This is a genomic window from Pseudomonas sp. GW821-FHT07F05, from assembly GCF_059418765.1.
The window spans coordinates 1-115,343 of record NZ_JBWKQL010000003.1; the positions used below are offsets into that span (position 1 = coordinate 1).

Consider the following 115,343-nt stretch of genomic DNA (forward strand, 5'->3'; position numbering starts at 1 on the left):
TTCCCCATGTGAGAGTAGGTCATCGTCAAGATTAAATTCCGAAACCCCATTTGCGAAAGCAGATGGGGTTTTGTTTTTTGCGCGCGGAAAAGCGGGCAGTCATCCTCATACCTAACAGCGGATGAGCGCAGTTGTCAGTCGCCCTGACAAGATCGACCGATAACGAATCCTCACCCTCTGTTAGTCTTCTCCCTCTTTTGAAAGACCAAGGGACGCAGCTATGCCGGTGACATCCAATCTCAACCCCGGATTTATGGTGGTCCATGGGAATCGCCTGGATGAACTGCGTGGCCTTGTGGTGTCCTGGATGCGGCGTTATCCCCTGACTCCGCTTGAGAACGAAGTAGCGCTGGTTCAAAGCAACGGCATTGCGCAGTGGCTGAAGCTTGCTTTGGCAGAAGATGCACAGGACGACGATCAAGGGGGTTGCGGCATTGCCGCTGCGATCGATGTGCAGCTCCCTGGCAGCTTTATGTGGCAGCTGTACCGTGCGGTGTTGGGCAAGGCAGAGATCCCGGAAACCTCATTGCTCGATAAGGCTCCCCTGACTTGGCGTTTGATGCGTCTATTGCCCGGCCTGATCAATCAGCCGCACTTCGAGCCGCTGCAGCGATTCCTGACGGCCGATACAGACCTGCGCAAGCGCTACCAGTTGTCCGAACGACTCGCTGACCTGTTCGATCAATATCAGGTGTATCGCGCCGACTGGCTGGAGGATTGGGCCGCGGGCAAGCACCAACTCAGGACCGGGCGGGGAGAGGCAAAGCCGCTCAAAGCAGAGAACTGCTGGCAGGCCGAACTGTGGCGTGCGCTGCTCCATGATGTCGGGGCAGAGGGGATGGCCCAGAGCCGGGCCGGCGTGCATCAACGTTACATCGAACGCATCAATAGCCTGGTCGAGGCACCGGCCGGTTTGCCGGCGCGGGTGATCGTTTTCGGTATTTCCTCTTTGCCCGCCCAGGCATTAGAGGCGCTTGCCGGGCTAGCCCGTTTCAGTCAGGTCCTGCTCTGCGTTCACAACCCTTGCCGCCATCACTGGGCAGACATCGTGGCTGACAAGGATCTCCTGCGCCACGAATACAAACGCCAATCGCGAAAACCCGGCATGCCAGTGGTGCTGAACCCTGATGCGCTGCACCAGCACGCTCACCCGTTACTGGCCGCTTGGGGCAAGCAGGGTCGTGACTACATCAATCTGCTCGACAGTCATGACGACCCGAACAGCTATCGCTCGATCTTTCGCGACGGGCGCATCGACCTGTTCAGCGAGAGCGAGCCCAAGACACTCCTGAATCAACTCCAGGACGATATCCTCGAGCTGCGCCCCTTGAGCGAGACCCGCGAAGTCTGGCCGCCCGTGGATATCAAGACCGACCGCTCCATTCGCTTTCATGTCGCCCACAGCGCCCAGCGCGAAGTGGAGGTGCTCCACGACCAACTGCTCGCGCGCTTCAGCAGGGATCCGGACCTTCGTCCGCGGGACGTCATCGTCATGGTCCCAGACATTGACAGCTACGCCCCTCACATTCGCGCAGTGTTTGGCCAACTGGATCGCGACGATCGCCGCTTTATTCCCTTCACCCTCGCCGATCAGGGCCAGCGTGGCCGTGATCCGTTGCTGATCGCCGTCGAGCATTTGCTGAAGATTCCGGACAGTCGATTCCCGGTCAGTGAAATCCTCGATCTGCTGGACGTCCCCGCATTACGAGCACGGTTCGGCATTGATGAGCGAGACCTGCCAACCCTCCATCGCTGGATTGAGGGCGCGGGTGTGCGATGGGGGCTCAATGCGAAGCAGCGTGAAGGGCTAGGGCTACCGGAACAGCTTGAGCAGAACAGCTGGCATTTCGGTCTGCGTCGCATGTTGCTGGGGTACGCCGTTGGGGCGGGTGCGGCTTACGACGGCATTCAGCCGTATGACGAAATCGGCGGGCTCGATGCGGCTCTTATTGGCCCGTTGGTGTCCCTGATCGACGCGCTTCAGGTCGCGCACAACGAACTCTCCCAACCCGCGACGCCCGCGATGTGGGGTGCGCGCCTTCAGGCGATCATGCAGCTGTTCTTCATGGCCGACAGTGAGCACGACGACTACCTGCTCAGTCAGCTGGAAACCCTGCGTGAAACCTGGCTGCAGATCTGCGAGACCGTTGGCCTGGAAGAAGAATTGCCGTTGACGGTCGTGCGTGAAGCCTGGCTGGCCGGGCTGGATCAAGGGCGGTTGTCCCAACGCTTTCTGGCCGGATCGGTCAACTTCTGCACGCTGATGCCGATGCGCGCCATTCCATTCAAAATCGTCTGCCTGCTGGGTATGAACGATGGCGATTACCCCCGCGCGCAGCCGCCGCTGGATTTCGATCTGATGGGCAGCGATTACCGTCCCGGCGACCGTTCCAGGCGTGAGGATGATCGTTATCTGCTGTTGGAAGCGCTGTTGTCCGCCCGTGATCAGCTGTACATCAGCTGGGTGGGGCGCAGTATTCGCGACAACTCCGAGCGGCCGGCTTCGGTGCTCATCGGGCAGCTGCGCGATCATCTGTCCAGCGGTTGGCGGCTGGCCGATGCCATCGAGCCCGAGGACGATAAAAAGCGTGATCCGGGCCAGCAGTTGCTGCACACACTCACCGTCGAGCATCCGCTGCAGCCTTTCAGCGCCAAGTACTTTCAGGAGAACCCGGAGTTCTTCAGCTTCGCCCGAGAATGGCAGGTGCTGCACGAAGCCGTCACCGAATCAGGGGAAACAAAAGCGCTGCAAAAGCACCAGCAGGAAGAGCCGTTGAGCCTGATGCAATTGCAGGATTTCCTGCGCAATCCGGTGAAGCACTTCTTCAGCCAGCGCTTGAAGATATTCTTTGAAGTCGCCGAAGCGCCATTGGCGGACGAGGAGCCGTTCGTACTCGACGCGCTCGAGCGCTATGGCCTCAGCGACAGTCTGTTGCAAGCGGCGCTCACAGATCCCGAGGACATTCAGGAATCGCTCCATGCTCAAGCAACGCGCTTGCAGGGCAGCGGCTTGCTGCCGATGGCCGGGTTTGGCACGTTGCTGCAGGATGAACTGATCGAACCGCTACCCGACCTCGTCGCCCGCTATCACGAATTGCTGATTCGCTGGCCGGTGCGGCTGCACAGCGCGTTGCCGGTCAGTTATCAGCATCAGGGCGTCGAGCTCGATGGCTGGGTCGATGGGCTTTATCAGAATCCTCAGAACGAGTTACTCGCGATCACCGCTATCCCCAATGCCATCGCCAGCAAGAAGACACGCAAGTGGCATCGCCTGACCAAGCCTTGGGTGAACCATCTGGTGGCCTGCGCGTGCGATCTGCCGTTGACCACCGCGCTGGTGGCCAGTGACGAGACGCTCTTGCTGCCGCCGCTAGACAAGGACACTGCCACGCGCACGCTGAATGACCTGCTGCTGGCCTGGCATCAGGGCATGCAGCGACCGCTTCCGATTGCGGTGAAGACGGCGTTTGCCTGGCTAGGCCAGAACGATGAAATCAAAGCCGAAGCCGCCGCGCGCAAGGCCTATGAAGGCGATGGCCAGAACAGCAAGGGCGAGCGTGCCGAGAGCACTGCCCTGGCGCGCCAGTTCCCGGACTTTGATGCGTTGCTGGGCAGCGAGGAATTCGTGGGTTGGTGCGAGGCGCTGTACAAACCGATTTTTGAAGCGCCTTGGCAGGCACTTTCTCGTGAGGAGGCCGGCGCATGAGTGACGCACAACAACCTCTGGCGCTGCGCTTCCCGCTGAGAGGCAGCCAGCTGATTGAAGCCAGCGCCGGCACCGGCAAGACGTTCACCATCTCGGCGCTGTACCTGCGTCTGGTATTGGGTCACGGCAGCGAGATTTCTGGCTTCGGCCGAGAGCTGTTACCGCCGCAGATTCTGGTGGTGACATTCACCGACGCAGCGACCAAGGAACTGCGCGACCGTATTCGCACGCGACTGGCCGAAGCCGCGCGGTTCTTTCGTGAAGAAATCGAAGCGCCTGATGCGTTGATCGCTGGGTTGCGGGACGAGTTCGCCATTGAGCAATGGCCCGGCTGCGCCAGCCGTCTCGACATCGCGGCGCAGTGGATGGACGAAGCGGCGGTCTCGACCATCCACAGCTGGTGTCAGCGCATGCTGCGCGAGCACGCCTTCGACAGCGGCAGCCTTTTCACCCAGAGCCTGGAAACCGATCACACCGATTTGCTGAGCGAAGTGCTGCGCGATTACTGGCGCAAATTCTGTTACCCCATGAGCGGTGACGCGCTGCTGTGGGTGCGCGAGAACTGGGGCGGACCCGCGGCGCTACTGCCAAGGGTGCGCGCATTGTTCGGCAGTGAGCGGGCGAGTGTGACGCAAACCCCGACGCAGATCATCGAGCACTCGATTCAGGAGCGCCGCGAAACCCTCCGCCAGCTCAAGGCGCCATGGGCCAACTGGGCGGCGGAGCTGCATGCGATCTGCATCGACGGCGTCGCCTGCAAAGTGGTCGATGGCCGCAAGATGCAGGAGCGTTATTTCAGACCCTGGTTCGACAAGCTGATTGCCTGGGCCAATGACGACGAGCAAGAGCAGTTGGACCTCGGCACCGGTTTCACCCGGCTGACGCCTGATGGCATTGCCGAAGCGTGGAAGAACAATCCCCCGTCGCACCCCGCGTTCGAGGCGATGGTCGAGCTCAAGGTGGCGCTGGACACGCTGCCAACGCCCGATGCAGCGGTGCTCGAACACGCCGCGCAATGGGTAGGCGCCCGCTTTGAAGAAGAGAAGCGACGCCGCGCGGAAATGGGTTTCGACGACATGCTGCTGCGGCTGGACGCTGCGTTGCGCGGCAGCGGTGGCGAGCGCCTGGCGACCCTGATCCGCGAGCAGTTTCCCGTCGCGCTGATCGATGAGTTTCAAGACACCGACCCGGTGCAGTACCGCATTTTCGACAGTATCTACCGGCTTGAGGCCAACGACGAGAGCACCGGCCTGTTTCTCATCGGCGATCCGAAGCAGGCGATCTACGCGTTCCGTGGTGCCGACATCTATACCTACCTGCGCGCCCGTCAGGCCACCACCGGACGCTTGCACACGCTGGGCACCAACTTCCGTTCCAGCCACGCGATGGTCGATGCGGTGAACCACGTGTTTACGCGCGCGGAGACGAGCGAGGCCGGTCGCGGAGCGTTCCTGTTCCGCACGCCTGAGGACAATCCCGTGCCGTTTCTGGCAGTCGGCTCCCAAGGCCGTAAAGAGACGTTGCAGGTCGACGGTCAGGTGCTTGCGGCGCTCAACGTCTGGCAGCTGGAAACCGATCAGCCAGTGTCGGGCACGGTGTATCGAGCGCAACTGGCGGCGAGTTGCGCCAGTGAGATCGTGCGTTTGCTCAACGCCGGGCAACAAGGGCAAGCGGGCTTTGCCAAAGCTGGAGAGCCATTGAGACAACTGCTGCCTGCCGACATCGCGATTCTGGTGCGGGATGGCAAGGAAGCCCAGGCGGTGCGTGGCGAGTTGTCGGCGCGGGGTGTGCGCAGTGTGTATCTCTCGGACAAGGACTCGGTGTTCGCGGCACAAGAAGCCCATGACTTGCTCGCCTGGCTCAAGGCCTGCGCCGAGCCTGACGCCGAGCGAACCCTGCGCGCGGCCTTGGCCTGCATCACCCTCGCGTTGCCGCTGGCCGAACTCGAGTTGTTGAATCAGGACGAGCTGGCGTGGGAAAACCGCGTCATGCAGTTCCGCGATTACCGACGCATCTGGCGCACCCAAGGCGTGCTGCCCATGCTGCGTCGGCTGCTGCACGACTTCAAATTGCCCCAAGCGCTGGTTCAGCGAACCGATGGCGAGCGTGTGCTGACCAACCTGCTGCACCTCAGCGAACTGATGCAGCAGGCCGCCGCCGAGCTGGATGGCGAGCAGGCCCTGATTCGCCATCTGAGCGAGCATCTGGCCCTGTCTGGCCAAGCGGGGGAAGAGCAGATCCTGCGCCTCGAAAGCGATGAGCAACTGGTCAAGGTCGTGACCATTCACAAATCCAAAGGCCTGGAATACCCGCTGGTGTTTCTGCCCTTCATCTGCTCGACGAAGCCGGTGGACGGCAGCCGTTTGCCGCTGCACTTCCATGACGCCGAAGGCCACGCGCAGATAAGTCTCAAACCCACGCCGGCGCTGATCGAGCAAGCGGATGACGAGCGTCTGGCGGAAGACCTGCGTCTGCTTTATGTGGCCCTGACCCGCGCTCAACACGCGTGCTGGCTGGGCGTTGCCGATCTCAAACGCGGCAGCAACAGCGCCTCGACACTCCATCGTTCGGCCCTGGGTTATTTGCTCGGCGGCGGGCAGAAGCTGGCTGAGTCAGTGGCATTGGGCCAATGGCTGCGCTCGCTGGCAGAGGACCACCCGGCCGTGAAAGTTGAACCCGTTCCACTGCCGACCACCGAATCCTTCAGCGCGCCGCGCAACGAGGTCGCATTGAGCAAGCCGCGCGTGCCCCGGCGCAGCGCTCGGGAGAACTGGTGGATTGCGTCCTACAGCGCGCTGCGCATTGGCGACACCATCACTGACAGCGGCGATCAGTCGCCGGACAGTCCGCAAGCGCAGAAGCTGTTCGACGATGAGCGTCTCGATCCGGATGCGCCGCGCGAGGTGATGGTCAGCGGCGGCGATATCCACCGATTCCCGCGTGGCCCCAACCCCGGCACCTTCCTGCACGGGCTGTTGGAATGGGCGGGCGAAAAGGGCTTTGCCGAGGCGGCTGCCGATCCGCTTGCGCTGGAGAAAGTCGTCGCCCAACGCTGCAATAGGCGCGACTGGAAAGGCTGGATCAACACGCTGACCGATTGGCTGCAGCATCTGCTGACCCTGCCGCTGCGTCTGGGCTCAGATGTGCAGCCCATGGCCTTGTGTGAGCTGGATCAGCCGAACCAGTACCGCGTCGAAATGGAGTTCTGGTTCGCCTGCTCGAAAGTCGATGTGGCGCAGATGGACGCGCTGGTTCGCCGATACACCCACAACGGTGCGCCGAGGGCGGCGGCAGAAACGGTTTCGCTGAACGGCATGTTCAAGGGCTTCATCGACCTGACGTTCGAGCACGAAGGCCGTTACTTCGTTGCCGATTACAAATCCAACTGGCTGGGCGTCGACGACGATGCCTACACCGAGCAGGCGATGGAAAACTCGATTCTGGACAACCGCTACGACCTGCAATACGTGCTTTACCTGCTGGCCTTGCACCGTCAGCTCAAGGCGCGGCTCGCCGATTACGATTACGACCGGCACATGGGCGGCGCGGTGTACCTGTTCGTGCGTGGCAGTCGTGGGGCGAGTCAGGGTGCGTGGTTCACCCGACCGCCCCGTGAGTTGATCGAAAGTCTCGATCTGCTGTTTCAGGGCCGAGCGCCGATCACGGCCGACGTGCTGTCAGGAGACCTCGTATGAACCGGACCTTCGCTCACTTGATGCCCTCAGCGCTGGACGCCGACAGCCTCGCCGAGCTGAAGCCCCTCAGCCGGGTGGATGACTTGCTGCTGTTGCTGCAGCGCTGGGTCGAACGCGGCTGGTTGCGCGCGCTGGACAAAGCCTTCGTGGCGTTTCTGGCTGAGCTCGATCCTGCCGCCGATTCGCTGGTGCTGTTGGCGGCCACGCTGACCAGCCACCAGTTGGGCCACGGGCACGTCTGTCTGGACCTCTATGAAACCCTGAAAGAGCCGGACTTCGCCCTGTCGCTGCCGCCGGAGGGCGATGTGTTGTCGACGCCGATGCTGCTGCCGTCCTCGCTGCTCAAATCCCTCGACGGCGCGACGTGGTGCAAGGCGCTGGAAGCCAGCGCCCTGGTGGCCCACGCAGGGGACCTCAGCGAAGCAGCGGCACAGAGGCCGTTGGTTTTGTCCGATCGGCGCCTGTACCTGCGCCGTTACTGGACGTATGAACGGCGGATCGATGCGGCGTTGCGTCGTCGACTGGCTCAGGTGGAAACGGGGTTCAGCGATTTGCCCCAGCGTCTGGATGCGCTGTTCGGCCCGGCCAACCAGGCGCCTGACGCCTTGATCGACTGGCAAAAGTTGGCGTGCGCCCTGGCAACCCGAGGCGCGTTCAGCATCATCACCGGCGGCCCCGGCACGGGCAAGACGACCACGGTCGTGCGTTTGCTGGCACTGCTGCAATCGCCAGCAGTGGAGCGCGGCAAGCCGTTGCGCATTCGCCTGGCGGCACCGACCGGCAAGGCCGCGGCACGCCTGACCGAGTCGATCAGTCATCAGGTGCAGTCGCTGCAAGTGCCGGAAGACGTGCGGCAGAAGATCCCCAGCGAAGTCACAACGGTTCACCGCTTGCTGGGCAGTCGTCCGGGCACGCGGCATTTCCGGCATCACGCGGGCAACCCGTTGCCGCTGGACGTGCTGGTTGTCGATGAAGCCTCGATGATCGACCTGGAAATGATGGCCAACCTGCTGGACGCGCTGCCGCCCCATGCGCGGATGGTGTTGTTGGGCGACAAGGATCAACTGGCGTCGGTCGAGGCTGGCGCCGTGCTGGGCGATTTGTGCCGCGACGCGGAGGTGGGGATGTACAGCCCGCAGACCCAGGCGTGGCTGGAATCGGTCAGCGGCGAAGATCTATCCAGGAGCGGCTTGCAGCAGGGCGACGATCAGCATCACGCGTTGGCCCAGCAAGTGGTGATGCTGCGCCATTCACGGCGTTTCGTGGCCGGCAGCGGCATTGGTCAGTTGGCGAAGCTGGTCAATCAGCAGCAGGACCAGGAAGCGCGCGCATTGCTCGCGGCTCGCCAGTACCCGGATCTGTTTTCCCTGGTGCTCAAGGGTGAGCAGGACCGCGCACTGTCGCGACTGCTGCTCGACGGTCACGGCGATGGCCCGCAAGGCTATCGCCATTATCTGGGCGTGATGCACGCGCAGCGGCCGCAAGACCTGACGCAGATCGAAGACCCGCGCAGTGTCGAGTGGGCGCGGCAGGTGCTGAATGCGTTCGATGAGTTCCAGCTGCTGTGTGCCGTGCGCAAAGGGCCGTGGGGCGTGGAAGGGTTGAATCGACGGATCACTGAAACGCTGTTCAGCGCCGGACTGATCGAGAGCGATCATCAGTGGTACGAGGGGCGCCCGGTGTTGATGACACGCAACGATTACGGGCTGGGTTTGATGAACGGCGACATCGGCATTGCCCTGCGTCTGCCCGAGGGGCCGGTCGAGGAAAACCGTCAGGCGCTGCGTGTTGCGTTCCCGCGTAACGACGGCAGCGGCGGCGTGCGCTTTGTGCTGCCAAGCCGGCTCAATGACGTGGAAACCGTGTACGCGATGACGGTGCACAAATCCCAGGGCTCGGAGTTCGCGCACACGGCGCTGATTCTGCCGGAGGCGCTGAACCCGGTGCTGACCAAGGAGCTGATCTACACCGGCATCACCCGGGCCAAGCACTGGTTCAGCCTGATCGAGCCGCGTCAGGGCGTGTTTGAAGAAGCGCTGCGGCGCAAGGTAAAGCGCCTGAGCGGGTTGATGTTGGGGCTGTGAGGCTCAAGCTTCTTTCAGCGCAGGCGTTTGTTGCGTCACGGCGTGATCCAGCCCCATGAACCTGCGCACACGCTCGCCGCACTGATCGGCAAGAATCGTCTGCGGCGCGGCGTCGACCTGCACGATGCCGTTTTCCATGAAAATCACCCGGTCGGAAATCGACAGGGCGAAGTCCATCTCATGGGTGACGATGAGCATCGTCATGCCTTCCTTCGCCAGGTCGGCGATGACCTTGAGCACGTCGCCCACCAACTCCGGGTCCAGCGCAGACGTCGGTTCGTCGAAGAGCATGATCTGCGGGTCCATCGCCAGTGCCCGGGCAATCGCCACGCGCTGTTGCTGACCGCCGGATAACTGATGGGGGTATTTGTGCGCATGGGCCAGCAGCCCGACCTTGTCGAGCAGGGCGTAGGCGCGTTGCTCGCTGAGGTCCCGGTCGCGGCCGTGATAGCGCGGCGCGAGGGTCACGTTGTCGAGGATGGTGCGGTGTGGGAACAGGTTGAAATTCTGGAACACCATGCCGATGCGCTGCACGCCCCGGCGGATCTGCGGCGCGTTGGGGTTGTCGCCCGCGTGAATGTAGCCCTCGCCAAACAGGATGATCTCGCCCTTGTCGATGGTCTCCAGGCTGTTGACCGTGCGAATCAGCGACGTCTTGCCCGAGCCCGACGGGCCGATGATGGAGATGACCTGCCCGGCCTCCACCTCCAGATTGATGCCCTTAAGCACTTCATGCTGCCCGTAGCTTTTGTGGATGTTGACCAGTTGCAGCGCCGGCGCAGCCCCCGGACCTGTGGCCTGCTCGCGCATCACTGCAGGCTGCGCGACGAGGCTGGCGCGCAGGTGAGTCAGGGCGCTGTCGTCGAGGGTTTGCGGCTTGCGGTTGCTCAGCTCAAGGTGCTGCTCCAGCCAGTGAAACAGCCAGCCGAACACCGTGACGATCATCACGTAATACACCGCGACGGCTGACAGCGTTTCCATGACCAGAAAGTTTTGCGCGTAGAGGCGTTGGCCCACGGTCAGCAGCTCGGTGAGGGAAATTACTGACACGAGTGAGGTCAGTTTCACCACGGTGATGTATTCATTCACCAGCGTCGGCAGGGAGATACGGAATGCCTGGGGGATGACGATCAGACGCTGCATGCCGATCAGACCAACACCCAGGGCGCGGCCCGCTTCCTTCTGGCCCTTGGCAACGGAGATCAGGCCGCCCCGGTGAATCTCCGCCATGTACGCCGCTTCCGTGACCACCAACGCGAGAAGGCCGGAATAGAAGGGGTTGGACAGCACGTCGCGGGTGACCGGAAACATCTGTGGCAGGTTGTAGGTAAACACCACCAACACCAGCAGCGGGACACTGCGGAAGAACCAGATATAAATCGACGCCGGCACGCTGATCCAGCGCGCGGTCGAGAGCTTGGCCGAGGCCAGCAGGAAACCCAGCAGCATGCCGATGAACCAGCCCAGGGCGCTGAGTTCGATCACGGTGATGCAGGATTCCCAGAAGTCAGCGACCGAGAACAGAGAAAAAAAGTAGGACCATTCGAATTGCATACACACACCTCAGCAGGGCGGGGCCCGGCGGGATTCTCTTGTCAAACGCGATCCCTGTAGGAGTGAGCTTGCTCGCGATGACTTCGGTACATCCGACACACCTTCATCGTCTGTCACGGCCAATCGCGAGCAAGCTCACTCCTACACGGGTGACGCATCAAGCCGTCAGTTCGCGGGCTCTTCCAGGTTGTATTTCTTCAAGAGCGCCGCGTATTCGCCGGATTTTTTGGTCTCGTCGAAGGCCTTGAGCAGCCCCTGATACAGCTCGTCATTGCCCTTCTTCACGTAGATGCCTAGCGTCTGCTGGTAGATGGAATGCTCGGTGCTGACCACCACGCGGCCCTTGGTGCGTTCGGCGATCATCCCGGCGGCGCCGTCGATCTCCACCTGCGCCTGCACGTTCCCTGACAGCAGCGCCTGGGTCACTTCCGGGGCCGACGGGAATTCGCTGACGGCGACCGGGCCTTTGCCCTTCGGCACGCAGTATTCGGCGGACAGCTTGTTGAACTGGGTGACCCACGTGGTCCCTTTTTCCAGGCCGATTTTCAGCCCGCACAAGTCTTCCGGCACCTTGGGTTTGAGCGGACTGTCCTTGAGCACCATGATCGCCGCGCCGGTTACAGCGTAGGGAATGGTCTGTGCCTGGGTCTGGCGCTCCGGCGTGATGTACATGCCCGAAATGATCGCGTCGTAGTGCCCGGCGTTGAGGCTGAGGATCAGGCTGGAGAACTTGGTGTCGACGAACTCCGCTTTGAGGTCCATGTGCTTGGCGAGCAGGCGCGAGAGGTCAGGGTCGGCACCGACGACGTTCTTCTTCTCGTCGTAGGATTCGAATGGGGGGTAGGTGATCTCCATGCCAACCTTGAACTGCCCGGGCGTCACGGTGGTGGCAGCTTGTGCGGCCGTGGCAGCCAATAACGACGCGCCGAGCATGGCGGAGGCAAGCACGGTCAAGCGGACAGCAGTGTTCAAAGTGTTGCGCATCGTCGGTGACTCCACGTCAGGAAGGTAGGGCTGGGTGTGCTGGGTATTCGGGTGATGCAGGGCGCCGTATCGCATCAAGATACGTCCTGTGTCTGATTCTTCAGGTGGCCGAAGCTCGACGGCTTACGCGCCTTTTCGTGCAGCTTGAGTTCGCCGTTCTCGACCTTGCGCCGCAGGTATTGGTAGGTCTGCAACGCCTGACCGAACATGTGCTCGCCGATGGTGATTTCTTCGTAGTCGGCCGTGCCCTTGTCGAACTGCGGAAGGGGCTTGATCTGGGTGTGAAAGTCACAGGCGAAGAACAGCGGAAACGAATAGCGCTCCTCGCTGACCGTGCGTACCCGATGAGCCGTAGCAACGAACGTACCAGCGGTCATGACCTCCAGCATGTCGCCGATGTTGACCACAAACGCGCCATCAACCGGGGGCGCGTCGATCCACTGCCCGAGGTCGTTCATCACTTCCAGCCCGGGCTTGTCGGCCAGCAGCATGGTGAAGCACTCGTAATCGGTGTGCGCACCAATTCCGGGCGCGTCCTGGGCGGCACCGTCAAACGGGTAATGAATCAAGCGCAGCTTGGAGGGCGGGCGGGTGACCATCGCCTCGAAGTAGCCTTCCTCCAGGCCCAGCGCCAGCGCAAAGCCATCGAACAGGCGGCGGCCCAGGGCAAATACCGCCGCGTAATACGCTTCGACCGCATGGCGAAAGCCGGGCAGGTCCGGCCACTCGTTAGCGCCGATCAGCGGGGTTTTGGCGATCACCAGCGGGTCGTCATCGCCCACTTCAAAACCGATATCGAACGCCTCTTTTTGATCCGGCTTGCCCTTGGCGTACACCTCTTCGCCTTCGGGCACGAAGCCTTTGTGGCTGCGTGAAGTGCCGATGTAGTGCTGCATTTTGTAATCGAGGGATTGGGCGAACAGGTCCTTGGCCGCCTGACGCAGACCCTCGATCAACGACGGTGCAATGCCGTGATTCCTGACGTACAGAAAGCCCACTTCCCGCGCCGCCTTGCCCAGTTCGTCGGCGACGGCCTGACGCAGTGCGATGTCGGGGCTGAACAACCCCGCGATATCGACCACCGGGATGCTGCTGAAATTGGCGACCTTCGGGGCTGCCGTGTGCGACGGATCTGGCATGACGAAACGCTCCTTATCGGCTTGTGGTGTGGGTGAAGCGCTGAAAATGTTCGCGTTCGGTCCGGCCCATCCACAGGTTCAGCGACCAGAGATCGGCCACCGGCACATTGGTGAAGGGCAGATGATGCAGATAGCCGTCGGCGCCGAATTCAGGCGTCATCGTGCTGACCTGATAACCGCGGGCCTGCTGGGATGTCCACACGGCTTCCCAGTGCTGCTGATGGAAAGCCAGCTCTCGGGCGTACTCGGGGGCAGCCGGATGAGGGACTTGCGGACCCTGGTCGTAGCCGACCCGAGCCTGAATGTGATGAACGCGCTCGACGAACGCGCTGAGGTCGTCTTCCGGGTCGTCGAGCAAACGCTCGCAGGTGACGATCCAGTGGCTGATGTCGCTGGTGAAGCGTAGATCGGGCAGTTGGCGGATCAGCTCAAGGGTGACCCACGGATTGAACAGCGAGCGGGCGCGATGGGTTTCGAAAGTGACGGTCTGCCCGTGCTTGCGCGCCACCTCCAGTGCCCGACCGAAGAAGTCCACCTGCTGCGGCAATTGCCAGCGGTCGTTGCCGGCCAGCACGTTGACGAAGCGCGGCGCCAGTTCGGTTGACCAGGCGAGCTTCTGTTCCAGATCGGTGAGGTGTTCCGCGGTGGTCGCTGATTGTTCCGGGAGGACGTCGTAGGCGGTGAAAACGGTGGCGATGTAAGGCACGTGATTGGCGCGCAGGAAGGCACCGAATTCCGCACGCTCGACAGGCGTCAGTGGCAGGCGTGCTTCCATGCCGTCGAATCCGGCTTCCAGCAGCTCATCCAGCGCCTGGGCCTTGCTGGCGCGGTAGCCCCAGAGCGTGCGGAAGATTTCCAGTTTCATCGAGCGTCCTCAAAGATTGCTGCAAGCGGCTGACGTGTGACCCGAGAAAGGGCTCCGACGCGGCGCGGGCCGAGACGGGTACAGCGGCAGTCACATCAGAAAAGGCAATCTTCGGGCCGTGTCTCTACTGGACGGGCTCCTTTATTGCGGCCGATCTTAGATTCGGCCGATGAACGGGAAGAATAGGAAAGCTCAAATGCATAGTTCAGAGATTTCTGAACTATGGTCGGGAGGTGCGAGGTAGACGCAGACTTCAGGCATGCGACGTTCATGTGGGAGTGGCCGGGATGGCGCTCCACCTTGCTCGCGAATAGATAGGAACATCCACCGCATCTTCAGCGCCTGAGATGCCGCCTTCGTGAGCAAGCTCACTCCCACAGGATCGCGTTTCATCCGCAGGCAAGTTGGGCGCTACCCCTACCTGCAGGCGACTTTTCGTTCAATCCACAAACGTCATCCGTTCCGTCTTGCCCAGCAGAAACCCCTGATTGCGCTCGGTAGCCTCACGGATGTAATCCCACAGCAACGTAATCCGCTTGAGCTTCCTCAAGTCCTCGCGGCAATACATCCAGAACTGCCGCGTGATATCCACCTCACTTTCCAGCACCGGCAACAGCCGAGCATCCTGTGCCGCCAGAAAGCACGGCAGGATCGCCAGCGCTCGTCCCTGCAACGCGGCGACGTATTGGGCGATGACGCTGGTGCTGCGCAGGGTGGCGTGGGCGCCGGGGAGGAGGTTGCTGAGGTAGAGCAATTCCGAGCTGAAGGCCAGGTCGTCGACATAGCTGATGAACGGATGGGCGGCGAGGTCTTCGGTCTTGTGGATCGGCGTGTGATTGTCGAGATACTCCTGAGTGGCGTAGAGCCTCAGGCTGTAGTCGCACAGCTTGCAGCACACGTAAGGTCCGTGCTCCGGACGCTCCAGCGCGATGACGATATCGGCCTCGCGCTTGGACAGGCTGATGAAGTGCGGCAGCGGCAGGATGTCCACCGAAATGGCAGGGTACGTGTCGGTGAAGTGACTGAGCTGCGGGGTGATGAAGAAGCTGCCGAAGCCTTCGGTGCAGCCCATGCGCACGTGCCCTGACAGTGCGACGCCGGAGCCGGAAACCTGCTCGCAGGCGATGTGCAGCGTGCTTTCGATGGACTCTGCCGCGCCGAGCAATCGCTGGCCTTCCGCCGTGAGGATGAAGCCGCTATTGCGGGATTTTTCGAACAGCAACGTGCCCAGTGAAGTCTCCAGCGAGCTGATCCGGCGCGACACCGTTGTGTAGTCCACCGCGAGGCGTTTGGCCGCGGAACTGGCCTTGCGCGTGCGCGCCACTTCGAGAAAAAACTTCAGGTCATCCCAGTTCAGCGCGCTCAGGGACGTGATGTTTTTTTGCATGTTCAACCTGCTTTTATGTGCGTTCTTATTAGAAGTTTGCACATCTATACTCCGAAGCGCGGCCGGATCCAACCTGTCCGTCAACGCCTGTTGCAGCAGCTGAAACCAACGAGGTAACGCCCCGACAAACCGCCCCATCCCACATGCCATAACACCCTGCACAACAATAAATAAGCGGAGGAGTTTATGAAGAACGCTATTACGGCGGACGCTGGCGCACTCGATGCCGGCCCCGTAAAAAACGCTCGATCCTACCGGCTTGCCGGCGCGGCGAGCATGGCTGGCACGACCATCGAGTGGTATGACTTTTTCCTCTACGGCACGGCTGCCGCACTGATCTTCAACAAGATCTTCTTCCCTGCACTGGACCCGATCATCGGTGTGCTGGCGGCGTTCGCCACCTACGCCGTGGGCTTTCTCGGCCGGCCACTGGGCGGCATCGTGTTCGGCCATTTCGGCGATAAGATCGGGCGCAAGTCCATGCTCCTGTTCACCCTGATGCTGATGGGCATTCCGACCATCATCATCGGCCTGATTCCCACCTACGAACAGATCGGCTACTGGGCTGCGGTCCTGCTGGTGGCGATGCGGTTTCTCCAGGGCATGGCGGTCGGCGGCGAATGGGGCGGGGCGGTGCTGATGGCCGTCGAACATGCGCCCGAGGGCCGCAAAGGTTTCTACGGCAGCCTGCCGCAAACCGGCGTTGGTGCCGGGCTGGTACTAGCCTCGCTGGCGATGGGCATGGTTGCCAAATTGCCGGAGGCCGACATGCTCAGTTGGGGCTGGCGGATTCCGTTTCTGGCCAGCGTTGTGCTGCTGGGCGTGGGCTGGCTGATTCGCTTGAAAGTCCCGGAGTCGCCCGATTTCGAGAAGCTGAAAAAAGACAACATCGCCGTCAAGGTGCCGCTGTTCAAAGTGTTCCGCGAGCACCCTAGAGAAACCCTGACCATCATCGGCGCGCGCACCGCTGAGAACGCCTGGTTTTACATGTCGGTGACCTTCGCCCTGGCGTACGCCGCCAACCAGTTACTCATCCCCCGTGCCGACGTGCTGAGCGCGATCACCGCTGGCGCTGCGCTTTCTCTTGTGACGATGCCGCTGTGTGGGCACCTGTCCGACAAGGTCGGTCAGAAACGTCTGTATTTCGCCGGGCTTTTGCTGCTCTGCGCCTTCGTCTATCCGTTCTTCGCCATGCTCGGCACCCGCGAACCGCAGATGGTGTGGTGGGCGATGGTGCTGGCGGTGGGCGTGGTGTTCCCGATCCTGTACGCGCCGGAATCCCTGTTATTTGCTCGCCAGTTCCCGGCGGAAATTCGCTATAGCGGCATCTCTGTCTCGGTGCAGTTGGCGGGCGTGTTGGGCGGCGGATTTGCGCCAATGATCGCCACGCAATTACTGGCCATGGGCGGCGGCAGTCCGCACTACGTGATCGTCTACCTGATCGGCATGGCGCTTGTGGCATTGGTCTGCACCGCGCTGATGAAGCGCGATCCGCCTCGCCATCGCGCAGCCTGAATCGACTTTTTTTCAGCGCGCCCACGCCGGCGCGCTGCCTTGAATGGAGCAATGGCAATGAACGTGTCACTGAACAAAAACAACACCACCGTGGCCCGCGTGAAGCTGCTGATCGGCGGCGAATGGGTTGAGTCGCAAACCACCGAGTGGCTCGACGTGGTCAACCCCGCCACCCAGGAAGTGCTGGCCCACGTGCCGTTCGCCACGGCCGCTGAGGTCGATGCCGCCGTCGCCGCTGCGCAGAAGGCATTCACCACCTGGCGGCACACGCCGATTGGCGCCCGTATGCGCATCATGCTCAAGCTGCAGGCGTTAATCCGGGAACACTCCAAACGCATCGCCGCGGTGCTCAGCGCCGAACAGGGCAAGACGATTGCGGACGCCGAGGGCGATATCTTCCGCGGCCTGGAAGTGGTTGAGCACGCGTGCTCCATCGGCACGCTGCAGATGGGCGAATTCGCTGAAAACGTCGCCGGCGGCGTGGACACCTACACCCTGCGTCAGCCCATCGGCGTCTGCGCAGGCATCACGCCGTTCAACTTCCCGGCGATGATTCCGCTGTGGATGTTCCCGATGGCCATCGCCTGCGGCAATACCTTCGTGCTGAAACCGTCCGAGCAGGACCCGATGTCGACGATGCTGTTGGTGGAGCTGGCGGTTGAGGCAGGCGTTCCGGCGGGCGTGCTCAATGTCGTGCACGGCGGCAAAGAGGTGGTCGACGGGATCTGCACCCACAAGGACATCAAGGCGGTTTCCTTCGTCGGCTCGACGGCAGTGGGCACTCACGTTTACAACCTGGCCGGCAAACACGGCAAGCGTGTGCAGTCGATGATGGGCGCGAAGAACCATGCCGTTGTGCTGCCCGATGCCAATCGCGAGCAGACCCTCAACGCACTGGTCGGCGCCGGTTTCGGTGCGGCGGGTCAGCGCTGCATGGCGACGTCGGCGGTTGTCATGGTCGGCGCGGCGAAGCAGTGGATTCCCGATCTGAAGGCGCTGGCGCAGAAGCTCAAGGTGAACGCGGGAAGCGAGGCGGGCACCGATGTCGGGCCGGTGATTTCCAGACGCGCGAAACAGCGGATTCTTGATCTGATCGAGAGCGGCGTTCAGGAAGGGGCCACCCTTGAGCTGGACGGGCGGGGCATCACGGTGGCGGGTTTTGAGGAGGGCAACTTCGTCGGGCCGACGCTGTTCACGGGCGTGACCACCGAGATGCAGATCTACACTCAGGAAATCTTCGGGCCGGTGCTCGTGGTGCTGGACGTCGACACGCTGGATCAGGCCATTGCGCTGGTCAACGCCAACCCGTTCGGCAACGGCGTCGGGCTGTTCACCCAGAGCGGTGCGGCGGCGCGCAAATTCCAGAGTGAAATCGATGTGGGTCAGGTCGGCATCAATATCCCGATTCCCGTGCCGGTGCCGTTCTTCAGCTTCACCGGTTCGCGCGGTTCGAAGCTGGGAGATCTGGGGCCGTACGGCAAGCAGGTGGTGCAGTTCTACACTCAGACCAAGACCGTCACCAGCCGCTGGTTCGATGACGACAGCGTGAATGACGGGGTGAATACGACGATCAATTTGCGTTGAGTGCGACGCGCTTTAAGCAGGCGCGCGTGTCGCCGGTGGCACTGGAACTGAACAAGGAGAACGACCATGAAAATCGCATTCATCGGCCTGGGCAATATGGGGGCGCCGATGGCGCGGAACCTGATCCGTGCCGGGCATCAGCTGCATTTGTTCGACCTGAATCAACAGGTGCTGGCCGAGCTGGCCGAATTGGGCAGCCGCATCAGTGAGTCGCCCAAACATGCTGCTCAGGGTGCTGACCTCGTCATTACCATGCTCCCGGCGGCAGCCCACGTTCGCGCGGTTTATCTGAATGAAGACGGCGTATTGGCTGGCATCAGCGCAGGGGTGCCGGCGGTTGACTGCAGCACCATCGACCCACAAACCATCCGCGATGTGGCGGCCGCAGCGGCGAAACAGGGTGTGGTGGTCGGCGATGCGCCGGTGTCGGGCGGCACGGGCGGCGCGCAGGCCGGGACGTTGACGTTCATGGTCGGCGCGAGTCTTGAGCACTTCACGGTGCTCAAGCCGATCCTCGCGCAGATGGGCCGCAACATCGTCCACTGCGGCGATGTCGGCACCGGGCAGATCGCCAAGATCTGCAACAACATGCTCTTGGGCATTTCCATGATCGGTGTGGCAGAAGCCATGGCGCTGGGTAATAGCCTGGGCATCGACACCGGCGTGCTGGCGACCATCATCAACAGCTCGACCGGACGCTGCTGGAGCTCGGAAATGTACAACCCGTGGCCCGGCGTCGTGGAAACCGCCCCGGCGTCGCGCGGCTACACCGGAGGGTTTGGCGCAGAGCTGATGCTCAAGGACCTGGGCCTGGCAACCGAAGCCGCCAAAGCCGCACGCCAACCCGTGATCATGGGCGCGCTGGCGCAGCAGCTGTATCAGGCGATGAGTCTGCGCGGTGATGGCGGCAAGGATTTCTCGGCGGTGGTTCAGGGTTACATCAAGAAGGAAAACTGATGGTGCACGCCCCGGCCTCTTCCCGGCTAAAGCCGGTCCCACAATGTGCACGCGGTCAGTCAGTGGGACCGGCTTCAGCCGGGAAGAGGCCAGCACCAACACAGCAATGCCGCGGTGTGACATCCGACGCCTTCCCGGCTAAAGCCGGTCCTACAATGTGCACGCGGTCCCACTAAATGCACGCAGTCCCACCCAGAACTAACCCCGCGGGCCGCTGTAATCCTTGGCCCACTGCTCTTGCGCCACCAGGTGCTGTTTAAACCGCGCGATCTGTTCGGCCACTCGCACCGGCGACGTTCCGCCCCAGCCGCTGCGCGCCGCCAGTGCAGCTTCAAGCGTCAGGCTCTCCAACACCTCCGGCGTCAGGCGCGGATCGGTGTCGGCGAGCATCTTTGGCGTCAGCTCCGGCAGCCCGATGTCCTGCGCCTCACACAGCTGCACCAGTTGCCCGGTGATCTCGTGGGCTTCCTTGAACGGCACACCGCGAACGGCCAGCCAGTCGGCGATTTCCGTCGCCAGGGTGAACCCCAAAGGTGCCTGCCGCAGCAATTCGTCCTTGCGCACCTTCATGGTTCGAACCATGCCGGCGAAGGCGGGCAGCACCAGATTCAGCGTGTCCAAAGCGTCGAAGATGGCGTGCTTGTCTTCGCTCAAATCCCGGTTGTACGACAGCGGCTGCGCCTTGAGCACCGACAGAATCGCCGTCAGCGAACCGATCAAACGGCCGGATTTGCCCCGGGCCAGTTCGGCGATGTCCGGGTTCTTCTTCTGCGGCATGATCGAGCTGCCCGTGGCGTAGGCATCATCCAGCTCGACCCAGCGAAACTGCCGCGATGTCCAGATGCAGAACTCCTCGGCCATACGCGAAATATTGATCCCCAGCATGCTCGCGCAGAACAGAAACTCGGCCACGTGATCGCGGCTGGCGACGGCGTCGATGGAGTTCTCACACGGCCCGGCGTAGCCCATTTCCGCCGCCGAACGTTGCGGGTCGCGGGCGATGGCGGAACCGGCCATGGCGGCGGCGCCGAGGGGCGACAGATTGAAGCGCTCATCCCAATCCTGCAGGCGCTGGATGTCACGATGAATTGCCTGGGCGTGGGCCATCAAGTGATGACCGAACACGATTGGCTGCGCTTGCTGCAAGTGGGTGAAACCCGGCGCGATGGTCTCGATATGCGCTTCGGCCTGGCCGACCAACGCCTGCTGCAAATCCAGAATCGACAGGGTCAGCACGCGAATCCGGTCACGCAAAAACAGCCGCATGTCATTGGCTGTCTGATCGTTGCGCGAGCGCCCGGCGCGAAGCTTGCCGCCCAGTGCGCCAAGGCGTTCGGTAAGCAGGCGCTCGATGAAGGTGTGCACGTCCTCGTCGGCGGGAATGGGCTGAATCGTGCCGGCGGCAAAATCCTCGTCGATCGATTGCAGCGCGTCGATGATGCGGCGAGTTTCGTCGGCGTCCAGCAAACCGGCGCGCTCAAGCTCGTGGGCGTGGGCCTTGGAGCCTGCCACGTCATAAGGCGTCATGCGGAAATAGACGGCGGGCGAGCGTGACAGGTTGGCCATCGCTTCGGCTGGCGCTGATTTAAAGCGCGCGCCCCACAGACGCTCAGTTGCATCGGACATATGCATTCCCCCTCAAACACGTGATTGCTGGCGAGCCAGGCGTCGGCGACGTCAGGGGATCCTAGAAAAAACCGGCTGCCGGTGAAACGTTACAAATGGCAAGTCGGGTTGGCAGAAATGGAAAGCTGCCTGGTTCGGCCTGAGCAGAAGCGTAGTGCCGACTATTTTTCTGTTACCGCAGGTGCCCGAATGTGTTGAAGTGGCGCCGATTGCAACGCCCGATGTTTCCCCTCGTCGACCTTTTCGCAGGATGCGCCCATGACTGGTTTCCTATCGCTTTATCAACACCTTGGCTGGACCTTGTCAGTGCTGGTGCTGCTGACGTTTCTGCTGGCGGGAACGGTCAAGGGCGTGATCGGCATGGGGCTGCCGACGGTTGCGATGGGCCTGCTCGGTGCGATGATGCTGCCGACCCAGGCGGCCGCGCTGCTGCTGATTCCCTCGACGCTGACCAACTTCTGGCAGTTGGCAACCGGCGGGCATTTGCGAGGACTCTGTACGCGGTTGTGGCCGCTGCTGTTGATGATCGTCATCGGCACGCTACTCGGCTCATACGCACTGGGCCTCGGCAACGGGCACGGCATGGCGAGGGCGCTGGGCGGCGCGCTGTTTGTCTACGCGTTGTGCGGCCTGTTTCTACCGACGCTCAACGTGCCGCCCGCTGCCGAGCGCTGGCTCGGGCCGTTGTGCGGATTTATTACCGGCCTGGTCACCTCGGCCACCGGCGTCTTCGTGATTCCGGCGGTGCCCTACATCCAGGGCCTGGGGCTGGATCGTAATGAACTGGTGCAGGCGCTGGGGCTGTCGTTCACTGTCTCGACCCTGGCACTGGGTGTTGGTCTGTTCTGGAACGGCGCAGTGGGCAGCGCTGAAATGGGCGCCTCGTTGCTGGCGCTGATTCCCGCGTTGCTCGGGATGATGTTCGGTCAGTGGCTGCGTCAACGGATCAGCGCGCTGGTGTTCAAGCGGATGTTCTTTATCGGCATGGCCCTGCTGGGCGCGCATCTGATGATCGCGGGCTGATTACGCGGCGTTCGGCTCGGATTCACGCTGCCGTTCTATCAACATAAATTCATCAATAGCCGCCTGACTCGTGATTCAGGCGCAAATGTATTTTGCCCGTCTGTGGCTTATTCCCGTCTCGTCCGCCAGATATTCTGCCGTCCATTCCAATTGAAGACCCTCAATCCAGTACCGCTGAGCCGCGGGCTGCATTGACGACGGACGAGGCTTGATATGAAAAAAGTACTGTTTCTCAACGGCGGCAAACAATTTGCGCACTCCGATGGCCGCTACAACACCACGCTGCATGAAGCCGGCCTGGCGCGGCTGGATCGTGCCGGTTTTGAAGTACGACAGACCTTCATCGACGGCGGCTACGACGTGGCCGAAGAAGTGCAGAAGTTTCTCTGGGCTGACGTGATCATCTGGCAAATGCCCGGCTGGTGGATGGGCGCGCCATGGACGGTGAAAAAGTACATCGACGAGGTGTTTACCGAAGGTCATGGCAGCCTGTACGCCAACGACGGTCGCACCCGTTCCGATGCCTCCCAGCGTTATGGCAGCGGCGGCTTGCTGCACGGCAAGCAATACATGATTTCGGCCACCTGGAATGCGCCACAGCAAGCGTTCGACGACCCGGCCGACTTCTTCGAAGCCAAGGGCGTGGATGCCGTGTACTTCCCCTTCCACAAGGCCAACCAATTCTTGGGCATGACCGGCCTGCCGACCTTCCTGGCGGTGGACGTGTTGAAGATGCCGAATGTGGAAGCAGACGTGAAGCGGTACGAGGCGCATCTGGCCTCGGTGTTCGGGATCTGAGGGGGAGGAGCGAGCGACAAGCGGCAAGCGGCAAGCTCACGGCGTACGGCTTTTAGCGCCTGGCTTGCAGCTCAGGGCTTTTAGCGCCTGGCTTGCAGCTCAGGGCTTGTAGCTTGCCGCTCTTGCCAGCAAGCGCGCTAATATCCGGTCTCTTGTGAGCGGGAGACAACAGTGAAAGCCAGGTCGGATGAGTTGCAGGTGTTTGTGACGGTGATCGAAAGCGGCTCGATTTCCGCTGCGGCCGAGCAGGTCGGGCAGACGCCTTCGGCAATCAGCCGCACGCTGTCGCGACTCGAAGGCAAGCTGGGCACGACGTTGATCAATCGCACCACGCGGCGCATGGACCTGACCGAGGAGGGCAAGTATTTCCTTGAGCGGGCCAGGCAGATTCTGGATCAGATGGAAGAGCTGGAAGAGCGCATGTCGGTGCGCCAGCAGACGCCGTCTGGCCGTTTGCGGATCAACGCGGCGTCGCCTTTCATGCTGCATTCCATCGTCCCGTACGTCGCCGAGTTTCGCGCGCTGTACCCGGACATCCAGCTGGAGCTGAACAGCAACGATCTGATCATTGATCTGCTGGAACAGAGCACCGATGTGGCGATCCGCATTGGCGTGCTGGCTGATTCCACCCTGCACGCCCGGCCCCTCGGCAGCAGCCCGCTGAACATCCTAGCCAGCCCTGAATACCTCGAAAAGCACGGCACGCCGAAAACCGTTGCAGCGCTGAGCGAGCATTCCCTGCTCGGCTTCACCCAGACTGAAACCCTCAACCACTGGCCGTTGCGCCACGCCGACGGGGATCGGCTGTTCATTCAGCCGACGGTCTCAGCCTCCAGCGGCGAGACGTTGCGCCAGTTGGCGTTGGCGGGTGAGGGCATCGTGTGCCTGTCGCACTTCATGACCCACGAAGACATCCGCCAAGGGCGCCTCAACGTCATCCTGCCCCAGGCCAACAGCGGCTATCGACAGCCGATCCACGCCGTTTACTACCGCAACTCGCAGCTGGCGTTGCGGATTCAGTGCTTTCTGGATTTCATTCAGGAGAAACTGTCGGTGTACGCCGCCTGACGCGTCACGCCTCGCCCACCCCGCTGAATTCCGCCCGTAACATCTGCACAAACGCCTCCCGCGCCGGGTGATGCTCGGCGCTCTCGTGCCAGTAAAACAGGTTGTCGATGGAGGTCAGTTCAGGGAATTCATAACCGACCCAGCCCGAGCCTTTGCGGTACTGCTCGTAAACCCCTTTGGGCACCAGCGCCACCCCGGCCCCGGCGCTGACGCAACCGACGATGGTGCCGTAATTGGCGATGCTGACGATGGGCGGACTCTGGCCGTCGCTCTGCAACCAGCGCTCCAGCGCCGCGCGATAAGGGCAGCCTTCGGGCCACATGAAAATCGATTTGCCCTGCAGATCCGCCGCGCTGCGAATCGGCCCCAACGACTCGGCGGCAATCAGCACCAGATCCTCCCGGTACATCGACGTGCGCTTGAGCCGTGGGCGTTTGACATCGATGGCGACAATGGCGCCGTCGAGCTTCTGGTTGAGCGTCGCTTCCAGCAGTTGCGTGCCGGTGCCAGTGGTCAGCTCCAGCGACACCTGCGGATAACGCGCATGAAAGCGCGCCAGCAGTCGCGGCAGCCGCGCCGTTGCCGAAGATTCGATGGCACCGATGCGCAACGGCCCGGATGGCGCGGCGTCCGGGTGCACCGCGCGTTTGGCTTCGTCGGCCAGGCTCAGCATCTTGCCGGCGTAGGTGAGGAAGATTTCCCCCGCCGGGCTGATGCGCAAACCGCGACCCTGACGGTAGAACAGCTCGGTGCCCAGCTCTGCTTCAAGCGCCTTGATCCGTGCGGTGATGTTCGATGGCACGCAATGCAACACCTCCGCAGCGCGGGCAATGCTGCCGGTGTCGACGACGGTCTTGAACATGCGGATCTGGGCCAGTTCCATTCATCACCAAAAGTGAGGGGTTGAGTCATTATTGTTCGGTTGTGGTGAGCATAGGTTGTTTCGATACTCGCAGCCATGGGCAAGCGCCGGGCTTGTCGGCAGGAGTATCGAGATGAGCGTGGTGGCTGAACCCGTTTGCAAGTCGGAGACGACGGTTAGTGCTGCAGTGCCTTGGCAAGGGGTGAAAGTCGCCCTTGCCACTTTTTTCGTGGTTGCTTGCTGGGGCTTCTCGCCGACCGGCATTCGCATCGGTTTGCAGGCCTATGAGCCGGGGCATCTGGCGCTGCTGCGCTTTCTGATCGCGTCGGTGTTCATGCTGTTAATCGCCTCATCGCAACGCATCGCGTTACCGCGCCTGAAAGATCTGCCGTTGCTCGCGGTGCTGGGTTTCTTCGCCGTCAGCCTGCATCACATCGCCCTCAACTTCGGCCAGGCCGGCGTGACTGCCGGGGCGTCGAGCGTGCTGGTTCAGTCGACGCCTCTGTTCACCGCGCTGCTGGCGCATTTCGTGTTCAAGGAGCGGGTCAGCGCCTGGCGTTGGGGCTGTGTGGCGCTCGGGCTGGTGGGCGCCGCAATTGTCGTCACCGGTGATCGCGGCATCGGCCACATGGACGCCCGCGGGCTGCTGATCTTGGTGGCGGCGTTTTCCTGGAGCGTTTATTTCTCTCTGCAGAAGCGTCACAGCCACCGGTACGACGGCCTGACCATGGTCTGTTACACGGTCTGGGCCGGCACGGTGTTCCTGCTGGTTTACCTGCCGGGGCTGATCGGCGAAATCGTCAACGCGCCGCTTAGGGTCAATGTGGCCGTGGGTGTGTTGGGGCTGTTCCCCAGCGCGCTGGCGTATCTGGCCTGGGCGTACGTCTTGAAGCACATGGAGGTCAGCCGCGCCTCGATGAGTTTGTACCTGACGCCACCGATGGCCATCGCCATCGCGTCGGTGATGCTGGGCGAGTTGCCCTCACAGCGGGTGATCGTCGGGTCGATTGTGGTGCTGGCGAGCGTGTTGGCGCTCAATCTGCGTCGGGAGAGGGCGGTGGTGTTTCCCGTTCGGGATGAACCTGAAAGTGCCCCGGTTTAGGCGCTTGGCCGTTTGCGTTTGCGCCAAGTTTCATCATTAATGTGCAGCCGGACCGTTAGTCTCTTCAGCCTCCAGACAGCCCATCAGTTCCAAGCTGTCGCATTTGCCATCAAGGAAGCCCCATGCGTGCAGTGACCCTGAAAACCCTTGCCCTGTCGGTGATCTTCGCCGCGAGTTCGCCGGTGTATGCCGTGGTACTGGAAGGCGGCGCCGTTGCGGCCCCGGACCAATACGGTGCTCAGGTCGCTGCGCAGATTCTGAAAAAGGGCGGCAACGCCGTCGATGCCGCTGTCGCCACGGCCTTCACCCTGGCGGTCACTTACCCCGAAGCGGGCAACATCGGCGGCGGTGGCTTCATGACCCTGTTCATGAACGGCCGACCGTACTTTCTCGACTACCGCGAAGCCGCGCCGAAAGCCGCCACGCGCAACATGTACCTGGACGACAAGGGCGAGGTCATCCCGGGCATGAGTCTGGTGGGCGCACGTGCCTCGGGCGTGCCCGGCACGGTAATGGGGCTGTGGGAAGCCCATCAGAAATTCGGCAAGCTGCCGTGGGCCGAGCTGCTGACGCCGGCCATTGGTTATGCCAAAAACGGGTTCAAGGTCGCCGACAAGCAGTACATGTATGGTGCCGAAGCCATCAAACAGCTCAACGGCAAAACCAATTTTGCAGACTACTTTGGCGACATGAAGACCGGGGAGATCTTCCGTCAGCCGGAGCTGGCCAAGACCCTGGAACGCATCGCCAGCAAAGGCGCCAACGAGTTTTATCAGGGCCAGACGGCCGATCTGCTGGTGGCGCAGATGCAGCAGGACAACGGCCTGATCACCAAAGAGGACCTGCAGGATTACAAGGCGGTCTGGCGCAAGCCGCTGCACGTGAACTTCAACGGCAACACGCTTTATACCGCGCCGCTGCCCAGTTCCGGCGGCATCGCGCTGGCGCAATTGATCGGCATGAAGCAGCTGCTTGCCGATGACTTCAAAGACGTGCCGCTCAACTCGGCGCGCTATATCCACCTGCTCGCTGAAATTGAAAAACGTGTGTTCGCCGATCGCGCCAACTACCTGGGCGATCCGGACTTTTCCGTGGCGCCGGTGAATCAGCTGACCGATAACGCCTATCTGGCCAAGCGTGCCCATGAGGTCAACCCGACGGCGATTTCGCCCACGGAAAACGTAAAGGCCGGGCTTGAATCCCACCAGACCACGCACTTCTCCATCGTCGATGCCAAGGGCAACGCGGTCAGCAACACCTACACCCTGAACTGGGATTACGGCAGCGGCGTGGTGGTGAAGGGCGCAGGCTTTTTGCTGAACGACGAGATGGATGATTTCAGCTCCAAGCCCGGCGTGGCCAATGCGTTCGGTGTGGTGGGCGGGGATGCCAATGCCATTCAGCCCGGCAAGCGCATGTTGTCGTCGATGAGCCCGAGCCTGGTCACCCGCGATGGTGCGGTCACGCTGGTGCTGGGCACGCCGGGCGGCTCACGGATTTTCACCACGGTGTTTCAGGTGCTGAACAATATCTATGACTTCCACATGCCGCTGAAAGACGCGGTTGCCGCGCAGCGGGTTCATCACCAGTTGCTGCCGAAAGACACGATCTACACCGAGAAATTTGCACCGCTGGCGACCCCGGTTGCCGACGAGCTGACGGCCATGGGTTACACGTTGAAGGACCAGGGCTGGTCGATGGGCAATGTGCAGGCGATCAAGATCGACGGCACGAAGGTCGAAACCGCGTCCGATCGCCGTGGGCGGGGTGTGGGGATGGTGGTGAAGTAACGAGAGGCCCATGTGGGAGTGAGCTTGCTCACGAATGCGTCAGTTCAGGCTACTCCAATCGCCCGTCCTGCCGCTTTCGCGAGCAATGTGGAGCGCCACCCCGGTCGCTCCCACAGGTTTTGCATCACCCCGAGATCTGATACAGCCCCGCCCAGTCGATGATTGTTCCCACGCAGAGCGTGGGAACAATCACTCGGAGGAGTGAGCCTTAGTGATGCTCCCGCGTTGCGCGGAATTTCACGTCAGGCCAGCGCTCTTCCATCAAGGCCAGGTTGACCCGCGTCGGCGCGAGGTAGGTCAGGTGACCGCCGCCGTCCACGGCCAGGTTTTCCACGGCCTTGTTCTCGAATTCCTCGAGCTTCTTCTTGTCGCTGCAATCGATCCAGCGGGCTGACCACACGGTGATCGGCTCGTAGGCGCACTCGACTTTGTATTCTTCCTTCAAGCGGCTGGCGACCACATCGAACTGCAGCACACCGACGGCGCCGAGGATGATGTCGTTGCTGCGCTGCGGGAAAAACACCTGAGTGGCGCCTTCCTCGGCCAGTTGCTGCAAACCCTGACGCAGCTGCTTGGATTTCAGCGGATCTTTCAGGCGCACGCGGCGGAACAGCTCCGGGGCGAAGTGCGGAATGCCGGTGAATCCCAGCGCCTCGCCTTCAGTGAACGTATCGCCGATCTGAATCGTGCCGTGGTTGTGCAGGCCGATGATGTCGCCGGCGTAGGCTTCTTCCAACTGCTCACGCTCGCTGGAGAAGAACGTCAGTGCGTCACCGATGCGCACGTCCTTGCCGGTGCGCACATGGCGCATCTTCATGCCCTTGTCGTACTTGCCCGAGCAGATGCGCATGAACGCGATGCGGTCGCGGTGTTTCGGGTCCATGTTTGCCTGAATCTTGAACACGAAGCCGGCGAACTTTTCCTCGACCGGCTCGACCGTGCGCTCGTTGGCAACCCGGGCCAGTGGCTTCGGTGCCCAATTCACGACGGCGTCCAGAACGTGGTCGACACCGAAGTTGCCCAGCGCCGTGCCGAAGAACACCGGGGTCAACTGGCCGTCGAGGAATTCCTGCTGGTTGAATTCATGACAGGCGCCTTGCACCAGTTCCAGCTGATCGACAAAGCGATCGTACTCATCACCCAAGTGGGCGCGCGCTTCGTCCGAGTCGAGCTTCTCGATGATTTTCACCTCGGTGCGCTCGTGACCGTGACCGGCGGTGTAGACGATGATGTAGTCGTCGGCGAGGTGATAAACGCCTTTGAAATCGCGGTAGCAACCGATCGGCCAGGTGATCGGCGCAGCCTTGATCTTCAGGACCGCTTCGATCTCGTCGAGCAGCTCGATCGGGTCACGAATGTCGCGGTCCAGCTTGTTGATGAAGCTCACGATCGGCGTGTCGCGCAGGCGGCAGACGTCCATCAGTGCGATGGTGCGGGGCTCAACCCCTTTACCGCCATCGAGCACCATCAGCGCCGAGTCGACGGCGGTCAACGTGCGATAGGTGTCTTCGGAGAAGTCTTCGTGGCCCGGGGTGTCGAGCAGGTTGATCATGTGATCGCGATACGGGAACTGCATGACCGAGGTGGTGATGGAAATGCCGCGCTGCTTCTCCATTTCCATCCAGTCGGAGGTGGCGTGACGGTCGGATTTACGCGACTTCACCGTACCGGCGACGGAAATGGCCTTGCCCATCAGCAAGAGCTTTTCAGTGATGGTGGTCTTACCCGCATCGGGGTGGGAAATGATGGCGAAAGTGCGGCGTTTCGCGACTTCGGCGGCCTGTCTGGTCATGGGAAATCGCCCGAGAGGTGATTCAAAAAAAGGGCGGCGATTATAGCCCAAACCAAAGCAATAACCGAACCGTTCAGTCAATAAGGGGTGGCCAGATACCATCGCACGTGGGAACCTTTGCGGTTACGGAGACGTCCATCCCCTGGTATCGCAAGACGCCAAGGGTTGCAAAATCAGCAAGTTAGCTTGACGAAGCTACGCTCATGGCTTGTGTTTTCGCCGAGGTATCAACCTTTCCGGCGACTCACCCGCTGCTCTTCGCGAACGTTCGCGTGCTGCCTGAAAAGGCCGGTTTCACGCCAGACGTTCGCCGACTGAAATAAGGAGTCCGCCCGTGGCAAATCGCTATGGCAAGGGGCTGTTGGGAGGTGTGATTGTCATTGCACTCCTGGCCCTGCTGGTCCAATGGATCGGCATCAGTACCATCAGGCAATATCAGGACGATCTGCTGTTTTATCTGCAAGCCCATGTCTGGCTTGTGCTGGCTTCGATGCTCGCGGCACTGGCGGTCGGCATCCCGACCGGCATTGTCCTTAGCCGACCGAACATGGTTGGCCGCGCCGAACGCTTCATGCAGATCTTCAACATCGGTAACACCGTTCCTCCTCTCGCCGTGCTGGCCATTGCTCTGGGTATTCTGGGCATCGGCAGCGGTCCGGCAATCTTCGCTTTGTTCCTCGCTTCGTTGTTGCCCATCGTGCGCAACACCTACGAAGGCCTGAAAAACGTTCAGGGATCCCTCAAAGAAGCCGCTCGCGGCATCGGCATGACACCGCGTCAGGTGTTGTGGCGTGTCGAGCTGCCCAACGCCGTACCGATCATCATCGGCGGTGTGCGTGTGGCGCTGGCGATCAACGTCGGGACCGCGCCACTGGCCTTCCTCATCGGCGCGAACAGCCTGGGCAGCCTGATTTTCCCCGGCATCGCCCTGAACAATCAGCCGCAACTGGTGCTGGGCGCCGCGTGTACCGCGTTGCTGGCGCTGCTGCTCGATGGCGCCGTGACCCTGGCAAGCCGTCTCTGGCTGGAACGCGGCCTGGCTCGATAACTCGAGCCCCGCTGAGAAAGGAATTGCTATGAAGAAGTTATGCACATTAATCATGGGCTTCGGGCTGTTGCTGTCCGGTTTCGCCCATGCCGCGGATGCAGCCGCTGAAACGCCGGTTCTGCGGATCGGCGCGCGGGTGTTCACCGAGCAGACCATGCTGGCCGAACTGACGGCTCAATACCTGCGCGACAAGGGCTATGACGTCCAGATCACCGGCGGCCTGGGCAGTAACCTGGCGCGCAGTGCTCAGGAAAGCGGCCAGCTGGATCTGCTGTGGGAATACACCGGTGTGTCGCTGGTGGCCTACAACCATGTCGACGAGAAGCTCGACAGCGATCAGACCTATCAGCGCGTCAAGGAACTGGACGCGAAAAAGGGGCTGGTCTGGCTGTCGCCGTCCAAGTTCAACAACACCTATGCCTTGGCTCTGCCGGACAAAATTGCCCAGCAGTATCCGCAGGTCAACACCATGTCTGACCTGACCACAGTGCTCAAGGCCGAAGCCGACAAGGGTCACATCGTTGCGCTGGACACCGAGTTCGCCAACCGTTCCGACGGTCTGGTGGGCATGGTCAAGCATTACGGCATGAACCTGGGGCGTGAAAACACTCGTCAGATGGACGCCGGCCTGGTCTACACCGCGCTGCGCAACGGGCAGGTTTTTGCGGGCCTCGTCTACACCACCGATGGCCGCCTGAACGCGTTCAAACTCAAGGTGCTGGCGGACGATAAGCACTACTTCCCGGACTACACCGCCGCACCAGTCATCCGCAAAGAGTACCTCGACAAGCACCCGGAACTGGCCGATTTGCTCAAGCCACTTGCCGCGCTGCTGGATAACCAGACCATGCGTACGCTGAACGCGCGCATCGACGTCGACCACGAAAGTCCTACCGTCGTGGCGGCAGAATTCCTGCGCGAGCATCCGATCAATCCTTCCGCCGACAACGTGCCGGTCCCGCCGGCGTCGGCGGCAAAACAGGAGGAGAAACCATGAGTTTCCTCAGCGCTTTCTCCCATCTGGACTGGAATCAGGTCATGCACCTGACCCTGCAGCACATCACCCTCGTCGGCATCGCGGTAACGCTGGCGATTGTCGTCGGCGTGCCGCTCGGCGTGTTAATGACGCGCTTCCCGACCCTCGCCGGGCCGTTGCAGGCCAGCGCCACCGTGCTGCTGACCATCCCGTCGATTGCCCTGTTCGGCTTGCTGCTGCCGTTCTATTCGAAGTTCGGTCAGGGCCTCGGCCCGATGCCGGCGATCACAGCGGTGTTTCTCTACTCGCTGCTGCCGATCATGCGCAACACCTACCTGGCGCTGACCGGCGTCGAGCCCGGCATTCGTGAAGCCGCCAAGGGCATCGGCATGACCTTCGGCCAGCGCCTGCGCATGGTCGAACTGCCGATCGCCGTGCCGGTGATCCTTGCCGGCGTCCGCACCGCCGTGGTCATGAACATCGGTGTCATGACCATCGCCGCCACCATTGGCGCGGGCGGTCTGGGCGTACTCATCCTCGCTTCCATCAGCCGCAGCGATATGTCGATGCTGATCGTCGGCGCCGTACTGGTCAGCATTCTGGCCATCTTCGCCGACCTGCTTCTGCAATGGCTGCAACGCTCGCTGACTCCAAAAGGACTCCTGAAATGATCGCCAAACAAATGATTGAGCTGCAGAACCTGACCAAGACTTTCCAGAGCAACGGCAAGGAAGTGAAGGCCGTCGATTCAGTGAGCCTGACCGTCAATGAAGGCGAGATCTGCGTGTTCCTGGGTCCGTCGGGTTGCGGCAAAAGTACAACACTGAAAATGATCAACCGGCTGATCATGCCGACCTCCGGCAAAGTGCTGATCAATGGCGAGGACACCACCGGTCTCGACGAAGTCACCCTGCGCCGCAACATCGGTTACGTGATTCAGCAGATCGGCCTGTTCCCCAACATGACCATCGAGGAAAACATCGTGGTCGTGCCCAAGCTTCTGGGTTGGGACAAGCAGAAGTGCCACGACCGTGCTCGCGAACTGATGAGCATGATCAAGCTGGAACCCAAGCAGTACCTGCATCGCTATCCGCGCGAGTTGTCGGGTGGTCAGCAACAGCGGATCGGTGTGATTCGTGCGCTGGCGGCCGACGCGCCGCTGCTGCTGATGGACGAGCCCTTCGGTGCGGTCGACCCGATCAACCGCGAGATGATCCAGAACGAGTTTTTCGAGATGCAACGCGCGCTGAACAAGACCGTGATCATGGTCAGCCACGACATCGACGAAGCCATCAAGCTGGGCGACAAGATCGCCATCTTCCGCGCCGGCAAGCTGCTGCAGATCGATCACCCGGACACCCTGCTGGCGCACCCGGCGGATGATTTCGTCAGCAACTTCGTCGGCCAGGACAGCACGCTCAAGCGCCTGCTGCTGGTCAAGGCCGAAGACGCGGCGGACAACGCGCCGTCCGTGAGCCCGGAAACGCCCGTCGCCGATGCCCTGGAAATCATGGACGAAAACGACCGCCGCTACGTGGTCGTCACCGATGCCGAAAACAAGGCAATGGGTTACGTCCGCCGCCGCGACCTGCACCGTCAGGCCGGCACGTGCGAGCAATACCTGCGCCCGTTCAACGCCACCGCCGCTTACGACGAACACCTGCGCATCCTGCTGTCGCGCATGTACGAGTTCAACCGCTCGTGGCTGCCGGTGCTGGATGCCGACAATGTGTTCCTGGGTGAGGTGACGCAGGAGTCGATCGCGGCTTACCTGAGTTCCGGCCAGTCGCGCGGGATGAAGACCAGCATTGTTTCGCCTGCGGAATTGGTGGAGCAGGCTGCGTTGAGTTGATGTGAAGGGTCCGGGTGCTTTGGTGCCCGGGCTACTGTTGACGGTGACGACGCTGAGTCGTTATCGCCGACAGTCAGGGTTGTAATTGGTCTGCGTGAATGACATGAGGATCAAGCCCACAGCGTTCCCAACAATCGTGATGACCATGAGCGAGTCAACGGACTGTTGAAAAACCGCTACCTGAACGATCAGCGTGTAAACGGCTGTTCCAGCAATACCCACCGTTACGACATGTCGGCCGATTGTTCTTATGGACAGCACCAGTGCTGATTGCATCAGGACCAGGAAGATCACGGTGAGGGCCGTCAACTGAGGCGCCTCAGACACGACGGTCACGAGGGCACCATCCAGCAATCCAATCGTTGCGCAGACCAGGAAAGCGAACAGTGATCTGCGCGCATATAGGTTGTGGAAGGGTTGGCCTAGATTGTTAAGTCGCTGGGTTAACAGTGTAATTAAATAAAGCGAAATGCCGCACGTTACTGAAAACGTCACACCTGTTTCCAGCTCGTAATCATCATGTATGCCACTGCCTTGCATGACTGAGCTGTAAGAAGTACACAGCACCCATCCTGTGCCCAGTGTAAGCAGAAAGCCAAATAGGCCCAATCTGCCTGACTTTCTTATATTCGTCAGAGCGATGATGATCGAGCTCACCGAGAAGGCGATGCCGGCAAACACGGCTGGGTTAAGGTTTAGCAAAGCTGTGTAGCCACTTGCCCAGCAGGTGAACGTAAACAGGGTGATCCAAAAATAGTTCTTGATCAGTTGTCTTGAAGAGAATGTGGTGGTTGGCGGAGTGGGGGTAAACAGGAATAGGGGTAACGCTATGATGATTGATGCCAACGATGCAACGGCGGCAAGGACGATGGGTTCCAAGTCCACGTTCTGCTTGTAAGTGATGTAATTCATTGTCATGGCATTGCCAGTTAGAAAAATAATTAGTGCGGTCAGGCCTAGCGAGTAAAGTTTTTTCATATTCAAGTCAATGTGTCGTGGCTGTAGTCTGTTTTTTGAATGAATCGATATATCCCTTGTGGCATCCATCTCTGTCTGATTCGTCCTCTATTTGCGTGATATATCCTAAATGGTATCGGCAGTAATCGATCAAGTCCTGGCGGTCGTCATCCCTCAGCTCATGCACCGGATCAAAATCGCTGTCGGTCGCGAACATATTCTCGAATTCGATTTGTAGGGCGGGTTCTTTTTTTATAAAAAATACGGTGATGTTGTCTTCCGCCCAGTGCGTGTCGTAGTAGCCGATGTTGAGGACGGTCCATGCTGTGATGATAAGAACCACCGTAAACAAGAGAATAATCTTTTTCATTCTTGTAGTGGCCTGTGTAGTCCGGTAGTGGCACGCACTACTTTCACAAAATTCATTCCAATATTTCCGGGGCAGATTTTATGCTGATCCTCCGTCTGATGAGGGAACTCTCTGTGGCCGCCGAGGTGTTTTATAGGAAACTCGCGGTTGAAAGCCCTGATCAGATTGATAGCAGCCTCCTGCTGAATATTTGGCACTTGCATCGTGGTGTTAATTCCAAGGTGACTGAAAATCGTACGTGCTACCGCAGTCAGCCCTCCGCCCTCTTCTGGACTACTTAGGTTGTCCAGAAGCACGATGCCTAACACGTTGGAGTTATAAAGCTTGAGGTGTTCGCCCTTGAAGCGTATGTCCCTACCTTCGTAGACGACGCCGGAACAGTCGATTCCAAAATGGTAACCGACGTCATCAGACTTTTCGGCCATTTGAGAATCTTGTACATACCGCATCTGTTCGGCCCCAATACCGCTTGCGTAGCTTCTCCCCGCGTGATGAAGTGCAACCATGCTGTAATCCCAGTCTCGGTCCAACGGCTTTTTAGGCGAAGTCGCATGCCACTCCGAACGTTCAACAAACCCGTGCCCCAGCTCCCGCACTTTCCGAATAATCGCCTCTCGCGTCGCGGCCCGATCATTCACGGTGATCACCATGGGCTTCGGCGCATCCCCATGGATCAACGTCTCCACGCGCGTTGTGGTCGTCACTTCGCGCGTGGTCATTCCCGCAAGCTCACTCAACTCTCGCACTGGCGAGCGGAACATGACGTGGAGAGACACGACGGACTCCGCTGAAGAACCCTCAACGCGGGCCAGTCCATAGCTGTCGGTGATACCGGTCTTCTGCTGACCGTCCACCCTCGCCACAAACGCCCGGTTCACCAGCGGCTGTCCCGTTTCGCTGTCGCGGATGACGAAGGTACGGACGAAGACTCTTCCCGACGCCCGAGTGGTGTGGGGATAAAGAGAAGGCGGGGTACTCGACGTGGGCGTCACGTGGCGTGGCGTCGCAGGAGTAGGCGCAACGCGAGCGGCTCCCGCGCGCCCTGACCGCGATGCAATCAATCGATTCGTGCCCGGCGGACACGCGCACAACACAAGCGCGTTATGCACGGCGGTCGGGATGCCTAGCCACACGAAGCGACTGTCCCCTTCGACGATTTCACCGATCTGCCCACACACGCCGCAAGGGCTGGTCTTGTCGCCTAGCCGCAATGCCATCCGGCCCTGTTCCAGGGATGACTGCACAAGACTGGCGTGGCAGATTGCGCCGGTGGTGGTCGCGTCTCCATCGAGGCCTTGTTCCCGATTGTGGATGCCGAAGAATCCCATGCATCAACACTCCGCAGCAGGAAGGAAATCGTCCGGCCACGCGACATCCTGGCGTTGCAGCAACAGAAGGTGTCCCTGGGGCGTATTGATGATCTCGTCGCCGTTGCTCAAGCGACTGCCAACTAGCGCAATTTGACTGTTCGCTTCTCCTGCACCGGTAAGGATCTGCGCCTCAGTGCCATCGGGGTAAACGGCGTAATCACCGACTCTTGCGCCCGCGACCTCACGGCCGTCAGCGAGCGTGAAATTCATACCCAGTGTGCCTTTCACGATGACACCGCCATCGCGGGTCTGGCTGCGTTCCGCTGCCACCCGGAAAATGCCAGTGGCGGGGTGGGCCTGCTTGAACGCTTCGTTCTCTTTTACCCGAGCCAAGGCTTCCGGACTGAACGTGGCAAGCGCCTCGTCTGAAAAGTGCGGTCGATTCTGATCACGCAGGTACTCGGCGGTGATGTCGTTGTTGTACAGCGGGGAAAGGGCGTTCTCTTGCATGACGCTGATCCTTGGCCGGGTTGATTCGCCTCCTCGTACCGTTCGTGCGAGGTGAATGAACGCCAACCCTAGTGATCAGGATCAATGGGATACGTGGGGGAGAGAGATCCGGTGCGTAGGGCATTTCGGGTGATCAGGTAGCCGATGTCTGACGGACAGGTGGCTTTCGTAACGGATCGCCCATTTGCCACCCACCGGGAACATCACCCTGTCACATCGGTCGGTTACTACGGGTTGATTGAACGCGCGTGGATTCCCGTCTGGCAAAAACGGGCAGAAACGCGACATTTTTAGTTGATCTCCGGCCCCTCAGGTCCTACAGTTCGCGCCGAACGTCCATGCTGGAAACGATCCATCCGGCTCAAGTACTGACGACGAGACAGCAAGGCCACGGGACATCGCGTTCCCATGGCCTTTTTGCTTTCGGCCGAGCAGCCTTGGGAAGTAGGCGAACCAAAGTGGGGATACGGAGGACGTTCACGAGCCGCGCGCTCACACCCATTGTTTTTTACCGTTTGCCAACAGGAGTCCCCGCATGTCGATCCAGGTCGAAGATTATTTCGAGAAAAGCACCTTCGATAAAATGAAGGCGTTTGCCGACAAGCAAGAAACCCCGTTCGTGGTCATCGACACCGCGATGATCAGCAAGGCCTACGACGACCTGCGTGCAGGCTTCGAATTCGCCAAAGTGTATTACGCCGTCAAAGCCAACCCGGCGGTCGAAATCATCGACCTGCTGAAGGAAAAAGGCTCCAGCTTCGACATCGCCTCGATCTACGAGCTGGACAAGGTGATGGACCGCGGCGTCAGCCCGGATCGCATCAGCTACGGCAACACCATCAAGAAATCCAAAGACATTCGCTACTTCTACGAGAAGGGCGTGCGTCTGTTCTCCACCGACTCCGAAGCCGACCTGCGCAACATCGCCAAGGCTGCGCCGGGCTCGAAAGTCTACGTTCGCATCCTCACCGAAGGCTCGACCACGGCTGACTGGCCGCTGTCACGCAAGTTCGGTTGCCAGACCGACATGGCCATGGACCTGCTGATTCTGGCCCGTGAACTGGGCCTAGTGCCTTACGGCATCTCGTTCCACGTCGGTTCGCAGCAGCGCGACATCAGCGTCTGGGACGCCGCGATCGCCAAAGTGAAAGTGATCTTCGAGCGTCTGAAAGAAGAAGACGGCATCGTGCTCAAGCTGATCAACATGGGCGGCGGCTTCCCGGCCAACTACATCACCCGCACCAACAGCCTGGAAACCTACGCTGAAGAAATCATCCGCTATCTGAAAGAAGACTTCGGTGATGACCTGCCGGAAATCATTCTGGAGCCGGGCCGTTCGTTGATCGCCAACGCCGGTATTCTGGTCAGCGAAGTGGTGCTGGTGTCGCGTAAATCCCGCACCGCCGTCGAGCGTTGGGTGTACACGGACGTGGGCAAGTTCTCCGGCCTGATCGAAACCATGGACGAAGCCATCAAGTTCCCGATCTGGACCGAGAAGAAAGGCGAAGTGGAAGAAGTCGTCATCGCCGGCCCGACCTGCGACAGCGCCGACATCATGTACGAGAACTACAAGTACGGCCTGCCGCTGAACCTGGCCATCGGTGATCGTCTGTACTGGCTCTCCACGGGTGCGTACACCACCAGCTACAGCGCTGTGGAATTTAACGGCTTCCCGCCGCTGAAGTCTTACTACGTGTAAATCTGCGCAGTAACGAGAAAACGGCACCCGGTGGGTGCCTTTTTTTGCGGTTCAAATACTGAATCGAAGAATACTGTCGAGGGTGTAATTGATCAGCCGCTGAGCCTCGCGTGCTGAGATGGCCGCGGATTGACACGACACGGTCATGCGCCGCGCGGGTTGATTGGCCTTGAGCGCCTGGACTTCACGGAGTGTGGCGTTCAATAGGCCGGACAATCGCGAGCAATAGGCCCCCATATTTCCTGCCGAGAGGATCGTCGTATTGTAGGCGCGACGATGCCATTGCATTGCGCTTCTTGCCGAATCCAGACTGCTCTCGTCCGTCACCGCGCTGCTCAGCGTTTCCGGTACGTTGCTGGACTTTCCTTTAACCAGCAGCCCTTTTTGTTTCGCATATTCATACGTCCTGACGTTCATGAAATCGATGAACCGGGGAATGGTCTGCCTTGCGCATTCGATGATGCGGTCGCATTCCGCCTGTTGCCGCTTGAACTCTGCATCGTGGCGCAGCAGATCCTGCGTGAGCTGCGCGATTCGGCTGTCGAACGGGTTGCTGTCCAGTAGTGCGACCAGCTCAGCCAGTGTCTTTTTGGTGTCGTGATGGAGCGAGCGAATCTGCTTCACGCTGCTGCTCCAGAGCGTACTGCCCTGCCGCGCGATGGCGACGGCTTGATCCATCGCGGGCTCCCTGTATTTACCGTATTCGGCTTGAGGCACCAAACCGAGTTTGATCTTGAAGGCTTCAATGTGTTGGGGAAGTTTTTCCAGATAGCCGATGTTGTATCCCAAGTACCCGACATCGTCGTATTCGATGAGATGTGTTGTCATGATGCCGCCCTCCATGGCGTTACAGCGCAAACTCGTTGTGTTGCCACTGCGCGGTGGCGTAGGTCTTGTCTATGTCGAAGCGTTCGAATTCTTCATGCCTGATGCCCATAATTCTTGCGGAACTCGCGGTCTGCCTCTTTGAACACTTTGAGCAACGTGTCCGCTTCCCGTTTTATCTGGGTCCAGGGTTCAGCCACCAGATTAAAAGCGTTCATGAGGCGGCGCATTGACAGCGCGTTATCAATTTTGCCCGCTTCTTGAGCCGAGTGGATCAGGAAAATATGCAGACCGTTCCACACCACAACCATGTTCTGGATGGCAATGTCTGCATCCAGAATGATCAGGCTTAGATCATGCAGATCATGACGAACGCGCTGCAGTGAGGCGTGGATTCGGTTTTTTTGCTCCAGTAGACGAATGCTGTTCTCTTGTTCCAGGCGCAATGCATTGATCTTTCTACGCACTTTGCCTGCTTCAACCCCGTAGTAAATACCCAAACCGATCAGGGCAAAACTGGCACCCACCGACTTTTTGATCAGCGTTTTGTATGCCCGCTGTTTTTCTTCAATGTCTGCGGCACGTCGGTTGATGGCGTCGTTCAGCGTTTTGATGTCGGCCGGCACATTATTGTTGTCGATGCTCTTTAACTTGAGCTGTACGTCGGGCATTACCCGTGTCGACAACTCCCGCGAAAAGGCATCGAGCCGACCCTTGAGTGCTTCGGTTGTGTTGCGTCGATGCAAGACGAGCGCGGCGACCTGCTCGATGTAATGCAGAAAATCCTGGTGATCGGTCGGCTCGAGCGTCTCTGCAGCCTTTGCCCTGATCTCGTTATAAAGCTCTCTTACACCGTTGCCGTAAACTTGCATCTGATCGGCGAACACCCACAACTCGCTGCCTACGTTCATCAGGTCGGTACGAAGCGGTTTCCATTGCGCGGCATGAAGATGAATGCGATTGAAACTCGCCTGAAAATCCCTGGCTTCAAGATTCAGGCCGGCGCCTGTTTCGTAGCCCAGATACCAGACAACATCTTTGAGTGCGATGGGAAGCGCGAGACCGTGGGTTGTATAACGCATAAGGTCAATCAGTTGTGATTTGGTCAGGAAGAGGCCTGGCGCGCGAATGGCTTCTTCTACCGTACCCGCTGCAGCGGAAATCAACGTGCAGGGCAGGCGCTCTGCCAAGTCAAGTTTCTCATCCCGAACGGGTGCGTCATCCATGGCTCCGGATGATTTCATATCGTTAATCCTTTAATGAGATGAATGGTGTGAAGGGGAGGCCTGACGTGAACCAGGCGCTCCGGCATGGGGCCGGGAAGAACATCCCTTGTACTTCCCGGCCTGCATTGTTGCGCGTTGGCGGATGAAATCAGGCCATGACTTTCAAGTGTTTTGCCAGCGACAGCGCGTCAACGCTGAACTGAGTGACCGCGTCCTGATCACCACCGTTTACGGTGTTGTAAGTCGCGAGGAAGGCCCGTTTGGCCGCGACACATTTCTCGAACTCGGTGATGTACTGCGCCCGATGTTCATCGAAGTTATGGCACGCCGTGATCAGCTCTTTTTTTAATGTGACCAGGCGTAACTCATTGGTCTTCGCGTAAGTGCTGCTGATCAGGTCATCAATCTGTTTGCGCAGGGTATTGCGGGCTTCAACCATCCCCAGGTAGTTGATCAGGCTTTCGGCCCGTTCCAGGACCTGTTGCGCCAAGCCGATGGCGGCCTCTACGGCAATCAACTGGGGGGGTGTCATGCCCATTTTGACCAGCTCCTGAGCGGTCAGCGCTGTATCTTTGGCCAGCTCGGTGAAGCCCTTGGCTTCGATCAGTGCCATGGCGTCAGTCAGCGCTTTGCGCTTTGCTTCCAGCGTGTCCTGGCGTTCTTTGATCTTCAGCACTTCTGCCGGCAGGCGCGCCTGGTCGGCTTCAAGCTGCTTGATGTACGTCCCAGTGGCAGCTCGATCAATCGGCGTTGCCATGGCCGTGATCAGATTGTGGAGCATCAGCTCTTTATTGCCCACGGTGTTCATGATGGTCTGAATTCGAATGACGATGTCTTCAATGATTTCTTCTTTGTCGGACTCCGGGGCGCCCTGGAACTCACTTTGAAGTTCTCTGAGGGCGCCCACTTGAATCCCTAAAACAGTACCCAGTGATTGAACGGTGTCCCGAAGTCTGAAGTCAGACTCACGTATGGCTTTGTCCAGTTCAGAGACTCGGTTGTGCAATGACGGCAGATACTGTGTCTGAATGAACAGAACTTTCATTTGAATGGTTGCATCGTTGGCATTGGCTTTCGCCTGTTTGAACGCTTGAACGTTCAGCTCCGGATAGTCGAGGCTGCCTGGAAATTGAGAAATGTTATTCATGTTTAAACTCCGTAATCTTCTCTGAATTCGCGGTCCGCTTCTGCAAACACGTGTTGTAATTTTTGGGCGTCCACTTCAATGGTTTCCCACGGTTTAACCACGAGATTGAATTGGTTGCGGAACCTGCGCATGGACAGGCCGTCGTGGATACCATCTACTTCAGCGGCGGAAGCAGCGATGAACGTGCTTAACGAGTTCCAGACACTGATCAGGTTTTGGGTGGCGATGTCGGCATCGATCACAATCAGATCGAGGTTCTGGAAGTCCATCCGTATACGACCCAGCGACGCCAGGATCCGGTTTTTCTTCGCCATCAGCGCGATATCTTTTTCTTGCTCTTCGGTGAGCTTGTTGCGTTCCTTGCGGATTTTTTCGGCCTGGACGCTGGAGTAAATCATCATGACCAGGTTGCCCATGACGGCACCGATGGCCTGCTTGACCATCTCTTTGTATTCTTTGTTCTTCTCTTCAATGGCCAGCGCGCGGTTATCGATTTTCACCTGAAGCGCCTGGATCTCGCTGCTCATGGTGTTGTTGTCGATGCTCGCCAATTTGAGCTTGATGGCGGGGCCAACCTGTTGGGCCAGTTGTCGGCCGAATGAGTCCAGGCGCTGTTTTATTGCAAGCGCCTCCGCCTCTTGCTCTCTTACTTTCTTGAGTATTTCATCCAGATAAAAACCCAAATCAAGACGATCCATAGCCTCAATGCCGGGAAATTTTTTGCCCAGCTTAAGTTCGACTTTCCGCAGATCTTCAAGTGTCTTGATGTTGTATTTTTCGATCAGGCCCAATACCGCCATATCATCGAATACTTCCCTCATACTCGCGCCATAGACTTGCATGGAGCCGGCGAATACCACGAGTTTGGTATTGACGGTCAGCAGGTCGGTGCGCAGCGGATTCCACAGCCTGGCGTGGCCATTGACGAGCTTGAAGGTGCGCTGGAAGTCAACGGGCTCCAGCCCGAGACCGGCGCCGTTTTCATAGCCCAGATAAGCGATGACGTTGTCCAGTTCGGTCGGAAGGGCCAGGCCGGCGATTTCATATTTCTTGAGGTGCTTGAGCTGCTCTTTGGTCAGTATCAGCCCGGTGTCCCGGGTATCGCTCCCGTTTGTTGCGACCGATGAACCGAAAAGGCTTGCAGGATCACTCGCTGCGTCGGTGACGAGGTTTTCCGTAAGTTGAGACATATCATTAATCCTTTAATGATGCGTATTAAATGTTCTGAAGCTAATTAACGCTTCAGATGCAGAATGGTTAAGTTGTCTGCACGAGAAGGAGAGTAAGTCGTGTTTTTGAGGCGGTCAAAGTGCGAAGGCAGTCTGAGTTTGTAGGATGATTCGTTCCCGCCCATGCACAATGTTGGCATGTCCCCGGAAATGGGGGCGTAACACACGATTGGGGGCTGCTCGTGAAACTGTGTTTGGCAAATGAACTTACAATTGGCGGTTATATAACTTTCAGTAGTTCACGATATTCCGCCGCGTCTGCTTCATTTCCCAACTCCGCCGCCCGCTTATGGTAATCGAGAGCCAGCGCTCGAACCTGAGGATGGGGTGCTTGCAACAGCGTCTTGCGACTGACCCGCAGGAAGTTGAGATTGCCATTCTGCACGGCAGTTTTCAGCCAGCCTACGGCTTCCTCCACGCGTCCGTGATCTGCCAGCACTGCGGCATGACTGAACTGCCCACGGAAATCACCTGCCCGCGCCGACCGTTGATACCACTCATGGGCTGCAGCGAGATCCTGCTCGCAGCACAGACCCTCTTCCAGATAACGCCCCAGCAGATTCATCGACTTCGCGTGGCCCAGCTCTGCCGCCTTGCGATAGCAGGCCAGCGCGCGGGCCTGATCTTTGTTCACCCCGCGCCCGGTGGCGAGCAGGTTGCCGTAGTTATAAAAGCCCCAATCCAGACCGGCCTCGGCGGCGAGGCGATAATGCTCGGCAGCCTTTGCCGCGTCCGGTTCGCAGCCCCACCCATGCTCGTGGCAGCGGCCAGCCATGTTCTGCGCCATCGCGTGGCCGCGACGGGCCGCAATCTGGAACCAGACCAACGCCAGCGCCGGGTCGCGTTCAATGCCGGTGCCGTCGAGCAATATCTGCCCGAGCAGCGCTTGGGCGTCGACGATGTTGGCCTGCGCCGCGATCAGAATCGCCCGTGCGGCACTGGCCGGGCTGTCTTCAAGCATGGCGCGCAATTGGTCGCCGTCGAGCACCTCTTCACGTCGCAGATTCCAGGTCATGACTCAGACCTCGACCCACTGCCGCAGCAGGTTGTGATAGATGCCGGTGAGTTGCAGCAGTGAAGGATGATCGGGCACGTCGCGGCTCAATTGCTGAATGGCCGCGTCCATTTCGAACAGCAGTGTGCGGTGGCCATCGTCCCGCACCAGGCTCTGGGTCCAGAAGAACGAGGCGTACCGCGCGCCCCGCGTCACAGCATTGACTTTGTGCAGACTGCTGGCCGGATAAAGCAGCAGGTCACCCGCCGGGAGCTTGACCTGACGGGTGCCGAAGGTGTCCTGAATCACCAGCTCGCCGCCGTCGTAATCATCGGGATCGCTGAAGAACAGCGTCGATGACAAATCCGTGCGCACACGCTCGGTGCTGCCCTTGGCCTGACGCACGGCGTTGTCGATGTGGAAATCGAAACTGCCGCCGCCGGTGTAGCAGTTCAATAACGGCGGGAAGACCTTGTGGGGCAGGGCGGCAGACATGAACAGCGGGTTCTGCCACAGGCGCTCAAGCATCGCCGCGCCAATCTCCACGGCAAGTGGATGGCCCTCCGGCAACTGCAGGTTGTGCTTGGCTTTCGCCGACTGGTGCCCGGCGGTGATCTTGCCGTCCGCCCATTGGGTTTCCTCCAGCGCCTGTCGGATGCGACGCACCTCCTCGGGTGAAAACAGACCGGGGATATGTAGGAGCATGAATCGCGACCTGCGAGAAGAATGAAGCGGCGGATGATAGTGATTCTTATTGGTCGTGTAAAACGCCTCCCGCGCGTGTGAATGGGCAGATGTGAAAATTGAGTAATGGGAAAGTGTAAAGAATGTAAGTTTTCTGCGAATGCGAAGCAGTCTCAACTATATTCCGCCGCCTTATTGTTTCCTTGGGGAAGGAAAATGTCGCGCCAAGCACAACCGGTTACCGCCCATTCGCAGCGTTCCATTGTCAGCGCCGTGGGCGTCGCCCTTGCGGCGATATCAGCCGCCCATATGGCGCAGGCTGCAGAACCTGCATCGGATGCTCTGAATCTCGGGGCCACCAATATCGACGGCGAGCGGGCCGACACGGCTTACAAGACCGAAGAATCGGCCTCGAAAAAGTACACCGCACCCCTGCGCGAGACGCCGAAGAGCGTCACGGTGATCCCGCAGCAAGTCATCCGCGACACCGCGGCGACGAGCCTAGCTGACGCATTGCGCACCACCCCCGGCATTACTTTTGGTGCGGGGGAGGGCGGCAACCCGAATGCGGATCGCCCGATCATTCGCGGCTTCAACGCAGAGAGCGACGTATTCGTCGACGGCATGCGCGACGTAGCGGCGCAGAGCCGGGAGATTTTCAACGTCGAATCAGTCGAGGTCAGCAAAGGCCCGGGCTCGGCGTTCACGGGTGCAGGCTCCACGGGTGGCAGCCTGAACCTCGTCACCAAGGGCGCTCATCTGGGCGATGCCTTCAACGGCGGCTACACCTTCGGTTCGGACCAGACCCAGCGCTACACCCTCGACGTCAACAAGCAGATGACCGACACCTCGGCCTTCCGCCTGAACCTGATGAAGCATGATTCCAATGTCGCCGGCCGCAATGATGTCGACAACAGCCGTTGGGGCGTTGCGCCTTCGTTCGCGTTCGGTCTGGGCACCGACACGCGAGTCAAGGTCGACTACTACCACCTGTCCACCGACGACATGCCCGACTACGGCATTCCGCTGACCAACACCACGGGCCGCAGCAAGTACGTGGTCGACAAGCCGGCCCACGTCAACGAAAACAACTTCTACGGTTTGACCGACCGCGATTACCGCAAGAGCGTCAACGACAGCGGCACGATCCGCCTCGAACACGACCTCAACGACAACCTGACGATCTCCAACAGCTTCCGCATGTCGCGCTCGACGCTGGACTACATCGTCACCAACCCCGACGACAGCCGGGGCAACGTTGCCAGAGGCCTCGTCTCGCGCTCCGCGAAGAGCCGCAATTCCACCTCCAGCGGCTTCGTCAACCAGACTGACCTGCAAGCGAAATTCGACACCGGTTTCATTCAGCACAGCCTGGTGACAGGCCTCGAGTTTTCGTATCAGGACACCCACAACCGCGGCTACAACGTGCTCAGTGCCAGTGGCGGGACCATCGGCTCGACGTGTAACGCAGCGCTCTTGGCGTCCGGCGACTGCACCAGCCTGTCCAACCCGTCGCCGAAAGACGACTGGAACGGCACCATCACCGACAGCCAGGCGTACACCGATACCGACACCAAAACCAGTGCCGCGTATGTGTTCGACACGCTGAAATTCAACGAGCAGTGGTCGTTGAACCTCGGCCTGCGTTACGACGATTACGACGTGCGTTCCAGCGGTTACAGCACCGGTGGCCGGGGCTCGGTGGCGGGCAGCTTCAAGCGTGAAAACACCAGCCAGCTGTGGAATTACCAGGTCGGCGTAACCTACAAGCCATTGCCGAACGGCAGCATCTACGCGGCATGGTCGACGTCCAGCAACCCGTCGGGTGAGACCAGCGGCAATGGTGGTCTGGAAATCGCGGCGAACAACGCCAACCTCGATCCGGAAAAGAACCGCAACTACGAGCTGGGCACCAAGTGGGATTTCTTCGACGATAACCTGTCGCTGACCGCCGCGCTGTTCCGCACCGAGAAGACCAACGCGCGGGTCACTGACCCTGACAACGCGACGTTCCAGGTGCTGGACGGCGAGCAGCGTGTCGATGGTCTGGAGCTGACCTATAGCGGCAACATCACCGGCAAATGGAAAGTCTACGGCGGCTACACCTACATGGAGAGTGAGATCGTCAGTGCGACCAGCAAGGCGGATGAGGGTAATCACATGCCGAGCACGCCGCGCAACAGCTTCAATTTCTGGTCGACCTACGAACTGATGCCGAAGCTGACCTTGGGCGGCGGCGCGACGTTCGTCGATTCCCGTTTCGGCAACGAAGCCAACTCGGTGGAAGTGCCGTCCTACTGGCGCTACGACGCCATGGCCACGTACGCGCTGACCAAGAACGTCGACCTGCAACTGAACGTGCAGAACCTGACCGACAAGCGTTACTACGATCAGGTCTTCACCACCCACTACGCCCACATGTCTGCCGGGCGTACCGCGCTGATGAGTGCCAGCTTCCACTTCTGATCCGGTCACTCCCACAAGTCCGGCGAACGATCCGAAATATCGAGTCAGTCCACTGCCTCGTGGGAGCGAGCTTGCTCGCGAAGACCTGAGTTCAGTCGCTGAAGATTTCAGCGACTGTGCCGGCCTCTTCGCGAGCAAGCTCACTCCTACAGGATTTATGTTGGCCGGGTGAGCGCGGGGTGGCAGGGCAAGCTCGGTCCCCCAGGTTTTGCATCAAGAATCAGCCACAGATGAGAATGTATGCCGTTTGTGCGCATAATGCGCGCCGTAGCGGGTGAGTGAGGTGTCGAGGGTGTTGAAAAAAGTCCTGTTTCAAGTGCACTGGTTCTTTGGAATCACGGCCGGTCTGGTGCTTGCCCTTATGGGGATCACCGGCGCGCTGTATTCTTTCGAGGACGAAATACTCGACGCGCTCAACCCCGATGTGTTGTTCGTGCAGCCTCAGGGTCGTCAACTGTCACTGGCGGAAATGGTCAGCAAGGTCGAAGCCCAGGGCAACGACACGGCGGCGATGTTCCGCATTGACGTCGACGGCGACAAGGTCGCTCAGGTCTGGTTCAAGCCGCCACCGGGGCAGCGTCGCGGCGAGATGCACAACTTCAACCCCTACACCGGCGCGTTCACCGAGGACGCCGTAGGCCAGGATTTCTTCGGTTTCATCCTCAACCTGCACCGATTCCTCGCCGCCGGGGAGTACGGCAAGCAAGTCACCGCGGCGTGCACGCTGATCCTGGTGTTCTTCTGCCTGTCTGGGCTGTATCTGCGCTGGCCGCGCAAGCCGCTGAACTGGCGCGCCTGGCTGACCATGGACTGGGCGAAGAAGGGACGCAGTTTCAATTGGGACCTGCATTCGGTGTTCGGCACCTGGTGCCTGATCATCTATTTGCTGCTGGCGATCACCGGGCTGATGTGGTCTTACGACTGGTTCAGCAACGGCATGACCAAGCTGATTGGCGATCCTCCCGTGGCGGGCGAACAGCGCCGTGGCGGAGGGCCGCGTCCTGGCCCTGCAGTGAAAGAGGCGCCTAAAAATGTCACGGCTTCGGCCCCGGATTACGACGCCATCTGGCAGACCATCCAGAGCGCTGCCGGACCGGACCTCAAGACCTACAACCTGCGCATGCCCCAGGCACCGGGCCAGATGGCGACGGTGTTTTACCTCCTTAAAACAGCGCCGCACCCCCGTGCCTTGAACCAGATCAGCCTCGACCCGGCCGATGGCTCCCTCAAGGCGGTGTCGCGTTACACAGAGAAAAACCTCGGCGCGCAGCTGTTAATCAGCAACTACGCCCTGCACACCGGCAGCTACTTCGGCTTGATCGGGCGCATCGTCGTGACCGTGGCCGCGTTGTTGATGCCGCTGTTTTTCATCACCGGCTGGCTGCTCTACCTCGACCGCCGACGCAAGAAGCGCGAGATCCGCAATGCGCGCGGTGAAGTGTCGACGACGAAGGGCGAGCAGGGCGCGGCGTGGCTGATCGGCTTTGCCAGCCAGAGCGGGTTCGCCGAGCAACTCGCCTGGCAGACGGCCGGCCAGCTGCAAACCGCCGGCGTGCCGGTGAAGGTGCAGCGTCTGGGCGACATCACCGAGCAGGACCTGCACCAGAGCCGCAACGCGTTGTTCGTGGTCAGCACCTTCGGCGACGGCGAGGCACCGGACAGCGCCCGTGGCTTCGAGCGCAAGGTGCTGGGCCGGCCGCTGGCGCTGGACAATCTCAACTACGCGGTGCTTGGGCTGGGCGATCGCCAGTATCAACAGTTCTGCGGTTTCGCTCAGCGGCTGCACGGCTGGCTGGCCGAACGCGGCGGACGCACGCTGTTCGCGCCGGTTGAAGTGGACAGCGGCGACGGTGCAGCGCTGCAACACTGGCAACAGCAGTTGGGCGAGCTGACAGGCTCGACGCCCGCGACCGTCTGGCAAGCGCCGGAGTATCAGAACTGGACGCTGGTGGCTCGGGAATGGCTGAACCCCGGAAGCGTGGGTTCGAAAGTGTTCTTGCTGGGACTGACGTGTGAGTCGGCGGCTGATTGGGAGGCCGGCGATCTGGTTGAGATATTGCCGCGTAACCCGGCATCTGCGGTCGAGCAGTTCCTGTCCGGGTTGAGCATTGCTGCTGACACCCAAGTCACCGTCGACGGCTTGAACGAGACCCTCGGCCAAGCCTTGTGCTCGCGACAGCTGCCGATCAACCGCAGTCATCTGGTGGGCTTGCACGCGCAGGCGCTGGTCGATGCCCTGGTGCCGTTGGCCATGCGCGAGTATTCGATCGCTTCGATTCCCGAGGACGGTGTGTTGCAGCTGATCGTGCGTCAGGAACTGCACCCCGATGGCAGCCTTGGGCTGTGTTCGGGCTGGTTGACCGAGCATGTCGCCGTGGGCGGCGCCGTCAGCGTGCGGGTGCGTCGCAACAGCGGTTTCCATCTGCCTGCCGAGCCTGCGCCGATGATTCTGATTGGTAACGGCACCGGACTGGCAGGCCTGCGCAGCTTGCTCAAGGCACGCGTCGTTTCGCGTGAGCAACGCAACTGGCTGCTGTTTGGCGAGCGAAACAGGGCCCACGATTTCCATTGCGCGAACGAACTTAACGGCTGGCTGGCGAGTGGCGATCTGGCGCGTCTGGACCTGGCGTTTTCCCGGGATCAGGCTGAAAAAATCTATGTGCAGGACCGCTTGCGGGAAGCGGCTGATGAGCTGCGTCACTGGCTGGCCGAGGGCGCTGTGATTTACATCTGCGGCAGTCTGGAAGGCATGGCGGCTGGCGTGGATGAAACGTTGAACGCGTTGCTGGGTGAGGACGCGGTGCGGGAGTTGATCGAGCAGGGGCGGTATCGGCGGGATGTTTACTAACTCGACTGATGATGGATATGTGGGAGCGAGCTTGCTCGCGAAGAGGCCTCAACATCCGCTAAATCTTCAGCGGTTGAAATGCCGTATTCGTGAGCAAGCTCACTCCCACAGGGACTGTGTTTGCTGCGCGAGTTCCGTTTATCCGTGATGAGGTGGACGCCACGAATGGCAACGGCGGCGATGATGTAAACGTCATAATCAAAGCCACAAAAAAAGGCCGTTGCGCTCTCACGCAACGGCCTTTTTTATGACTCAACCATCACGCCACAAACTGTTCCGCGTAATGGCAGGCAACCTGACGGTTGTCTACCCAACGCAGCTCCGGCACTTCGACGGCGCAACGCTCGGTTGCGTACGGACAGCGCTTGTGGAACGCGCAGCCTGACGGCGGGTTCAGCGGGTTGGGCAGCTCGCCGACGATTTTGATCTTCGGCTTCGACGGGTCCGGGTGGATCGTCGGAGTCGCCGACAGCAGCGCCTGGGTGTACGGGTGCAGCGGACGGTTATAGATCTCGTCCTTGGGACCCATCTCGGCCGGGCGACCGAGGTACATCACCAACACCGTGTCGGCGACGTGACGCACCACCGCCAGGTTGTGGGAGATGAACACGTAGCCCGTGTTGAACTCTTGCTGCAGATCCATGAACAGGTTAAGCACCTGCGCTTGAATCGACACGTCGAGCGCGGAAGTCGGTTCGTCCGCCACCAGCACTTTAGGCTGCAGCATCATCGCCCGCGCCAGCGCGATACGTTGACGCTGACCGCCGGAGAACATGTGCGGATAGCGCTGATAGTGCTCGGGACGCAGACCGACCTGGGCCATCATGGCCTGCACTTTCTCGCGGCGTTCGGCGGCGGAAAGACTGGTATTGATCAGCAGGGGCTCGCCCAGTTGATCACCGACTTTCTGCCGCGGATTGAGCGACGCATACGGGCTCTGGAACACCATCTGCACGTCTTTGCGCAGCTGTTTGCGTTGCGCCTTGGTCGCGCCGGTGACTTCCTGGCCGGCGATTTTCAACGAACCCGAAGAAGGCTCTTCGATCAGCGTCAGCGCGCGGGCCAGTGTCGACTTGCCGCAGCCGGACTCGCCGACCACCGCCAGGGTCTTGCCGGCTTCGAGTTCGAACGACACGCCGTTGAGCGCGCGCACGGTTGCATGGGGCTTGAACAGCCCACGGGACACATCGTAGTGACGAGTAAGGTCACGAGCGGTCAGTACGATTTCGCTCATCACGCCACCTCCTGATTCAGCGGAAAGAAGCAACGCGCCAGGCTATGGGCTTTCGGGTCTAGGCCCGGGCGTTGCTGGCGGCATTTGTCCTGGACGTACGGGCAGCGCGGCGAGAGCAGGCAGCCACTTGGACGGTCGTAGCGACCCGGAACGATACCCGGCAGCGTCGACAGGCGCGCGGCGCCCATGCTGTGCTCGGGAATCGCCGCCAGCAACGCTTCGCTGTACGGGTGCGCCGGGACGTCGAACAGCCCCGGCACCTGACCCACTTCCACGGCTTGACCGGCATACATCACGCAAACCCGCTGAGCGGTTTCAGCCACCACGGCGAGGTCGTGCGTAATGAGCACCAGCGCCATGTCCTGCTCTTTTTGCAGGGCCAGCAGCAGGTCCATGATCTGCGCCTGAATGGTCACGTCCAGCGCGGTGGTCGGTTCGTCGGCGATCAGCAGCTTCGGCTCGCCGGCGATGGCCATGGCGATCGCGACGCGCTGGCTCATGCCGCCCGACAGTTGGTGCGGGTAGGCGTCCAGACGCTGTGCGGCGCCCGGGATTTCCACCTTCTGCAACAGCTCCAGTGCGCGCTGATGGGCGGCACGCCCCGACAGACCCAAATGCTGCTTGAGCACTTCCTTGATCTGGAAGCCCACGGTGTAGCTCGGGTTCAGCGCGGTCATCGGGTCCTGGAAGACCATCGACATGTCTTTGCCGACGATCTTGCGACGCTGGCGGGCATTGAGTGTGAGCATGTCCTTGCCGTCGAAGACCAGGGCGTCGGCGGTGACGATGCCGGGGTGCTCGATCAGGCCCATGAGCGCCATCATGGTCACGGATTTACCCGAACCCGATTCGCCCACGATTGCCAGTACTTCGCCCTTGTCGACGGCCAGATCCAGGCCGTCGACCACCGGGGTGGCCGTGGCATCGCCAAAGCGCACGTTGAGGTTCTTGATGTTTAAAAGAGACATTCGGACGTCCTCAGGCGGCGTTCTTGAGTTTCGGGTCCAGCGCATCGCGCAGACCGTCGCCCATCAGGTTGATTGCCAGCACGCTGAGCAAAATGGTCAGACCCGGGAGGCTTACCACCCACCAGGCGCGTTCGATGTAGTCGCGGGCCGAAGCGAGCATGGTGCCCCACTCAGGCGTCGGCGGTTGTACACCCAGACCCAGGAAGCCCAGCGCCGCAGCGTCGAGGATCGCCGAGGAGAAACTCAAAGTGGCCTGAACGATCAGCGGCGCCATGCAGTTGGGCAGCACGGTGATGAACATCAGGCGCGGCAGCGTTGCGCCGGCCAGACGCGCGGCGGTCACGTAGTCACGGTTCAGCTCGCCCATGACCGCTGCACGGGTCAGACGTACGTAGGACGGCAGCGAAACGATGGCAATGGCGATGACGGTGTTGATCAGGCCAGGGCCGAGGATCGCGACGATGGCCACAGCCAGCAGCAGCGATGGCAGCGCCAGCATGATGTCCATCAGACGCATGATGGTCGGGCCGAGGATTTTCGGGAAGAAACCGGCCAGCAGACCCATGAGAATCCCCGGAATCAGCGACATCACCACCGACGACAGACCGATCAGCAGCGACAGGCGCGAACCCTGGATCAGACGCGACAGCAGGTCGCGGCCCAGTTCATCGGTGCCCAGCAGGAACTGCCATTGGCCGCCTTCCAGCCAGACCGGCGGGGTCAGCAGGAAATCACGGTATTGCTCGCTCGGATCATGGGGGGCAACCCACGGCGCGAACAGGGCGCAGAACACGATCACCAGCATAAACACCAGACCGGCGACGGCGCCTTTGTTCTTGGAAAAGTGCTGCCAGAACTCTTTGTAAACGGACGGGTAGAGCAGGCTTTGATCGACTGCTGCTACGGGAGTAGGTGTGCTCATAAAAAGGGATCTCAGCGCTGATGACGAATGCGTGGGTTGGCAAAGCCGTAGAGGATGTCCACCACGAAGTTGACCAGAATCACCAGGCAGGCGATTAGCAGGATGCCGTTTTGCACGACAGGGTAGTCGCGGGCGCCGATGGCTTCGATCAGCCACTTGCCGATGCCCGGCCAGGAGAAGATCGTTTCGGTCAGCACCGCACCGGCCAGCAGCGTGCCCACTTGCAGACCGAACACCGTCAGCACCGGGATCAGCGCGTTGCGCAGGCCGTGAACGAACACCACGCGAGCCGGCGACAGACCCTTGGCGCGCGCAGTGCGCACGTAGTCTTCACGCAGGACTTCGAGCATCGAGGAGCGTGTCATCCGGGCGATGACCGCCAGCGGAATGGTACCCAGCACGATGGCCGGCAGAATCAAGTGACGCAGAGCGTCCATGAACGAACCTTCTTCGTCGCTGAGCAGGGTGTCGATCAGCATGAAACCGGTTCTGGGGGGAATGTCGTACAGAAGGTCGATACGGCCCGATACCGGGGTCCAGCCCAGCGATACCGAGAAAAACATGATGAGGATCAGGCCCCACCAGAAGATCGGCATCGAGTACCCCGCCAGGGAGATACCCATGACCCCATGGTCGAACAGGGACCCTCGCTTCAGTGCCGCAATGACACCGGCCAGCAGACCGAGAATGCCTGCGAAGATCAGCGCCGCAATCGACAGTTCCAGTGTTGCCGGGAACAGCGAAGTGAATTCGGACCACACGCTCGTGCGCGTACGCAGCGATTCGCCCAGGTCTCCATGGGCGAGCTTGCCGACGTAATCGATGTATTGCGCATAAAGGGGTTTGTTCAGGCCAAGACGTTCCATGGCTTGGGCGTGCATTTCCGGATCGACCCGGCGTTCACCCATCATGACTTCGACAGGGTCGCCAGGAATCAGGCGAATCAGGGCGAAGGTCAGCAAGGTGATGCCGAAGAAGGTGGGTATGAGCAACCCCACTCGGCGAGCGATAAAACTAAACATCTTCTCGTGTACCTCATCAGGTACCGGCGGGTCTCTGGGTAATAGAGCCCGCCGGATTCTTCTTCTACTTCACTTGGGTGGTAGCGAAGTTATTAGTGGTGAGAGGGCTGATGTGGTAACCCTCCACGTTATTGCGCATTGCAGTGAACATTTTGGTATGGGCCATGCTGATCCATGGCAAATCCTGGTTGAAGATCACTTGAGCCTGCTCGTAAAGCGAAGCGCGTTCGGCCGGGTCGGTTTTTTCCCGCGCCTGATCGATCAACGTCTGGAACTTCTGATTGCACCAGCGCGAGTAGTTTTCGCCGTTTTTAGCGGCCTCGCAGCTGAGCAGTGGAGTCAGGAAGTTATCAGGGTCACCATTGTCACCTGCCCAGCCGGCCGACACCATGTCGTGTTCGCCGTTTTTGGCACGTTTGAGCATTTCGCCCCATTCCATGACGCGTATATCTAACTTAATGCCGACTTTGGCCAGGTCGGCCTGCATCATTTGTGCGCCCATGGTCGGGTTCGGGTTGGTCGCGCCACCGCCGTTGCGGGTGAACAGGGTCAGCACGGTGCCTTCAGGAACGCCGGCTTCCTTGAGCAAAGCGCGGGCCTTGTCCAGATCGTGAGCAGGGTTTTTCAGGTCTTTGTTGTAGCCCAGCAGCGTGTCCGGATACGGGTTCACGGCGACGGTGGCGTTGCCTTTGCCGAACAGGGCGTTGACGTAGGCTTCTTTATCAAACGCGATCTCGATCGCTTTACGCACCCGCACGTCACTCATGTACTTGTGCGTGGTGTTCATGGCGACGTACGCGGTGGTCATCGCGTTCAGTTCGTCGATCTTCAGGCTCGGGTCTTTCTTGATGTTCGGGATGTCATCGGGCTTCGGATACAGGGCGATCTGACATTCGTTTGCCTTGAGCTTCTGCAGGCGCACGTTGCTGTCGGTGGCGATGGCAAAGATCAGAGCGTCAGCCGGCGGCTTGCCCCGGAAATAATCCGCGTTGGCCTTGAAGCGAACCTGAGCATCTTTTGCGTAGCGCTGGAAGACGAACGGACCGGTGCCGATGGGCTGGCTGTTGAGGTTATCGGTCTTGTTGGCCTTGAGCAGTTGATCGGCGTATTCAGCCGAGTAAATCGAAGCAAAAGCCATGGCGACGTCAGCCAGGAACGGCGCTTCGCGGCGGGTCAGGGTGAACTTGACGGTACTGTCGTCCACTTTCTCGACGTTCTTCAGCAGCTCTTTGAAACCCATGCTCTCGAAGTACGGGTAGCCGACCTGCGACTGTTTGTGCCACGGGTGGTTGGGGTCCAGTTGACGCTGGAAGCTCCAGACCACGTCATCGGCGTTCATCTCGCGGGTCGGTTTGAAGTAGTCGGTGGTGTGAAACTTGACGCCCTTGCGCAGGTGGAACGTGTAGGTCAGGCCGTCATCGCTGATCTCCCACGTGTCGGCCAGTGCCGGAACGATTTCCGTGGTGCCCGGCTTGAAATCCACCAGACGGTTGTAAATGGTTTCCGCCGACGCATCGGCGGTCACGGCCGTGGTGTAGAGCGCCGTGTCGAAACCTTCCGGGCTGGCTTCGGTGCAGACCACCAGAGGCTTGGCCGATACGCCGACCGCGACGCTGAATACCGCCAGTGCGATCGCGCTGCGCAATGTTGCGAGTTTGAATGTCGATTTCAAGTAACGCACTCCGCAAGTGATGAAGCCATAAGTGAGTCGGTATCGGGCCACGAAGTTCGGTAAACCGCACCTTGAGGCCCGATCGATCGTGCTGATTACATAATGTTGAATGGAATCGTGGTCACCAGACGGAACTCGTTGATGTTGCCGTCAGCCTGGTTGGCGCTCGCGCGGTGAGTGGTGTAGGTCGCACGCATGGTCGAGGCCTTCAGCGGGCCGGACTGCAGGGTGTACGACGAGCCAACACCGTATTCGTAGTGAGTTTCGCCGTCCATGCCGCGGACATCGTAAGCGGTGCCTTTGTAATGAGTACCGTCGATGTCGAAACCGCGCGCCTGGTAGATGTTGAACTTCAGGCCTGGCACGCCGTAGTCGGCCATGTTCAGCAGGTAGCTCAGCTGAACCGACTTCTCGTTCGGGCCGTTGAAGTCCGAGAGCAGGGAGTTGGCCAGGAAGATGGCGTTGGTGTCGTGGACGTAGTCGAAGTAGGTGTCGCCTTCGACTTCCTGGTACGCAACGCTGAAGCTGTGCGCCTTGTGAGTGGCGGTCAACGACAGGCTGTACGTGTCGTTGTCGATCTCGCCCATCTTCTTCTGACCGGAATCCTTGGTCTTGTAGTAGTTCAGGTTGGTGCTCAGGCCCAGTACATCGGGGTCACCCAGTTCGTGGGTGAAAGCGAAGTAGTACTGATGCCAGAAGTCTTCGACGTTGGAGGCGTAGAAGCTGGTGGTCAGGCTCTTGAACGGCTTGTAATCCACGCCCGCCATGTCAACGCGATCGGCGGTGGCGGTGTTGTTGGTGTACTCGGAACGGAACTTGGTCAGGCTCTGCTCGGTACGTGGCGACACGCGGTCGAAGCTGCCGGCCTGGATCGAGATGTTGTTGAACTCTTCGCTCAGAATGCTCACACCTTCGAAGCTCGAAGGCAGTGCACGGTTGCCGATGTAAGCCAGCACCGGGGTGTTCATCGACTGACGTCCGGCGGTCAGGGTCGTGTTGGAAACGCGCGCCTTGATGTTGCCAAGGCCCAACTTGCTCCACTGTCCAACAGGGTCGCCGTTGTTCTCGGTCAGCGTACGGTTGGCGCCGCCCATCAGGTCGTCTTTGTCACGGTCCAGCGCAACGGCGTTGTAGACCGCCATTTGCGTGGCGAAGCCGACAGTGCCCTGGGTGAAGCCCGAGCTGTAGTCAACGATGGTGCCCTGAACCCAGTTGATCCGGCGCGGGTCGCTGTCGACGACGACGCCGTTCTCGCTGCGGCGGAACTCGCCGCCACGACGCAACAGTTCGTTGGCGTACCAGTTCTTGGTCGAACCGGTCAGTTTCGAGTCTTCCAGGAATCCCTTGGCTTCGCCCTGGAGGTTGCTGGTGGCCAGTGTGGTCGGAACGAATTCCTGACTGGTCGGCTCTGCCTGAGCCGCGACGCTGAGGGCGAGGACGGATAAGGCGAATACAGCGGTGCTGGCTTTTTTCACGTTTTGAAGCTCCCGATTGCTGCTTTTTTAGAGGCGGGCTTTTTATGGTGTAGCCCGCTCGGTGGTGCGGCCTCATGGCCATTTTCCTGCCTATCCGGCTAAACGCGGATAAAGCAATGCCAAAGGGCGTGGTTGCGCCCCCAGGCATGTTTTTGAATCAGTCGGCGATGCTGACGCCCGAGAAGTTGTTGCGATTGAACGGACTCACCAGAAAACCCTGCACTTCCTTACGCAGCGGCTGGATCACCGTCGAGTGGGCAATCGGCGTAATGGGGACCTGTTCTTTCAGGTAATGCTGCGCCTGTTTGTACAGCGCGATGCGCTGATCCTTGTTGGTGTTCGAGACAGCGGCCTTGACCAGCGCGTCGTATTTTTCGTCGCACCACATCGAGTAATTGTTGCCGCCGATGGACGCGCAGCTGTACAGCGTGCCCATCCAGTTGTCGGGGTCGCCGTTGTCCCCTGTCCAGCCGATCAGCGAAATGTCGTGCTCGCCGTTCTTGCTGCGCTTGAGGTATTCGCCCCACTCGTAACTGACGATGGTCGCCTTGATGCCCACCTTGGCCCAGTCGGCCTGAAGCATCTGGGCCATCAGCTTGGCGTTGGGGTTGTAGGGGCGCTGAACCGGCATGGCCCAGAGGGTCAGTTCGGTGCCTTCCTTGACGCCGGCGGCGCGCAGCAACTCGCGGGCTTTTTCCGGGTTGTAGGGCGCGTCCTTGACCGTGTCGTCGTAGGACCACTGGGTTGGTGGCATGGAGTTCTGGGCCAGTTGCCCGGCGCCTTGATACACCGCAGCGATGATCGCTTGTTTATCCACCGCCATGTCCAGCGCCTGGCGGACCTGCAAGTTGTCCAGCGGGGCGTGGCGTACGTTGTACGAGATGTAGCCGAGGTTGAAACCGGGCTTTTTGATGACCTGCAGGTTTTTGTCCGCTTCGATCGACTCAACGTCTGCCGGGCGCGGATTCAGCGTGACCTGACATTCATTCTTCTTGAGCTTTTGAATGCGCACCGACGCATCTGTATTGATCGCAAAGATCAACTGATCAATCTTGACCCTACTCGGGTCCCAGAACGCATTGTTTTTCACGTAGCGAATCTGCGAATCTTTTTGATAGCGCTGAAACACAAACGGGCCGGTGCCAATAGGCGCCTGGTTAATATCGCGCACATCACCCGTCGCCATCAGTTTGTCAGCATATTCAGCAGACAAAATTGACGCGAAGTTCATCGAGACGTTCTGGATGAACGCCGCGTCGACTTTGTTGAGTGTGAACACGACGGTCATTGGATCGGTCTTTTCCACCGACTTGATGTTCTTGTCCAAGCCCATGCTGGTGAAGAACGGAAACTCCGTCGGATAAGCAACGCGGAACGGATGGTCTTTGTGCAGCATGCGATTGAACGTGAACAAGACGTCGTCGGCATTGAAATCGCGCGTGGGCGTGAAGGTCTTGTTGCTGTGGAATTTGACGCCTTCGCGCAGATGGAACGTGTAGGTCAGGTTGTCAGGGGAGATGTCCCAGCTCGTTGCGAGAGCGGGTACGACGGTGGTCTCGCCTCTGGCGAACTCGGCGAGACGGTTGTAGATCGGCTCGGCGGCATCGTTGTCAGTGCCGGAGGTGTACTGACCGATATCAAACCCGGCCGGGCTGCCTTCCGAACAGAAGACCAGGCTTTTGCTGGCAGCCTGAACGCCGGGCGTCATAGCCAGAAGCCCTGCGGCAATAAGTGATGGCATAACGATATTCGAACGCATGATATTCCTTATCGTAAGAAGCGCATTAAATGCGAATGCCTGCGCGATCCATGGCAATTGTTTGCGCAAATGGACAGTCAACGCCCGGATACATCTCACTGTTCAAGATAAACAACGGACAATATTGGCGGCTTGTCAGAAGGTATGTCTCTGGCGCCACACAGTCCATAGTTACGCGTGCTTCAAAGTTTGTAGGAAAAGTGCTTATCGTTAGTAGGCAAGGACTGTAAGCAAGTCGCTACTCATCTAACGATAGTCAATTTCATTTAACGATCGTGCACATGACAACGCGGTCGCGTTGCCCTGAGGCAACGCGACCGGTTGGTCATTTAAAGATATTACTTGCCGCTGACGCTGACGCCGTAGAACGAGTTCAGACCGAATGGGCTGATCTTGAAGTCCTGAACTTCTTTGCGCATCGGCTGATAAACAGTCGAGTGGGCAATTGGAGTCATAGGCACGGCATCTTTCAGCAGATGTTGAGCCTGCTTGTACAGCTCGGTGCGTTTGGCCTGATCGGTGGTTTCCTTGGCCTGGTGGATCAAGGTATCGAACGGCTTGTCACACCATTTGGCGAAGTTGTTGCCGTTAAGGGCGTCGCAGCCAAACAGGGTACCCAGCCAGTTGTCCGGGTCACCGTTGTCGCCGCTCCAGCCAATCAGCATGGCGCCGTTCTCGCCGGCCTTGGCACGCTTGATGTACTCGCCCCACTCATAGGAAACGATCTTGGCGTTGATGCCGATCTTCTTCCAGTCGTTCTGGAGCATCTCGGCCATCAGCTTGGCGTTCGGGTTGTAAGGACGCTGAACCGGCATCGCCCACAGGGTGATTTCGGTACCTTCCTTCACGCCCGCCTGCTTGAGCAGGTCCTTGGCTTTGGCGACGTCGTACGGAGCATCTTTGATGGTGGTGTCGTAGGACCACTGGGTCGGCGGCATGGCGTTGGTCGCCAGTTGGCCCGCGCCCTGATACACCGCGTCGATGATGGCTTTCTTGTCGACAGCCATGTCCAGCGCCTGACGTACTTTCAGGTCAGCCAGCGGGTTTGGCTTGTCTTCGCCCTTGATCTTCGGCATCACGTTGTAGGCGATGTAACCCAGGTTGAAGCCGGCCTGATCAGGCATCTTCAAAGCAGGGTCAGCCTTCAGTGGCGCGAGGTCGGCCGGACGCGGGTAAGCGGTGATCTGGCATTCGCCTTTCTTCAGCTTCTGCGCACGAACCGAGGCGTCAGTGGTGATGGCGAAAATCAGGTTGTCGACTTTGACGTCTTCAGGCTTCCAGTAGTCCTTGTTCCCGGTGAACCGGATGTTGGAGTCTTTCTGGTAGCTCTTGAACACGAACGGGCCAGTGCCGATCGGCTTCTGGTTGATGTCTTCCGGCTTGCCTTCTTTGAGCAACTGGGCGGCGTATTCAGCGGACTGAATGGACGCGAAGCTCATCGCCAGGTTCTGAATGAACGCGGCATCAATGGTGCCGAGGGTCATTCTGACGGTGTGATCGTCGACCTTCTCGATCTTGGTGATGTTGGTGTCCATCGCCATGTCGGTGAAGTACGGGAATTCGGTCGGGTACGCCTTACGGAACGGGTCGTCCTTGTTGATCATGCGGTTGAACGTGAACAGCACGTCATCGGCATTGAAGGTACGCGTCGGTTTGAAGTACGGCGTGGTGTGGAATTTCACACCTTCACGCAGGTGGAAGGTGTAGGTCAGGCCATCCGGGGCAACGTCCCAGCTGGTGGCCAAGCCTGGAATGACAGCGGTGCCGCCACGTTCGAACTGGCTCAAACGGTTGAAAACGGTCTCGGCCGAAGCATCGAAGTCGGTACCGGTGGTGTATTGACCTGGATCGAAACCAGCAGGGCTGCCTTCGGAGCAGAACACCAGATTCGATGCTGCATGGGCGAAGGGAGCGCTGGCGATCAAACCTGCGCCGAGAAGAAACGGAATGACCGCTTTTTTGAGCATGGTGGCCTCAGTTGTTGTCATTTTTTGATTGAGGGTACGGCCTTTTGAGCCTGTCCCGCGGATACTTATGCAGGCGCCATACCCAAAGCAAGATGCTGGCGCCAGCAAGGTGACAAACAGTGGCACGAACGTACACGAATGTCGCATAAGTGTAATTTCTGACGCTGTTGAACGTTTGCGTGTCGCATATCGATATCTTTGCAGCACCAAAAGGGTGCATCGCAACGTGGCGATTGCACCCGCTTCGGTCATCAAGTGTTACTTCGCTGTTGGTTTCAGCGAATTATTTGGCCAGGCTCACGCCGTAGAAGGGCGTCAGGCCAAATGGGCTGAGTTTGAAATCCTGTACCTCTTTGCGCATCGGCTGAAATACTTTGGAATTGGCGATGGGTGTGATCGGCACGTCGTTTTTCAGAATGTTCTGCGCTTGCTGGTACAGCTTGATCCGCTCGTCTTTGTTGCTGGTCAGCTTGGCCTGGGTGACCAGCTTGTCGTAGGCCGGGTTGCACCACTTCGCGTAGTTGCTGCCCTTCACCGCGCCACAGCTGTACAGCACGCCCAGCCAGTTGTCGGGGTCACCATTGTCACCGGTCCAGCCGTAGATCATGACGTCATGCTCGCCAGCCTTGGCGCGCTTGATGTACTCGCCCCATTCATAGCTGACGATGTTGGCCTTGATACCGATCTTTGCCCAGTCCGACTGAATCATCTGCGCCGACATGCGCGCGTTGGGGTTGGACGCACGCTGCACGGTCATCGCCCACAGATTGATCTGCGTGCCCGGTGCAACGCCCGCTTCCTTGAGCAGTTGCTTTGCTTTTTCCGGGTCGTGGGGCGCGTCCTTGATGTTCGGATCAAAGCTCCACTGCGCCGGTGGCAGCGCGTTCTGTGCCAGTTGGCCTGCGCCCTGGTAAACCGCTTTGATGATGGCCGGCTTGTCGATCGCCATGTCCAGTGCCTGACGCACCTTCAGTTGATCGAGCGGCGGATGGGTCACGTTGTAGGCCAGAAAACCCAGGTTGAAACCGGCCTGGCTCAGCACCTTGAGATTCGGGTCTTTCTGCGCTTCTTCGATGTCCTGAGGGCGCGGATACCCGCTGATCTGGCACTCGCCGGTCTTGAGTTTCTGCAAGCGGGTGGCGGCGTCGGTGTTGATCGAGAAGATCAGGTTGTCGAGCTTCACGTCCTCCGGCTTCCAGTATTCCTTGTTGCCGACGTAACGGATCTGCGCGTCTTTCTGGTAGCGCTTGAACACGAATGGGCCTGTACCGATCGGCTTCAGGTTGATGTCGCCGGCCTTGCCTTGTTTGATCAGTTGCGCCGCGTATTCAGCCGACTGAATCGAGGCAAAGCTCATCGCCAGGTTCTGGATGAAGGCGGCATCGATGTTGTTCAGTTGAAAACGGACGGTCTGGTCGTCGAGCTTTTCCACCTGCTTGATGGTGGTGTTCATGCCCATGTCGGTGAAGTACGGCGACTCCGACGGGTACGCCTTGCGGAACGGGTCGTCCGCATTCAGCAGGCGATTGAAGGTGAACAGCACGTCATCGGCGTTGAAGTCGCGGGTGGGTTTGAAATAGTCCGTGGTGTGGAATTTCACCCCGGGCCGTAAATGAAAGGTGTAGGTCAAGCCGTCGTCGGACACTTCCCATTTGGTAGCCAGCCCCGGCTCGACCTCGGTGCCGCCGCGCTTGAACTGGGTGAGGCGGTTGAAGACTGTTTCTGCTGACGCATCGAACTCGGTGCCGCTGGTGTACTGACTGGGATCGAAGCCGGCAGGGCTGGCTTCCGAGCAATAGACAAGGGTGCTGGCCGCCTGCACCGAGGGAACGCACAGCGCCATTGCGGCTGCCAGGAGCAGGGGTTTGAAGGTTGTGTCCATGTGAACCTCATTAAGTGCGGCACTCATGCCTGAATTCATCGACGGGATGATAGACCGCCAAGAATGCCGCACGGCTCACTTGGGCAACAAGCCACGGAAATTCATAAGCTTATTACTTGATGAACGTTTGCAGCTCTTTCCACCAGGGTGTGCTGGAAACCATTTTCATGAAACCCTGCTCCAGAAAACCCTGCACGCCAGAGGTCTGAGAGGTTTTGCTGTTGAACACGTAGTCCAGATAGCTCTGACTGTTTTTGATGAGGGTGTTCTGGATGGCGCGGAGTTCATCGATCGCCGCTTGCTGGGTTTTGTCCAGCTCGCTCTTCGATTCACTGCGCGCCACTTCCGCCGGATTGCTGCCCGCCCATGCCGTGACGATCGGGTACTGCCACTCGCTGTCGGCGGGATGGCAAAAGAACGCCGATGCGACGGCGACCGGATCGGCGCCAGGTTTTCCTGCCCAGTGATCAACCATGGCCTGCGCGACCTGGCGCACGGCTTCGGTAGCGAGCAGCGCTGCCAGATCGTGAAGAGGGTGCTCGGCGTGGTCCTTGGAGAGTTGCGAGTGGCTCGGCTCCAGAGTCGGATCTATATTCGGGTCACTGCCCAGCAGGGTTTGCGCGTCGTCGACGCTGTTGCCGATCCAGGTCAGAACACCTTGCGCCGCGCTGTTATAGGCGTTCAAGAGAATGCCCGCCGGGGTGTTGATCAGCCAGCGATAGAACTTGAGGGTGTCTACGCCCATTTGCTTCGCAAGCGTCACCAGGCCGTCCCTGGCCGTGAGTAGTGCGTCGAATGCCTTGAAATAGTCCTGATCAGGATGTTCGCTCAGCAACACCAGCATCACTTTATCCCGGTCCGAACGATAACCCGGCTGAGTGAGCTCGAACTCCAGTTCCTGGGTGGAAAAGAGGATTTTGCCCAGCGGCCCCGCCAGACTGGCAATCACGTCGGTGGCCCCGAACGTGCCCGTGACCAAAGGCAGATTCCATTTGACGTGAACAGGCGTTGTCCAGGGCAGAACCCTGACATGCCCGGCCTTGATCAGGCTCAGCTCTGCGAAGTTTGAATGGGCGAACAGGTCTTCGAGCACATGCAGGGCGGCGCCGAAGCTGCGCAGCCCGTCGAGGGAACGGCCTTTGCTCATGGCAAGACGCAGTTCTTGCTCCATGTAGCTCACCGCATTGCCGATGTAGCGCTTCATCGACGTGGCTCGGTCCGCACCCAGGGATGGATCGCCGGGTAGCACCCAGGCTTCAAAGTCGGGATCACGCACCTTCGGGTCCGGGAAGGGCGGATCAGTGACCAGCGGATTGTCGATGTGCTCCGTCGGGCGATAAACGCCGAGCTTTTCGGGCGTGACCTTCATTTCGTTGGGGTAGCGCATCCGCAAATCGACGAATTTTTTAGCGGCCAGCACATCGACGAGGTGGGTCCAGCTTGCGCGAGAGAGGGCCGCTGGAAACTCCTTTGGCATGTCTGCTGCGCGGGTGATCTTGGGATCGACGACCTGGGAGTAATCTCGCAGCCAGTTGCCGAAGTACACGGCGTCTATCTCTACTCGGCTGAAATTGAAATCCCGCAGAACCCACTCGATTGTCTGGTGGGTGCTGCCTTTGGCGTCAGTGCCCGCTTCGAAGGCTTCCCGATCGGAATTGCTGTGGGTTGGCTCGAAGCGCAGATCGGTCGAGGCCAGATAATCGCGAATGGCTTCGCAGGCTTTTTTCCACGACATCGCGTACTGACGGCCGGTGGCTGCACTTTCGGAATACGTGGCAAAGGTCAGTTCGTCCTGGGCCGGACGAGCAGCTTCGGTTATCCACAAGGTGAACAGATGGCCCTCTTCGAACGGCGCATCCGTTGCCACGGGTGCGTTCTCGTCGATCAGCTCATGGCGCAGGACATTGTCGATGTGGTGGCCGAATTCGTGGAGCAGTGCGGTGAGCAGCCACCAGTAGTGCTGTGGGTGGGCAGTGGTGCGGACGAAGAATCCCCAATCGACGCGGATGACGCGCTCGCGGTTGTCGTAGTCCGCTTCGAAACACAGCTCCCAGGCAAGGAGGATCTCAGGGTTTGCCACTTCCCCTGCCAGCAGCTTGTCCTGCAGCTTCGTGTAGAGGTGATGCGGGATGTCGTTGCCGAAGATGTTGCTCATCTCCAGAGCAAAAGAATCTGGCGTGAGTTTTTTGGCCACTTGGGTCAGCAGGTCCAGCGCGAAGCTACTGCGTAACGTGCGGGTGGTCATGTCGACCGGAATGACGGGTTGAGCTTGAAAAGGCATGACTGGATTCTTCCTTGAATCATTAGCTGCGCACGGTCACGCCCCATAGGAGGCGGCCGTCATTGCGCGTTTAGGTTGGGTACTGCCGGGGACAATTCTATGTATTTCAGGCGACGTGAAAATCGGCCGAATCGCCCGGGGACGTAGGAGATAAGGGGCGCACGGATGTGGAAGGGGCCACGGGACAGCGGGATAAAAGCAGGGGCGGGGGAAGGAAAAAGCGGCAGCCCTTGGCTGCCGCCGGGTGCATCAAGGAATAGCGACTTCGATGACGCCGTCTGCCGCGACGCTGACCTGACTGGTGCCGGCCTCGACATCAGGCGTTGGCGCAGCGTCGGCACGGGCGGCCTTCATCATCATGACCGGCGCTCGCAGATAGGGCTGCGGGAAACCGGAGGTGTTCAGGTTCAGATTGACCACCTTGTAGCCAGTGCCGCCCAGTGCGTCAGTCACCAGTTTGGCGCGGGCGCGGAAGGCCGTCACAGCGTCCTTGAGCAGAGCGTCTTCGCTGGTCTTGCGCGCGGGGTTGGAGATCGAGAAGTCCATGCCGCCCATTTTCATGTCGCCGCCCAGCAGGTCGCCGGTCAGCTTGGAGAGGGCAGCGAAGTCTGCGCTTTCCAGACGCAATTCGGCGTGCTCGCGCCAGCCGGTGATCTTCTGGCCTTTGTCGTCGTAGATCGGGTAGCTGTTGCGGCTGCCCTGACGAATGTTGATGTCCTTGACCTGACGCGCTTCGCCCAGGGCCTTGGTCAGGGTTTCAGTGACACCGGCCGCCAGTTTGGCCGGGTCGGTGTTTTGGGATTCGGTGTAGAGCGTGACGGTCATCAGGTCGCGCTGCACTTCCTGGCTGACCTCGGCGCGGACCGAAACCTGGTTGTAGTGAATGTCGTCAGCGAGGGCAGGGGCGCTGGCCAGCGCGAGTGCGCCCAGGGTAAACAATGTGGCAGTGGGGCGAAGGCTGAACATAAAAACTCCTTGTTTGGCGAACCGTCCTGAGGCGCATTGCAAGCCCCCGGCGGACGGATGCCCATGAGACTGTGAACCCGGAGGCTTGTTCCTGCGCCGTCACACACCCGTCAGATGGATGTGGCGCTTTGACGCACTTTGACGGCAACTGTTGTCGCATTGGTTATACTCGCTCCGATTCGCCTGGAGCGCTCATCAGGAGAGCTCATGCTCGCCCCCTTGCAACTGCTTTCCGCCACCCGTCAGAACCTCTGGCGCCTGACGTTCATCCGCATTCTGGTGCTGGGTGCACAGGCGGGCTCGGTGGGGTTCGCCTACCTCTTCGATCTGCTGCCGCTGCCCTGGCTGCAGCTGGACATCACCCTCGGTTTTTCGGCGATCGTCTGCCTGCTGACCGCCATTCGTCTGCGCACCTCATGGCCGGTGACCGAACTCGAATACGCGGTGCAATTGGCGTTCGACCTGTTTATCCACAGCGCGCTGCTGTATTTCTCCGGCGGCTCGACCAACCCGTTCGTTTCTTATTATCTGGTGCCGCTGACCATCGCTGCAGTGACCCTGCCGTGGCGTTATTCGCTGATCCTGTCGGGCATCGCGCTGGCGCTGTACACGCTGATGCTGGCCAAGTTCTTCCCGCTGGATGCGTTTGTGGCCCGCGAGAACATGCAGATCTACGGCATGTGGCTGAGCTTTGCGCTGGCGGCCGGGGTGATCACCTTCTTCGCCGCGCGCATGGCCGAAGAGCTGCGCCGTCAGGAACACATGCGTGCCTTGCGCCGCGAAGAAGGGGCGCGCGATCAGCAACTGTTGGCGGTGGCGACCGAAGCCGCTGGCGCCGCCCATGAACTCGGCACGCCGCTGGCGACCATGAGCGTGCTGCTCAAGGAAATGCAGCAGGACCACAAGGACCCTGCACTGCAGGAAGACCTCTCGGTGCTGCAGGATCAGGTCAAGCTGTGCAAAGAGACGCTGCAGCAACTGGTTCGCGCCGCTGAGGCGAATCGTCGGCTCTCGGTGCAGGAACAGACCGTTACGCACTGGCTCGATCAGGCGCTCAACCGCTGGCACCTGATGCGCCCGGAAGCCACTTACCGTTTTCAACGCCTGGGGCAGGGCGACGTGCCGATGCTGGCGCCGCCGCCGGATCTCACTCAGGCGTTGCTGAACCTGCTCAACAATGCCGCCGATGCCTGCGCCGAAGGGCTCGAGGTGAATCTGGACTGGACCGCCACTGAAATCCGCATCAGCATCCGCGATCATGGCGCCGGTGTACCACTGGCCATCGCCGAGCAGATCGGCAAACCCTTTTTTACCACCAAGGGCAAAGGCTTCGGCCTGGGCCTGTTCTTGAGTAAGGCCAGCGTGACCCGCGCGGGCGGCTCGGTGAAACTCTATCCTCACGAGGAAGGCGGCACGCTTACCGAGCTGCGCCTGCCCCGTGACGCACGAGGAGATGAAGCATGACTGACGAAATCCAGGTTGAAGGCGAAGAACTGCCGCACCTGCTGCTGGTGGACGACGACGCCACTTTCACCCGCGTGATGGCACGGGCCATGGCGCGCCGAGGCTTCCGCGTGAGCACTGCCGGTTCCGCCGACGAGGGCCTGGCCCTCGCACAGCAGGACATTCCGGACTACGCCGCCGTCGACCTGAAAATGGAAGGCGACTCGGGGCTGGTGCTGTTGCCCAAGCTGCTGGAACTGGACCCGGAAATGCGCGTGCTGATCCTGACCGGTTATTCGAGCATCGCCACCGCAGTCGAAGCGATCAAGCGCGGCGCCTGCAACTACCTGTGCAAACCGGCCGATGCCGATGACGTACTGGCAGCGCTGCTGTCCGAACATGCCGATCTGGACACGCTGGTGCCGGAAAATCCGATGTCGGTGGACCGCTTGCAGTGGGAGCACATTCAGCGCGTGTTGACCGAGCACGAAGGCAATATCTCCGCTACGGCGCGGGCGCTGGGCATGCATCGACGCACCTTGCAGCGCAAGTTGCAGAAGCGCCCGGTCCGTCGTTAAGCAGGGACTGCTTTTTAAAGATTTATTCATGGAAGATCGTCTGTGGCGTCTGGCACATTGGCGCCAACGCCTATAACTGCCCGCTGCCGAGCTTTTTGCCATGAATTTTGATGTTGATGAATCCAGGGTCAATGACGCTGTGAACGGGAATTTCTTTTCCCGGGTCTGGAAGCTGGTGACGCCTTACTGGCGCAGCGAAGAAAAAGGCATGGCCTGGGTGCTGCTGGTCGCAGTGATTGTGCTGTCGCTGTTCAGCGTGTTCATTTCGGTGTTGGTCAACAGCTGGTACCGCGACTTCTACAACGCGCTGCAGAATAAGGACCTGGGGGCCTTCACCCATCTCATCCTCTACTTCTGCGGCATTGCCGCCATCGCCATTCTCGGCGCGGTGTATCGCCTCTATCTGACCCAGATGCTGACTATCCGCTGGCGTCGCTGGCTGACCGAACAGCATTTCGCCAAATGGCTCGCGCACAAGAATTACTATCGGCTGGAGCAGGGCGGTTACACCGATAACCCTGACCAGCGTCTGTCCGAAGACCTCAATAACTTCACGTCCGATACCCTCAGCCTGAGCTTGGGCCTGCTGCGCACCGTGGTCAGTCTGGTGTCGTTCTCGGTGATTCTGTGGGGTGTGTCCGGCAGCATTGAGCTGTTCGGCATCACCATTCCGGGCTACATGTTCTGGGCCGCACTTATTTACGCGGCGGTTGGCAGCTTGCTGACTCACCTGATTGGCAAACGCCTGATCGTGCTGAGCAACCAGCAACAGCGTTACGAAGCCGACATGCGTTTCTCGCTGGTGCGCGTTCGCGAGAACGCCGAAAGCATCGCCCTGTCCGACGGCGAGGCCAACGAAAATCAGCGCCTGAGCGCGCGTTTCGGCATGGTCTGGAGTAACTTCTGGACGATCATGAAGGTGCAGAAGCGCCTGACGTTCTTCACCGCCGGTTACTCGCAGATCGCCATCGTTTTCGCCTTTGTCGTGGCCGCGCCGCGTTACTTCGCCGGCAAGATCGAACTGGGCGAGCTGATGCAGATCAACTCGGCGTTCGGCAATGTGCAGGAGAACTTCAGCTGGTTCATCGACGCGTACACCCAACTGGCGTCGTGGCGCGCCACCTGTGATCGTCTGCTCAGCTTCCGTCAGGCCATGGACGAAAACGAAGCGCGCGTGCCGGCCATCCAGGTCAGTCATGAAAGCAACGCCTTGCAGCTTGAAGGCCTGGCGCTATCCCTCGCAGGCGGTCGCCAGCTCCTGAACAACGCAAACATCAGCATTGCAGCAGGTGAGAAGGTCATGCTCAGCGGCCGCTCCGGCAGTGGCAAAAGTACGCTGCTGCGGGCGATGGGCGGGTTGTGGAAAGAGGGCCATGGTGCGGTGAAATTACCGGCCAAACGCGCGTTTTTCCTGCCGCAAAAACCGTATCTGCCGATCGGCACGCTGCGGGAGGCGTTGAGTTATCCCCAGGCGCCCGAGGTCTATCCTGTCGAGCGCTTTGCCCAAGTGTTGGAAACCTGCCGCCTGGGTCATCTGATTCCGCGACTGGACGAGAGCGAGCATTGGCAGCGCATGCTGTCGCCGGGCGAGCAACAACGGGTGGCGTTCGCCCGCGCGCTGCTGTTCGCGCCGGACTGGTTGTACTTGGATGAAGCCACATCAGCGATGGACGAAGAGGATGAAGCCGCGTTGTATCAGGCGTTGCTGGACGAGTTGCCGGGCGTGACCTTGCTCAGCATCGGCCACCGCAGCAGCCTAAAGCGCTTCCATCGTCGTCACGTGCGCATTGACGGTGGCCAGTTGCACGAGCAGCCGCTAACCGAAACGGCACTTTGAGCGTAGAGTGCTGAAGCGATAAAGTGTCGTAACCAGGCGCCTCGCCGGGGTTATTGTGTGATCACACAACCCGGTGAGCTATCATCAGCGTTCAGCGTATTTAGAGATGCATGTTGGATATGGAAAATCAGAGCGCTCCGCCTCGCGCCCGCCGAAAGCACCGCAGTCTCGCGCAGGAGTTGGTTACCGAACTCTCCGAGCGCATCCGCACCGGCGGACTCAAGCGCGGCGATAAGTTGCCCACCGAGTCCGCCATCATGGAAGAGCAGGGTGTCAGCCGTACCGTCGTACGTGAAGCCATCTCGCGCTTGCAGGCCTCCGGGCTGGTGGAGACCCGGCACGGCATCGGCACTTTTGTCCTCGACACGCCAAGCCCGAGCGGTTTCCGTATCGACCCGGCGACCATCGTCACCCTGCGCGACGTCCTGGCGATTCTTGAGCTGCGCATCAGTCTTGAGGTCGAGTCGGCCGGCCTGGCTGCTCAACGCCGATCCGCCGAACAACTGGCGGACATGCGCGCCGCCCTCGATGCTCTCAACGAAAGCGCGGCCCATGCCAGCGACGCTGTCGGCGCCGATTTCCAGTTCCACATGGCAATTGCTCTGTCGACCGGCAACCGCTACTTCACCGACATCATGAATCACCTGGGCACGAGCATCATTCCCCGTACCCGGCTGAACTCCGCGCGCCTCGCTCATGATGACAACCAGCATTACATGAGCCGCCTGAGCCGCGAGCACGAGGAAATCTACGACGCCATCGCGCGCCAGGACTCCGACGCCGCCCGCGCTGCCATGCGCCTGCACCTGACCAACAGCCGCGAACGACTGCGCCATGCCCATGAAGAGGCTGAATCGCAGAGGGCTTGAGGTGGATTGTTTGAAAGGGCATGGCGTAGCTGCGCTGCCCTTGATTGAAGCGGTTGCGGGGATTGGTTAATAGCCTTGGGATTGCCCCTTTGCCCCATCGCCCCGGTCCGGAGGCAGATGCAATTGTTGTGGCAAACACTGTCAGTGTGGGAGTGAGCTTGCTCACGAAGACGGCATTTCAGGCTCTGCAGATGTACCGGATGTAAGGGCCTCTTCGTCCGGATGCGGCCCAGACCAAGCTCGCTCCCACAGGGTCGTGCAATCTGCGACTACGCAATACCACCACCTGACTGTCGCCACCTCCGCCAAATCTCGCCCTCCCTCAAATCCACCACTCATCCTCACCCGTCATAAATATTTCAAAACGCTATTGAGTGATCCCACTCCCAGTTGTACGATGACTTACGACATCAGCGCAGGACTGGTGCTTCATCCACAAAAATAGCTCCCCAGGGTGTTCGAATAATGAATCCACAAGAACTGAAGTCCATCCTCTCTCACGGTCTGCTTTCCTTCCCCGTTACCGATTTCAATGCCCAGGGCGACTTCCACCGCGCTGGCTACATCAAGCGTCTGGAATGGCTCGCTCCGTACGGCGCCTCCGCGCTGTTCGCCGCTGGCGGCACAGGTGAGTTCTTCTCCCTGACCGGCGACGAATACTCCGAGATCATCAAGACTGCCGTCGACACCTGCGAAACCAGCGTGCCGATTCTGGCTGGCGTCGGTGGTCCGACCCGCCAGGCGATTCAGATGGCTCAAGAAGCCGAGCGTCTGGGTGCCAAAGGCCTGCTGCTGTTGCCTCACTACCTGACCGAAGCCAGCCAGGACGGCGTTGCCCTCCACGTTGAAGCGGTCTGCAAATCGGTCAAGATCGGCGTTGTCGTCTACAACCGTAACGTCTGCCGCCTGACGCCTGCGCTGCTGGAACAGCTGGCCGAGCGCTGCCCGAACCTGATCGGCTACAAAGACGGCCTGGGCGATATCGAACTGATGGTTTCGATCCGCCGTCGTCTGGGCGACCGCTTCTCGTACCTGGGCGGCCTGCCGACCGCTGAAGTCTACGCCGCCGCCTACAAGGCGCTGGGCGTGCCGGTTTACTCGTCGGCGGTGTTCAACTTCCTGCCGAAAATGGCCATGGACTTCTACCACGCCATCGCCAAAGACGATCACCAGACCGTCGGCAAGCTGATCGACGATTTCTTCCTGCCGTACCTCGACATCCGTAACCGCAAACACGGCTACGCCGTGAGCATCGTCAAGGCGGGCGCCAAGCTTGCCGGTTACGACGCAGGTCCGGTCCGCGCGCCGCTGACTGATCTGACGTCGGACGAAGTCGACATGCTGGCTGCTCTGATGGACAAGCAGGGCAAACAGTAACTGCCCAGTTGCCGCAAAACCGCTGAGCGATCAGCGGTTTTTTGCCCTCGGGGCTTTGCTAACGGATACCTGGCAGGACAGCTTCACATCGCATCTGTTTTAGGGGCAGGGGCGAGCAGCACACACACATAAGATCGTTTACCCGCACAAAAAAATAATTAGTGGGAGTTTCGAACATGCTGAAAACCAAGCCGACCCACGTCCGCTATTTGATCTTGCTCATGCTGTTTTTGGTGACCACGATCAACTACGCCGACCGTGCAACCATCGCCATCGCGGGCTCCAGCCTGCAGAAAAGCCTCGGCATCGACGCCGTCACCCTCGGTTTTATTTTCTCCGCATTTGGTTGGGCCTACGTCGCCGGCCAGATCCCCGGCGGCTGGCTTCTGGACCGCTACGGTTCCAAGAAAGTCTATGCAATGAGCATCTTCACCTGGTCGCTGTTCACCGTGCTGCAAGGTTACGTCGGTGAATTCGGTCTCTCGACCGCCATCTTCCTGCTGTTCGCGCTGCGCTTCATGGTCGGCCTCGCCGAAGCACCGTCGTTCCCCGGCAACGCCCGTATCGTGGCGGCCTGGTTCCCGACGTCCGAACGCGGCACGGCCTCGGCGATCTTCAACTCGGCGCAATACTTCGCTACCGTTCTGTTTGCTCCGATCATGGGCTGGATCGTCTACACCTTCGGCTGGCAGCACGTGTTCGTCGTGATGGGCAGCATCGGCATCCTGTTCTCGCTGATCTGGCTGAAAGTTATCCACAGCCCGCGCAACCACCCGAACATCAACAAGGAAGAGTTCGATCACATCGCCAACAACGGCGGCATGGTCGATATGGATCAGGACAAGGGCAAAGGCTCGGCCAGCGGTCCGAAATGGGACTACGTACGCCAGTTGCTGACCAACCGCATGATGCTCGGCATTTACCTGGCTCAATACTGCATCAACGGCATCACCTACTTCTTCCTGACCTGGTTCCCGGTGTACCTGGTTCAAGAACGCGGCATGACCATCCTGAAAGCGGGCTTCATCGCTTCGCTGCCGGCCATCTGCGGGTTTATCGGCGGCGTACTCGGCGGGATCATCTCCGATTACCTGCTGCGCAAAGGCCACTCGCTGACCTTCGCACGCAAGGCGCCGATCATTGGTGGTTTGCTGCTGTCGACGTCCATCGTCACGTGCAACTACGTCGACATCGAATGGGTCGTCGTGGGCTTCATGGCACTGGCCTTCTTCGGCAAGGGCGTGGGCGCATTGGGCTGGGCGGTCATGTCCGACGCATCGCCGAAACAAATCGCCGGTTTGAGCGGCGGTCTGTTCAACATGTTCGGTAACATCGCTTCCATCACCACGCCGATCGTCATTGGCTACATCATCAGCACCACCGGCTCGTTCAAATGGGCCCTGGTGTTCGTCGGCGCCAACGCGCTGGTGGCGGTGATCAGCTACATCTTCATCGTCGGTGAAATCAAACGCGTAGAACTCAAGGAAACCCCAACGAAGGGTGCCTTGCCGGCCAGTGAAGCCGAGCTTTCTCAAGCGAAACTCTGAGGAAAAACCGTGATGAACTTGATCCAACATGCCGACTCGCCGCGTTACATTCGCTTGCATGCGCTTGATAACGTCGTCGTCGTGGTCAATGACCAGGGCGTTCCGGCGGGGACTGAATTCGATAACGGTCTGGTGACCGTCGACAACGTGCCGCAGAGCCACAAGGTGAACACCGTGGACATCGCCGAAGGGGAGCCGATCATTCGTTACGGCCACACCATCGGCTATGCACTGCAGCCGATCCCGAAGGGCAGTTGGGTCAAGGAAGATCAGCTGCGCATGCCGTCGGCGCCGGCGCTGGACAGTCTGCCGATGTCTGACGCGGTGCCGGTCAGGGGCGAGCCGCTGGAAGGCTTCACCTTCGAAGGTTATCGCAACGCCGACGGCACCGTCGGCACGCGCAATATCCTGGGGATCACAACGACCGTTCAGTGCGTGACGGGGGTTCTGGATTTCGCCGTCAAGCGCATCCGCGAGGAACTGCTGCCCAAGTACCCGAACGTCGATGACGTGGTGGCGCTGACCCACAGCTACGGCTGCGGCGTCGCTATCACCGCCAAGGACGCGTACATCCCGATTCGCACCGTGCGCAATCTGGCGCGCAACCCGAACCTGGGGGGCGAGGCGCTGGTGATCAGCCTTGGCTGCGAGAAGTTGCAGGCCGATCAGGTCATGCACAGCGACGACGCCTCGGTTGATCTGAGCGAGCCGTGGCTGTATCGCCTGCAGGATTCCAAACACGGCTTCAACGAAATGATCGAGCAGATCATGGAATTGGCCGAGACGCGTTTGAAGAAGCTCGACCAGCGTCGCCGCGAAACCGTGCCGGCGTCGGAATTGATTCTGGGCATGCAGTGCGGCGGCAGTGATGCATTTTCCGGCATCACCGCCAACCCGGCACTGGGTTATGCGTCGGACCTGCTGCTGCGCGCGGGCGCTACCGTGATGTTCTCAGAAGTGACCGAAGTGCGTGACGCGATCTACCTGCTGACCTCCCGCGCGGAAAACATGGAAGTCGCTGAAGGCCTGGTTCGGGAAATGGACTGGTACGACCGTTATCTGGCCAAGGGCGAAGCGGACCGCAGCGCCAACACCACGCCGGGGAACAAGAAGGGCGGGCTGTCGAACATCGTCGAGAAGTCCCTCGGGTCGATCGTCAAATCCGGCAGCAGCGCGATCAACGGGGTGCTTGGCCCTGGTGAGCGTGTGACGCGCAAAGGCCTGATCTTCTGCGCGACGCCGGCAAGCGATTTTGTCTGCGGGACGCTGCAACTGGCGGCCGGGATGAACCTGCACGTGTTCACCACTGGACGCGGCACGCCGTATGGTCTGGCGATGTCACCGGTGGTGAAAGTGTCGACCCGCACCGAGCTGGCACAGCGCTGGCCCGATCTGATCGATGTTGATGCCGGGCGCATTGCAACCGGGCGCGCCAGCATCGAGGACCTGGGATGGGAGCTTTTTCACTTCTACCTCGACGTCGCCAGCGGAAAGAAGACGACCTGGACCGAGAAGTATCGTCTGCACAACGACATCACCCTGTTCAACCCGGCGCCGATCACATAAGCCGGAATTCAGCCCTCTACCAGCCGGGTTTAGTAGTCCGGCTGGTGCATGGTCCATGTGGGAGTGGTCGTGTCGCCACAGGTTTCTGCGTCGTACTCAGCGCCCTGTGGGAGCGAGCTTGCTCGCGAGTACGTCACTTCTGCCGCTGAAGAGTCAAAGGCATCAGCGGCTAGTCACCAACCCCGCTTTCTCTTCACCCGCCTCAGGCTCCGGTTCCGGAAACGCCTCGGTGTGATCAAACTCCACGCCTTCGCCCATCGCCTTGTATTTCTTGCGCAGCGCGTGCAATTCCTTCTGATCAAGATTATCCAGACTCAGCACGGCGTTCTGCGCGTCTTTCGTCACGCGCAGCAGTTCGTCGATCTTGATATGCATCTCATCGGTGTCGCGGTTCTGGGTGTTCTGAATCAGAAAAACCATCAGGAAGGTAATGATGGTGGTGGACGTGTTGATGATCAGCTGCCAAGTGTCGTTGTAGTGGAAGAATGGCCCGGTCACGGCCCACACACAGATCAGCGCAATCGCCACGAGGAAGGTTCGTGGGCTGCCGGACCACTGCGACAAGGCCTGCGCGAACTTCGAGAATTTCATTAACGGGTTTCCTTAGTTAACCAAGAGAGATACCCAAGGGACCACGCTAAGTCTTTGAAATTTCTTATCGCAACATGAAATCGGCGACAGGTTTCAGTCCCAGCCGAACACTTCACACGCGTTGGCGGTGCTCGCTGCGGCCAGTTTGTTCGCAGGGATTTTCATCAGTTCGGCGATGGCCGCGCATATATCGGGAAGGTGCTCGGGGCTGTTGCGCATGCCCGGAAACATCGCAGGCGCCATGTCCGGGGAATCGGTTTCCAGCACAATGCTTTCGAGCGGCAACTCGGCGATCACCCGGTGCATGCGCAAGGCCTGCGGCCAGGTCGCTGCACCGCCCAGCCCCAGCTTGTAACCCAGCTTGATGTATTCGCGGGCTTCCTCGCGGCTGCCGGCGAAAGCGTGAACGATGCCGCGGCGCTTGAGTTTGAAACGCTTGAGCGCTGCGATGGTGTCGGCATGGCTGCGGCGCACGTGGAGCAGGGGAGGGAGGTTAAAGTCGGCGGCCAGCTGCAACTGCTGGTCGAGCAAGGTCTGTTGTGGCGGGCGGTCCAGGGATTCGATGTAGTAATCCAGACCGATCTCGCCCACGGCGCACAGCTTGGGATGCCCGGCCAGACGGGTCAGCCAGTCGCGCAATTGCTGCACATGCTCGGGCTGATGCTCTTCCAGGAACACCGGGTGCAAGCCCAGCGCGGCGTACACCGAAGGTTCGCTGAGCGCCAGATCCCACACTCGCTGCAGATTGCGCTGATAGACGCCCAACACCACGATGCGCTCCACCCCAAGCTGCCGGCTGTTGGCGAGGACGTCGTCGCGGTCGGCGTCGAAATCGTCGAAATCCAGGTGCGTGTGGGTGTCGATCAGTCGCACGTTGCTTACGCCTCGTGAATCCGCTGTTTGAATGTCCGCACGATGGCATGCACGCCCGGTTCGTACTGATCCTGCTCAATGGCCGACAACGCCAGCGCGAGGGCTTTCTCGGCGATCAAAGGGTGCTGCTGAGCCATGGCATTGACTGGCAACGGCAGGAAATCCAGCAACTGCGTGTCACCGAACGTGCCCAGGTGAAGTTGGTCCGGATTCAGGCGGCGCTGGTGCAGCAGGTCGAACACCCCTTGCAGCAGGACGTAGGACGTGGTGATCAGCGCATCGGGGAAATACCCCAGGCGATCAAACATGTCGCTGGCCAGTCGCAGGCCGCAATCACGGCTGAACGCGTCGCCGTGTTCGATGATCACCGAGCCTTCGAAACCCTCCAGCGCGTCTTCAAAGCCGCTGGCCCGCGCCTTACTGACGCTCAGTTCGGGCTGCGCGCCGATCAGGGCGATGTGCCGGGGGTTGATCTCCAGCAGGCTGCGGGTCAGCTGCTGGCTGGCGTCGTGGTCGTCGCTGACCACCGAGCAGAAGTACGCCGGGTCCATCTCCCGGTCGATGGCGATGACCGGCGTTCCTTGCTGCTGCAGCGCCCGGTAGCTGTCATCGCTGGCCGGCAGGCAACTGGCGACGAACAGCGCATCGCAGCGTCGCGCGCGAAACAGCTGCAACAACTGCAACTCGCTGATGGGATCGTCGTCAGAACTGGCGATCAGCAGCTGGTAGCCGCGCGCGCGGGCGCCCTGTTCCAGTTGCTTGGCAATGCGCGCGTAACTGGGGTTTTCCAGGTCGGGCAGGATGAAGCCGAGGGTTCGGGTATGCCGGCTGCGCAACCCGGCGGCCTGCGGGTTGGGCCGGAAGCCGTGGGCGTCGACCACCGCGCGCACACGCTCGACCGTCGCGCTGCTGATGCGTTGCTGTTCGGCCTTGCCGTTGATCACGTAGCTGGCCGTGGTCACAGAAACACCGGCCAGACGCGCAATATCACTGAGTTTCAAGCCGGGCATCCTTTCGTGATGGGAAGCAGAAGTGAGAGCTGAACTACCGTGGCAGGGATTTTCACCGATTAACAGCCATCATGACAGCAGACCGTCGTCTTGTAGGAAGCATGTAGCCCGCTTGGGATGTTTCCTACACGATTCGACCGGATGAGCTTCAAACCGCCGGGATTATCAAGTAACGTGCGCGACACTTCAGATTAAACGATTCAGCAGGCCTGTTTATGGCACTTTTTGCCCAATCGCACCTCTGAATGCCGCATTCAATATTCGCAAACCGTCAGTCATCGGTGTCTACGACCGGTCCTACAACAAGAATCTGGCGCGACCCCGCGCAGCACAGGAGAACGCAATGCTCGAGCTGACCATAGAGCAAATTTCCATGGACCAGTCGGCGGTGGACAAGCCCGCCGCGTTGCAACTGCTGGCTGACTTGCTCGTCGCTGACGGCCTGGTGGCTGCCGGCTACCTTGCAGGCTTGCAGGCGCGCGAGCAACAGGGCTCGACCTTTCTGGGGCAGGGCATCGCCATTCCCCACGGCACGCCACAGACCCGCGACCAGGTGTTCGCCACCGGCGTGCGCCTGATGCAATTCCCCGAAGGCGTGGACTGGGGCGACGGGCAGATGGTGTATCTGGCCATTGGCATCGCCGCCAAGTCTGACGAGCACCTGCGTTTGCTCCAGCTGCTGACCCGCGCCCTCGGTGAGAACGACTTGGGCGAAGCGCTGCGTCAGGCCAAGGACCCCGAGTCGCTGCTCAAACTGCTGCAAGGCGCGCCGCAGGAACTGGCCCTCGATGCGCAGATGATCAGCCTGGGCGTCATGGTCGATGATTTCGAAGAACTGGTCTGGCGCGGCGCGCGTCTGCTGCGCAAGGCCGAGTGCGTGAACAACGGCTTCGCGGCGGTCCTGCAGCAGGTCGAGCCGCTGCCATTGGGCGAAGGCCTCTGGTGGCTGCACAGCGAGCAGATGGTCAACAAGCCCGGCCTGGCCTTCGTCACCCCGGACAAGCCGATGAGGCATCTGGGTCAGTCGCTGACAGGGCTGTTTTGCCTCGCCAGTCTGGGCGAATCACACCAGGCGTTGCTTGAACGCCTGTGCTCGTTGCTGATCGAAGGCCGCGGCCACGAACTGGGCAAGGCCACCAGCAGCCGCGCCGTGCTCCAGGCGTTGGGCGGCGAAGTGCCGCCAGACTGGCCGAGCGAGCGCGTAACCCTGGCCAATGCCCACGGCCTGCACGCGCGGCCGGCGAAAATCCTCGCGCAGTTGGCCAAAGGCTTCGACGGCGACATCCGCGTGCGCATTGTCGACGGCACCGAGAATCCTGTGTCCGCCAAGAGCCTGAGCAAGCTGCTGAGCCTCGGCGTGCAGCGCGGTCAGTCCCTTGAGTTCATTGCCGAGCCGACCATTGCCGCCGATGCCTTGCCTGCGTTGATCGCTGCGGTGCTCGAAGGCCTGGGCGAAGAAATCGAGCCGTTGCCGACCCACAGCGAATCCGCGCCAGCTCCGGCGATCGTTGAGAAAACCCTCAGCGCGCCCGTTGCTGGCGCTCAGATTCAGGCCGTTCCTGCGGCGCCCGGCATCGCTTTCGGCCCGGCCCACGTGCAGGTTCTGCCGGTGATCGATTACCCGATGCAGGGCGAGTCCCAAAGCGTCGAACACGAACGCCTGCACAGTGCGCTGGCGCAGGTGCGCATTGATATCGAGCAGTTGATCGAGCGCAGCACGGCGAAGGCCATTCGCGAGATTTTCGTCACCCACCAGGAAATGCTCGCCGACCCCGAACTGGTCGACGAAGTGGCCCAGCGCTTGAAGCAAGGCGAGAGCGCGGCAGCGGCGTGGATGAACGTAATCGAGGCCGCCGCCCGTCAGCAGGAACAGCTGAAAGATGCGCTGCTGGCCGAACGTGCCGCTGACCTGCGGGATGTCGGTCGCCGCGTGCTGGCGCAGATCTGCGGTGTCGAGGATCTGGTTGAGCCTGAAGAACCGTACATTCTGGTGATGGATGAAGTCGGGCCGTCCGACGTCGCGCGTCTGGACCCTGCGCGCGTCGCCGGGATTCTCACCGCGCGCGGCGGCGCCACGGCCCACAGCGCCATCGTTGCCCGGGCGTTGGGCATCCCGGCGCTGGTCGGTGCCGGCGATGCCGTGTTGCTGATCAAATCCGGCACGCAGTTGTTGATCGACGGCCAGCGCGGGCGTCTCGACGTCGCGCCAGGCGAAGCAACCCTGCAGCGCGCCTTGCAGGACCGCGACACCCGCGAGCAACGCCTCAAGGCTGCGGCTGCGCTGCGCATGGAGCCTGCGATCACCCAGGACGGCCACGCCGTTGAGGTGTTCGCCAACATCGGTGACAGCGCCGGTACGCCGGCCGCGGTGGAGCAGGGCGCCGAAGGGATTGGCCTGCTGCGCACCGAATTGCTGTTCATGGCGCACAGTTCTGCGCCCGATGAAGCGACCCAGGAAGCTGAATACCGTCGCGTGCTCAAAGACCTCGACGGCCGCCCGCTGGTGGTTCGCACCCTCGACGTCGGCGGCGACAAACCGCTGCCGTATTGGCCCATCGATAAAGAAGAAAACCCGTTTCTCGGCGTGCGCGGCATTCGCCTGACCTTGCAGCGCCCGGACATCATGGAAAGCCAGCTGCGCGCGTTGCTGCGTGCGGCGGACAATCGCCCGCTGCGCATCATGTTCCCGATGGTCGGCACCGTTGAAGAATGGCGTCAGGCCCGGGACATGACCGAGCGTCTACGGCTGGAGATCCCGGTGGCCGATCTGCAACTGGGCATCATGATCGAAGTACCGTCGGCGGCGCTGCTGGCGCCGGTGCTGGCCAAGGAAGTGGACTTCTTCAGCGTCGGCACCAACGACCTGACCCAGTACACGATGGCGATCGACCGCGGTCACCCGACCCTGTCCGCCCAGGCCGATGGCCTGCACCCGGCGGTGTTGCAACTGATCGACATCACCGTGCGCGCGGCCCATGCCAACGGCAAATGGGTAGGCGTCTGCGGCGAACTGGCCGCCGACCCGCTGGCCGTGCCGGTGCTGGTCGGCCTGGGTGTGGATGAATTGAGCGTCTCGGCGCGGAGCATCGGCGAAGTCAAAGCCTGCGTCCGTGAATTGAATCTGATCGAAGCCCGAAAACTTGCGCAGGCGGCCCTGGCCGTTGGCAGCGCGGCAGACGTGCGAGCCTTGGTGGAGGGGCTGTAATGGCGAAAATACTGACATTGACCATGAACCCGGCGCTGGACCTGACCGTGCAGTTGGGCCCCTTGCAGATCGGCCAGGTCAACCGCAGCGACGCCATGCTCAGCCACGCGGCGGGTAAGGGCATCAACGTCGCTCAGGTGCTGGCTGACTTGGGCCACGAGCTGACCGTTGCCGGCTTCCTCGGCGTGGATAACCAGCAGCCGTTTGAAACCCTGTTCGCCAAGCGCGGCTTCGTCGATGAGTTCGTGCGGGTGCCGGGTGAGACGCGCAGCAACATCAAACTGGCCGAAAGCAGCGGGCGCATTACCGACCTCAACGGCCCAGGCCCCGAAGTCAGCGCCCAGGCGCAACAGGCGCTGGCCGCTCGGGTTGAGCAGATCGCGGCAGGTTTTGATGCGGTGGTCGTGGCTGGCAGTCTGCCCCGTGGTGTGAGCGCGCAGTGGCTGAAAAAGCTGTTGCTTCGCCTCAACGCGATGGGCCTGAAAGTGGCGCTGGACACGAGTGGTGAAGCCTTGCGCGCCGGGCTCGAAGCGTCGCCGTGGATGATCAAACCCAACACCGAAGAACTGGCCGACGCCCTCGATGCGCCGATCATTTCCATTGACGCTCAAGCGCAAGCGGCGGCGGACCTGCGCCAGCGCGGCATTGAGCACGTGGTGATTTCCCAGGGCTCGGAAGGCGTTCACTGGTTCAGTGCCGACGTGGCGCTGCAGGCGCTGCCGCCCAAGGTCACGGTCGCCAGCACGGTCGGCGCGGGTGATTCGCTGCTGGCCGGGATGGTTCACGGTTTGCTCTGCGGGCACAAACCCGAGCAAACCCTGCGCACCGCCACGGCCATTGCGGCCATGGCCGTCACTCAGATCGGCTTCGGCATCAATGATCCGGCGCAATTGAAACGTCTGGAAAGCGGCGTCAACGTCCGCGTCCTGACGGCATAACAAGAGAGGAAGTGTGATGAAGTTAGCCATCGTTACGGCCTGTCCGAACGGCAAAATCAGCAGCGTCCTCAGTGCCCGTCTGCTGGATGCGGCGGCCCAGCGCCAGGGTTGGAGCACCAGCGTCGAGATCCACGATCCCCGCCATCCGGAGAAGCAACTGTCGCCGGGCGACATCGAAGCGGCCGACTGGGTGCTGGTGGTCAACACCGGCGCGCTGGACCTGGCGCGTTTCTCCGGCAAGCGCCTGTATCAGGCCACGCCCGCGCAAGCGTTGCAGGACGCCGATGGCTTTCTGCGTTCAGCAGCGGCGCTGGCGACCGAGCACACCGCGACTTCCGCCCCGTCTGCTACGTCCAGCGCGCAGCCGCGTCTGGTGGCGGTAACGGCGTGCCCGACCGGCGTCGCCCACACCTTTATGGCGGCCGAGGCGATTCAGCAGGCGGCGAAAAAACTCGGTTATGACCTGCAGGTGGAAACCCAGGGCTCGGTCGGTGCGCGTAATCCGCTTAGCGCCCAGGCCATTGCTGACGCCGATGTGGTGCTGCTGGCGTGTGATATTGAAGTCGCCACCGAGCGTTTTGCCGGCAAGCGCATCTATCGCTGTGGCACCGGTGTCGCCCTCAAGCAGGCCGAAGCGACGTTGAAAAAAGCCTTGGCGGAGGCGGAGGTTGAATCCACGGCTTCGGCATCCAAGGCCTCCTCCAAGAAAGAGAAGACCGGCGTCTACAAACATCTGCTCACCGGCGTGTCGTTCATGCTGCCGATGGTGGTGGCGGGCGGTTTGCTGATCGCGCTGTCGTTCGTGTTCGGCATTCACGCGGCGGAAGAGCCGGGCACGCTGGCGGCAGCCTTGAAGCAGATCGGCGCGGGCGCGGCGTTCCAGTTGATGGTGCCGTTGCTGGCCGGTTACATCGCTTACTCCATTGCCGACCGTCCGGGCCTGGCGCCGGGGATGATCGGTGGGCTGCTAGCGAGCACTTTGGGCGCTGGCTTCATTGGCGGGATCATCGCCGGGTTTCTTGCGGGTTACAGCGCATGGGCGGTGAATCGCTACGCGAAACTGCCGGCGAGTGTCGAAGCGCTGAAGCCGATCCTGATCATTCCGCTGTTGGCGAGCCTATTCACCGGGCTGGTGATGATCTACGTCGTGGGCAAGCCGGTTGCCGGCATGCTCGAAGGGTTGACTCACTTCCTCGACACCATGGGCACGGCCAACGCCGTGCTGCTCGGCGTGCTGCTGGGCGCGATGATGTGTGTGGATCTGGGTGGGCCGATCAACAAGGCGTCGTATGCGTTTTCGGTGGGCTTGCTGGCCTCGAGCAGTGGCGCGCCAATGGCGGCCACGATGGCTGCCGGCATGGTGCCGCCAATTGGCATGGGCATCGCCGCGCTGATCGCCCGTCGCAAGTTTGCGCAGAGTGAGCGTGAGGCGGGGAAGGCCGCCTTTGTGTTGGGGCTGTGCTTTATCTCCGAAGGCGCGATTCCGTTTGCCGCGAAAGACCCGCTGCGGGTGATTCCGGCTAGCATCGTGGGCGGCGCGCTGACCGGTGCGCTGTCGATGTTCTTCGGCTGCAAACTGATGGCGCCCCACGGTGGATTGTTCGTACTGCTTATCCCTAATGCGATCAACCATGCGTTGCTGTATCTGCTGGCGATCGTGGCAGGCAGCGTCGTGACGGGCGTGCTGTACGCGCTGCTGAAACGGCCGGAAACGGCAGAGCTGGACGCGGTGCCCGCCGGCGCCTGACCGCTGACCGCACCGGTCACTTCCCGGCTAAAGCCGGTCCTACAGGTTGTGGCTCCAGCCGGTCCTGTTGGATGCACACGATGCTTTAGTAGGACCGGCTTTAGCCGGGAAGAGGCCCGTCAGCACACCATCAAAATTGCGGTGTGAATACCGACGCCTTCCCGGCTAAAGCCAGTCCACAAAGTGCATGCGGTCAGTGGGACCGGCTTTAGCCGGGAAGAGGCCGGTGTGTTCGCCATCAGATTTTTGGTGTGAATGCTGACGCCTTCCCGGCTAAAGCCAGTCCTACAAGTGCGCGGTCCGGCCGCTAGAGATGCTTTTGCATGTTCGGCCTGTTCGCGAGCAAGCTCACTCCCACAGGGGCGAAGTATGGCGCTGGATTTTGTGCCAGCCAGGGTCAACATTCAGCCCTCACCCCACTGCCCTGTCATCTCCCGCAAACAATCCGCTGCTAGCGTCCTTCTTTTGGCATTCGCTTGAGGAGGATAAACATGTCCCGGTTCGACCTGACTCGCCGCCGTATCATCCAGGCCGCTGGCGCCGGATTGTTGTTGCCGGGGCTTGCGCCGGCGGTCATTGCTTCGGTGAAGGACCGGCCGAAGATGACCGACGGCGTGCAGTCCGGCGACGTGCTCGGCGATCGCGCGGTGGTCTGGAGTCGCAGCGACCGGCCGGCGCGCATGGTGGTCGAATGGGACACCCGCAGCATGTTCAGCAACCCGCGCCGCACGGTCTCGCTGCTCGCCGACCAGCGCACCGACTTCACCGCTCGCGTCGAGCTGACCGGCCTGCCGGCCGATCAAGCCATCTTCTATCGCGTGTTCTTCGAAGACGCGCAAACCGGCGTCGCCAGCGAACCCTGGTTCGGTCACTTGCGCAGCGTGCCGGTCAATCGCCGCAACATCCGTTTCGTCTGGAGCGGCGACACCGTCGGCCAGGGCTTCGGCATCAACCCCGAAATCGGTGGCATGCGCATCTACGAAGCCATGCGCCTGCGCTTGCCGGACTTCTTCATCCACAGCGGCGACACCATCTACGCCGACGGCCCGGTGCCCGCTGAAGTGGTCACCGAAGGCGGGCGCGTCTGGCGCAACATCACCACCGAAGAAAAGAGCAAGGTCGCGGAAACCCTCGACGAATACCGCGGCGCCTACCGCTACAACCTGATGGACGAAAACGTGCGGCGCTTCAACGCCGAGGTCCCGCAGATATGGCAGTGGGACGACCACGAAGTGACCAATAACTGGTCACCGAGCAAGCAGCTCGACGATCGCTATAAGGTCAAAGACATCCAGCTGTTGGCGGAGCGCGGGCGTCAGGCGTTCCTCGAATACTCCCCTATGCGCCTACAGAGCGCCGACAACGGCGGGCGGGTCTATCGCAAGATCGCTTACGGCCCGATGCTCGACGTGTTCGTGCTCGACATGCGCAGCTACCGCGACGGCAACGACGCCAATCTCGCCGACAAACCCGGACCCACCACCGCATTCCTCGGCCGCCAGCAACTGGACTGGCTCAAACGCGAACTTCAAGCTTCTGGCGCTCAGTGGAAAGTCATCGCCGCCGACATGCCCATTGGCCTTGGCGTGCCCGATGGCGAGATCAGCCCCGGCGTGATGCGCTGGGAAGCGATCGCCAACACCGACAACGGCGCGCCGAAAGGCCGCGAACTGGAAGTCGCCGAATTGCTGGGCTTCCTGCGCCAGCAGAAGGTGCGCGACACCGTCTGGCTGACCGCCGATGTGCATTACTGCGCGGCTCACCACTACCATCCGGATCAGGCGGTGTTTCAGGATTTTGATCCGTTCTGGGAGTTTGTTGCCGGCCCGCTGAATGCCGGCAGCTTCGGGCCCAATACGTTGGACAAAACCTTCGGCCCTGAACTGGTGTTCCAGAAAGCTCCCCCGGCGCAGAACACTTCACCCTTCGCCGGCTTCCAGTTTTTTGGTGAGGTGAACATCGACGGTCAGAGCGGGGAGATGACCGTAACGCTGCGGGATCTGGACGGGATTTCAGTGTTCGAGAAGAAGCTGCAGCCTTCGCCCATCGCCTAACGCAGCCCTTTGGTTGTACGACCACTGCGTAATTGCCGGTAACACTTCCCGCGCCGCTGGCCTATCATTAGCCACCTAACGACGGCTCAGGGTTTGGCGTGCATGCTGGCAATCTTTCTGGAAACCCTGAACATCACCGCGCCGGTGTTCGCGATGCTGTTCCTCGGCGTGTTGCTCAAGCGCGTGGGCTGGATCAACGACAGCTTCATCCACACCGCTTCGTCGCTGGTGTTCAACTGCACCATGCCGGCGCTGCTGTTTCTGGGGATCATTCACGCTGACCTGCACGCGGCGTTTCAGCCGGGCGTGTTGATCTACTTCATCGTCGCCACCCTGGCGGGTTTCGCGCTGTCGTGGGGATGGGCGATCTACCGCGTGCCGTTCGCCGAGCGTGGCACTTACACCCAAGGGGCGTTTCGCGGCAACAACGGCGTGATCGGCCTCGCCCTGGCCGCGAGCATGTACGGCGACTACGGCATTTCCCTCGGTGCTATCCTCGCCGCGCTGGTCATTCTTTTCTACAACACCCTGTCCACCGTCGTGCTGGCGGTCTACAGCCCGGTGATCAAGTCCGACCCGTGGAGCATCACCAAGAGCGTCATGGCCAATCCGCTGATCATCAGCATTGTCGTCGCGGCGCCGTTCGCCTATTTCCAGATCCCACTCCCCAAATGGCTCGACACCTCCGGCAGCTATCTGGCGCAGATGACCCTGCCGCTGGCGCTGATGTGCATCGGCGGCACGCTGTCGTTGAAGTCGTTGCGGGAGAGCGGCACGCTGGCGATCAGCGCGAGCCTGATGAAGATGGTCTGGCTGCCGCTGATCTGCACGCTCGGTGCGTGGCTGCTGGGCTTCCGACATGCGGAACTGGGGATTCTGTTTCTGTACTTCGGCGCCCCGACGGCGTCCGCCAGTTTCGTCATGGTTCGCGCGGCCAACGGCAACCACGAGCTGGCCGCGTCGATTATCGTCATGACAACCTTGGCGGCGGCGGTGACGACCAACGTCGGGATTTTCATTCTGCAGTGGGGCGGGTGGATTTAGTCTTGATTCGGGCTGTCGCCAATCAATGCTGACGCCGCCACGCCCGCACCGTCCCCACCACAATGCACAGCGCAATCACCGGCAGCGCGTAATGGATCATCAGTCGTTCCAGCCGCTCAGCCAGTGGCATGCCCGTGGTAAACGAAACGATGTGCAGCCCGTACACCGCGTAAAGCCCAAGCATCAATAGCCCCTCCAGCCGGGTGATTCGGTACCCCGAATAGAACAGCGGCACGCACAGCGCCGCCACGCCCAGCATCACCGGCAAATCGAAATCCAGCGCATTGGGCGAGATCGACAACGGCCCGGTGGAAATTAGCGCCGTGATGCCGAGCACGCCCAGCAGGTTGAACAGGTTGCTGCCAATGATATTGCCCACTGCGATATCCCGCTCGCCGCGCAATGCGGCGACCAGCGAGGTCATCAGCGCGGGCAGCGAGGTTGCGACGGCGATCACGGTCAGGCCGATCACCCGCTCCGACAGGCCCAGATCCAGGGCCACCGAGACCGCCGCGCCGACCAGCAGATGACTGCCAAATGTCAGCAGCGCCAGGCCGCAGGCCATGAGTGCCAGACGGCCCAGCAACGGCCAGATGCGCCGGCGCGGCTCAAGGTCTGTTCTCGGCACATGCCGCGCGCCGTGGGCGAACTGACGGACCACAACGAACAGATACGCCGCCATGCCCAGCAACAGCACGACGCCGTCCAGCGCGCTCAGCTCGCCATTCCACGCCAGCGCCGCGACCAGGGCGGTGGCAGCGATCATCAGCGGCAGATCAACGCGCACCAGTTGCCGGGCCACGCGCAGCGGGATGATCAGGGCGGACAGCCCCAGCGTGACCAATATGTTGAAAATATTGCTGCCGATGACGCTGCCGACCGCAATGTCGGTGCTGTCAGTGAATGCCGCTTGCAACCCGACCGCCAGTTGCGGGGCGCTGCTGCCCAGCGCGACGACGGTCAGGCCGAGGAACAGCGGGCGGGTCTTGAGCAGGGCGGCCAGGGCCACGGCAGCGCGCACCGACAGTTGCGCGCCGATGATCATCAGCAGCAGGCCGCTGACCAGCTCGATCAGGGTGGGCAAGGGCAGATTCGTTAGGGCGAGAATTCAGGGCACCAGTCAGTCGTCGAGGGCTTGTACCCGCACTTGGGCGGTTCCGCTGCGCAGCATACCCAATTGCGCGGCGGCTGCACGTGACACATCAATCAGCCGCCCCCGGGTGTGCGGGCCGCGGTCGTTGATACGGACGATGACCTTGCGGTCGTTGTCCAGATTGGTGACTTGCACGCGCGTGCCGAACGGCAATTGCGGATGCGCGGCGGTCAGGGAATTGGCGTCGAAGCGTTCACCGCTGGCGGTGCGCTGACCGTGATGTTGCGAGCCGTAATAAGAGGCGCCGCCGGTGGCGTTGTAACCGTGCGGGTCGATGATGCCGTCACTGGCGCAGCCGGCCAGCAGAGAGAGCAGGGCGCAGGCGCCGAGGATTCGCTGCATGGGGCAGGGTCCCTACAGAAAGCGATGATCGTTCCCGCGCCCGGCGCAGGAACGATCACTGGGGTGAATGCACTCAGCCTTCGAGCTTGCGCTTCAGCAGCTCGTTGACCTGGCCCGGGTTGGCCTTGCCTTTCGATGCCTTCATCGCTTGCCCGACGAAGAAGCCGAACATTTTGCCGCGTTTGGCTTCATCCGCCGCACGGTATTGCTCGACCTGCTCGGCGTTGGCAGCCAGGACGTCGTCCAGCATCGATTCGATGGCGCCGCTGTCGGTGACCTGCTTCAGGCCGCGCTGCTCGATGATCTCGTCGGCGCTGCCTTCACCATTAGCCATGGCCTCAAACACCATCTTCGCGATCTTGCCGGAAATGGTGTTGTCCTTGATGCGCAGCAGCATGCCGCCCAACTGTTCAGCGCTGACCGGCGACTCGTCGATCTCGACGCCTTGCTTGTTCAGCAACGAACCCAACTCGACCATCACCCAGTTGGCCGCGAGCTTCGCGTCACCGGAAATGCTCACCACCTTCTCGAAGAAGTCCGCCTGTTCGCGGCTGGACGCCAGGACACTGGCGTCGTACAGCGACAAGCCGAACTGCGACTGGAAGCGCTCGCGTTTTTGCGGCGGCAGTTCCGGCAGGGTGGCGCGGGTCTGCTCCAGGAACGCGTCTTCGATGATCACCGGCAACAGGTCAGGATCGGGGAAGTAACGGTAGTCGTTGGCTTCCTCTTTACTGCGCATGGCGCGGGTTTCGTTGGTGTTCGGATCGTACAGGCGAGTCTGCTGAATGACCTTGCCGCCGTCTTCGATCAGGTCGATCTGGCGCTGGATCTCGCTGTTGATCGCTTTCTCGATGAAGCGGAACGAGTTGACGTTCTTGATCTCGCAGCGGGTCCCGTACTCGACCTGGCCTTTTGGACGAATCGACACGTTGCAGTCGCAACGCAGCGAGCCTTCGGCCATGTTGCCGTCGCAGATGCCGAGATAGCGAACCAGCGCGTGCATCGCCTTGACGTAGGCGACGGCTTCTTTGGCCGAGCGCATGTCCGGCTCGGAAACGATCTCCAGCAACGGCGTACCGGCGCGGTTCAAGTCGATGCCGGTCATGCCGCTGTAGTCTTCGTGCAGGCTCTTGCCGGCGTCTTCTTCAAGGTGGGCGCGGGTCACGCCGATGCGCTTGATGGTGCCGTCTTCCAGGGTGATGTCCAGGTGGCCTTTGCCAACGATCGGCAATTCCATCTGGCTGATCTGATAACCCTTCGGCAGGTCCGGGTAGAAGTAGTTCTTGCGGGCGAACACGTTGTGCTGACCGATCTCGGCGTCGATGGCCAGGCCAAACTTGACCGCCATTTGCACGGCTTCCTGGTTCAGCACCGGCAACGTGCCGGGCATGCCCAGGTCGACGAGGCTCGCCTGCGTGTTGGGCTCGGAGCCGAACGTGGTGGCGCTACCGGAGAAAATCTTCGATTGGGTGGTGAGCTGGGTGTGAATCTCCAGCCCGATGACGACTTCCCATTGCATGTGTTTTCTCCTTAGAAGCCAGCCGGCGAGCGGGTGTGCCAATCGGTGACTTGCTGATATTGATGGGCAACGTTCAGCAAGCGGCCTTCCTGGAAATACGGCGCCAGCAGTTGCACGCCCACCGGCAGGCCGTCGGCGAAACCGGCAGGCATCGACAGGCCCGGCAGGCCCGCGAGGTTGGCGGTAATGGTGTAGAAGTCTTCCAGATACTCGGCGATCGGGTCGGCATTCTTGGCGCCGATTTTCCAGGCCGGGTTCGGCGTGGTCGGGCCGAGGATCACGTCGACTTCAGCGAACGCGTTCATGAAGTCGTTCTTGATCAGGCGGCGGATCTTCTGCGCCTGCAAGTAGTAAGCGTCGTAGTAACCGGCCGACAGCGCGTAGGCGCCGACCATGATCCGGCGCTGCACTTCAGGGCCGAAGCCTTCGCCACGGGAGCGGTTGTACAGATCGGTGAGGTCTTTCGGGTCTTCGCAGCGATAGCCGAAGCGCACGCCGTCGAAACGCGACAGGTTCGAGGAAGCCTCGGCCGGCGCGATCACGTAGTAAGCCGGAATCGCATGTTGCAGGTTCGGCAGGCTGATTTCCTTGACCACGGCGCCGAGCTTTTTCAGCTCCTCGACGCTGGCCATGACCAGATCGGCGATGCGGGGGTCGAGACCTGCGCTGAAGTATTCCTTCGGCACGCCAATGCGCAGGCCTTGCAGCGAGGCATTCAGGCTGGCGCTGTAATCCGGCACGGGCTCGTCGATGCTGGTGGAGTCATTGACGTCGAAACCCGCCATGCCTTGCAACAGCAACGCGCAGTCTTCAGCGGTACGCGCCATCGGGCCGGCCTGATCGAGGCTGGAAGCGTAGGCGATCATGCCCCAGCGCGACACGCGACCGTAAGTCGGCTTAAGGCCGGTCAGGTTGGTCAGTGCGGCAGGCTGGCGAATGGAACCGCCGGTGTCGGTGCCGGTGGCGCCGGGCAGCAGACGCGCGGCAACCGCCGCAGCTGAACCGCCGGACGAGCCGCCCGGGACGTGCTCCAGGTTCCACGGGTTTTTCACCGCGCCGTAATGGCTGGATTCGTTGGCCGACCCCATGGCGAATTCGTCCATGTTGGTCTTGCCCAGGGTCACGGTGCCGGCGGCGGCGAGCTTGGCAACCACGGTGGCGTCGTAGGGCGCCTTGAAGTTGTCGAGCATCTTCGACGCGCAGCTGGTGCGAATGCCCTTGGTGCAGAAGAGGTCCTTGTGCGCCAGAGGAGCGCCCAGCAGCGCGCCGGTTTCGCCTGCCGCGCGACGGGCGTCGGCGGCCTGGGCCTGGGTGATCGCCAGGTCTTCGGTGACAGTAATGAAGCTATTGAGCTGCGGATCCAGCTGGGCGATGCGCGCCAGCAGAGTGCGGGTCAGTTCTTCGGAGGAAAACTTTTTATCGGCGAGTCCGCGAGCGATCTCTGCCAGAGTCATTTGATGCATTGCAGGCACATTCCCTTAGTCGAGGACTTTCGGAACCAGATAAAGGCCGTCTTGGACCGCTGGTGCGATGGCTTGATAGGCGTCGCGATGATTGACCTCGGTCACGGCGTCTACACGCAGGCGTTGCGAGGCTTCAAGGGGATGCGCGAGGGGCTCGATGCCGGTGGTATCGACCGCCTGCATCTGGTCAATCAGCCCGAGAATGCTGTTCAGTGCTTCAGTAGTACGCGGGATATCGGCGTCATTGAGGCCCAGTCGGGCCAGATGAGCGATTTTTTCCACGTCGGAGCGATCAAGCGCCATGGGGTTCTCCAGTGGAATGCGTACGGGCCAGGCCGTACGTCAGATTGCGGAACACTACGCCCTTTAAACGGTCATAAGGCCGCGATCTACCAGGGTAGTGCTCGGAAAAACCGCCAATTTAACATATTGGCTCCTTGCCCAAAATCCCTGTCGTTGTTAGAGTTTGCCGCACTTTTTTACCCACGCGTTGCCTAGGGTCCTTTCCCCATGTTCAAGAAACTGCGTGGCATGTTTTCCAGCGATCTTTCCATCGACCTGGGCACTGCCAACACCCTTATTTACGTGCGTGAGCGCGGCATTGTGCTGAATGAGCCATCAGTTGTGGCCATTCGGACCCACGGAAATCAGAAGAGCGTTGTTGCTGTCGGGATGGAAGCCAAGCGGATGCTGGGCCGTACCCCGGGCAATATCGCCGCCATTCGCCCGATGAAAGACGGCGTCATCGCCGATTTCAGCGTCTGCGAAAAAATGCTCCAGTACTTCATCAACAAGGTTCACGAGAACAGCTTCCTGCAGCCAAGCCCTCGCGTACTGATCTGCGTTCCGTGCAAATCGACCCAGGTCGAGCGTCGTGCGATCCGTGAATCCGCGCTGGGCGCCGGTGCACGTGAAGTATTCCTGATCGAAGAGCCGATGGCTGCGGCCATCGGTGCCGGCCTGCCGGTCGAAGAAGCCCGCGGTTCGATGGTCGTCGACATCGGTGGCGGTACCACTGAGATCGCGCTGATCTCCCTGAACGGCGTCGTGTATGCCGAATCCGTCCGTGTCGGTGGCGACCGTTTCGACGAAGCGATCATCACTTACGTGCGTCGCAACTACGGCAGCCTGATCGGCGAATCCACTGCCGAGCGCATTAAGCAGGAAATTGGCACGGCCTACCCGGGCGGCGAAGTGCGTGAAGTCGACGTACGCGGCCGCAACCTGGCCGAAGGCGTCCCACGTGCCTTCACCCTGAACTCCAACGAAGTGCTGGAGGCGTTGCAGGAATCCCTCGCAACCATCGTTCAGGCCGTGAAAAGTGCGCTGGAGCAATCTCCGCCAGAGCTGGCTTCGGACATCGCCGAGCGCGGTCTGGTGCTGACCGGTGGTGGCGCGTTGCTGCGTGACCTCGACAAGCTGCTGGCCCAGGAAACCGGTCTGCCGGTAATCGTTGCCGAAGACCCGCTGACCTGCGTCGCGCGTGGCGGTGGTCGTGCGCTGGAAATGATGGACAAGCACACCATGGACCTGCTCTCCAGCGAATAAGTCGCCGGAACGCAGCATGTTGCGCTTAACGGGCAGCACCTCACCGTGCTGCCTGTTCGTGTCCGACCTGTTGACGTCGCGCAGCGATGTTGCAAGTCTGACGCCCTGCATTTCCATCAACCCGCATCAGGCCGGTTTCATGTCGCATGAATAAGCACAGCCACACTCAAGCACCTCTGCACGCATCTCTGGAAGGAGCGGCCCATTAAACCGCTTTTCTCCAAGGGCCCGTCCCTGGGCGTCCGTCTACTGGTGCTGGTCGTGCTGTCTGTGGCCATCATGGTCGTGGACGCGCGTTTCACCTTGCTCAAGCCTGTCCGCAGTCAGATGTCTCTGGTGCTGATGCAGTCTTACTGGATTGCCGATCTGCCCGAGCGTTTATATCAGGGCGTCGCCAGCCAGTTTGGCAGCCGCACCGAACTCGCCGCCGAAAACGAAAAACTCAAGACCGAGAACCTGCTGCTGCAAGGCCGCCTGCAAAAGCTGGCCGCCCTGACCGAGCAGAACGTGCGCTTGCGCGAGTTGTTGAATTCGTCGGCGCTGGTCAACGAGAAAGTCGAAGTCGCCGAGCTGATCGGCATGGACCCCAACCCGTTTACCCATCGCATCATCATCAACAAGGGTGAGCGCGACGGTGTGGTCCTCGGTCAACCGGTGCTTGACGCACGCGGGCTGATGGGTCAAGTGGTCGAGTTGATGCCGTACACGTCCCGCGTGCTGCTGCTGACCGACACCACCCACAGCATTCCGGTGCAGGTGAACCGCAATGGCCTGCGCGCGATTGCCAGTGGCACCGGCAATCCGGAACGCCTTGAGCTGCGCCATGTGGCCGACACCGCTGACATCAAGGAAGGCGATCTGCTGGTGAGTTCCGGCCTGGGTCAGCGTTTCCCGGCGGGTTACCCGGTGGCGACGGTCAAGGAAGTGATTCACGACTCCGGCCAGCCCTTTGCCATCGTGCGGGCGGTGCCGACGGCCGCGCTGAACCGCAGCCGTTATCTGTTGCTGGTGTTCTCCGACGGCCGTTCCCCTGAAGAGCGCGCTGCCGACGCCGCCCAGCAGCAGGAATCCCTTGATCGTCAGGCGGCTGATCCGTCGGCAGTGCCATCGGCTACTGTGCCGGGTGCCGCGCCTGCCGCCACGCCGAACAAAGCGGTGGTTCCGGCCACCGTGCCGAAACCGGCCGTGCACAGTTCTTCGTCGACGCCTGCCAACGCCAACAGCTCGCCTGCTCCGGCAACCACCGCACCGGCGGCGACCACGGCTGCCAAGCCCGCGACCAGCAAGCCGGCCGCTAAACCTGCGGCAAAGCCTGCCGCTACCCGACCGGCGACACCTGCTGCGACCCCGGCCGCTCCACGCGAGAGGGAAGAATAATGGCGCGTCATGCTCCCGCACGGAACGGCTGGGTGGTCTGGCTGACCTTCGCCATCGGCCTGCTGCTCAGCGTTTCGCCGCTGCCGCAGTTCATGGAAATATTTCGGCCTTTGTGGCTGGCGCTGCTGTTGGCCTTCTGGGCATTGGCGTTGCCGCACAAGATCGGCATGGTCACGGCGTGGATGCTGGGGCTGGCCGAGGATGTGCTGTACGGCACGTTGCTGGGGCAGAACGCATTGATCCTCACGCTGATTACCTTTCTCGTGCTGTCGTTGCAGCAGCGTCTGCGGATGTTCCCGATGTGGCAGCAGTGCCTGGTGATCCTGGTGATTTTCGGTCTCGCGCAGCTGGTGCAGCTATGGCTCAGCGCCCTGACCGGTAACCGTCAACCGACCTTGGCACTTGTGCTCCCGGCGTTGGTCAGCGCATTGCTCTGGCCATGGGTCAGCTACGGCCTGCGCGGATTGCGTTTGCGGTTGAAGATCAACTGAGCAATACCATTCAGTGGGACCGGCTGCGGTCTGTTTCAGTAGGACCGGCTTCAGCCGGGAAGAGGCCGGTATGGGCGCCATCAGTTCTGCGGTGTGACACCCGACGCTTTCCCGGCTAAAGCCGGTCCCACAGGATGAATGCGATGCTTTAGTGGGACCGGCTTCAGCCGGGAAGAGGCCGGTATGGGCGCCATCGGTTCTGCGGTGTGACACCCGATGCTTTCCCGGCTAAAGCCGGTCCCACAGGATGAATGCGATGCTTTAGTGGGACCGGCTTCAGCCGGGAAGACGCCGGTGTGACCACCATCACGTCAGCGGTCTGCACCAAGGCTACGCTTGTGATCAACGACACGGAGACGTCCCATGCCTCAACTTCTTCTTGCCTCCGGCTCCCCGCGCCGTCGTGAGCTGCTGACCCAGATCGGCGTGCCGTTCACGACCCTTAGCGCTGACATCGACGAAACCCCTCTGGCCAACGAAACCCCTGCCGCGTACGTCCTGCGGCTGGCCCGTGGCAAGGCGGACGCCGGCCTGCTGCAGCTCGCCAACGATCCTGCGTACCCTACCGCCTGCGTCCTCGGCGCCGACACCGCCGTGGTCCTCGACGGCCGCATCCTCGGCAAACCGGCGGACGAGGCCGAGGCGCTGGCGATGCTTGCCGCACTCTCGAACCGAGAACACGAAGTCCTGACCGCCATCGCCGTGGTCCATGAAGAGCGCTGCGAAACCCGAACCGTCACCAGCCGTGTCCGTTTCCGGGCGATCCCGGAGGACGAGGCCCGCCGTTACTGGGCCAGCGGCGAGCCCTGCGACAAGGCCGGCGGCTACGGTATTCAAGGCCTGGGCGCGGTGTTCGTGGAAAACCTCAGTGGCAGTTATTCCGCCGTGGTCGGTTTGCCCTTGTGCGAAACCGCAGAAATCCTCCAGCGTTTCGGCATACCCTGTTGGCAACGCCCGGAAGGTGACAAGTCATGAGTGAAGAGATTCTGATCAACATCACGCCGATGGAATCGCGCGTGGCGGTCGTTGAGAACGGGGTGTTGCAAGAGGTGCACGTCGAACGCACCCAGCGTCGCGGGATCGTGGGCAATATCTACAAGGGCAAGGTCGTGCGCGTGCTGCCTGGGATGCAGGCGGCGTTCATCGACATCGGTCTGGACCGCGCGGCGTTCATTCACGCCTCGGAAATCTCCATGCGCGAAGGGCCGGCCGTGGAGACCATCAGTTCGCTGGTCCACGACGGCCAGAGTCTGGTGGTGCAGGTCACCAAAGACCCGATCGGTAGCAAAGGCGCACGGCTGACGACTCAACTGTCGATTCCGTCTCGCTACCTCGTGTACATGCCACGCACGGCCCATGTCGGCATTTCCCTGAAAATCGAAGACGAAGCCGAGCGCGAGCGCCTGAAACAAGTGGTCAGCGATTGCGTCGCCAAGGAAGGGATCAAGGAGAAGGGCGGTTTCATCCTGCGCACGGCGGCCGAGGGTGCAGGCGCCGACGAGATCATGATGGACATCCGCTACCTGCGCAGGCTCTGGGACCAGATTGGCGAGCAGATCAAAACCATCAGCCCGGCCAGCGTGATCTACGAAGACCTCGGCCTGGCGCTGCGCACCTTGCGCGACCTGGTCAGCCCGCGCACCGAGAAGATCCGCATCGATTCCCGCGAAACCTTCCAGAAGACCACCCAGTTCGTTGCCGAACTGATGCCGGAGATCGCCGACCGTCTTGAGCACTACCCTGGCGAGCGGCCGATCTTCGACCTGTATGGCGTCGAGGATGAGATTCAGCGGGCGCTGGACCGCAAGGTGCCGCTCAAGTCCGGCGGTTATCTGGTGATCGATCCTGCCGAAGCCATGACCACCATCGACGTCAACACCGGTGCGTTCGTCGGCCATCGCAACCTCGAAGAGACCATCTTCAAGACCAATCTTGAAGCGGCGACTGCCATTGCCCGACAGCTTCGGCTGCGCAATATCGGCGGCATCATCATCATCGATTTCATCGACATGGAAGACGCCGAGCATCAGCGTCAAGTCTTGCGGACCCTCGAAAAACAGCTTGAGCGCGATCACGCGAAAACCAACATCATCGGCATCACCGAACTGGGTCTGGTGCAGATGACGCGCAAGCGCACCCGGGAAAGTCTGGAGCAAGTGCTGTGCGAGCCGTGCAGCAGTTGCCAGGGCCGTGGCAAGCTGAAGACCCCGGAAACCATCTGCTACGAGATATTCCGCGAGATATTGCGTGAAGCCCGCGCTTATCAGGCGGTGGGTTATCGCGTGCTGGCCAATCAGAAGGTGGTCGACCGGCTGCTTGACGAAGAATCCGGCAACGTGGCCGAACTGGAAGTGTTCATCGGCAGAACCATTCGTTTTCAGGTCGAGACCATGTACTCCCAGGAACAATATGACGTCGTGCTGCTCTGAGAGTGCGTGATGCGCCGTGCTGCCGAGTGGCGGTGCAGTTGAAGACAGAAAACAGTGCCCTTGAGGCAGACGGAACGGATGCCGTCCAAAGAGAACAACGCGTGGCGATTGAGCACAACCTGGACGTACCCGCACCTGCACGATTGGGCCGGATGCCATATGCAGGCCGTTTTTGCGGAGGCGCAGCGACATGGAGCGTCTGACCCGGTTTCTGGCTGTGCTGACCCGTTGGGGCCTGAGTCTGTGCGCCCTTTTCGTGGTGCTGGTCGCGCTGTACGTGAGCGTCGGGCGTCAGTTGGTGCCGATGGTGGCCGAATACCGTGCCGACGTGGAAGCCAAGGCGCAGACCGCGCTGGGCATGCCGGTGAGCATCGGTCGGCTGGAAGGCAGCTGGAGCGGCTTCGCCCCCATCTTCGTCGCCCGTGACGTAATGATCGGCGAGGGCGGCAACGCCGTTCGGCTCGATCACGTGCGGGCCATGCCTGACCTGCTCGCCAGCCTGCGGACCCGTGAAGTGCGCCTCGAACGGCTTGAGCTGGACGGGCTGCAGTTCGGCCTGAAAGAAGACCAGAACGGCCACTGGGCACTGCAAGGCCTGCCCGTACAGCCGGATCAGGTCACCGATCCCGAGAAAATCCTCACTCAGATGCAGATGGTCTCGCACCTTTCGTTGTTCGACAGCCAGATCACCTTGCAGCCCTACGATCAGTCGCCCCTGACGCTGACCTATGTAAGCCTGACGCTGAAGACCGGCAGCGTGCACCAGCGCCTCGACGCTCGCCTGAACCTGCCTGACGGCCAGCCGCTGTCGCTGAACGTTCGCTCTACCCTGCGCGCCCATGAGTGGCGCGACGGTGCGGCCGAAGCGTACTTGAGCCTCCCGCAAAGCGACTGGTCGAAGTGGCTGCCGAAGAGCCTCACCCGCGACTGGAAGATCCAGAACCTCAAGGCCGGCGGTGAGGTGTGGCTGAACTGGGGCAAGGGCAATCTGCAAAGTGCCGCGGTGCGGCTGAATGCGCCGCAGTTCAAAGGCGCCTACGCCGACCGCAAACCCGCGAGCATCGACAACCTGGCCCTCAACGCCTGGTTTAAGCGCGACGAAAAAGGCTTCAGCGCCACCCTCGACTCGCTGGCGATGGACCTGAACAGCAAGCGTTGGGAAAGCCGCATTCACTTGCAACAGACCGCCGCCACGGCTGACGCCGAAGAACTGTGGCACGTCCAGGCTGACCGGCTTGATCTGACGCCCATCACGCCGTTGCTCGACTCACTGGCGCCGTTGCCCGACCAAGTCATGGTGGCGGTGGACCGCCTGAAGGTCACCGGCGGGCTGCGCAACGTGCTGGTTGATTACCGCCCTCAGGCCGAGGCGCCGAAACGAGTGAGCTTCGCCGCCAACCTGGACAAGGTCGGTTTCGACGCCTACCACGGCGCGCCGGCTGCGGGGAACGTCAGCGGGGCCATCAGCGGAGATCTGGGCCAGGGCGAACTGCGCCTGGACACCGACGATTTCATGCTGCACCTGGACCCGATCTTCCGTAACGAATGGAAGTACCGTCACGCCAATGCGAAGTTGACCTGGTCGCTGGACGATCAGGGCTTCACGCTGATTGCGCCGTACATCAAGGTCGCGGGGGAGGAGGGCAACATCGCCAGCGATTTCCTCATTCGCCTGCACTTCGATCACAGCCAGGAAGACTACATGGACCTGCGCGTCGGCCTGGTCGACGGCGACGGTCGCTACACCTCCAAGTACCTGCCCGCCGTGCTCAGCCCGGCCCTCGATCAATGGCTGCGCACTGCGATTCTGGGCGGCAAAGTCGATCAGGGTTTCTTCCAGTATCAGGGCTCGATCAACAAGGACGCGCCTGACGTGGCGCGGGTCATCAGCCTGTTCTTCAAGGTGCGCAACGCGAGCCTGGCCTTTCAACCGGGCTGGCCGCAGCTGAACAATGTCGACGGCGATGTGTTCGTCGAGAACAGCGGCGTGCGCATTCGGGCCAACAAGGGTCAGTTGCTGAACACCCAGGTCAGCAATGTCGCGGTGGACATTCCCCATGTCCCGGCAGGGCAGTCCAGCCATCTGTTGGTGGACAGTGACCTGAAAGGCAGTCTTCAGGACGGCATGAAGATTCTCCAGGAAGCGCCAATCGGCACCGCCCAGACCTTCGCCGGCTGGCAGGCGGAAGGGCCGTTGCAGGGGCACCTCAATCTGGATATTCCGCTTGTCAAGGGACAGGACCCCAAGGTCGTGATGGATTTCAGTACCGACAGCGCGCGGCTCAAGCTCGCCGATCCGGTGCTGGAGCTGACGCAACTGCGCGGTGACTTCCGCTTCGATTACACCAAAGGCCTGAGCGGCAAGAACATCAAGGCCGTTGCGTTCGACAAACCGGTCAACGCCGAGATTTTCGCCGAAGGCAAACCGGGGGCGCCGGTGACGCGCATCACCGCCAGCAGCCAGATTGCCAGCAAACGCCTTACCGATTGGCTGGGCGTCACGCAGCCTCTGCCGATTTCGGGGGATCTGCCCTATCAGCTGCAGCTGACATTGAGCGGCAACGCCAGCCAGCTGCAGATCAACTCGGACCTGAAAGGGCTGGCGGTGGATCTGCCGGCTCCGTTCGGCAAAACCGTTGATGAGACGCGCGACACCGATTTCCGCATGAACCTGCAAGGCCCGGAACGGCGTATCGACGTCGGCTACGGCAATATCGCCAATCTGGCGTTCGCGTCGCCGCCGGGTAAATTCGGCGACGGGCGTGGCGAGCTGTTCCTCGGTGAAGGCGGTGCGATCGTGCCGGACAGCAAGGGGCTGCGTGTTCGCGGCTCGTTGTCGGAGCTGGACATCGCGCCCTGGCAAGCCATGGCTGAGCGTTACGCTGGCACCGACCCGGGCGGCAGCGCCAAGCAGTTGCTCAATAGCGTCGACTTGCAGATCGGCAAGTTGACCGCGATGGGCACGACCCTGGAGCAGGCCGGCGTTCAGCTCAAGCGCAGTGATACTGCATGGGCGCTATCGCTGGACAGCTCGAAGGTGAAAGGCACTGCCACGTTGCCGGACAGCAAAACCGCGCCGATCGACATCAGCCTGCTCTACGTGCGCTTGCCCGCGCCGGACCCGAACGCCGCAGTTGTGGAAAACGCGCCAGACCCATTGGCGGATGTCGACCCGCGCAAGATCCCCGCGCTGAACATCAAGATCACCCAGCTGTTTCAGGGCGATCAGTTGATGGGCGCGTGGTCGCTCAAGGTCCGTCCGACGCCGAACGGTCTCCAGATGTCTGACATGAATTTGGGCCTCAAAGGTATTGCGCTGCTGGGCAATGGCGGTTGGGAAGGCACGCCGGGGACGACGGGCAGTTGGTTCAAAGGCCAAGTGAGCGGCAAGAATCTCGCGGATGTGCTCAAGGCCTGGGGCTTCGCGCCCACCGTCACCAGTCAGGAGTTCGAGCTGAACGCCGACGGACGTTGGCCGGGTTCGCCTGCGTGGGTGGGGTTGAAGCGTTATTCCGGCAGCCTGGATGCGACGCTGAAGAATGGCCAGTTCGTTGAGGTCGAGGGTGGCGCGCAGGCGTTGCGTGTGTTCGGCTTGCTCAACTTCAATTCGATTGGCCGGCGTCTGCGCCTGGACTTCTCCGACCTGCTGGGCAAGGGGCTGAGCTACGACAAGGTCAAAGGGCTGCTGGTGGCGAGCGATGGGGTGTACGTCACCCGCGATCCGATCACCATGACCGGGCCTTCCACCAACCTTGAGCTCGACGGCACGCTGGACATGGTCCGCGACCGCGTCGACGCCAAGCTGCTGGTGACCTTGCCGGTGACCAACAACCTGCCGATTGCCGCATTGATCGTCGGCGCGCCGGCGATTGGCGGCGCGTTGTTTCTGGTCGATAAGTTGTTAGGTGATCGCGTATCGCGCTTCGCCAGTGTCCAGTACAAGGTCGAAGGGCCATGGAAAGAACCGAAGATCACCTTCGACAAGCCGTTCGAGAAACCGCAGTGAGGTGTAACGCCCGGCAAATGAATCTGCGGTGTGACACTCGACGCCTTCCCGGCTAAAGCCGGTCCCACTAAGTACTCCGGTGTCAGTGGGACCGGCTTCAGCCGGGAAGAGGCCGGTTTGAACACCGACAGTTTTGTGGTGTGGTTTCCGGCGCCTTCCCGGCTAAAGCTGGTCCTACTGGGTGAATGCGGTCCCAGTAGGCTGAAATGAGCGTGTCGAACAAGCCCAATCCTCAGCGCTTGGAGTAGAGTGCAGTTCTATCGATCAGGGAGCGTGTATGTCCTTCGCAGTCATTCAGATGGTCAGTCAGAGCGACGTGCTCGGCAATCTGGCCCAGGCGCGTCGATTGCTGGAACAGGCCGCTGCGTCAGGTGCGAAACTGGCTGTGCTCCCTGAAAACTTCGCCGCGATGGGCCGTCGTGATGTGGCTGCCATTGGCCGCGCCGAGGCCCTTGGCGAAGGACCGATCCTGCCATGGTTGAAACTTGCCGCTCGCGACCTCACCTTATGGATAGTGGCCGGGACATTGCCGCTGCCCCCTGAAGGTCAGCCTGATGGCAAAGTCACCGCATGCTCGCTGCTGATCGACGACCAGGGCCAGCAAGTCGCGCGTTACGACAAGCTGCACCTGTTCGACGTCGATGTTGCCGATGCCCGAGGGCGGTACCGGGAATCCGACGATTACGCCCACGGCAACAATGTCGTAGTGGCTGACACGCCGGTCGGCAGGCTGGGGCTTTCGGTGTGTTACGACCTGCGTTTCCCGGAGCTGTACACCGCGCTGCGGGAGGCGGGGGCTGAATTGATCACCGCGCCGTCGGCCTTTACCGCCGTGACCGGCGCGGCGCACTGGGAGATTCTGTTGCGCGCCCGGGCCATCGAAACCCAGTGCTACGTGCTGGCGGCGGCGCAAGGCGGCATTCATCCGGGGCCGAGAGAAACATTTGGGCACGCGGCGATCATAGATCCATGGGGCCGCGTGCTGGCCGAGCAGGCACAGGGTGAAGCCGTGCTGCTGGCCGAACGAGACAGCGTAGAACAAGCGTCCATACGGGCGCGCATGCCGGTATCGAATCACCGGCGATTTTTTTCGCAGGCCGCCGTGCGACCTGCCAATACCCCGGAGTGAATATGAGCCACTTGTCCTCTGTCAGCGAACACCTTCTGGCACCAGGCGGCCTGAGCATCGACAGCCTGCAATCGGTGCTCGGCGAGCTGGCCGGCCCCGGCATTGATGCGGCCGACCTGTATTTTCAGGGGCAGATTTCCGAGTCCTGGGCGCTGGAAGACGGCATCGTCAAGGAAGGCAGTTTCAACCTGGACCAGGGCGTCGGCGTCCGCGCGCAATCGGGTGAGAAAACCGGCTTTGCCTACAGCAACGCCATCACCCCTGAAGCTTTGACCCAGGCGGCGCGCGCCGCGCGCTCGATTTCCCGCGCGGGCCAGAACGGTCGTGTTCAGGCGTTCACCACCCAGGACGTCGCCCAGCTGTACGCGCCGGACAACCCGCTGGAAGTCATGACCCGCGCCGAGAAAGTCGAATTGCTCAAGCGTGTCGACGCCGCTACCCGTGCGCTTGACCCGCGCATTCAGCAAGTCACCGTGAGCATGGCCGGTGTCTGGGAACGCATTCTTGTCGCCTCCACTGACGGCGGTCTTGCCGCCGACGTCCGTCCGCTGGTGCGTTTCAACGTCAGCGTGATCGTCGAGCAGAACGGCCGTCGTGAGCGCGGCGGCCATGGCGGCGGCGGTCGCACCGATTACCGTTATTTCCTCAGCGACGACCGCGCCATGGGCTATGCCCGTGAAGCGCTGCGTCAGGCGCTGGTCAATCTCGAAGCCATTCCGGCGCCGGCGGGCACCTTGCCGGTGGTGTTGGGTTCCGGCTGGTCCGGCGTGCTGCTGCACGAAGCGGTCGGCCACGGCCTTGAGGGCGACTTCAACCGCAAGGGCAGCTCGGCATACAGCGGTCGCATGGGCGAGATGGTTGCGTCGAAACTCTGCACTATTGTCGATGACGGCACGTTGGCCGATCGCCGCGGTTCTCTCACCGTCGATGACGAAGGCACCCCGACCGAGTGCACCACGCTGATCGAAAACGGCGTGCTCAAGGGCTACATGCAAGACAAGCTCAACGCACGGCTGATGGGCGTCGCGCGCACGGGCAATGGTCGTCGCGAGTCTTACGCGCACCTGCCGATGCCGCGCATGACCAATACCTACATGCTCGGCGGCCAGAGTGATCCGGAGGAAATCATCGCCTCGGTCAAGCGCGGGATCTACTGCGCCAACCTCGGTGGCGGGCAGGTCGATATCACCAGCGGCAAGTTCGTGTTCTCCACCAGCGAGGCCTATCTGATCGAAGACGGCAAAATCACCGCACCGGTCAAAGGCGCGACGCTGATTGGTAACGGCCCGGAATGCATGAGCCGCGTGTCGATGGTCGGCAACGATCTGTCCCTGGACAGTGGCGTGGGCACCTGCGGCAAGGACGGTCAATCGGTTCCAGTCGGCGTCGGTCAGCCCACGCTGAAGATCGATGCGATCACCGTTGGTGGCACAGGCGGGGCTTGATAATCGAGGGGCTTGCGCCGGTTGAGTGATTCAAACGGCGCAGCAGTTCTAGCGCAGTCCGCGTTTGCTTTCGTCTAGCTCGCGGATGTATTTGAAGATTTTGCGGGTCGCGGTAGGGGCCTTGTTCTGCGCGGCTTCATGCTGAGCCTGACGGATCAGCGAGCGCAGTTGCTGACGGTCGGCGTCCGGGTATTCACTGACGAACTGCTCAAGCACGTCGTCGGTACCGGTCACCAGGCGATCACGCCAGCGTTCCAGATTGTGGAAGCGCTCGTTGTACTGGCGCGTAGAAGCGTCGAGCTGATCGAGCAGCACCAGGATTTCATCCAGATCCTGATCGCGCATCAGCTTGCCGATGAATTGAATGTGGCGTTTGCGCGCAATGTGCGCGGTGTGCTTGGAAGCATCGGCCAATGCCCGACGCAGAGGGTCGGTCAGAGGCAGCTTGGCCAGCACATCGGGCTTGAATGTCGTCAAGCGTTCGCCCAGCTCCACCAGAGCGTGAAGCTCTCGTTTGACCTGGGTTTTGCTTTTCTCTCCGTCGAAGGAGTCGTCGTAAGAATCAACCATGGGGGCCGTCCGCAAATAAACGCCGCCATGATAACCAGTCAGGGCCCGGTTGTCCGGCCCGGCTGCTGAAATCAGAATTTGATGGAGAACGTCATGAGTGCATCAGAAAGCGTCGGCCCGCAGGCTTTGCCGGCATTGCAGCAGCAGGTCGAGCAGATCGTCGCTGAAGCCAAGCGTCAGGGCGCGACTGCGTGTGAAGTCGCCGTGTCGCTGGAGCAGGGCCTGTCCACCACGGTTCGCCAGCGCGAAGTCGAGACAGTCGAATTCAACCGCGATCAGGGTTTCGGCATCACCTTGTACGTGGGCCACCGCAAGGGTTCGGCCAGCACCTCCGCGAGCGGCCCCGACGCCATTCGTGAAACCGTTGCCGCGGCCTTGGCCATCGCCAAACACACGTCGGAAGACGAGGCCTCGGGTCTCGCCGACGCCGCCTTGATGGCGAAAGACCAGCCGGATTTCGACCTCTATCACCCGTGGGACATTACCCCCGAACAGGCCATCGAACGTGCGCTGATCTGTGAAGCCGCGGCCTTCGACGCCGACAGCCGGATCAAGAACGCCGACGGCACCACGCTGAACGTGCATCAGGGCTGCCGCGTCTACGGCAACAGTCACGGTTTCATCGGCGGCTACGCGTCGACCCGCCACAGCCTGAGCTGCGTGATGATCGCCGAGGGCGAAGGGCAGATGCAGCGCGACTACTGGTATGACGTGAATCGCCGTGGCGAGCTGTTGATGGACGCCAGACTCATCGGCCAGAAAGCCGCCGAGCGCGCCGCGAGCCGACTGGGCGCACGGCCGGTGCCGACTTGCGAAGTGCCGGTGCTGTTCTCGGCAGAATTGGCGGGCGGTTTGTTCGGCAGTTTTATGGGCGCGATTTCCGGCGGCAACCTGTACCGCAAGTCGTCTTTCCTTGAAGGCGCCATCGGTCAACGTCTGTTCCCCGAGTGGATGACCATCGACGAGCGTCCGCATCTGGTCGGCGCCATGGGCAGCTCCGCGTTCGACGGCGATGGCCTGGCGACTTACGCCAAGCCTTTCGTCGAAAACGGTGATCTGGTCTCCTACATCCTCAGCACCTATTCGGGCCGCAAACTCGGCCTGCCGAGCACCGCGAACGCAGGTGGCGTGCATAACCTGTTCGTCAGCCACAGCACTGAGGACCAGGCGGCGCTGATCCGCCGAATGGGACGCGGGCTGTTGGTCACCGAGCTAATGGGCAGCGGCCTGAACATGGTCACCGGCGATTATTCTCGCGGCGCGGCAGGTTTTTGGGTCGAGAACGGCGAGATCCAGTTCCCGGTTCAGGAAGTAACCATCGCCGGCAACATGCGCGACATGTTCAAGCAGATCGTCGCCGTGGGCAGTGATCTGGAGTTGCGCAGCAACATCCGCACCGGCTCTGTGCTGATCGAGAAAATGATGGTCGCGGGCAGCTGAGTTCGTCCTGTTCGGCCGCTTCACCCAAAAGGCCTGCCCCGATTTCGGTGCGGGCCTTTTTCATGGGCAATTTCAAGCTCCGTGCTTGAACTCAATCCATCGGCGGGGTTGTTTTGATTCTTAAACTCATTTAATAATGAATCTCATTCGTTAAGTGGGCCTCGGTCATGGGCACTGTTCTGCACGAGTCGCCGTACCTGGAAAACTGGCGCGCGTTGAGTCTGCGGATTCGCTGCGCGCTGGATCCGGACGAGCCGCGGCTCATCGAACACTACCTTGCGGAAGGCCGTTACCTGGCGCGCTTTACCGCCACGCCCAAATCCCTCATCTGTGAAAGCACTTTTCGCCTGCTGATCGACACCGCCAGCGATACCGCGCTGCCCTGGCATTGGCGTTGTCTGTGCTTGGACCAGGCATGGCGTCCGCTGCGAGACATGCAGGCGCTTGCTTTCTCCGCTGCTCAGTTGGAACGCGTTCAGGCCTTCGCCCAGCGCCTGGCGACCTGCGCACTGCTGCCGTCGATTCCGCTGACGGAACCCGCGCCATCGAATCCGCAAAACGCCCTGCCGACGGCTTCTGATCGCCGGCGCCATTCATGAGGATCTGCGCCATGGAGCAATGGAAACGTACCATCCTGAGCGGTAACAGTTGCTTCAACCGAGGCGACCTGATCGATGCGCGCGAGCTGTACCTGCAAGCCCTCGCGCTGGCGCAAGTGCTGTTCGACCGTTGGAGCGTCGCCGATGAGGCCGTGGCGGCGTTCGTGATTTCGCACCACAACCTGGCGGATCTGCACCTGAGCCTGGGTCAGCCGGAGGAGAGCGCCGAATACCTCTGCGCCGTCCATCAGCGCCTGTTGAATGTGATTCAGGACACGCAAATGACGCCTGCCCTGCGACAGGCGGCGCTGCGGCACAGTAATAAAACCTACAGCGAACTCTTGGGTTTCGTCGGCCAATACGGCGAGTACCCACGCACCCGTCGCCTGCTCAACAGCAACGGCGAACATTCCCGCTCGGCGCTTCAGCACCACGTTGCCCGCGCCGGCACCCTCTCGTTTGGAGTCCACTGACATGCCGTTTACCTTGCCAGCCTTGCCCTACGCCTACGATGCACTCGAGCCGCACATCGACGCGCAGACCATGGAAATCCACTACACCAAGCACCACCAGACCTACATCAACAACCTCAACGCGGCGGTCGACGGCACAGAATACGCGGAGTGGCCGATCGAGAAGCTGGTCGCCAGCGTCGCCGAGCTTCCGGAAAAACTGCGCCCGGCGGTGATCAATCAAGGCGGCGGTCATGCCAACCATTCGCTGTTCTGGGAAGTGATGAGCCCCCACGGGGGCGGCCTGCCAAGCGGTGCGCTGGCGACGGCGATCAACGAGCAAGTAGGCGGATTCGACGCGTTCAAGGACGCCTTCACCAAGGCAGCGCTGACCCGCTTCGGCAGCGGCTGGGCCTGGCTGAGCGTTACCCCGGACAAAAAACTCGTGGTTGAAAGCAGTGGCAATCAGGACAGCCCGCTCATGAATGGCAACACGCCGATCCTCGGGCTGGACGTCTGGGAGCATGCCTATTACCTGCGCTACCAGAACCGTCGTCCGGAATACATCGCCGCGTTCTATAACGTCGTCAACTGGGATGAGGTTGCCAAGCGCTACGCAGCGGCGCTCGGCTGAAATTTCCCAGACCTCGGATAAGGCGATTTATGCGTTCGGACATACTGGCTCTCGGCAGCGTGCGGTTATTGCGGCTGGCATTGGGCTCGATTCTGGTCCTCGTTGGCACCGGCCTGCTGGTGGCCCAGGGACTTTCATGGGTTGCACTTGAGCCGAGAATGTTGCGAGCGCTGGAAGGTGGCGCCATCTGCGCATTGGGCACCGCGCTGGGTGCCGTGCCGGTGCTGGTGATCCGCGGCATGCCGGTGGCGGTGTCCGACGGCCTGCTGGGATTCGGCGCCGGCATCATGCTGGCGGCGACGGCGTTTTCATTGATCGTGCCGGGCCTTGGCGCGGCCCACGATTTGGGCTTTACCCCGTGGGGCGCCGGTGCGTTGATCAGCTTCGGGATATTGCTCGGCGCGGCGGGCCTGTTTCTGGTCGACACGCTGGTCTCCAGAGGACCGCAGTTGTCGGAGGTGGCCGGGAAACCGGCGATTCCCTCGAACATCTGGCTGTTTGTAATTGCCATCATTGCCCACAACATTCCCGAAGGCATGGCGGTGGGCGTGTCGGCGGGTGGTGGTCTGGCTCACGCCGACAGCCTGGCGATGGGTATCGCCATTCAGGATGTGCCGGAAGGGCTGGTCATTGCGCTGGTGCTGGCGTCTGCCGGCATGTCGCGGCTCAAGGCGTTTCTGATCGGCGCGGCGTCCGGGTTGGTCGAGCCGGTGTTCGCCGTGCTCTGCGCCTGGCTGGTGGAAGTGGCCGCGTTGCTGTTGCCGGTGGGTCTGGCGCTGGCAGCCGGGGCGATGCTGCTGGTGGTGACCCACGAAATCATCCCCGAATCCCGCCGCAACGGTCACGACAAAATTGCCAGCTTCGGATTGCTGGTCGGGTTCTGCCTGATGATGGTGATGGACACGGCGTTGGCCTGAGGGTGAGTGCAGGTGAAAGCCTGCCTCAACCCAGCTTCGACAGCGTCACGGCATCCGGCTTGCCGTCGAAAAACGCCTCAAGCACTTCCTGAAAAACCCGCGTTTCAGGCGCGAACGCTGCAAACAGGGTCATGCTCGAGCGCAGCTTCATGTCGTCCGGCGAGCCCATGATTTGCGTGGCGCTGCGAGCTTTCCACTCAAGCAACGCCTCGCAACAGCGCGCCAACCGTTCGCCCAATACCGGATGCTGCAAGTAGGCAATCGCCTCCTCACGCCCACTGATACCGTACCGCCGGGCCATGTCGCTGTGGCCCAGACCCGCGACTTGCGGGAACACGAACCACATCCAGTGCGACTGTTTGCGCCCGGATTTAAGCTCCGCCAATGCGCGTTCGTGGGTCGACGCTTGCGCCTCGACAAATCGCTGCAGGTCAAATGGATCGTTCATGGCTGACTCCTCGCCCTGACCACGGCATCTCGCCGTGCTTGGGATTCAGACTACCGCAGCGGGCGATGTTTCCAGCGTTTTCAGGCGCCCGCTCCTCAGGTGGATAAAAACCCTTATAATCCTGCGACTATTCCTTCTGATGCGAGATCCGCCGTGAGCTTACCGCCGTGCCCAAAATGCAGTTCCGAGTACACCTACGAAGATGGCAGCCAGTTCGTGTGCCCGGAATGCGCCCACGAATGGTCGGCTGACGGCGCCAGCGCCGAAGCGGGCGACGACACCAAAGTCATCAAGGACGCCGTGGGCAACACCCTGCAGGACGGCGACACCGTCACGGTCATCAAAGACCTGAAGGTCAAAGGCTCGTCGCTGGTGGTCAAGGTCGGCACCAAGGTCAAAAACATCCGTCTGGTGGACGGCGATCACGACATCGACTGCAAAATCGACGGCATCGGCGCGATGAAGCTGAAGTCGGAGTTTGTGAAGAAGGGTTGATCGCCACGAGGATCGTTCCTCACGCTCCGCGTGGGAACGATCAAGCCAACTATGGATTCTTGGGGCATGTAGTGTGAAAGACTCAATCCTGCTGCTGGCAGTCGCTGTGATTGTCGCCTTTGCTGCGTGGGTGTTTTGGCACTACGTAGGTCTGAACGGTTTTGAACTACTAAGCACTTTAATGATTGTGTCGCTTGCGGTGGACAACACGCGCTTGCGGCGCGAAGTGAAAAAACGCAGGGCTTAATCGGTAGACAAGAGATCCAGGCGACCTCGCCGCTGCTCGCCTGTGATCGTTCCTCACGCTCCGCGTAGGAATGCCGCTCATGACGCTCCGCGTCCTTTAAACGCAAATTGGGGACGCGGAGCATCCCGCGCGGCGTTACCACGCGGAGCGTGGGAACGATCATAATCCAGACGTCCGCACGCCCACTCAACTCGGCAAATTGATCCCGAACGTATTCACCCCATGCTCGCTGCGCACGAACACGGTGCCGCCGTGCATCAGGGCGATGGCTTTGACGATCGCCAGGCCAAGCCCGTGGTTGGCGCCGCTGTTGCTGCGCGAGGCATCGACGCGGTAGAAGCGTTCGAACAGTTTCGGCAGATGTTCCCCGGCGATCGGCGCGCCGGGGTTGGTCACGCCGATGCTGACGTGATCGCCCTCATCGCGGATATCCACATGAATCAACTGCCCTGGCGAGGTGTGCTGCACCGCATTGTGCAGCAGGTTGATCAGCGCCCGGCGCAAGTGCGCGGTTTCGATGGGCGCGTTGGCATCGCCTCGCACCTCAACCTGCACCTGGGCGTCTTCCAGAATGAAATCCAGATAATCCAGGGTCTTCGCCACTTCCTGAGCGAGTGAGGCCTGGGTCAGTTGCGTGGCCTTGCTGCCCTGATCGGCGCTGGCCAGAAACAGCATGTCATTGATGATCGAGCGCAGCCGCTCAAGCTCCTCAAGGTTGGATTGCAGCACCTCGAAGTAATGCTCGGCCGACCGCCCCCGGGTCAGCGCCACCTGGGTCTGGCCGATGAGATTGGTCAGTGGCGAGCGCAGTTCATGGGCGACGTCGGCGTTGAACGACTCCAGCCGCGAATAGGCCTGCTCAACCCGGTCCAGCGTCGAGTTGAACGAGGTCACGAACTGATCCAGCTCCGGCGGCAGATGCGACAACTTCAGGCGCCCGCTCAATCGAGGCGGCGTCAGTTTGCGCGCCTCCAGCGACAGTTCCGTCAGTGGTTTCAGGCCGATGCGCGCCACCCAGTAACCCAGTGCTGAGGCGAGGAGAATGCCGACGGCTGCCAGACTGATCAGCGCGATGAGCAGGGAGTGTTGGGTCTGCCAGAAGGTTTCGGTGTCGACCGCTGTGAGAAAACGCAGCGGCGGGCGTTGATCTTTCGCCGGGAACTGACTGACCAGCACTTTGAACGGGTAATCATGGCCGCTCAGGTTCAAGTCGCGCATGCCCAAGGGGCCCTTGGCGAAAGCGCGGATCTCGGCGTCGGGGTTACCGAATTCATAGGTCGGGTTGTCGCTGACCACCCAAAAGCGCAGGCGTTTGTCTTCCTCGCTGAGCAACCGGAGCTTGGCGTTGATCTTCGCCCAGTGTTCGGGCGTTCCGTAACGCTGGACGGCCGATTCGAGCACGCTGTATCGGGCGTCGACTTCGGCTTCCGGCAGCAGACCCAAGCCCTTGTCCACTTGCAGGTAAAGCGCCCAGCCGATCAACAGAAACACCATCAGCGCCACGAGGGCGAACATGCCGCTCAGGCGCAGGGCGATGGAGTTAGTCGACACGACGGCTCTCCAGCACGTAACCCATGCCGCGGATGGTGTGCAGCAGTTTTTGCTCGAACGGCCCGTCGAGCTTGGCGCGCAGACGCTTGATCGCGACTTCGACGACGTTGGCATCGCTGTCGAAATTTACGTCCCAGACCATCTCGGCAATCGATGTCTTCGACAGGATTTCCCCCTGACGCCGCGCCAGTACGCTGAGCAGCGAAAACTCCTTGGCGGTGAGGTCCAGACGCACACCGGCCCGCGTGGCCTTGCGGCTGATCAGGTCGATCCACAAATCGGCGACGCTGATCTGCACCGGCTCGTGACCGCCGCTGCGCCGGGTCAGGGCTTGCAAACGCGCGACCAGCTCCAGAAACGAAAAGGGCTTGCCGAGGTAATCGTCAGCGCCTTCGCGCAGGCCGCGTATGCGATCGTCGACGTTCTCGCGGGCGGTGAGCATGATCACCGGCGTCTGTTTGCGCGCGCGCAGGGCACGCAGCACGCCATAACCGTCCAGACCCGGCAGCATGACGTCAAGAATGATCACCGCGTATTCACTCTCCAGCGCCATGTGCAGGCCTTCGATGCCTTCGCGCGCGACGTCGGTGGTGTAACCCTGCTCGGTCAGGCCCCGGTGCAGGTAATCGGCGGTTTTCTCTTCGTCTTCGATAATCAGGACACGCATCGGTCCACGCTCACTTGTTGATGCTTACTTATAGGTGCTTGTTTCAACGGCTTGCTTTTCCGCACCCAATTGAACTGCGGCTGGCCTGGACGCTGTCGGGTCCGGCGTCGGACGCTGGCGATGGAAAAGTCGCTCAAGCTGCAGGTAGATCACCGGCGTGGTGAACAGCGTCAGCGCCTGGCTCACCAGCAATCCCCCGACAACGGCAATGCCCAACGGCTGACGCAGTTCAGCGCCGACACCATAACCGAGCATCAAGGGCAGCGCGCCGAGCAATGCGGCCAGCGTGGTCATGATGATGGGCCGGAAGCGCGTCAGACACGCTTCATAAATGGCGTCACGCGGGGACATTCCGCGATTGCGTTGAGCGTCCAGCGCGAAGTCCACCAGCAGGATGCCGTTCTTCTTGACGATGCCGATCAGCAGCACGATCCCGATCAGGCCCATGATCGAAAAGTCCTGACCCATCAGCCACAGCAGCAACAGCGCACCGATACCCGCGGAGGGCAGGGTGGAAATGATGGTCAGCGGATGGACGAAGCTTTCATAAAGCACGCCAAGGATGATGTACACCGCCACCAGCGCGGCGAGGATCAGCCACGGCTGGTTGGCCAGCGAACTCTGGAACGCCTGGGCCGCGCCCTGGAAGTTGCCGATGATCGAGGCCGGCATGCCGATTTCGTTCTTCGCCTGATCGAGCAGCACCACGGCATCCCCCAGCGCCACGCCCGCCGACAGGTTGAACGACAGGTTGGCGGCCGGGAACATGCCGTCATGGCTGATCGACAACGGGCCCATCTTCGGCGCACCGACCTTGGCCAGCGCTGACAGCGGCACCATTTCATTGGTCAGCGGCGAACGCAGGTAGAAGTAGTTCAGGCTTTCGGCCTTGCCGCGCTGTTGCGGCTCCAGCTCCAGAATGACTTTGTACTGGTTGATGTCGGTCTGGTATTCGTTGATCTGCCGCTGACCAAAAGCGTCGTACAGCGCCTGATCGACGTCCGCCGTGGTCAGGCCGAAGCGCGCGGCGGCGCTGCGGTCGATGTCCAGGTGCGTGACGCTGCCGCCCAGTTGCAAGTCGTTGGAGAGGTCACGGAAAGCCGACAGGGTTTTCAGCTTATCGGTCAACTTCTGCGTCCAGACATTCAGCAGCGCGCCGTCGTTACTCTTGAGCACGTACTGATACTGCGCGCGGCTCGGCCCTGAACTCAGGTTGATGTCCTGCCCGGCCCGCAGGTACAGGACGATGCCGGGGATCTGCGCCAGTTTCGGCCGGATCCGGTCAATGAATTGGCTGGCTGTCACATCCCGGTCTTCGCGGTCTTTTAGGGCAATCCACACCCGGCCGTTGGCAATCGTCTGGTTGCTGCCGCTGACGCCAACCGAGTGCGAGAACGCTTTGACCGCCGGATCGGCGGCGATGATTTTCGCCAGCTGTTTGTGTTTCTCGATCATGTCCGGGAATGAAATATCCGCCGCCGCTTCGCTCGTGCCCAGCACCATGCCGGTGTCCTGCACCGGGAAGAAACCTTTGGGGATCAGGACATAGCCGGCCACCGCCAGCACCAGGGTCAGGCCAAAAATCCCCATCATCAATCGCTGGTGGGCGAGGGCGAAGCGCACGCCGCGGGCATACCGCGCGAGCAGTCGCTCACCGAAGCCGGGCTTGGCGTGGGGATCGTGTTTCGGTGCGCGCATGAACAGCGCCGCCAGGGTCGGCGCCAGGGTCAGCGACACCACCACCGAAATCAGAATGGTCGACGTCGCGGTCAGCGCGAACTCCTTGAAAAGCCTGCCGACCACGCCGCCCATGAAAAGCAGCGGAATGAACGCGGCAATCAGCGAGAAGCTGATCGACACCACGGTGAAGCCGATTTCACTGGAACCCTTGATTGCCGCATCGCGCATGCTGTCGCCGGCTTCCAGGTGCCGATGGATGTTTTCGACCACGACAATCGCATCGTCGACGACAAACCCAACGGCCACCACGATCGCCACCAATGTCAGGTTGTTCAGGCTGAAGCCGAGCACGTACATCAGCGCGAAACTGGCGACGAGGGACACGCCCAGCACGGCGGTCACGATCAGCGTCGCCGAGAGCTGGCGCAGGAACAGCGCCATGACCGCGATGACCAGGGCGATGGCGATCAGCAGCGTCATTTCCACTTCATGCAGCGACGCACGGATGGTTTTGGTCCGGTCGCTGAGGACCGAGACGTCCACCGACGCCGGGAGCATTTCCTGCAACTTGGGCAACTGGCCGAGTACGCGATCGACTGTCTCAACGATGTTCGCGCCGGGCTGGCGAAACACCACAATGTTCACACCCTGCTGATCCCCGGACCAGGCGCGCACGTAGGCGTTTTCCGACCCGTTGACGACCCGCGCCACGTCGCGCAAATGAACCGGCGCGCCGTCTTTGTAGGAAACGATCAGTTGCTCGTAGTCCTTCGCCTGAAACAGCTGGTCGTTGGAGGCGAGGGTGGAGATGCTGTCTTTGCCGTACAGCGCGCCCTTGGCCAGGTTCAGGCTGGTCTGCTGCAGGGATTCCCGCAGATCGGCGAGGGTCAGACCGATCGACGCGAGTTTCTCGGGCGCCGCCTGGACACGGATCGCCGGACGTTGCTGACCGGTGATGTTGACCTGTCCGACGCCGTCGATCTGGCTCAACTGACGCGCCAGCAGGGATTCGGTGACGTCGCTGAGTTCGGTGCCGGGCATCAGGTTCGAGCTGACGCTGAGGATCAGCACCGGGCTGTCCGCCGGGTTGACCTTGCGCCAGGTCGGCAGCGTTGGCAAATCCGCGGGCAAGCGCCCGGCTGCCGTGTTGATGGCTGCCTGCACTTCCTGCGCGGCGGTGTCGATGCTTTTGTTGAGGGTGAACTGCAGCGTCAGGTTGGTCGAGCCCAGCGCGCTGCTCGACGTCATCTGGGTCATGCCGGGAATGGCGCTGAACTGCACTTCAAGGGGCGTCGCCACTGACGACGCCATGGTTTCCGGGCTGGCGCCGGGCAACTGGGCAGCAACCTGAATCGTCGGAAATTCGGCTTCCGGCAGCGGCGCCACCGGCAGGCGAGGGAAGGCGATGCAGCCCAGCAGCACCAGCGCGAAGGTCAGCAAAACGGTGGCGATCGGGTGGTTGACGCACCAGGCGGAGATAGAACCGCGGCTGTTCATTTTGCCGCCCCGGTGGAGTCGGCCAGGGTGTCTACAGGATCACCCTTGACCACCTCGATCCGCGCGCCGTTTTTCAAACGTGACTGACCATCGCTGACCAGCACGTCATTGGCCTCCACCCCGCTGATGAGCATCAGGTCGCTGTCCTGATACAGCACGTTGACCGGCACCACTTCAGCCGTGTCGCCTTTGATCCGATACACGTAATGCTGGTCGATGCCGCGCTGCACCACTTGCGGCGGGACCTTCAGGGCACCGCGGTCGATGGCGGTCTGAATGCGCACGGTCACCAGTTGCCCGGGCCACAGCTTCTCTGCGGCGTTGTCGAATATCGCTTTGGCGCGAATGGTGCCCGTGCTGGCCGCCACCTGATTGTCGATCAGCAACAACTTGCCCTGACCCAGGAGCGTGCCGGTTGCGCCTTCGCCGAGGTAAGCGTTGACCGGCGCAGGCATGCTGGAGGCGATCAGATCATGCAGCGTTGGCAGCATCTGCTGCGGCAGGGAAAACTCGACCGCCACCGGGTCGATCTGCGTGACCGAGAACAGCCCGGTTGCATCGCTGACGCGCAGGAAGTTGCCTTCATCAACGTTGCGGATGCCGACCCGGCCTGTCACAGGCGAACGTATTTGCGTGTAGGAAAGCTGTACCTGCGAGGCGTTGATCGACGCCTGATTGCCCAGCGCCGTGGCCTTGAGTTGATCGACCAACGCGTGCTGCTGATCGTACTGCTGTTTCGAGATGC

General features: G+C 60.9%; 89 protein-coding genes (1 of these 89 running past the window's edge). 46 read left to right on the forward strand and 43 right to left on the reverse strand.

The window, feature by feature from the left end:
• Positions 1-220 precede the first annotated feature (220 nt).
• The 3 genes from recC to recD are packed head-to-tail and all read left to right on the forward strand — an operon-like array spanning position 221 to position 9,485.
• Positions 221-3,706, forward strand: a complete 3,486-nt coding sequence (recC, locus tag AC07RO_RS07835) for an exodeoxyribonuclease V subunit gamma (protein ID WP_495085765.1) — start codon at positions 221-223, stop codon at positions 3,704-3,706.
• Positions 3,703-7,401, forward strand: a complete 3,699-nt coding sequence (recB, locus tag AC07RO_RS07840; RefSeq protein WP_495085766.1) for an exodeoxyribonuclease V subunit beta — start codon at positions 3,703-3,705, stop codon at positions 7,399-7,401. The genes recC and recB overlap by 4 nt, the downstream gene beginning before the upstream one ends.
• Positions 7,398-9,485 (forward strand): exodeoxyribonuclease V subunit alpha, encoded by a 2,088-nt coding sequence (gene recD / locus AC07RO_RS07845; protein ID WP_495085767.1) that lies wholly within the window; start codon positions 7,398-7,400, stop codon positions 9,483-9,485. Before recB ends, recD begins: the two co-directional genes overlap by 4 nt.
• A 3-nt stretch (positions 9,486-9,488) precedes the next feature.
• Here recD and AC07RO_RS07850 read toward each other — a convergent pair whose 3' ends face one another.
• The 5 genes from AC07RO_RS07850 to AC07RO_RS07870 all read right to left on the reverse strand — a co-directional run bounded on the left by AC07RO_RS07850 (position 9,489) and on the right by AC07RO_RS07870 (position 15,414).
• Entirely contained in the window at positions 9,489-11,039 is a 1,551-nt protein-coding gene (locus tag AC07RO_RS07850; RefSeq protein ID WP_495085768.1) for an amino acid ABC transporter permease/ATP-binding protein, read from the reverse strand.
• A 165-nt stretch (positions 11,040-11,204) separates the two neighbouring features.
• Positions 11,205-12,023 carry an ABC transporter substrate-binding protein gene (locus tag AC07RO_RS07855; RefSeq protein ID WP_495086026.1) on the reverse strand — a complete coding sequence of 273 codons (819 nt, stop codon included), beginning with the start codon at positions 12,021-12,023 and terminating at the stop codon, positions 11,205-11,207.
• Between the two features lie 74 nt (positions 12,024-12,097).
• Positions 12,098-13,162, reverse strand: coding sequence for an isopenicillin N synthase family dioxygenase (locus AC07RO_RS07860; protein ID WP_495085769.1), 1,065 nt, complete (start codon positions 13,160-13,162; stop codon positions 12,098-12,100).
• A 13-nt stretch (positions 13,163-13,175) separates the two neighbouring features.
• A complete protein-coding gene (locus tag AC07RO_RS07865) occupies positions 13,176-14,027 on the reverse strand; it encodes a sugar phosphate isomerase/epimerase family protein (protein ID WP_192170649.1) in 852 nt (283 codons plus the stop codon).
• A 439-nt stretch (positions 14,028-14,466) separates the two neighbouring features.
• Entirely contained in the window at positions 14,467-15,414 is a 948-nt protein-coding gene (locus tag AC07RO_RS07870) for a LysR family transcriptional regulator (RefSeq protein ID WP_495085770.1), read from the reverse strand.
• A 186-nt stretch (positions 15,415-15,600) separates the two neighbouring features.
• Here AC07RO_RS07870 and AC07RO_RS07875 point away from each other — a divergent pair, with 186 nt between their 5' ends.
• The 3 genes from AC07RO_RS07875 to mmsB all read left to right on the forward strand — a co-directional run bounded on the left by AC07RO_RS07875 (position 15,601) and on the right by mmsB (position 19,470).
• Entirely contained in the window at positions 15,601-16,929 is a 1,329-nt protein-coding gene (locus AC07RO_RS07875; RefSeq protein WP_423571624.1) for an MFS transporter, read from the forward strand.
• A 57-nt stretch (positions 16,930-16,986) separates the two neighbouring features.
• Positions 16,987-18,513: a CoA-acylating methylmalonate-semialdehyde dehydrogenase gene (locus AC07RO_RS07880; protein WP_495085771.1), complete on the forward strand. Its 1,527-nt coding sequence runs from the start codon at positions 16,987-16,989 to the stop codon at positions 18,511-18,513.
• A gap of 66 nt (positions 18,514-18,579) precedes the next feature.
• On the forward strand, positions 18,580-19,470 hold the full coding sequence (gene mmsB, locus AC07RO_RS07885) for a 3-hydroxyisobutyrate dehydrogenase (RefSeq protein WP_192170653.1): 891 nt from the start codon (positions 18,580-18,582) through the stop codon (positions 19,468-19,470).
• 198 nt (positions 19,471-19,668) lie between these two features.
• On the opposite strand, the gene argH is transcribed toward mmsB, so the two are convergent.
• Complete coding sequence (gene argH, locus AC07RO_RS07890; protein ID WP_346625652.1) at positions 19,669-21,096, reverse strand: argininosuccinate lyase; 1,428 nt, start codon at positions 21,094-21,096, stop codon at positions 19,669-19,671.
• A gap of 258 nt (positions 21,097-21,354) precedes the next feature.
• On the opposite strand from argH, the gene AC07RO_RS07895 reads away from it, so the two are divergent.
• The 3 genes from AC07RO_RS07895 (at position 21,355) to AC07RO_RS07905 (ending at position 23,985) form a co-directional block, all read left to right on the forward strand.
• Positions 21,355-22,119, forward strand: a complete 765-nt coding sequence (locus tag AC07RO_RS07895) for a sulfite exporter TauE/SafE family protein (RefSeq protein ID WP_495085772.1) — start codon at positions 21,355-21,357, stop codon at positions 22,117-22,119.
• Positions 22,120-22,332: 213 nt separating this feature from the next.
• Positions 22,333-22,917 (forward strand): NADPH:quinone oxidoreductase MdaB, encoded by a 585-nt coding sequence (gene mdaB, locus AC07RO_RS07900; RefSeq protein ID WP_495085773.1) that lies wholly within the window; start codon positions 22,333-22,335, stop codon positions 22,915-22,917.
• Between the two features lie 171 nt (positions 22,918-23,088).
• On the forward strand, positions 23,089-23,985 hold the full coding sequence (locus AC07RO_RS07905; protein WP_495085774.1) for a LysR substrate-binding domain-containing protein: 897 nt from the start codon (positions 23,089-23,091) through the stop codon (positions 23,983-23,985).
• A gap of 4 nt (positions 23,986-23,989) precedes the next feature.
• On the opposite strand, the gene AC07RO_RS07910 is transcribed toward AC07RO_RS07905, so the two are convergent.
• On the reverse strand, positions 23,990-24,868 hold the full coding sequence (locus AC07RO_RS07910; protein ID WP_495085775.1) for a LysR family transcriptional regulator: 879 nt from the start codon (positions 24,866-24,868) through the stop codon (positions 23,990-23,992).
• A 112-nt stretch (positions 24,869-24,980) separates the two neighbouring features.
• On the opposite strand from AC07RO_RS07910, the gene AC07RO_RS07915 reads away from it, so the two are divergent.
• Both AC07RO_RS07915 and ggt read left to right on the forward strand, forming a co-directional pair.
• The gene (locus AC07RO_RS07915; protein ID WP_495085776.1) at positions 24,981-25,949 is read left to right on the forward strand and encodes a DMT family transporter; all 969 of its coding nucleotides are present in this window, start codon (positions 24,981-24,983) and stop codon (positions 25,947-25,949) included.
• A 122-nt stretch (positions 25,950-26,071) separates the two neighbouring features.
• Complete coding sequence (gene ggt / locus AC07RO_RS07920) at positions 26,072-27,739, forward strand: gamma-glutamyltransferase (protein WP_495085777.1); 1,668 nt, start codon at positions 26,072-26,074, stop codon at positions 27,737-27,739.
• A gap of 208 nt (positions 27,740-27,947) precedes the next feature.
• Here the strand turns inward: ggt and AC07RO_RS07925 are convergent, their stop codons facing one another.
• Complete coding sequence (locus AC07RO_RS07925) at positions 27,948-29,531, reverse strand: peptide chain release factor 3 (protein ID WP_282372734.1); 1,584 nt, start codon at positions 29,529-29,531, stop codon at positions 27,948-27,950.
• Positions 29,532-29,865: 334 nt separating this feature from the next.
• On the opposite strand from AC07RO_RS07925, the gene AC07RO_RS07930 reads away from it, so the two are divergent.
• Genes AC07RO_RS07930 through AC07RO_RS07945 form a run of 4 tightly spaced genes read left to right on the forward strand, consistent with a single transcriptional unit; the run spans position 29,866 to position 33,407 of the window.
• Positions 29,866-30,579, forward strand: coding sequence for an ABC transporter permease (locus AC07RO_RS07930; RefSeq protein ID WP_495085778.1), 714 nt, complete (start codon positions 29,866-29,868; stop codon positions 30,577-30,579).
• 28 nt (positions 30,580-30,607) lie between these two features.
• Complete coding sequence (locus AC07RO_RS07935) at positions 30,608-31,576, forward strand: glycine betaine ABC transporter substrate-binding protein (protein ID WP_495085779.1); 969 nt, start codon at positions 30,608-30,610, stop codon at positions 31,574-31,576.
• Complete coding sequence (locus AC07RO_RS07940; RefSeq protein WP_065990219.1) at positions 31,573-32,226, forward strand: ABC transporter permease; 654 nt, start codon at positions 31,573-31,575, stop codon at positions 32,224-32,226. Before AC07RO_RS07935 ends, AC07RO_RS07940 begins: the two co-directional genes overlap by 4 nt.
• Positions 32,227-32,237: 11 nt before the next feature.
• Positions 32,238-33,407: an osmoprotectant ABC transporter ATP-binding protein OsmV gene (locus tag AC07RO_RS07945; protein WP_192171041.1), complete on the forward strand. Its 1,170-nt coding sequence runs from the start codon at positions 32,238-32,240 to the stop codon at positions 33,405-33,407.
• 60 nt (positions 33,408-33,467) lie between these two features.
• On the opposite strand, the gene AC07RO_RS07950 is transcribed toward AC07RO_RS07945, so the two are convergent.
• Genes AC07RO_RS07950 through AC07RO_RS07965 form a run of 4 tightly spaced genes read right to left on the reverse strand, consistent with a single transcriptional unit; the run spans position 33,468 to position 36,554 of the window.
• Positions 33,468-34,385, reverse strand: coding sequence for a hypothetical protein (locus AC07RO_RS07950; protein WP_495085780.1), 918 nt, complete (start codon positions 34,383-34,385; stop codon positions 33,468-33,470).
• 7 nt (positions 34,386-34,392) lie between these two features.
• On the reverse strand, positions 34,393-34,734 hold the full coding sequence (locus AC07RO_RS07955) for a hypothetical protein (protein WP_495085781.1): 342 nt from the start codon (positions 34,732-34,734) through the stop codon (positions 34,393-34,395).
• Positions 34,731-36,062 (reverse strand): N-acetylmuramoyl-L-alanine amidase, encoded by a 1,332-nt coding sequence (locus tag AC07RO_RS07960; RefSeq protein ID WP_495085782.1) that lies wholly within the window; start codon positions 36,060-36,062, stop codon positions 34,731-34,733. The genes AC07RO_RS07955 and AC07RO_RS07960 overlap by 4 nt, the downstream gene beginning before the upstream one ends.
• A gap of 3 nt (positions 36,063-36,065) precedes the next feature.
• Positions 36,066-36,554 (reverse strand): hypothetical protein, encoded by a 489-nt coding sequence (locus AC07RO_RS07965; RefSeq protein ID WP_346625640.1) that lies wholly within the window; start codon positions 36,552-36,554, stop codon positions 36,066-36,068.
• Positions 36,555-37,089: 535 nt separating this feature from the next.
• On the opposite strand from AC07RO_RS07965, the gene AC07RO_RS07970 reads away from it, so the two are divergent.
• The gene (locus AC07RO_RS07970; protein ID WP_192170666.1) at positions 37,090-38,253 is read left to right on the forward strand and encodes a type III PLP-dependent enzyme; all 1,164 of its coding nucleotides are present in this window, start codon (positions 37,090-37,092) and stop codon (positions 38,251-38,253) included.
• A 51-nt stretch (positions 38,254-38,304) separates the two neighbouring features.
• Here AC07RO_RS07970 and AC07RO_RS07975 read toward each other — a convergent pair whose 3' ends face one another.
• The 6 genes from AC07RO_RS07975 to AC07RO_RS08000 all read right to left on the reverse strand — a co-directional run bounded on the left by AC07RO_RS07975 (position 38,305) and on the right by AC07RO_RS08000 (position 44,379).
• On the reverse strand, positions 38,305-39,081 hold the full coding sequence (locus tag AC07RO_RS07975; protein WP_495085783.1) for a hypothetical protein: 777 nt from the start codon (positions 39,079-39,081) through the stop codon (positions 38,305-38,307).
• A 92-nt stretch (positions 39,082-39,173) separates the two neighbouring features.
• The gene (locus tag AC07RO_RS07980) at positions 39,174-40,322 is read right to left on the reverse strand and encodes an alpha-xenorhabdolysin family binary toxin subunit A (RefSeq protein ID WP_495085784.1); all 1,149 of its coding nucleotides are present in this window, start codon (positions 40,320-40,322) and stop codon (positions 39,174-39,176) included.
• 130 nt (positions 40,323-40,452) lie between these two features.
• Positions 40,453-41,451 (reverse strand): alpha-xenorhabdolysin family binary toxin subunit B, encoded by a 999-nt coding sequence (locus AC07RO_RS07985; protein WP_495085785.1) that lies wholly within the window; start codon positions 41,449-41,451, stop codon positions 40,453-40,455.
• Between the two features lie 2 nt (positions 41,452-41,453).
• Complete coding sequence (locus AC07RO_RS07990; RefSeq protein WP_346629972.1) at positions 41,454-42,641, reverse strand: alpha-xenorhabdolysin family binary toxin subunit A; 1,188 nt, start codon at positions 42,639-42,641, stop codon at positions 41,454-41,456.
• A 259-nt stretch (positions 42,642-42,900) separates the two neighbouring features.
• A complete protein-coding gene (locus AC07RO_RS07995) occupies positions 42,901-43,695 on the reverse strand; it encodes a tetratricopeptide repeat protein (RefSeq protein WP_495085786.1) in 795 nt (264 codons plus the stop codon).
• A 3-nt stretch (positions 43,696-43,698) separates the two neighbouring features.
• Positions 43,699-44,379: a Fe2+-dependent dioxygenase gene (locus AC07RO_RS08000; protein ID WP_495085787.1), complete on the reverse strand. Its 681-nt coding sequence runs from the start codon at positions 44,377-44,379 to the stop codon at positions 43,699-43,701.
• A 195-nt stretch (positions 44,380-44,574) separates the two neighbouring features.
• Between AC07RO_RS08000 and AC07RO_RS08005 the strand changes: the two genes are divergently transcribed.
• Together AC07RO_RS08005 and AC07RO_RS08010 are read left to right on the forward strand one after the other, a co-directional pair.
• Positions 44,575-46,824, forward strand: a complete 2,250-nt coding sequence (locus AC07RO_RS08005) for a TonB-dependent receptor (protein WP_495085788.1) — start codon at positions 44,575-44,577, stop codon at positions 46,822-46,824.
• 295 nt (positions 46,825-47,119) lie between these two features.
• Positions 47,120-49,672 (forward strand): PepSY domain-containing protein, encoded by a 2,553-nt coding sequence (locus AC07RO_RS08010; protein WP_495086027.1) that lies wholly within the window; start codon positions 47,120-47,122, stop codon positions 49,670-49,672.
• A 259-nt stretch (positions 49,673-49,931) separates the two neighbouring features.
• Here AC07RO_RS08010 and AC07RO_RS08015 read toward each other — a convergent pair whose 3' ends face one another.
• The 11 genes from AC07RO_RS08015 to AC07RO_RS08065 form a co-directional block, all read right to left on the reverse strand.
• A complete protein-coding gene (locus AC07RO_RS08015; protein WP_108120822.1) occupies positions 49,932-50,906 on the reverse strand; it encodes a peptide ABC transporter ATP-binding protein in 975 nt (324 codons plus the stop codon).
• On the reverse strand, positions 50,906-51,874 hold the full coding sequence (locus AC07RO_RS08020) for an ABC transporter ATP-binding protein (protein ID WP_065990186.1): 969 nt from the start codon (positions 51,872-51,874) through the stop codon (positions 50,906-50,908). The genes AC07RO_RS08015 and AC07RO_RS08020 overlap by 1 nt, the downstream gene beginning before the upstream one ends.
• A gap of 10 nt (positions 51,875-51,884) precedes the next feature.
• Positions 51,885-52,796 (reverse strand): ABC transporter permease subunit, encoded by a 912-nt coding sequence (locus AC07RO_RS08025; RefSeq protein ID WP_192170675.1) that lies wholly within the window; start codon positions 52,794-52,796, stop codon positions 51,885-51,887.
• A gap of 11 nt (positions 52,797-52,807) precedes the next feature.
• Entirely contained in the window at positions 52,808-53,818 is a 1,011-nt protein-coding gene (locus AC07RO_RS08030; protein WP_037012635.1) for an ABC transporter permease subunit, read from the reverse strand.
• 64 nt (positions 53,819-53,882) lie between these two features.
• Complete coding sequence (locus AC07RO_RS08035; RefSeq protein ID WP_346629975.1) at positions 53,883-55,490, reverse strand: ABC transporter substrate-binding protein; 1,608 nt, start codon at positions 55,488-55,490, stop codon at positions 53,883-53,885.
• A gap of 95 nt (positions 55,491-55,585) precedes the next feature.
• Positions 55,586-56,965, reverse strand: coding sequence for an OprD family outer membrane porin (locus tag AC07RO_RS08040; protein ID WP_192170677.1), 1,380 nt, complete (start codon positions 56,963-56,965; stop codon positions 55,586-55,588).
• A 157-nt stretch (positions 56,966-57,122) separates the two neighbouring features.
• Positions 57,123-58,724 carry an ABC transporter substrate-binding protein gene (locus AC07RO_RS08045; protein ID WP_192170678.1) on the reverse strand — a complete coding sequence of 534 codons (1,602 nt, stop codon included), beginning with the start codon at positions 58,722-58,724 and terminating at the stop codon, positions 57,123-57,125.
• 338 nt (positions 58,725-59,062) lie between these two features.
• The gene (locus tag AC07RO_RS08050) at positions 59,063-60,691 is read right to left on the reverse strand and encodes an ABC transporter substrate-binding protein (RefSeq protein ID WP_495085789.1); all 1,629 of its coding nucleotides are present in this window, start codon (positions 60,689-60,691) and stop codon (positions 59,063-59,065) included.
• A gap of 283 nt (positions 60,692-60,974) precedes the next feature.
• Positions 60,975-62,573 carry an ABC transporter substrate-binding protein gene (locus AC07RO_RS08055; RefSeq protein ID WP_423571657.1) on the reverse strand — a complete coding sequence of 533 codons (1,599 nt, stop codon included), beginning with the start codon at positions 62,571-62,573 and terminating at the stop codon, positions 60,975-60,977.
• Between the two features lie 112 nt (positions 62,574-62,685).
• A complete protein-coding gene (locus AC07RO_RS08060) occupies positions 62,686-64,854 on the reverse strand; it encodes an HET-C-related protein (RefSeq protein WP_495085790.1) in 2,169 nt (722 codons plus the stop codon).
• A gap of 249 nt (positions 64,855-65,103) precedes the next feature.
• Positions 65,104-65,820 (reverse strand): SIMPL domain-containing protein, encoded by a 717-nt coding sequence (locus AC07RO_RS08065; RefSeq protein WP_495085791.1) that lies wholly within the window; start codon positions 65,818-65,820, stop codon positions 65,104-65,106.
• 207 nt (positions 65,821-66,027) lie between these two features.
• Here AC07RO_RS08065 and AC07RO_RS08070 point away from each other — a divergent pair, with 207 nt between their 5' ends.
• The 7 genes from AC07RO_RS08070 to garD all read left to right on the forward strand — a co-directional run bounded on the left by AC07RO_RS08070 (position 66,028) and on the right by garD (position 75,037).
• Entirely contained in the window at positions 66,028-67,284 is a 1,257-nt protein-coding gene (locus tag AC07RO_RS08070) for an ATP-binding protein (protein WP_346625629.1), read from the forward strand.
• Positions 67,281-67,841: a response regulator transcription factor gene (locus AC07RO_RS08075; RefSeq protein WP_065990162.1), complete on the forward strand. Its 561-nt coding sequence runs from the start codon at positions 67,281-67,283 to the stop codon at positions 67,839-67,841. Before AC07RO_RS08070 ends, AC07RO_RS08075 begins: the two co-directional genes overlap by 4 nt.
• Before the next feature lie 100 nt (positions 67,842-67,941).
• Positions 67,942-69,678, forward strand: a complete 1,737-nt coding sequence (locus AC07RO_RS08080; RefSeq protein ID WP_495085792.1) for an ABC transporter ATP-binding protein/permease — start codon at positions 67,942-67,944, stop codon at positions 69,676-69,678.
• Between the two features lie 119 nt (positions 69,679-69,797).
• On the forward strand, positions 69,798-70,547 hold the full coding sequence (locus AC07RO_RS08085) for a FadR/GntR family transcriptional regulator (protein WP_133776307.1): 750 nt from the start codon (positions 69,798-69,800) through the stop codon (positions 70,545-70,547).
• Positions 70,548-71,012: 465 nt separating this feature from the next.
• A complete protein-coding gene (kdgD, locus tag AC07RO_RS08090; RefSeq protein WP_346625627.1) occupies positions 71,013-71,924 on the forward strand; it encodes a 5-dehydro-4-deoxyglucarate dehydratase in 912 nt (303 codons plus the stop codon).
• A gap of 176 nt (positions 71,925-72,100) precedes the next feature.
• A complete protein-coding gene (locus AC07RO_RS08095) occupies positions 72,101-73,471 on the forward strand; it encodes an MFS transporter (RefSeq protein WP_192170686.1) in 1,371 nt (456 codons plus the stop codon).
• A 12-nt stretch (positions 73,472-73,483) separates the two neighbouring features.
• The gene (gene garD / locus AC07RO_RS08100; protein ID WP_192170687.1) at positions 73,484-75,037 is read left to right on the forward strand and encodes a galactarate dehydratase; all 1,554 of its coding nucleotides are present in this window, start codon (positions 73,484-73,486) and stop codon (positions 75,035-75,037) included.
• A gap of 162 nt (positions 75,038-75,199) precedes the next feature.
• Here the strand turns inward: garD and AC07RO_RS08105 are convergent, their stop codons facing one another.
• The 3 genes from AC07RO_RS08105 to cra form a co-directional block, all read right to left on the reverse strand.
• Positions 75,200-75,628, reverse strand: coding sequence for a low affinity iron permease family protein (locus tag AC07RO_RS08105; RefSeq protein WP_192170688.1), 429 nt, complete (start codon positions 75,626-75,628; stop codon positions 75,200-75,202).
• Between the two features lie 93 nt (positions 75,629-75,721).
• The gene (locus AC07RO_RS08110) at positions 75,722-76,501 is read right to left on the reverse strand and encodes a TatD family hydrolase (RefSeq protein WP_192170689.1); all 780 of its coding nucleotides are present in this window, start codon (positions 76,499-76,501) and stop codon (positions 75,722-75,724) included.
• 5 nt (positions 76,502-76,506) lie between these two features.
• Positions 76,507-77,502 carry a catabolite repressor/activator gene (cra, locus tag AC07RO_RS08115; RefSeq protein ID WP_346625625.1) on the reverse strand — a complete coding sequence of 332 codons (996 nt, stop codon included), beginning with the start codon at positions 77,500-77,502 and terminating at the stop codon, positions 76,507-76,509.
• Between the two features lie 352 nt (positions 77,503-77,854).
• On the opposite strand from cra, the gene ptsP reads away from it, so the two are divergent.
• From ptsP to AC07RO_RS08140, 5 genes are all read left to right on the forward strand, one after another.
• Positions 77,855-80,716: a phosphoenolpyruvate--protein phosphotransferase gene (gene ptsP / locus AC07RO_RS08120; RefSeq protein ID WP_495085793.1), complete on the forward strand. Its 2,862-nt coding sequence runs from the start codon at positions 77,855-77,857 to the stop codon at positions 80,714-80,716.
• Positions 80,716-81,654 carry a 1-phosphofructokinase gene (gene pfkB / locus AC07RO_RS08125; protein WP_495085794.1) on the forward strand — a complete coding sequence of 313 codons (939 nt, stop codon included), beginning with the start codon at positions 80,716-80,718 and terminating at the stop codon, positions 81,652-81,654. The genes ptsP and pfkB overlap by 1 nt, the downstream gene beginning before the upstream one ends.
• Before the next feature lie 16 nt (positions 81,655-81,670).
• Positions 81,671-83,401 (forward strand): PTS fructose-like transporter subunit IIB, encoded by a 1,731-nt coding sequence (locus AC07RO_RS08130; RefSeq protein WP_192170693.1) that lies wholly within the window; start codon positions 81,671-81,673, stop codon positions 83,399-83,401.
• Between the two features lie 491 nt (positions 83,402-83,892).
• Positions 83,893-85,455: an alkaline phosphatase D family protein gene (locus AC07RO_RS08135; protein ID WP_495085795.1), complete on the forward strand. Its 1,563-nt coding sequence runs from the start codon at positions 83,893-83,895 to the stop codon at positions 85,453-85,455.
• Positions 85,456-85,557: 102 nt separating this feature from the next.
• Entirely contained in the window at positions 85,558-86,499 is a 942-nt protein-coding gene (locus AC07RO_RS08140; RefSeq protein ID WP_133776254.1) for an AEC family transporter, read from the forward strand.
• Positions 86,500-86,521: 22 nt separating this feature from the next.
• Here the strand turns inward: AC07RO_RS08140 and AC07RO_RS08145 are convergent, their stop codons facing one another.
• From AC07RO_RS08145 to gatC, 5 genes are all read right to left on the reverse strand, one after another.
• Positions 86,522-87,574 carry a calcium/sodium antiporter gene (locus tag AC07RO_RS08145; RefSeq protein ID WP_192171043.1) on the reverse strand — a complete coding sequence of 351 codons (1,053 nt, stop codon included), beginning with the start codon at positions 87,572-87,574 and terminating at the stop codon, positions 86,522-86,524.
• A gap of 45 nt (positions 87,575-87,619) precedes the next feature.
• Positions 87,620-87,994 carry a septal ring lytic transglycosylase RlpA family protein gene (locus AC07RO_RS08150; RefSeq protein ID WP_495085796.1) on the reverse strand — a complete coding sequence of 125 codons (375 nt, stop codon included), beginning with the start codon at positions 87,992-87,994 and terminating at the stop codon, positions 87,620-87,622.
• Positions 87,995-88,067: 73 nt separating this feature from the next.
• Positions 88,068-89,513, reverse strand: coding sequence for an Asp-tRNA(Asn)/Glu-tRNA(Gln) amidotransferase subunit GatB (gatB, locus tag AC07RO_RS08155; RefSeq protein WP_192170696.1), 1,446 nt, complete (start codon positions 89,511-89,513; stop codon positions 88,068-88,070).
• A gap of 11 nt (positions 89,514-89,524) precedes the next feature.
• Positions 89,525-90,976 carry an Asp-tRNA(Asn)/Glu-tRNA(Gln) amidotransferase subunit GatA gene (gatA, locus tag AC07RO_RS08160; protein ID WP_495085797.1) on the reverse strand — a complete coding sequence of 484 codons (1,452 nt, stop codon included), beginning with the start codon at positions 90,974-90,976 and terminating at the stop codon, positions 89,525-89,527.
• 15 nt (positions 90,977-90,991) lie between these two features.
• Positions 90,992-91,279, reverse strand: a complete 288-nt coding sequence (gene gatC / locus AC07RO_RS08165) for an Asp-tRNA(Asn)/Glu-tRNA(Gln) amidotransferase subunit GatC (protein ID WP_122534975.1) — start codon at positions 91,277-91,279, stop codon at positions 90,992-90,994.
• A 207-nt stretch (positions 91,280-91,486) separates the two neighbouring features.
• Here gatC and mreB point away from each other — a divergent pair, with 207 nt between their 5' ends.
• From mreB to tldD, 9 genes are all read left to right on the forward strand, one after another.
• Positions 91,487-92,524, forward strand: a complete 1,038-nt coding sequence (gene mreB, locus AC07RO_RS08170) for a rod shape-determining protein MreB (protein WP_020292894.1) — start codon at positions 91,487-91,489, stop codon at positions 92,522-92,524.
• A gap of 16 nt (positions 92,525-92,540) precedes the next feature.
• On the forward strand, positions 92,541-92,678 hold the full coding sequence (locus tag AC07RO_RS08175; RefSeq protein ID WP_192170698.1) for a hypothetical protein: 138 nt from the start codon (positions 92,541-92,543) through the stop codon (positions 92,676-92,678).
• 80 nt (positions 92,679-92,758) lie between these two features.
• Positions 92,759-93,901 carry a rod shape-determining protein MreC gene (mreC, locus tag AC07RO_RS08180; RefSeq protein WP_495086028.1) on the forward strand — a complete coding sequence of 381 codons (1,143 nt, stop codon included), beginning with the start codon at positions 92,759-92,761 and terminating at the stop codon, positions 93,899-93,901.
• Positions 93,901-94,392 carry a rod shape-determining protein MreD gene (gene mreD, locus AC07RO_RS08185; protein WP_065990112.1) on the forward strand — a complete coding sequence of 164 codons (492 nt, stop codon included), beginning with the start codon at positions 93,901-93,903 and terminating at the stop codon, positions 94,390-94,392. The genes mreC and mreD overlap by 1 nt, the downstream gene beginning before the upstream one ends.
• Positions 94,393-94,755: 363 nt before the next feature.
• Positions 94,756-95,367, forward strand: coding sequence for a Maf family protein (locus tag AC07RO_RS08190; protein ID WP_237251256.1), 612 nt, complete (start codon positions 94,756-94,758; stop codon positions 95,365-95,367).
• Complete coding sequence (rng, locus tag AC07RO_RS08195) at positions 95,364-96,821, forward strand: ribonuclease G (protein WP_037012596.1); 1,458 nt, start codon at positions 95,364-95,366, stop codon at positions 96,819-96,821. The genes AC07RO_RS08190 and rng overlap by 4 nt, the downstream gene beginning before the upstream one ends.
• 190 nt (positions 96,822-97,011) lie before the next feature.
• Positions 97,012-100,827, forward strand: a complete 3,816-nt coding sequence (locus tag AC07RO_RS08200; RefSeq protein WP_495085798.1) for a YhdP family protein — start codon at positions 97,012-97,014, stop codon at positions 100,825-100,827.
• A 277-nt stretch (positions 100,828-101,104) separates the two neighbouring features.
• The gene (locus AC07RO_RS08205; RefSeq protein ID WP_495085799.1) at positions 101,105-101,956 is read left to right on the forward strand and encodes a carbon-nitrogen hydrolase family protein; all 852 of its coding nucleotides are present in this window, start codon (positions 101,105-101,107) and stop codon (positions 101,954-101,956) included.
• A gap of 2 nt (positions 101,957-101,958) precedes the next feature.
• Positions 101,959-103,401 carry a metalloprotease TldD gene (gene tldD / locus AC07RO_RS08210; RefSeq protein ID WP_495085800.1) on the forward strand — a complete coding sequence of 481 codons (1,443 nt, stop codon included), beginning with the start codon at positions 101,959-101,961 and terminating at the stop codon, positions 103,399-103,401.
• A gap of 48 nt (positions 103,402-103,449) precedes the next feature.
• On the opposite strand, the gene yjgA is transcribed toward tldD, so the two are convergent.
• Positions 103,450-103,971, reverse strand: coding sequence for a ribosome biogenesis factor YjgA (yjgA, locus tag AC07RO_RS08215; protein ID WP_133776245.1), 522 nt, complete (start codon positions 103,969-103,971; stop codon positions 103,450-103,452).
• A gap of 93 nt (positions 103,972-104,064) precedes the next feature.
• Between yjgA and pmbA the strand changes: the two genes are divergently transcribed.
• The 5 genes from pmbA to AC07RO_RS08240 all read left to right on the forward strand — a co-directional run bounded on the left by pmbA (position 104,065) and on the right by AC07RO_RS08240 (position 108,013).
• Complete coding sequence (pmbA, locus tag AC07RO_RS08220) at positions 104,065-105,411, forward strand: metalloprotease PmbA (RefSeq protein WP_282370444.1); 1,347 nt, start codon at positions 104,065-104,067, stop codon at positions 105,409-105,411.
• Between the two features lie 167 nt (positions 105,412-105,578).
• Entirely contained in the window at positions 105,579-106,010 is a 432-nt protein-coding gene (locus tag AC07RO_RS08225) for a FagA protein (protein ID WP_244655824.1), read from the forward strand.
• Positions 106,011-106,021: 11 nt separating this feature from the next.
• A complete protein-coding gene (locus AC07RO_RS08230; RefSeq protein ID WP_346625617.1) occupies positions 106,022-106,483 on the forward strand; it encodes a DUF2753 family protein in 462 nt (153 codons plus the stop codon).
• A gap of 1 nt (position 106,484) precedes the next feature.
• Entirely contained in the window at positions 106,485-107,096 is a 612-nt protein-coding gene (locus tag AC07RO_RS08235) for a superoxide dismutase (protein WP_346625616.1), read from the forward strand.
• Between the two features lie 29 nt (positions 107,097-107,125).
• The gene (locus tag AC07RO_RS08240) at positions 107,126-108,013 is read left to right on the forward strand and encodes a ZIP family metal transporter (RefSeq protein WP_346625615.1); all 888 of its coding nucleotides are present in this window, start codon (positions 107,126-107,128) and stop codon (positions 108,011-108,013) included.
• A 25-nt stretch (positions 108,014-108,038) separates the two neighbouring features.
• Here AC07RO_RS08240 and AC07RO_RS08245 read toward each other — a convergent pair whose 3' ends face one another.
• Positions 108,039-108,461, reverse strand: a complete 423-nt coding sequence (locus tag AC07RO_RS08245) for a DUF1810 domain-containing protein (protein ID WP_495085801.1) — start codon at positions 108,459-108,461, stop codon at positions 108,039-108,041.
• 153 nt (positions 108,462-108,614) lie between these two features.
• Here AC07RO_RS08245 and AC07RO_RS08250 point away from each other — a divergent pair, with 153 nt between their 5' ends.
• Together AC07RO_RS08250 and AC07RO_RS08255 are read left to right on the forward strand one after the other, a co-directional pair.
• Positions 108,615-108,956, forward strand: a complete 342-nt coding sequence (locus tag AC07RO_RS08250) for a zinc ribbon domain-containing protein YjdM (protein ID WP_074886446.1) — start codon at positions 108,615-108,617, stop codon at positions 108,954-108,956.
• A 73-nt stretch (positions 108,957-109,029) separates the two neighbouring features.
• Positions 109,030-109,203, forward strand: a complete 174-nt coding sequence (locus AC07RO_RS08255) for a hypothetical protein (RefSeq protein ID WP_192170707.1) — start codon at positions 109,030-109,032, stop codon at positions 109,201-109,203.
• 186 nt (positions 109,204-109,389) lie between these two features.
• Here AC07RO_RS08255 and AC07RO_RS08260 read toward each other — a convergent pair whose 3' ends face one another.
• The 4 genes in view from AC07RO_RS08260 to AC07RO_RS08275 are tightly spaced (at most 24 nt apart) and all read right to left on the reverse strand, a layout consistent with a single transcriptional unit that may run on beyond the window.
• Positions 109,390-110,754, reverse strand: coding sequence for a heavy metal sensor histidine kinase (locus tag AC07RO_RS08260; RefSeq protein WP_495085802.1), 1,365 nt, complete (start codon positions 110,752-110,754; stop codon positions 109,390-109,392).
• Positions 110,744-111,421 carry a heavy metal response regulator transcription factor gene (locus AC07RO_RS08265; RefSeq protein ID WP_122534987.1) on the reverse strand — a complete coding sequence of 226 codons (678 nt, stop codon included), beginning with the start codon at positions 111,419-111,421 and terminating at the stop codon, positions 110,744-110,746. Before AC07RO_RS08265 ends, AC07RO_RS08260 begins: the two co-directional genes overlap by 11 nt.
• Before the next feature lie 24 nt (positions 111,422-111,445).
• A complete protein-coding gene (locus AC07RO_RS08270; protein ID WP_495085803.1) occupies positions 111,446-114,598 on the reverse strand; it encodes a multidrug efflux RND transporter permease subunit in 3,153 nt (1,050 codons plus the stop codon).
• Positions 114,595-115,343 carry the 3' portion of an efflux RND transporter periplasmic adaptor subunit gene (locus AC07RO_RS08275; RefSeq protein WP_495085804.1) on the reverse strand. 412 nt of this gene lie beyond the right edge of the window, so the window shows 749 of its 1,161 coding nt (coding positions 413-1,161); its start codon lies off the right edge, out of view; the stop codon is at positions 114,595-114,597. Before AC07RO_RS08275 ends, AC07RO_RS08270 begins: the two co-directional genes overlap by 4 nt.

Excerpts from the sequence above, each read along its gene's own strand:
- recB (WP_495085766.1), top strand. The coding sequence starts at position 3,703 with ATGAGTGACGCACAACAACCTCTGGCGCTGCGCTTCCCGCTGAGAGGC.
- AC07RO_RS08105 (WP_192170688.1), bottom strand. The coding sequence starts at position 75,628 with ATGAAATTCTCGAAGTTCGCGCAGGCCTTGTCGCAGTGGTCCGGCAGC.
- AC07RO_RS07970 (WP_192170666.1), top strand. The coding sequence starts at position 37,090 with ATGTCGATCCAGGTCGAAGATTATTTCGAGAAAAGCACCTTCGATAAA.
- recD (WP_495085767.1), top strand. The coding sequence starts at position 7,398 with ATGAACCGGACCTTCGCTCACTTGATGCCCTCAGCGCTGGACGCCGAC.
- AC07RO_RS08175 (WP_192170698.1), top strand. The coding sequence starts at position 92,541 with ATGTTGCGCTTAACGGGCAGCACCTCACCGTGCTGCCTGTTCGTGTCC.
- AC07RO_RS07875 (WP_423571624.1), top strand. The coding sequence starts at position 15,601 with ATGAAGAACGCTATTACGGCGGACGCTGGCGCACTCGATGCCGGCCCC.
- AC07RO_RS08030 (WP_037012635.1), bottom strand. The coding sequence starts at position 53,818 with ATGTTTAGTTTTATCGCTCGCCGAGTGGGGTTGCTCATACCCACCTTC.
- AC07RO_RS08085 (WP_133776307.1), top strand. The coding sequence starts at position 69,798 with ATGGAAAATCAGAGCGCTCCGCCTCGCGCCCGCCGAAAGCACCGCAGT.
- gatC (WP_122534975.1), bottom strand. The coding sequence starts at position 91,279 with ATGGCGCTTGATCGCTCCGACGTGGAAAAAATCGCTCATCTGGCCCGA.
- AC07RO_RS08205 (WP_495085799.1), top strand. The coding sequence starts at position 101,105 with ATGTCCTTCGCAGTCATTCAGATGGTCAGTCAGAGCGACGTGCTCGGC.
- AC07RO_RS07850 (WP_495085768.1), bottom strand. The coding sequence starts at position 11,039 with ATGCAATTCGAATGGTCCTACTTTTTTTCTCTGTTCTCGGTCGCTGAC.
- gatA (WP_495085797.1), bottom strand. The coding sequence starts at position 90,976 with ATGCATCAAATGACTCTGGCAGAGATCGCTCGCGGACTCGCCGATAAA.
- mreB (WP_020292894.1), top strand. The coding sequence starts at position 91,487 with ATGTTCAAGAAACTGCGTGGCATGTTTTCCAGCGATCTTTCCATCGAC.
- AC07RO_RS08095 (WP_192170686.1), top strand. The coding sequence starts at position 72,101 with ATGCTGAAAACCAAGCCGACCCACGTCCGCTATTTGATCTTGCTCATG.
- AC07RO_RS08190 (WP_237251256.1), top strand. The coding sequence starts at position 94,756 with ATGCCTCAACTTCTTCTTGCCTCCGGCTCCCCGCGCCGTCGTGAGCTG.
- AC07RO_RS07860 (WP_495085769.1), bottom strand. The coding sequence starts at position 13,162 with ATGCCAGATCCGTCGCACACGGCAGCCCCGAAGGTCGCCAATTTCAGC.
- mmsB (WP_192170653.1), top strand. The coding sequence starts at position 18,580 with ATGAAAATCGCATTCATCGGCCTGGGCAATATGGGGGCGCCGATGGCG.
- AC07RO_RS07915 (WP_495085776.1), top strand. The coding sequence starts at position 24,981 with ATGAGCGTGGTGGCTGAACCCGTTTGCAAGTCGGAGACGACGGTTAGT.
- AC07RO_RS07895 (WP_495085772.1), top strand. The coding sequence starts at position 21,355 with ATGACTGGTTTCCTATCGCTTTATCAACACCTTGGCTGGACCTTGTCA.
- AC07RO_RS07955 (WP_495085781.1), bottom strand. The coding sequence starts at position 34,734 with ATGAAAAAGATTATTCTCTTGTTTACGGTGGTTCTTATCATCACAGCA.
- AC07RO_RS07935 (WP_495085779.1), top strand. The coding sequence starts at position 30,608 with ATGAAGAAGTTATGCACATTAATCATGGGCTTCGGGCTGTTGCTGTCC.
- garD (WP_192170687.1), top strand. The coding sequence starts at position 73,484 with ATGAACTTGATCCAACATGCCGACTCGCCGCGTTACATTCGCTTGCAT.
- yjgA (WP_133776245.1), bottom strand. The coding sequence starts at position 103,971 with ATGGTTGATTCTTACGACGACTCCTTCGACGGAGAGAAAAGCAAAACC.
- AC07RO_RS08015 (WP_108120822.1), bottom strand. The coding sequence starts at position 50,906 with ATGAGCGAAATCGTACTGACCGCTCGTGACCTTACTCGTCACTACGAT.
- AC07RO_RS07880 (WP_495085771.1), top strand. The coding sequence starts at position 16,987 with ATGAACGTGTCACTGAACAAAAACAACACCACCGTGGCCCGCGTGAAG.
- kdgD (WP_346625627.1), top strand. The coding sequence starts at position 71,013 with ATGAATCCACAAGAACTGAAGTCCATCCTCTCTCACGGTCTGCTTTCC.
- AC07RO_RS07965 (WP_346625640.1), bottom strand. The coding sequence starts at position 36,554 with ATGCAAGAGAACGCCCTTTCCCCGCTGTACAACAACGACATCACCGCC.
- AC07RO_RS08005 (WP_495085788.1), top strand. The coding sequence starts at position 44,575 with ATGTCGCGCCAAGCACAACCGGTTACCGCCCATTCGCAGCGTTCCATT.
- tldD (WP_495085800.1), top strand. The coding sequence starts at position 101,959 with ATGAGCCACTTGTCCTCTGTCAGCGAACACCTTCTGGCACCAGGCGGC.
- AC07RO_RS08230 (WP_346625617.1), top strand. The coding sequence starts at position 106,022 with ATGGAGCAATGGAAACGTACCATCCTGAGCGGTAACAGTTGCTTCAAC.
- AC07RO_RS08075 (WP_065990162.1), top strand. The coding sequence starts at position 67,281 with ATGACTGACGAAATCCAGGTTGAAGGCGAAGAACTGCCGCACCTGCTG.
- AC07RO_RS07990 (WP_346629972.1), bottom strand. The coding sequence starts at position 42,641 with ATGTCTCAACTTACGGAAAACCTCGTCACCGACGCAGCGAGTGATCCT.
- AC07RO_RS07940 (WP_065990219.1), top strand. The coding sequence starts at position 31,573 with ATGAGTTTCCTCAGCGCTTTCTCCCATCTGGACTGGAATCAGGTCATG.
- AC07RO_RS07980 (WP_495085784.1), bottom strand. The coding sequence starts at position 40,322 with ATGAAATCATCCGGAGCCATGGATGACGCACCCGTTCGGGATGAGAAA.
- AC07RO_RS08240 (WP_346625615.1), top strand. The coding sequence starts at position 107,126 with ATGCGTTCGGACATACTGGCTCTCGGCAGCGTGCGGTTATTGCGGCTG.
- AC07RO_RS08080 (WP_495085792.1), top strand. The coding sequence starts at position 67,942 with ATGAATTTTGATGTTGATGAATCCAGGGTCAATGACGCTGTGAACGGG.
- AC07RO_RS08050 (WP_495085789.1), bottom strand. The coding sequence starts at position 60,691 with ATGCTCAAAAAAGCGGTCATTCCGTTTCTTCTCGGCGCAGGTTTGATC.
- pfkB (WP_495085794.1), top strand. The coding sequence starts at position 80,716 with ATGGCGAAAATACTGACATTGACCATGAACCCGGCGCTGGACCTGACC.
- AC07RO_RS08025 (WP_192170675.1), bottom strand. The coding sequence starts at position 52,796 with ATGAGCACACCTACTCCCGTAGCAGCAGTCGATCAAAGCCTGCTCTAC.
- AC07RO_RS08140 (WP_133776254.1), top strand. The coding sequence starts at position 85,558 with ATGCTGGCAATCTTTCTGGAAACCCTGAACATCACCGCGCCGGTGTTC.
- AC07RO_RS08265 (WP_122534987.1), bottom strand. The coding sequence starts at position 111,421 with ATGCGTGTCCTGATTATCGAAGACGAAGAGAAAACCGCCGATTACCTG.
- AC07RO_RS07950 (WP_495085780.1), bottom strand. The coding sequence starts at position 34,385 with ATGAAAAAACTTTACTCGCTAGGCCTGACCGCACTAATTATTTTTCTA.
- AC07RO_RS08245 (WP_495085801.1), bottom strand. The coding sequence starts at position 108,461 with ATGAACGATCCATTTGACCTGCAGCGATTTGTCGAGGCGCAAGCGTCG.
- AC07RO_RS07855 (WP_495086026.1), bottom strand. The coding sequence starts at position 12,023 with ATGCGCAACACTTTGAACACTGCTGTCCGCTTGACCGTGCTTGCCTCC.
- AC07RO_RS08060 (WP_495085790.1), bottom strand. The coding sequence starts at position 64,854 with ATGCCTTTTCAAGCTCAACCCGTCATTCCGGTCGACATGACCACCCGC.
- AC07RO_RS08225 (WP_244655824.1), top strand. The coding sequence starts at position 105,579 with ATGGGCACTGTTCTGCACGAGTCGCCGTACCTGGAAAACTGGCGCGCG.
- AC07RO_RS08020 (WP_065990186.1), bottom strand. The coding sequence starts at position 51,874 with ATGTCTCTTTTAAACATCAAGAACCTCAACGTGCGCTTTGGCGATGCC.
- AC07RO_RS08130 (WP_192170693.1), top strand. The coding sequence starts at position 81,671 with ATGAAGTTAGCCATCGTTACGGCCTGTCCGAACGGCAAAATCAGCAGC.
- AC07RO_RS08070 (WP_346625629.1), top strand. The coding sequence starts at position 66,028 with ATGCTCGCCCCCTTGCAACTGCTTTCCGCCACCCGTCAGAACCTCTGG.
- pmbA (WP_282370444.1), top strand. The coding sequence starts at position 104,065 with ATGAGTGCATCAGAAAGCGTCGGCCCGCAGGCTTTGCCGGCATTGCAG.
- AC07RO_RS08045 (WP_192170678.1), bottom strand. The coding sequence starts at position 58,724 with ATGCGTTCGAATATCGTTATGCCATCACTTATTGCCGCAGGGCTTCTG.
- AC07RO_RS07910 (WP_495085775.1), bottom strand. The coding sequence starts at position 24,868 with ATGGAACTGGCCCAGATCCGCATGTTCAAGACCGTCGTCGACACCGGC.
- AC07RO_RS07995 (WP_495085786.1), bottom strand. The coding sequence starts at position 43,695 with ATGACCTGGAATCTGCGACGTGAAGAGGTGCTCGACGGCGACCAATTG.
- AC07RO_RS07960 (WP_495085782.1), bottom strand. The coding sequence starts at position 36,062 with ATGGGATTCTTCGGCATCCACAATCGGGAACAAGGCCTCGATGGAGAC.
- AC07RO_RS08270 (WP_495085803.1), bottom strand. The coding sequence starts at position 114,598 with ATGAACAGCCGCGGTTCTATCTCCGCCTGGTGCGTCAACCACCCGATC.
- AC07RO_RS08000 (WP_495085787.1), bottom strand. The coding sequence starts at position 44,379 with ATGCTCCTACATATCCCCGGTCTGTTTTCACCCGAGGAGGTGCGTCGC.
- recC (WP_495085765.1), top strand. The coding sequence starts at position 221 with ATGCCGGTGACATCCAATCTCAACCCCGGATTTATGGTGGTCCATGGG.
- AC07RO_RS07865 (WP_192170649.1), bottom strand. The coding sequence starts at position 14,027 with ATGAAACTGGAAATCTTCCGCACGCTCTGGGGCTACCGCGCCAGCAAG.
- ggt (WP_495085777.1), top strand. The coding sequence starts at position 26,072 with ATGCGTGCAGTGACCCTGAAAACCCTTGCCCTGTCGGTGATCTTCGCC.
- rng (WP_037012596.1), top strand. The coding sequence starts at position 95,364 with ATGAGTGAAGAGATTCTGATCAACATCACGCCGATGGAATCGCGCGTG.
- gatB (WP_192170696.1), bottom strand. The coding sequence starts at position 89,513 with ATGCAATGGGAAGTCGTCATCGGGCTGGAGATTCACACCCAGCTCACC.
- mdaB (WP_495085773.1), top strand. The coding sequence starts at position 22,333 with ATGAAAAAAGTACTGTTTCTCAACGGCGGCAAACAATTTGCGCACTCC.
- AC07RO_RS08200 (WP_495085798.1), top strand. The coding sequence starts at position 97,012 with ATGGAGCGTCTGACCCGGTTTCTGGCTGTGCTGACCCGTTGGGGCCTG.
- AC07RO_RS07945 (WP_192171041.1), top strand. The coding sequence starts at position 32,238 with ATGATTGAGCTGCAGAACCTGACCAAGACTTTCCAGAGCAACGGCAAG.
- AC07RO_RS08065 (WP_495085791.1), bottom strand. The coding sequence starts at position 65,820 with ATGTTCAGCCTTCGCCCCACTGCCACATTGTTTACCCTGGGCGCACTC.
- mreD (WP_065990112.1), top strand. The coding sequence starts at position 93,901 with ATGGCGCGTCATGCTCCCGCACGGAACGGCTGGGTGGTCTGGCTGACC.
- AC07RO_RS08055 (WP_423571657.1), bottom strand. The coding sequence starts at position 62,573 with ATGGACACAACCTTCAAACCCCTGCTCCTGGCAGCCGCAATGGCGCTG.
- AC07RO_RS07870 (WP_495085770.1), bottom strand. The coding sequence starts at position 15,414 with ATGCAAAAAAACATCACGTCCCTGAGCGCGCTGAACTGGGATGACCTG.
- AC07RO_RS07985 (WP_495085785.1), bottom strand. The coding sequence starts at position 41,451 with ATGAATAACATTTCTCAATTTCCAGGCAGCCTCGACTATCCGGAGCTG.
- AC07RO_RS07975 (WP_495085783.1), bottom strand. The coding sequence starts at position 39,081 with ATGACAACACATCTCATCGAATACGACGATGTCGGGTACTTGGGATAC.
- argH (WP_346625652.1), bottom strand. The coding sequence starts at position 21,096 with ATGTCCGATGCAACTGAGCGTCTGTGGGGCGCGCGCTTTAAATCAGCG.
- AC07RO_RS08135 (WP_495085795.1), top strand. The coding sequence starts at position 83,893 with ATGTCCCGGTTCGACCTGACTCGCCGCCGTATCATCCAGGCCGCTGGC.
- AC07RO_RS07925 (WP_282372734.1), bottom strand. The coding sequence starts at position 29,531 with ATGACCAGACAGGCCGCCGAAGTCGCGAAACGCCGCACTTTCGCCATC.
- AC07RO_RS08150 (WP_495085796.1), bottom strand. The coding sequence starts at position 87,994 with ATGCAGCGAATCCTCGGCGCCTGCGCCCTGCTCTCTCTGCTGGCCGGC.
- AC07RO_RS08235 (WP_346625616.1), top strand. The coding sequence starts at position 106,485 with ATGCCGTTTACCTTGCCAGCCTTGCCCTACGCCTACGATGCACTCGAG.
- ptsP (WP_495085793.1), top strand. The coding sequence starts at position 77,855 with ATGCTCGAGCTGACCATAGAGCAAATTTCCATGGACCAGTCGGCGGTG.